Source organism: Micromonospora sp. CNZ309, from assembly GCF_002846525.1.
In genome coordinates this window covers 5286098-5399053 of the sequence record NZ_PJNG01000001.1, presented here as the reverse complement: position 1 = coordinate 5399053, position 112956 = coordinate 5286098, and the positions used below count along the sequence as shown (strand labels likewise).

Below are 112956 nucleotides of genomic sequence, written 5' to 3'. Positions count from 1 at the left end.
CATCTTGTGCTCGACGTTGGTGGCGAAGACGCCGTTGCGCTCGCCCAGCTCGCCGGTGTTCTCGTCGAAGTGGTACTTCGGCACCACGAAGAGGGACAGGCCCTTGGTGCCCGGGCCGCCGACACCCTCCACGCCGACCGGACGGGCCAGCACGTAGTGGATGATGTTGTCGCTCAGGTCGTGCTCGGCGGACGTGATGAAGCGCTTCACGCCCTCGATGTGCCAGGAGCCGTCGGGCTGCTGGATGGCGCGGGCCCGACCGGCGCCCACGTCCGAGCCGGCGTCCGGCTCGGTGAGCACCATCGTGGAGCCCCACTGCTTGTCGACGAAGAGCTTCGCCCACTTCTTCTGCTGCTCGGTGCCCTCGACCTGCAACACGTGCGCGAAGGACGGGCCGGAGGCGTACATCCACACGGCGGCGTTGGAGCCGACGATCAGCTCGGCGAGGGACCACACCAGCGCCCGGGGCGCGTTGCTGCCGTCCAGCTCGGTCGGGAGCTCCAGCCGCCAGAACTCGGAGTTCATGTACGCGCGGTAGGACTTCTTGAACGACTCCGGCAGCGGCGCGGTGTGCGTGGCCGGGTCGAAGACCGGCGGGTTGCGGTCGCTGTCCGTGTAGCTGGCGGCCAGATCCTCACGGGCGAGGCGGTCGACCTCGGCGAGGATGTCGCGCGCGGTGTCGACGTCCAGGTCCGTGTACGGCTCCTGGCTGAACGCCTGGTCCGCCCCGAAGACCTCGAAGAGGTTGAACTCGAGGTCCCGAAGGTTGCTCTTGTAGTGGGTCATGCTCACTGGCCCCGCTTCCGGACAGGTGTTACCGATCAGTAACCCCGACTGTATTACCGATGGGTAGGCAGCGACAAGCCGATCTCGGAAGTGACGGCGATTACACACTTCCCGTTCAGGTTGCGAACGGGCCCGCGTACCCACATCCGGCGGGCCGGCACGACGCAGCCGAGCGGGGTACGAACGGCGCCCCACCGCGCCGGTCGGCTCAGCTCTCGGCCGCGCCGACCTCCCAGCTCGGCACGGCGACCGTCGCGGCGCCGCGCGAGCCCGTGTACTCCATCAGGACCAGGGCGATGTCGTCGTCGAGCCGGCCGTGCACCCACTCGACCAGGGCGGTCTCCAGCGAGGCGAGCCCGTCGCCGACGGTGCCGTGGCCGAGCAGCCGCCAGGCCCGGTCGGCGGTCGGGAAGAACTCCCCGTCCCGGCGCGCCTCGCCGAGCCCGTCGGTGAAGAGCAGCAGCCGGTCGCCGGGCTCCAGCCGCTCGACCCGGGGGCGCACCACCGGCATGAAGCCCAGCGGCGGGGCGGGAGCCGGCGGTTCGAGCGGGATCACGGCGCCCCGGCGCAGCAGCAGCGGCGGCGGGTGGCCGCAGTTGACGATGGTGAGCGTGCCGCCCCGCTCCTCGACCAGCGCGGCGGTGACGAAGTCCTCGTCGCCCACGCTGCGGGCCACCGCCCGGTCCAGGTCGGTCACGACGGCCCGCAGGTCCGCCCGCTCGTACGCCACGTGCCGGTACGAGCCCAGCACGATGCTGGCGAGCCGTACCGCGTCGAGGCCCTTGCCCCGCACGTCGCCGATGATCATCCGCACCCCGTACGGCGTGTCGACCGCCTCGTACAGGTCGCCGCCGATCTCGGCGGTGGCGGTGGACGAGATGTAGCGGGCAGCGACCGAGAGCGAGCCGACTTGTGGTCCGAGCGGGCGCAGCACGGCCTGCTGGGCGACCGAGGCGAGTCGGGACAGCTCGGCGATCCGCTCGGCCTGCCGCTGTCGTACGGCTGCCGTGGCGACCGCGATCGCGGTGCCCAGCGCGATGCCCGCGACGGCGACCGTGGTGGGCAGCGCCACGGTCTCCTCCCACAGCGCGAAGCCGGCCCCCAGGGCCGTGGCGGCCAGGCCCACGCCGAGCACGATCCGCCACGACGCCAGCGCAGCGGTCAGGAACGGCGCGGCCACCATGAGCGCGATGTAGTTGGCCGGACGGCCGTCGGCCAGTTCCACGGCCGAGACGATCGCGAGCAGGACGAAGGCCGCGCCGAGGCCGGCGCGGGATCCGGGGCTCAGTGGGCCGGGGCCCGACTGGAAGGGTCGCGTGCGTACGAGGGACAGCATGCCTGATTGACGTGAGCGGGTGAATGAACCTGGCCCGTCGTCCGAGAATCTTCTGGCCGGCCGGATCGTGTCCGCGGGCCGATCGCCACCCGGCGCGTACTCAGCCGAGCACCTCGTAGCGGACCTCGACGTGACCGGCGTCGAGCGAGGCGATGTCGGCGAAGGCGGCCCGGGACAGGTCCAGGCAGCGCCCCTCGATGAACGGGCCACGGTCGTTGATGCGTACGGTCACGGACCTGCCGTTCGCCGGGTTCGTCACCCGGACCCTCGTGTCGAACGGCAGCGTCTTGTGGGCGGCGGTCAGCGCCGACGGGTCGAAGTTCTCACCGTTGGCGGTGAGCTGCCCCTCGGAGTAGAAGGACGCGCCGCACGAGCCGCTGTCGACGACCGGGCGGGCCGTGCTGCTCTTCTTCGTCGCGGTGGGCTTCGGCGCGGCGGTACGCGGCTTGCTCCGGGACGGCGCCTGGGTGGACCGGCTGGCCTTGGGGCTCGCGGTCGCGCTCGGCGACGCGCTGGCGCTCGGTGAGGCGCTCACGCTCGGCGCGACCGCCGGCGAGCTGGGAGCGCCGGTGGGCAGGCCGGTGGGCGCGAGGTCGACGGCGGCCGGCCGGGCGCTCTGCGCGCCCGAGGTCAGCTGTACGGCGCCGACGGTGCCACCGACGGCGAGGGCGACCCCGACCGCCGCGGTGGCCGCGATGCCGGCCGGCGAGGAGAACATGCGGGTACGGGAGTGCCTGCCAGTCACCGGTGCGGTCCTTTCGTCTTCCGAGCAAATCGGGTCGGACCGTAACGAGAGAAGCACTTCCGAAGTCAACGTGATCACGGTGGTATGGCCGGAATTGCAGTGATACGTGTAGCCGATCATCCGACCCGTGGTGGCCCGGGCGGCCCGGGTACAGCTGCGGCTCGGCGCCCCGGAGCCGGAGCGGGGCGAGGGCCGGGCCGACCGGGCCGCTCCCGTGCCGGAGGATGGGTGCATGCCATCCGAGCTGAGCGGACGCCTCGCCGCGCTGGTCAGGTGGATCGACCCCGGCCCCGGCGCCAGCCACCTGGTCAGCGACGTGTCCGGCTGGTGGCGGGACGCCGAGGTCCTCGCCCGGCTGGGGCCAGCCCTCGTGGCACCGTTCCGGGCCGCCCGGCCCACGGTGGTCGTCTCGCCGGCGGTCACCGGCTACCTGCTCGGGCCACTCGCCGCGACGGCGCTCGGGGTCGGCTTCGTACCGGCGCACAAGCCGGGCGACGGGCGGCTGCCCGCCGGGCCGCTCACCTGGGCACAGAGCCCGCCGGACTTCCGGGGCCGGCGGGTCGACCTGGCCGTACGCGACCACGGGCTCGGCCGGGGCGACCGGGTGCTGGTGGTGGACGACTGGGTGGCCACCGGGGCGCAGGTCCGCGCGCTCTACGAGATCTGCGCCGCGCGCGGGGCGGAGCCCGTCGGCACCGCCACCGTCGTGCTCGACTGCCCCCCGACGGTCGCCACCGAGCTGCGCGTCCGGGGACTGGTGGACGGCGCGGACCTCACGGCGTGACCTGAACCTCGGTTCGACTCCGAGGATCGCCCCATGGGTTGATCCTGCCGCCGTGGCGGCGCTGCGGCCGGCGCCCGTGGCCGCCGCCGACATGCCGGTCAGCTGATCTGAACGAAGTCCTCGACGGCCGTGCAGACCCGGCCGAGCGCCTCCGCCGAGCGGGCCAGCGGGCCCGGCACCATCAGTGCGTGGTCGGCCTGCTCGATCTCCACGACGTGCGGGGTGAGCCGGCGGGCGAGCGAGCCGTCCCAGGACGGGTCCGCCGTGCCGCCCACCAGCAGGAACGGCGCGGTGGCGCGGCGCAGGCCGTCGACCACGGCGGGCACGTGCAGCAGCGGGGTCAGCCAGACGGCCGGCAGCCGGCGGTCGGCCGCCAGCGGCGTGGCCATCGAGCCGAGCGACTTGCCGACCAGCAGGTCCGTGTGCTCGGCGAGGGTCGGGGCGACCTGGTCGGTCACCCATTCGACGGCCTGCCCCGGCCCCTCCCGGTCGGGTGCCAACCGTTCCGGCACCTCCCACGTGACGGCGTGCAGGGCGTAGCCGGCCCGGCGCAGCGCCTCGCCGACGTAGACGAAGAGCGGGAACCGGGTGTCGTAGCCCCGACCGGGGATGAGCACCACGCGCCTGTCCGCCATGCCGCCTCCCGATCGTCGCCCCACCCACCGTAACGCCCGCCGCACCCACGGTGGGGGCGGAAATGCCACGGCGGGTGCCTGGCGGCGCCGGTACCGTCGGCAGGATGTGGCCTCGGATCGGTGGACTGCGCACCCTCGCCCTCGGCACCCCTGGTGAGCTGCGGACGCGGCTCAACACCCTGGTCCTCGCCGGGGTGAAGACGGCGACCGCCGGGCTGATGACCGAGTACGCCGAGGAGGGCGAGGAGCTGGAACACGTCGGCGAGCGGTTGACCCTCGTCGACGACGAGGACGGGCTGGTCGGCGTCGTGGAGGTCACCGGCGTCGAGGTGGTCCGCTTCGCGGACGTGCCGTGGGACTTCGCCCGCTCCGAAGGGGAGGGTGACCGTTCCATCGAGGAGTGGCGGGCGGGTCACGCCGCCTACTGGGCGCGCGTGGGCACCCCCGTGACCGACGACAGCGAGGTCGTCTGCATCCGGTTCCGGCTGGTCTCGGGCGGCGACGGCGGCATCGCCACGGGGGACCTCGGCACCTGAGCGCGCCGCCCCGACGCGCCCGTCGGCGTGCTCAGGCTCGGCGCAGCTCGGGCAGCAGGCGGGTCGCCACGTCCACCAGGACGGCCTCGTCGCCCGCGTACCAACTGCTGTCGCGGGGCCAGTGCGTGACCACGTCGGTGAAGCCGAGGGCGGCGGCCCGGCCGACCTGGTCGGCGAAGAACTCGGCGCTGCTCAGGGAGAAGACCGGCGCGGAGTCGAGCGAGAGGTAGCGGTCCAGGGTGCCCGGTTCGCGGCCGGCCGCCGCGAGCGTCGCGTCCATCCGGGCGGCGGCCCCGGCCACCTCGGCCCACCAGTTCTCCAGATCCTCCACGGTCGGGCCGGTGGTGACCCAGCCCTGGCCGAACCGTGCCGCCAGCCGCATCGACCGGGGCCCGTTGGCGGCCACCACGAACGGCACCCGGGGCGTCTGCACGCAGCCCGGGTCGCTCCGGGCGTCCACGGCGGAGAACCACTCCCCGCGCCAGGTCGTGCCGTCCTCACGGAGGATCAGGTCAAGCAGTTCGGTGAACTCGGCGAACCGGTCCACCCGCTGGCGTGGCGGCAGCGTCTCCCCACCCAGCACGGCCGAGTCGAAGCCGATGCCGCCCGCGCCCAGGCCGAGCAGCAGCCGCCCGCCGGAGACGTCGTCGAGCGCGGTGACCTGCCGCCCGAACGTCGCCGGGTGCCGGAAGTTCGGCGAGGCGACCAGTGTGCCGAGCCGGATCCGGGAGGTCACCGTCGCGGCGGCGGTAAGCGTGGTCACGGAGTCGAACCAGGGTCCGTCGACCAGGTCCCGCCAGCCCAGGTGGTCGTACGTCCAGGCGTGGTCGAAGCCCCACTCGTCCGCCTGCCGCCAGCGACGCTGCGAGTCGGACCAGCGCTGGTCGGGAAGGATCACGATGCCAATCCGCATGGCCGCCAGCCTAGAGCCGCCGCCGCCCGACCGCCCGACCGCGCGGGCCTTGACCATATATCGATGATCTGACTATCGTCTCGCCCGTGACCGCGATGCGTGAGCCGACCTTCCTGATCCTCACCGCGCTGGCCGGCGGTCCACGGCACGGCTACGGCATCATCCGGGAGGTCACCGCCCTGTCCGCGCAGCGCGTCACCCTGCTGCCGGGCACCCTCTACACGGCGCTGGACCGGTTGCACGCGCAGGGGCTCGTCGCGCCCGACCGCGAGGAGACCGTCGACGGCCGGCTCCGCCGCTACTACCGCCTCACCCCGGAAGGGATCCGCGCGCTGGATGCCGAGACCGTCCGGCTGCGGCAGCTCACCACCGCCGCCGAGACCCGGCTGCGCGCGCTACGCCCCGGCACCGCCTGACCGCCCGCACCAGCGGGAGCCCGTGCGCCGCACCGTACGACCGCACCGCCTGCCACCTCCCGCACCGGCCCGCCGGTGCGTACCGATCGGAAGGACAGCCATGCCGACGACCGGCGACCCGCTCGCCCGCCGCTACCGGCGGCTGCTGTTCTGCCACCCCCGCGCCTACCGGCGGGCCCGGGCCGACGAGATCGTCGGGGTCCTGCTCGACGCGGCGCCGGCGGGCCGCACCCGCCCCACGCCGCGCGAGGCCGCCAACCTGATCCGGCACGGCCTGCGCTGCCGGCTGGGCCGACCGGCCAGCCGCACGGTCGGCGTCTGGGCCACCCTCACCGCCGTCATCTGCGGCCTGTTCACCGCCGCCCTCGCCACCCGCGCCGCCTGGGAGACCTCCACCCCGCAGCCCGACCGGGCCGAGACCGCCGCCGTCTTCGCCGCCGTGCTGCCCGGCCACGAGCTCGGCGACGTCGACCTGGCGCCGGCGCTCTTCACCTTCTACAGCCAGCCGCTCACCGTGCGGGCGCTCGACAACCTGCTGCTCGGCGACGGCGGCGAATACCAGCAGAGCGCCGTCGTGGCCGGCCCCGCCGGCCCACCCCGGATGTCCGCCGACGAGACGCTCGCGCTGGCGCAGCGACGCCTGCGCGAGACCGGCTGGCAGGTGTACGCCCCGACGGTCCGCAGCAACCCGGGCTGTGTCGACAAGGCGTGCGTCCCGGTCGTCACGTTCACCGACACCACCCTGCTCGCCCGGCGTGGCGACACGGTCCTCCAGCTCCAGGTGGCCGCCCCGCCATCCCCCGACGGCAGCCACCTGTCGCTGACACTGAGCCGGACGGCCCCGCCGGCCGTGCTGCCGGCCGGTGCCGTCGGCGGACTGCTCGGGGCGGCCCTCGGCTGGCTGGTCTTCGGTTGGGCCAGCCGGCGCACCGAGGCGGCACACCCCGCCCGGGGAGCGGTCAGCGTCCTGCTCGCGATCACCCTGTTCCTCTGGTGGACGCCCGTCCTGCTGACCGTCCCCAGCCTGCTGCGACACCACCGCGCCGAGCCGCACCCGGCCTGGCACCCGCTGTGGGAGTGGCTGGGTCAGCCGGCGGCCTCCCTGCTGTTCGTGGTGGGTGCGGCGAGCGCGCTGCTGACGCTGGCGCTGGCCGCCGTACCCCGACGCAGCCCGCTGCCCACGGCCGCCGTCGGCTGACGCCGCCGGACGTGGTCCGTGATCAGTCCCACCAGAACGACCAGGAGTGCGCGCCGAGGAGTTCCTCGGCGTAGGCGGCCAGCGATCCGGCGCCCTGCCAGACGTTGTCCGGGCAGAAGGCGAAGTGCTCGGCCGCGACCGCCAGGGCGTGCCCGGTGGTGGTCGGTGGCGCGGCCACGCTGACGTACAGGGTCGCGAATCCGACGCCGACCACGCGTACGCCGAACCGGTCCTCCCAGCTCCGCAGCACCGCCGAGATCTCCCCGGCGTCGCCGGTGTGGTTGGTCGGGCCGGACCAACCCGCCACGGCGAGGGTGTCCGCGCCGCGGACAGCCGGCACGAGCCCGAGACGCGTCCGCCCGTCGACGTGGAACTCCGCGCACTCGTCGGCGAGCTGGGCGGGCGGCTCCGCCTGGTCGCCGGGCGTGGCGAGGCCGGGCCAGTCCTGGCCGAACGGGGCCGTGACGACCGACCCACCGTCCTCGTCGGTCGTCGCACAGCCGGCCCACCACCGGGCCAGCAGCTCGGCCACGTCGTGCTGCTCCGGCGACGACATGTCGGCCGGAGACACCTCGCCGTCGACCCACGGGCGTCTCTCGTCGCTCGACAACCCGGTCAGCAGCAGCGGCCAGAGCCCGGACTCCGGATGCCGCGCCCGCAACCGCGCCCACAGTCCCGGATCAGGTGGAGCATCGCTCAGCCAGTACGGCGGAGGCCCGCCGTCCTCCGGCTCGACCAAGCGGCCGGACGGCAGCGTCGTGGGCGGTAGCGAACTCAGCAACTGGGAGAGGTCCGGAATCACGGCGAGAGCGTAGGCGGCCCGTACGACCTAACCGGCCGGCGTCAGGATCAGCCAACCGAAGCCGACGACGTCGCGGTAGCCGTCGAGGTATTCGGCACGCCGTTCGTCGGCGAACGCACGCGCCTCCGGCGTGCCGAGGCGTTCGATGCCCGCACGCCAGTCTGACTCGAAGTCGTCCCACTCGGCGATCGTGGACACGGCGATGTGCAGCGGCCGGAATCCGGCGTCCACCGCGAGCTGGGCCAGGGTCGCCAGGTCGGGCAGGTCGCCGAAGGTCTCACGGACCTGCGCGCCGGGTCTGGTCTGGTAGAAGCCGTCGGCGAACAGCAGTTTCCCGCCGGGGTTGGTGAGCCGGCGCAGCGCGGTGAGGGCCCTCGCCGTGTCGCCCCAGATGTGGCCGGCGCCGACGTTGACGACGAGGTCGGCGGGCCGGTCCCAGGTGGCCGCGTCCGCGCTGTGGAACGTGACCCGCTCGGCGGCTCCCCGTTCCGTCGCGCGTCGCCGGGCCCGTTCACCGTCGTCGGTGTGGCGTTCCACGCCGTCGCCGGCGATGCCGTGGGCCTCGCACAGCCGCAGGAGCAGCTCGCCGTTGCCGCAGCCCAGGTCCAGGGCTCGCCAGCCCGCCCCGGTGGGGGCCAGTCGCCGGACCAGGTCGGTCACCCGGGCCTCGCCGAGCGGCGCGTTGTAGGTCAGGTTGGCCGCGGCGGCGGCCAGGTACGTGCTGCGCTCCCGGCTCTTCACCGGGCCACGGTACGACAGTGTGCCCCTGCCCGAGGGACCTCGAAGGTGGTGGCCGGCGACTCCCCCGGGCTACACGGAGGGCCCGGAACCGAGATGGTGCCGGGCCCTCGCGCGCTGGCGGTGTTCAGCCGGCCGTGATGGTGAACGAGGTGGTGTCGTCTGCCGGGTCGACGTCGGTCAGGCTCACCACGTAGTCCGAAGTGGGCGTGTATGAGCCCGTGCCCAGTTCACCCGCCGGGGTGCCGGCCGGCGCGGTGAGGACGACGTCGAAGGTGCGCACCTCACCGGGCACGAACCGGCCGCCCGGCACGGTGAACCAGTCCCAGGAACTCGGCATGTCCTGCGGCTCGATGTGGTCCACCACGACGCCGGCCGGCAGGTCGGCGATGACGTTGAGCCCGAACGAGGGCGCGTCGTTGCCGTACCGGACGGTCAGCGGCATGCGGCCCTGGAGACTCCCGTCCTGGAGCCGGTCGAGCCTGACCTGGTGCGCGCTCAGCGAGACGTCGGTCTGGGTTGCCTGCACGTACGGCCGGGGCTTGGTGATCTTGCCTTTGGTGGAACGGAAGAGGGTCGTGAACGGGGCGCTCTGGACCGGCTCCTGATCGCCGTTCGGCACCACGCCTATCCAACTGCCGTCGACGACCATCGGGTAGTCCCGAGGGGTCGTCCGGACGTGGAATCGGACGCGGTGCGCCCGGCTGCCGCCGGAGGCCAGCTCGCCGCTCCCGCTGCCGCAGTTCACCAGGGTGCGGACGCCGACCGCGCCCTGCCAGACGCAGGCGTCCTCGGGGAAGACGTGGCCCTCCGCGGCACCCGCCGGTTCGAGGAAGCTCAGGCTGTAGTAGCTGGCGGTCGGTCCGTTGTTCGTGACCGTGGCGTTGAGCGTGCCGACGTAGCCCTGGTCGGTCGGCTCCAGGATCAGCCGCTGCGCCGTGATGGACAGCGTGCCGGTGCTGGACGTGTGCGGCGCGGCCACGGCCGGCGCCGTGGTGGCGACCGCGGCGGCCGCAACGACCGCCAGGCCGAGCGCGGCGGCCGAGACGCGACGCCCGGTGGACAGAGTGATGGACATGCTGGACGCACCTTCCCCCCGTATTTCATCACGCGTCGTAGCGGACGCATGCTGCCCGAGCAACATAACCAGGCTCGTTCCCTCCACGCTGCCCCCGGGAACGAAACGGACGAGCCACCTCGATCCGCCCCTGCCGGCGCTGGCTCTTCCGCCAGCGATCGCGTCGGTGACGCGGCCTGCCGCCGGTCCACTCGGGACGGACGCAGCGGCACGTAGCTGGAAGGTACGCACAGGGCAGCGACCATCGTCTTGCTCACTGACATGCTCGTCGGATGCACCCTCAGCCCCGCTACGAGCCGATCATGACTCCGCCCGCACGCCCGGGCCGATGGCGGGTGTGGCTGGCGTTGGTCGCTGGGGCACTCCTGCTGTCCTACGCCCTGTTCACCATCGGTCAGGTGCGCTACCTCGACGCGAACGGCGTCACCAGTCAGGCCGAGGTCGTGGACAGGCAGCTCGGTGGCCGCTCGGACTTCGTACGCGTACGCGTCAGTTCCGGGGAGGAGATGGACCTCTGGGCGTGGGAGGGCGCTCCCGAGGTCGGCGAGACCATGACGGTGGTTCACCTTCGGGAGTCGGACTGGGCCAAGGACGCCCGCGCGTTCGCGCCGGAAGGAAGCGTCTGGCACAACCTGTGGCTCGGCGCCCTGTTCCTCGGTGGAGCGCTGTGGCAGCACCGCCGCACCCTGCGCGCGGCCGTTCCGGGCGGGTACTGACGCGGAGAGTGATCACCACGCCGGCAGGCGGCGTTCGAGGCGGCGGGCCGAGTCAGGTGAGGAAACTGCTTGCCGGCCGGTTCGGGCACCACCGCCGACTCGACGGGCCCTAGCATCACCGGCATGGCAACGCGGCTCGTGCAGATCAACATGAAGGCTCGGGACGACTCGGCGCTCGGCGGTTTCTGGGCGGAGGTGCTCGGCTGGGGAGTCTCCAGCGAGGGGCCCGGCGTCACCAACCTCGAACCCGAGGGCTTCGTCTACCCCGATCCCGTCGCCGTCTGCGTCGACCTCGTCGTCTCCCCCGAACCGAAGACGGTGAAGAACCGCGTGCACGTCGACCTCGCCACCACCTCTGCGGCCCATCAGGCGGAGTTGGTCGCGCGCCTGAAGGAACTCGGCGCGACACCCGCCGACGTAGGCCAGGGCGACGTCCCGTGGACGGTCATGGCCGACCCGGAGGGCAACGAGTTCTGCGTCCTGGACCCCCGACCGCTCTACCGCGACACCGGGCCGATCGCCGCGGTGGTGGTCGACTGCGCGGATCCGCGCGCCATGGCCCGCTTCTGGGGCGAGGCCACGGACTGGACCCCGCACGAGGTGACCGACCACCACGCGGTGCTGCGCTCCGCCAAGGGCATCGGCCCATACCTGCGGTTCCTCCGCACCCCCGATGCGAAGACCGTGTGGAACCGCGTCCATCTCGACATCCGCCCGTACCCGGGTGACGACCTGGCGGCCGAGGCGACCAGACTGCGAACCCTCGGCGCCACCGCCATCGACCTCGGCCAGGACGATGTCCCGTGGATCGTCCTCGCAGACCTGGAGGGCAACGAGTTCTGCCTCCTCGCCCCCGGCTGACCCGCGCCGTCGTGAGCCGCACCCACCAGGGCCGACGGCTACAGGTGGAGCTAGGTCGGCTGCTCCGTCCACGGAACGGACCGCAGTGCGATCGGCCGATAGGCGCTGGCCCGGTCGACGACCTCGGCCGGCGTCAACTCCGGCGTAACCGTGAAGATCAGGTCCGAGATGTCCGGGTAGCCCAGCTCGCGTTCGAGCCGCTCCAGCCAGTCGTTCAGCTCGGCGTCGTCCGCGTAGTCGAGCCGCATGATCCGCTCAACGAGCTGGACCGCCCCGCTCCGCGTCAGCTTCGCGGGCAAGGCGCCTCCTCCGACCGGGCTGACGGCACGCCAGCGGCACGCGCGCATGATCGTTGACCGTGGAACTACAAAGGCCCCGATCGGATTCAAGTCCTGGTCGGGGCCTTCGCGGTGGAGCGGGTGACGGGAATCGAACCCGCACTGTCAGCTTGGGAAGCTGATGTTCTGCCATTGAACTACACCCGCAGGCGGCACCACTGTACCTGAGTCGTCACGCCGGTGCACCCAGGTACCCCTCCGCCGCCCCCTGGCGTCCCGATCTTGGCAGCGAACGGCCCCCACAGGCGGAGTGAAATCGCCAAGATCTCGCCGCGACCTCGCGGCGGCCTCGCGGCGGCCTCGCCGGACCGCCCCCGCCCACCGGCAGCCGTCAGCCGCGCCGCCGCCAGGAAAAAGTTTCACCGCGGCAACATATGGGCGTTCTCAAATCCTTCGATCAGTTGTAACGTCTGCCCAACGTTCTCAGCCACGGCGTGACATACCCCCTGTCGCGCCGCCAGAAAGAGGTGGGCCCATGGGACTCCGTCCCAACCTGCTGACCCGGCGTACGGCCGGCGTCGCGTCGACGACCCTCGCGCTGCTGCTCAGCACCGCCGCCGTCGGCGTCGTGCCGGCCGCTTCGGCCTTCTCGGCCGCCCCGGGCGAGGTCTGCGTCGAGCCGGCCGACGTCCACTCGGACGCCCGCATGAAGCCGGGCGGCGGGGCCAAGCACGAGCCGAACGAGTTGACCCTCGCGGAGACCCGGGAGCGCGAGGCCGACCTCGCCGCCGCGCTGCGCGAGCGGGGCCGGTTCCGCGCCGGCGCCGGCGCCTCCACGATGGCGGCCACGGTCACCATCCCCGTGGTGGTGCACGTGATCCAGGAGAACAGCACCCGGGCCGGCGGCAACATCCCCGACTCGATGATCAACTCGCAGATCAGCGTGCTGAACCAGTCGTTCAGCGGGGCGACCGGCGGCGCGTCCACCGCGTTCAGCTTCCAGCTCCAGAAGATCAACCGGGTGACGAACCCGTCCTGGTACCCGATCGTGCAGGGCTCGTCGGCGGAGCGGTCGATGAAGACCTCGCTGCGTACGGGCGGCAAGAACACCCTCAACATCTACCTGGGCGAGCTGAGCGACAGCCTGCTCGGCTGGGCGACCTTCCCGACCCGGAGGCTCAACAGCATGGACGGCGTCGTCGTGCTGAGCGAGTCGCTGCCGGGCGGCACCGCCACCAACTACAACCAGGGCGACACGGGCACCCACGAGGTCGGCCACTGGCTGAACCTCTACCACACCTTCCAGGGCGGCTGCTCCGGCTCGGGCGACAGCGTCAGCGACACCGCTGCCGAGGCGTCGCCGGCCTCCGGCTGCCCGACCGGCCGGGACACCTGCACCGCCCCCGGCGTCGACCCGATCACCAACTTCATGGACTACAGCTACGACTCCTGCATGTACCAGTTCACCGCCGGGCAGGCCAGCCGCATGCTGACCGCCTGGAACGCGTACCGCGCGGCGTAGTTCCGCCGTACGACCGCACCGGTGCCGGCCTCGCTCGACGGGGCCGGCACCGGCGTGTGCGCGGCCGGCCTGGCGCACGGGAGCGGGAGGGTGGGACGGTGTGGCGCCCTGGGCGGGGGATGGCCCGGGGCGCCACACCGCGTCTCAGGCGGCCGGGCGGACGGCGTGGCCGCCGGCGCTCCCCGGCCGGGTCTCGGGCAGCACGGCGGTGCCGGCTGCGGCTGCGCCGGGGTCGAGCCACACCTGGACGGCGGGCCGGCCGTGCGACTCGGCGGCGCCGCCTGCCACGCCGGACTCGCGGCGGGCCAGCATCGCCACGTCGACGGTGAACTCGAAGACCCGCCAGTCGACCTGCGGCGCGGCCCGGTGGCTGCGGGCCAGCCGGGCGACCCGGGCCGGATCGGTCACCGGTCGGGCGTGGCCGGCGACGTAGGCCTCGTCGTCGCTCTCCTCTGGCGGGAAGGAGTGCAGCGCGTAGCGGCCGTCGCGTTCGAGGTCGCGCCGCTTGGGCGAGTCGACGACGAAGCAGAAGAGCCCCTCGTCGGTGATCACGGGGGAGACCGGGTGCACCCGGGGACCGCCGTCGGCGCGGACGGTGGCCAGGTAGCCGAAGCCCGGCCCGTACTGCTGCATCAAGAGGCGGATCCCGTCGGCGAGGCGGGGCTCGTCGGCGGCGAATTCGGACCAGGAAGCCATGCCGGCATTCTATCGAACAAACGTACGAAGATGCACTCCGACACGCAGGTCACGCGTGTCGGTCGCTAAGGTGTGCGGATGCTGCTCTCCGACCGCGACCTGGCCTCCGAGATCGAGGCGGGGACGCTCGCGCTGGAGCCGTTCGAGCCCGCGCTGGTGCAACCGTCCAGCATCGACGTACGCCTGGACAAGCTCTTCCGGGTCTTCAACAACCACCTCTACACCCACATCGACCCCGCGCAGCAGCAGGACGACCTCACGTCGATGGTCGAGGTGCCCGAGGGCGAGCCGTACGTGCTGCATCCGGGCGAGTTCGTGCTCGCCTCGACGCTGGAGGTGATCTCGCTCGGCGACCAGCTCGCCGGCCGCCTGGAGGGCAAGTCGAGCCTGGGCCGGCTGGGCCTGCTCACCCACTCCACGGCGGGCTTCATCGACCCGGGCTTCTCCGGCCACGTGACGCTGGAGCTGTCCAACGTGGCGAACCTGCCCATCACCCTCTGGCCGGGCATGAAGATCGGCCAGCTCTGCATCTTTCGGCTCTCGTCGCCGGCGCGGCACCCGTACGGCTCGGCCGTCTACGGCTCCCGCTACCAGGGGCAGCGCGGCCCGACCCCGAGCCGTTCCTGGCAGCACTGGCGCACCTGGCCGACGCGCTGACCCGACCCGTGGGCGCGCGGAGGGCCCCCGCCGGGCAGGGGCCCTCCGCGCGACTCAGCCGGGCCGGCCGTAGCTGTGGATCGGGCCGTCGTCGACCTTCTTCATCCTGACCGGCACCCCGGCGCGGGAGGCGTGCACCACCCAGCCCCCGCCGACGTACATGCCGACGTGGTGCAGGTCGCTGTAGTAGAAGACCAGGTCACCCGGGCGCAGGTCGCCCCGGCTGACGGATGCGGTGGCCCGGCGCTGCTGCGCGGCGTTGTGCGGCAGCGAGACCCCGGCCTTCGCCCAGGCGGCGAGCATCAGGCCGGAGCAGTCGTACGAGTTCGGCCCCTCGGCGCCCCAGACGTAGGGCTTGCCGATCTGGGCACAGGCGAACTTCACGGCGGTGCCGGCCGGGCCGCCGGGATAGCCGGCCGGGCAGGGGGCGGGACGCAGCGGCCCGCCGTTGCCGTAGACGCGCAGCCGCAGCCTCTGCAACCGGTCGATCTCGGCGTTGATCTGCTTCTTCTTCGCCGCGAGCTGGGCCTCGGTGCGGCTGAGCTGGACGACCATCCCGTCCAGCGGCGCCTTCTTCGCGGCCAGCCGGTCGCGCAGCTCGGCGACCTGCCGTACGTCCTGCTGCTGGTGCTGGGCGAACCGGTCGAGCAGTTCGAGCTGCCCGACCATCTCGCCCGGTGAGCGGCTGCCCAGCAGGGCGTTGACGGCGGAGACGTTCTCGCCCTTGTAGGCGCGGGCGGCCAGCGCGCCCACCTTCTCCATCGCCTCGTCGACCTGCTTCTCCAGCGGCCCGATCTGCGCGGCGAGCGCGGCGGCCTGCTTGCGCCTGGCGGCCAGGTCCTGCCGGGTGGCGTTGTGCCGTTCGATGACGGGTTCGAGCTTGTTCCAGTCCTCGTCGATCTGCCGCTCGATCTCGGCGACCGTCGGTTCGGCGTGGGCCGCCGTGGCGCCGCCGGTCAGGACGACGGCGAACGCGGCCAGGGCGGCGAGGGCGGTGGTGCAGCGGTACCAGCGTGGGCGCGGCGCAGCCGTCGTCGGATCGGCGAGGGCCGACCGGACCGACGGTGGCCGCGGGGCATGGTGTGCCACCGGGTTCCGTACTCCTTCTTCCGGACCGCCTACCGGGTTAGCTGACGGGTTCGGGCGGGAAGGGGCGCCCTACCGCAGTGACTGCGGATTCACCCCGGGGTACCTGGGTCCCCGGCTCGCTCGTGAGCGACTCGGCGGTGTCGGACCGTCACCGCCCTGGTTGGACGGATTGTCACCGGCCGACGAATGACCAGAGTAGAGACGACCGTTATCAATCCGCAACCCTCGCGGCGGTGACACTCCGTACTCACCACGCTCGGGCGATTCCGCAACCCGGAGGACGAAGATTTTCTTCCTTCTGAAGTGTCTGGCAGAAAGGTATTGACCAGAGGCGGCGGACGGGGCGAAGGTGGCCCCACCTTTGCCCGCCCGAACTGGGGGTCTGATGCACCTGTCAGCGACATCGAGGAGCAGACGCGTCCTGCTGGCCGCCGCCGTGGCCGCCGCCCTGGCGGCGACGCCGCTCACCGCCGCCGGATCCGCCGCCGCGGCACCGGCCGACGACCGGCAGCAGCAGTACGCCGCCGCGGCGGCCGAGTACGGCGTGCCGGAGAGCGTCCTGCTCGGGGTCTCCTACCTGCAGTCCCGCTGGGACACCAACGCCGGCACGCCGAGCACCAGCGGCGGGTACGGACCGATGCACCTCACCGACGCCGAGCACCTCACCGCCTCCGGCGGCACCCACCACGACGAAGCAACCGAGGACCCGCGCGGGGACGACTCCCGTCCGTCCCTGGCCGAGGCCCACGAGCCGCCGGCCGTCGCCCCGCCCGCCGAGGCGGCACTCCGTACGGTCGACGCCGCCGCGGAGCTGACCGGTGCCAGCGAGGAGGCGCTGCGCACGGACGTCACGACGAACATCCGGGGCGGCGCGGCGCTGCTGGCCGCGTACCAGAAGGAGATCGGCGCCCCGGTCGGCGCCGGCACCGACCCCGCGGCCTGGTACGGCGCGGTGGCCCGGTACTCCGGCGCGGACAGCACCGACGCCGCGGCGGCCTTCGCCGACGAGGTGTACGCCACCATCGCCACCGGCGACAGCCGGCTGACCGACGACGGGCAGCGGGTCACGCTCGCCGGCAGCGCGGTCCAGCCGGAGCGCTCCTGGCTGGACCGGCTGCGCCTGCGCAAGCTCGCCCGGCCCGACGGCCTGGAGTGCCCGAGCGACATCTCCTGCGAGTGGATCCCGGCCCCCTACCAGCAGTACGGCCCCACGCTCGGCGACTACGGCAACCACGACCTGGGGAACCGGCCCGCCCAGCAGAAGATCGAGTACATCGTCATCCACGACACCGAGGGCTACTTCGGTCCCAGCGTCAACCTGGTCAAGGACCCGAAGCGGGTGGGCTGGCACTACACCCTGCGCTCGGTGGACGGCCACATCGCCCAGCACATCAAGACCAAGGACGTCGGCTGGCACGCCGGCAACTGGTACGTGAACGCGAAGTCCATCGGCCTCGAGCACGAGGGCTTCGCGGGGCACGGCACCTGGTACACCGAGGCGATGTACCGCACCTCCGCCAAGCTGGTCCGCCACCTGGCGCGGGCGTACAACATCCCGCTTGACCGCAACCACATCATCGGCCACGACAACGTCCCCGGCACCGTCGCCTCGACCGTACGCGGCATGCACTGGGACCCGGGACCGTACTGGAACTGGTCGCACTACTTCGACCTGCTCAAGGCGCCGTTCAAGTCGACCGGCACGCACCGGACCGGGCTGGTCACCATCGACCCGGACTTCGCCACCAACCAGCCGCCGTTCACCGGCTGCAACCGGCAGCCTCCGGGCGTGCCGAACCCGCCCCCGGCCACGGCCCCCTGCCCGCTGCGCGGCTCCTCCGCGCTGTTCCTGCACAACGCCCCGAGCCATGACGCGCCGCTGGTCAACGACATCGCGCTGCGGCCCGACGGCACCCCGAACACCACGTACGTCTCCGACCACGGGGCCCGGGTCTCGGCCGGCCAGACGTACGCGCTGGCCGAGGTGCAGGGCGACTGGACCGCGATCTGGTACCTCGGCCAGAAGGCGTGGTTCCACAACCCCGCCGCCAAGCCGACCGCGAAGTGGACCGTCGGGTTCGTGGTGACCCCGAAGGCCGGCAAGGCCACCATCCCGGTGTACGGCCGGGCCTACCCGGAGCAGGCCGCCTACCCCGAGGGCGTGCCGTACCAGGCGATCTCGCCGCTCCAGTACACCCTCTCGGCGGGCCAGCGGTACGCCGTCGGCAACCTGCTCCCCGGCGAGTACTACCGGGCCGTCACCTTCGACGGCTCCGCACCGGGTGACCGGACGGTCGTCCGTGGCGACAACCGGTACGTGCAGATCCAGTTCGGTCACCGGATCATGTACGTCAACCTGGACGACGTGAACCTGGTGCCCTCCCCGCTGGGCGCGCCCCGCTGATCCACCCGTACGACGAGAGCCCCCGGTCGGATCGACCGGGGGCTCTCGTCGTTGCCTCGCTGGGCGGTACCGGGGCTCAGCCGGGCCTGCGGAACCCGGCCACCGGCATGGTGTTGATGCTGGAGACGTTGACCGGCTTGCCGGCCCGGGGCGCGTGCACCATCTTGTCGTTGCCGAGGTAGAGGCCGACGTGGTGGAGGTCGCTGAAGAAGAAGACCAGGTCACCCGGACGTGCCTCGGAACGCGGGATGGCCTTGCCCTCGTTCCACTGCGCACCCGTGAAGTGCGTCAGGTGGATCCCCGCCGCCTTGTACGCGTACTGGGTGAGGCCGGAGCAGTCGAACGAGTTCGGGCCGGTGGCACCCCAGACGTACGGATCGCCGACCTGCGCGCAGGCGGTGCGGATCGCGGTGCGGGCCGCGTCGCTGACCACGCCGTTGATGGTCGGGCACTTCTCCGTCTTGACGGTGGTGACCGGCAGCGACGCCTCGAGCTTCTTGATGTCGGCGTCGATCTGCTTCTTCTTGGTGGCCAGGTCGTCCTTCTGCTTCGTCTGCGAGACGATCAGCGTGTCGAGCTTCTGCTTCTCCGCGTCGAACTTCTGGCGGACCTTGGTCACGCCCTCGAGCTGCTTGCGCTCCTGCGCGGCCAGCCGGTCCAGCAGCGTCAGCTGCTCGGTCAGCGTGTGGGGCTTGGCGCTGACCAGCAGCGCGCCGATGTCCTGCGAGGGGCCGGAGATGTAGTAGCGGGAGGCGAGGTCGCCGATCCGGTCCATCGCCAGCTCGGTCTCCAGCGCCAACGGCTGGATCTTCTTCTCCAGGTCCGCCGCCTTCTTGGTGTTGACCTTCAGCTGCGCCCGCACCTTGTTGTACTGCTCGATGGTGGGCTCGAGCTGCCGCCACTTCTGGTCGATCGCGGCCTCGATCTCGTCGACCGAGGGCTCGGCGTGGGCGGGCGCGGCGAGCATGCCGGCGCCGACGACCGCCGCGGCGACCAGGGTGAGCAGACGGTGGGCGGCCCTGCGTAGGCCACCCGGACGAGCAGACCGTCGAGGTGCGTGACGATGAGGGGGCATGGTTGCCACCGGCACCGACTCCTTTTGCAACCCGGCCGCTTGGCGCCTCGCGCGAGGGAAAGAGGGGCGAGACAGACGACCCACAGCGGCCGGTGCCCAACATTAGGGAAGGCCGGCAGCGGAATCAAGGCGACCGAGGTCCACTTCACGCCTGCGCAACCGCTTGCGTACCAAGGGTATCGGCCCGGTGCTCAAAGAGGGCAATCGATGCGGCGATGGGCGTGACCACGCCCGGGAGGCAGGTGACGGCCCCCGGTCGCGGCGTGAAGGCCGCCCGCCCCGCCGGGCCCGGCTACCGTCGGGACATGGCCCCGCTCACGCTCGCCCACGAACTCGCCCTGCTCGGCTACGACGACGCGGGGGTCAACCGGCTCGGCCGGCCCACGCTCGACTACGGCCTGGCCGGCGCCCTGCTGCTGGAACTGGCGCTCGCCGGCCGGGTCGAGATCGCCGACGGTCGGCTGGTGGTGACCGACCCGGCCCCCGTCGGGCAGCGGCAGCTCGACGACGCGCTGACCCGGATCGCCGCCGACGAGAAGCGGCGCAAGCCGACGGACTGGATCAGCCGGCTCGCCAAGGACCTGCCCGAGCAGGTGCTGGACGGGCTGGTCACCGCGGGCGTGCTCCGCCGCGACTCGGACAAGGTGCTGTGGGTCTTCCCGCGTACCCGCTATCCCTCGTCCACCGGCGCGGAGCCGGCGGTGGAGACGCAGGCCCGGCAGCGGATGGTCGCCGCCGTGGCCGGGGACGGCCCGGTGGACGGGCGCACGGCCGCCCTCATCGGCCTCGCGCGGGCAGTCGGCCTGGATCGCAAGCTCTTCGCGGAGCTGCCGAAGGAGCACGTCAAGCGCCGGCTGACCGAGATCGCCGCCGGCGACTGGGCGTCCGCCGCCACGCGGAAGGCCATCGAGGAGACCCAGGCCGCCGTGCTGATCGCCACCACCACGGCGACCACGGCCGCCATCATCACGACCACGACCTCCTGAACGCCGTCGGCGGCGGCACCGGGAGGGTGCCGCCGCCGTCGGGCGTCGCAGGGGGTACGCGTCAGCCGGCGACCGGCAGCCGCTCGGTGTCGGTGCCGCCCGGCGCATCGGGCTTGACCGACCGGAGCAGCACGCTGGCAACGTCGACGACCTCGACCTGCTCCCCGGCGCCCTTGCCGTTCACGCCGTCGTTGAGCATCGTCGAGCAGAACGGGCAGCCGACGGCGACCGTCTTCGCCCCGGTGGACATGGCCTCCTCGACCCGGTCCACGTTGATCCGCTTGCCGATCTTCTCCTCCATCCACATCCGGGCGCCGCCGGCGCCGCAGCAGAAGGAGCGCTCGCTGTTGCGGGGCATCTCGGTCAGCTCGCCGGAGATGGCGGACCCCAGCACCTCGCGCGGCGGGGCGAAGACCCGGTTGTGCCGGCCCAGGTAGCAGGGGTCGTGGTAGGTGACGCCGCCGTCGACCGGCTGCACCGGGGTGAGCTTGCCGGTGGCGACCAGGTGCGCCAGGAGCTGGGTGTGGTGGACCACCTCGAACTCGCCGCCGAGCTGGCCGTACTCGTTGCCGAGGGTGTTGAAGCAGTGCGGGCAGGTCGCGACGATCTTCCGCTTGCTCTTCTCCCGGCCCTCGAACGCCTCGTTGAGGGTCTCCACGTTCTGCTGCGCGAGCATCTGGAAGACGAACTCGTTGCCGATGCGGCGGGCCGGGTCGCCGGAGCAGGTCTCGCCCTCGCCGAGGATCGCGAACTTGACGCCCGCCTCGTTGAGCAGCGTGGCGACCGCCCGCGTGGTCTTCTTGGCCCGGTCCTCGAACGCGCCGGCGCAGCCGACCCAGAAGAGGTACTCGAAGTCGTCGACCTCGCCGACCCGCGGCACCTCGAAGTCCAGGCCCTTGGTCCAGTCCTCGCGGGTGTTCTGCGGGGCGCCCCACGGGTTGCCCTTGTTCTCCAGGTTGCGCAGCATCACGCCGGCCTCGGACGGGAAGCTCGACTCGATGAGCACCTGGTAGCGGCGCATGTCGACGATGTGGTCGACGTGCTCGATGTCGACCGGGCACTGCTCGACGCAGGCGCCGCAGGTGGTGCAGGACCAGAGCACGTCCGGGTCGATGACGCCGCCCTCCTCGGCGGTGCCGATCAGCGGCTTCTCGGCCTCGGCCAGCGCCAGCACGTCCATGTGGGCGAGCTGGGCGGCGGTGGCCTTCTCCTCGCCGGTCAGGTCCTTGCCGCCGCCGGCCAGCAGGTAGGGCGCCTTGGCGTACGCGTGGTCGCGCAGGCTCAGCACCAGCAGCTTCGGCGACAGCGGCTTGCCGGTGTTCCAGGCGGGGCACTGCGACTGGCAGCGGCCGCACTCGGTGCAGGTGCTGAAGTCCAGCAGGCCCTTCCAGGTGAACTGCTCGACCTGGGCGACACCGAACTGGTCCTTCTCGGGGTCGGCCTCCTCGAAGTCCAGCGGCTTGCCCTGGCTCGTCATGGGCCGCAGGGCGCCGAGGCCGGAGACGTTGGCGCCGGGGTCGCGCTTGAAGAAGATGTTGAAGAAGGCCAGGAAGCGGTGCCAGGCGACGCCCATGGTGACGTTGAGCGCGATCACGATGAGCCAGGTCATCGAGATGGCGATCTTGATGAGCGCGGCGATGCTGACGCCGGCCTCCCAGTTCGGCAGCACGCCGCCGACGGCGTGGCTGAGCGGGGCGGCCCAGACCGGGTACTCGAAGTGGTCGGTGGCGACCTTGAAGCCCCGGATGACGAAGCCCATGATCAGTACGGCGAGGATGATGCCCTCGACGAAGTAGCCCTGCCACATGGTCGAGCCGGTGAACCGGGACTTCCCACCCGGCCGGGTGGGCCGGTTGCGGAGCCGGATCGCGATCAGCACCAGGATGCTGACGAGACCCAGGATCGCGAGCCACTCGGTGACCAGCCCGTAGATCGCCCAGTTGCCGACCAGCGGCAGCCCGCCGGTCGGGGAGACGACCTCGAAGTACGCCTCCAGCACCAGCAGCGACAGCACGATGAAGCCGACCATCACGAACCAGTGGGCCGCACCCACGACGCTCCAGCGGAGCATCCGGGTGTGGCCGGCGGTCTCGGCCAGCATTGTCTTGGTGCGGGTGCCCTTGTCACCGAAGCGGGTCGGGTCCGGCTGACCCAGCCGGATGACGGCCACCATCTTCATGACCGCGCGTACCGCAAGCCACACCGCCACGGCGGTGATGGCGAACGCGAGGATCGTGGTGACGATCTGGACGCTGCCCATCGAGTTGGCCTCCCGGTCTGCTGCCTGTCGAGCGGCTCGGCGACCGGGGCCGGGTCAGGGCGCGATCGGCGAGCCGCAGCTGCCGCACCCTCGACCGGTCCGGTCGATGACCTCGCTCCGCTCGGTCATGCAGTGCAGCCTACGCGCAAGGTTACCCAGCAGTAACGTGAGTCATCTCGCACCCAGGCCGCGCCGCCCTGCGCACACCATAGGGCGCGGTCACCGCCACCGCCGGGTAGGGGCTCCACCGGGTGACAGGGGTTGCCGACAAACGGCCGGGTCGCGCCACCGCCGACGGCTGGGGTGGTCGCGCTCGGCGGCCCCGCCGCCGGGCCGGCGGCGGGGTCGCGACGCTCAACGCCAGCGGGAGAGCAGGATCAGGGAGGCGACCATGGCGCCGAAGCCCACCGCGAGGTTCCAGTAACCCCACGCCATGACCGGGTATTCCTGCTCGGAGAGGTAGTAGACCACCAGCCAGCCGATGCCGAAGACGATCAGGGCGACCGCCGAGACCGGCAGCCAGACCGGGCTAGGCTTGCGCGTCGCCGCCGTCGCCGTCGGACGGACGTCCGTCGGCGGGGTGTACACCTTCTTCTTGCGGACCTGAGACTTGGGCACGACGCTCTCCAGAGGGGTTACGACCTCGTCCGGCCTGACAACCGGGCGCGGGGGCGACGGTCCATGGCCAATAATGTTCGACAGCTAGCGTAGTCCCGAAGGCCCGTCCAATCCACGAATGGGGCGAGGCCGATGCAGCCAGTGACCGAAAAAGGCGGGACTGTTCGGGTCGCCGCAGCGGTCCGCGCCTCCGCGGGCTGAACCAGACGACGGGGAAGGAACGCTCGGTGGAGTACACATCCGGCGCGGCCTCCTGGCAGAAGGTGCTCCGGCGGGCCGTCGCCGGGCTGCTGCCTCGGCGCCCACGGCAGCGACGACCGGGCTGGTCGATCGGGGTGCCGCTGATCGCCGCCGCGGCCGGGCTGCTCTTCACCACCACGGCCACCACCGCCGGTGGCACCGCGCTGCGGGAGGACCGCCGGCCCCAGCTCAACCAGTTGATCGAGGACCGGCGCGCGGAGGTGGCGGCCAGCGAACAGCGGGCGGCCAACCTGCGCGCCGAGGTCGAGGGCCGCACCAACGCCCTGGCCAGCTCCGACGGGCCGATCAGGGAGCAGCAGAACCGGGCCGCCGCCAGCCGGGACGACGCCGGCTTCACGGCGCTCGCGGGCCCCGGGGTGACGGTGGAACTCGACGACGCGCCCCGCCGCAACGACGGCGCGCTGCCCGCCGGGGCCACCAACGACGACCTGGTCGTCCACCAGGGGGACGTGCAGGCGGTGGTGAACGCGCTCTGGGCGGGTGGCGCCGAGGCCATGTCCATCATGAACGTCCGCGTGCTGTCGACCAGCGCGGTACGCTGCGTGGGTAACACCCTGCTGCTGCACGGCCGGGTGTACTCCCCACCATTCAAGATCGTAGCAATCGGCGATCCCGCTGCCCTCCAGCAGGCCCTCGCCGACTCTCAGGGAGTCCGGTTGTTCAGGGACCTGGTCGACGACTACAAGCTCGGTTACAAGGAGACGGTCTCCACGGTGACCGTGCCGGCGTTCGAGGATTCGACCACGCTGCGCTCGGCGACGGTGCCACGGTGAGTCGTCCCCCGGACGATTGGTCCGAGGACCGCGACGGCCGCCACCGCGACCAGGGTGACGGGCCGACCGCCTTCCTACCCAAGGTCGACCGGTCCGGCCCCGCCCCCGCCCCGGCCGGCGCCTGGCCGGAGCCCACGCTCCCGCCCCAGTCCCCGGCCCTCCGCCCGCCCCACGTGCCCGGCCCGGCCGCCGACGGCCGCCCGGGCGCCGAGTGGTCGCGCGACGCGCCGGGGCCGGGCCGCCCGACGCCGGAGCCGGGCCGTCGCGCCAACCCCGGCAGGTTCCCGAGCGCCGACCAGCCCCGTTATGCCGGCAATCCCGCCCGGCCCACCGAACCGGGCCGTCCCGGTCCCCCGGACCACGGCCGGTCGGGCCCCGCCGACTTCGGCCGCCCCGGCCCGGACCAGCGCGGGTCGGGCTTCGACGGGCGCGGCGCCGACCTCGACCGACGCGGGCCGGACTTCGACCGGCGCGGGCCGGACTTCGACCGACGCGGAGCCGACGTTGACCGACGCGGGTCGGATCTCGACCGGCGCGGGTCGGACTTCGGGGCCGGTGACCTAGGCCGACAAGCGTCCGCCGGCTTCGCCCGGGCCGCCGGTGGCGACCACCCCGGGCCCGCCAGCTTCGGCCGGTCGGGGGCGGACGACGCCCGCCGTCCCGGCCCCACGGGCGTCGACCGCCCGGACTCCGCCGACTTTCGCCGGCCCGGCCCGGCCGGATCGGGCTTGTCCGCGGGGCCCGGTGCCGGCCCGTTGCCGTGGTCCGGTGCCGGCCCGGTCCGGCCGGCCGCTCCGGCGCATCCCGCTCCGCCGTCCGACGACCGCCGACGCCCGGGTGCCACCGAGGCCGGTGGCGGGCAGCACCCGTCCCGCCCGCCGGTCGATCGCGCCGCCACCCGGGAAGGCCGGCCGACCGGCGACGCGCCGACCGCCTTCATCCCCAAGGTGGGCGCGTCGGCCAACGGCCCGTCGGCCCCGGTCTCCCCGGCCGCCCCGCGCGACGTCGATCCCGGGGCCACCGCCCTGATCCCGGCCGTGCCCGGGCGTACGCAGGCCGCCCCGGCCGCGCTCGTCGAGTCGACCGCCCTGATGGGCGCGGTGCCGCGTCCCCCGAAGACGGACGATCCGGAGAGCTCCGACGCCCCTGCCGGCGATCAGCCTCGGCCGCGCCGGGGTGAGCGGGTGGTCCAGCTCCGCCCGGAGCAGACCGGAGAGGGTTACAAGAGCGTCTACTCGGAGCTCACCCGACCGTCGCTGGGCTCCCGGCTGCGTACCGGCGTCCGGATCAGCGGCGAGCTGCTGATCACCTTCGGTCTGGTGGTGCTGCTCTTCGCCGGCTACGAGGTGTGGGGCAAGTCCGCGATCGTCGACGCGCACCAGAACGACCTCAGCCAGCAGTTGGCGCAGGCCTGGGGCCCCGAAGGTGACCCGACGGTGGCACCGTCGGCGAGCGCGTCCGCCAAGCCGAAGCCGCCCGTGCAGGGCAAACCCATCGCCGGGCTCCACATCCCCAAGCTCGACAAGAACTGGGTCGTCGTCGAGGGCGTCACGCAGAAGGACATCCGGTACGCGCCCGGCCACTACCCGTCCAGCGCCCTGCCGGGCCAGGTCGGCAACTTCTCCGTCGCCGGGCACCGCAACCGCGCCACCTTCTGGCGGCTCGACGAGCTGAACGACGGTGACGCCATCGTGGTGGAGGGCAAGACCGAGTGGCACGTCTACAAGGTGACCGAGAGCCGGATCGTCAAGCCCACCCAGGTCGAGGTGGTGGCGCCGGTGCCCGGCAAGCCCGGGCAGAAGCCGACCAAGTCGATGCTCACCCTGACGACCTGCAACCCTAAGTTCGACAACTACCAACGCCTGATCATTCATGCCGAGCTGGCGCGCAGCCAGCCCAAGTCGGCCGGGCGCCCGGCGGAACTGGGGACCTGACGGTGTACGGCTGGATCTGGCGCAAGCTTCCCTTCGGGCTGCCCGGCAAGCTCGTCGGCAGCCTGTTGATCGCCAGCGCGATGGTGGCCCTGCTCTGGTACGTGGTCTTTCCGTGGGCCGAGCCCCTGCTGCCCTTCGACGACGTGCAGGTCACCCAGGACTCCGGCGACCCCGGTGGCGACGTGGTGCCGGGCGGCGGGGAGGGCGACGGCGCCCCGACCGGCGACGAGCACGACCTGCCGTACGACACCGAGCAGAACAACACCCCTCCCGCCTCCCCGGACGAGTGAGCCCCTGATGCGTGTCCTGGTGATCGACAACTACGACTCGTTCGTCTTCAACCTGGTGCAGTACCTGGGCCAGCTCGGCGTCGACTGCGACGTCCGGCGCAACGACGAGATCGAGGTCGCCGAGGTGGGCAGGGTCGGCGCGGCCGGCGTGCTGCTCTCGCCCGGCCCTGGCAGCCCCGACCGCGCCGGCGTCTGCCTCGACGTCATCCGCGCGTACGCGGGCGAGCTGCCGATCTTCGGTGTCTGCCTGGGGCACCAGGCGATCGGCGAGGCCTTCGGCGCCACCGTGACCCGCGCCCCCGAGCTGCTGCACGGCAAGACCTCCGAGGTACGCCACCGCGACGTCGGGGTGCTCGCCGGCCTGCCCGACCCGTTCACCGCCACCCGCTACCACTCCCTCGCCGTGCTGCCCGAGACGCTGCCCGAGGAGCTGGAGGTCACCGGCTGGACGGCTTCCGGGGTGGTCATGGCGATGCGGCACCGTACGCTGCCGATCGAGGGCGTCCAGTTCCACCCGGAGTCGGTGCTGACCGAGGGCGGTCACCTGATGCTGGCCAACTGGCTGGCGGCCTGCGGTCACCTGGAGGCGCTGGAGCGGGCTCCGGCGCTGGCCGCCGAGGTGGACGCGCGCCGCCGCGCCGCATTCGCCACGGCCTGACACGAGGCTCTGGCCCCGCCGGCCGGTGTCCGCGCGGTTCCCTCTGCCCGGGCCGTTGCCGCCGGGTCAGCCCTTGAGCGCGTCCTGGACCGCCGGGTCAGCCCTTGAGCGCGTCCTGGATCGCCGGGTCGGCGGGCGAGCGGACGGCAGACGGCCGGTCGCGCACCGCGTCCCAGGCCGCCTTGCCGCTGGCGAAGTAGTCGCGGACGCCCTTGCCGACGAGCAGGACGGGTCCGCAGCCGGTGCAGCGGGCGGTCACCCCGTCGACGTCGAGGCCGAGGTGCCGGCACAGCGTCACCGCACGGGACAGGTGGTAGGACTGGGTGACGATCAGGGCGCGTTCGACGCCGTACACGTCGCGCGCCCGGGCGCAGGTGTCGTAGGTGTCCAGGCCGTACGGGTCGGCCACCACGCGACGAGGATCGACGCCGAGCCGCTCGGTCAGGTGGCCCGTCATCGCCGCCGTCTCGTCGCCGGACGCGCCACCGCCGTCGCCTGACACGAGGACGACCCGGGCCCGCCCGCTCTTCACCAGCGCGGCGGCGGTCTCCAGGCGGCCGGTGAGCCGGTCACCCGGCTGACGGCGGTCCGCCGCCACGGCGGTGCCCAGGACGATCACGACGTCGGCGGCCGGCGCGTCGGCCTCGCCGTAGAGGTGACCACGGGCGGCGGTCGTCGTCCAGAGCCAGGGGAGGCTGGCCAGGAGCAGCGCCACCAGGCCCAGAGCGGCCGTACGGGTCAGGCGTCGCCGCCACCGGCTCGTCCGGTCCGCCACGCCGGTCGCCGGCTGTCCGTCGTCGCCGACAGCCGGAGGGCGCCGCCTGGCGGCGACAGAAGGATTCTGCCCGGGGGCGTCGACAGGGCCCTGACCGACGGGATCCGCAGGGCCCTGACCGAGGGCATCCGCTGGGCGTTGCCCGGCCGGGTCCTCCGCGCTCACGAGCGCGTCAGCGCTCGGGGAGCCGGATCGGCGGGGTGGTCGGCAACGGGAGCCCTCCGCCGCCACCGCCGTCCCCGGGGGTGGTCGGCGTGGCGCTGGGCGTCGGGCTCGGCGTATCGGTGGGCGGCGGCTCGGCCTGCGGCACGGTGACCACGATCGTCACGGTCTTGCCCCGGGCGAGGTTGCTGCCGGCCGGCGGGGTCTGCGAGGTGACCTGGCCGGCCTCCTCCGGCGGCACCTCGCGGCCCTGCTTGACGTCGACCCGGTAGCCGGCCTCGTCCAGTTCCTCCTTGGCGTCGTCCTCGCTGTCGCCGACCACGTTGGGCACCTTGCCGACGTTGCCCTTGGAGACGGTGAGGGTGACGGTGCTCTCCGCGGCGACCTGCTTGCCCTCCTCGGGCGACACCTTGAGGACGATGCCCTTTTTCTCGGCGTCGTCCTCCTCCTTCTTGTCCACCTTGAAGCCGGCGGCCTCCAGCCGCGTCTTCGCGCTCTCGTAGGTGGAGCCTTCGAGTCCGGTCGGGATGGCCTTCATCTCCACGCCGCCGCAGACCCGGACGACCACCTCCTGGTTGGGCTCCAACGCGGAGTTCGCGGGCGGGGCCTGTTCGACCACCTGCCCCTTCTGGCAATCCTTGTTGAAGACCTGCTCGCCCTCCTTGGGCACCAAATTGGCCTGCGAGATCCGGGCGAACGCCTCCTGCTGGGTCAAACCGGTCACCGTGGGCACCGTGACCCCGTCGTCGCCGTCACGCTGGCTCAGCAGGGCGGCGGCGAGGGCGATCACCGCGAGGACGCCCACCGCCGCGAACGTCGCGATCAGCCAGGAGGACGCCTTGCGCCGGCGCGGGTCGCCGACCCGGGCCGGCATCTGCCGGGTCTGCGGGGCGCCGGGGGCGCCCGCGTAGCCGGCGGCGGCCGGGGCGAGCTGCGCCGTCTCCTCCTGCGGGAGCACCGGGGTCGCCATCACCGGACGGCCGGCGGCCGCGCGGAGCAGGTCGGCGCGCATCTCGCCGGCGCTCTGGTAGCGGTTCAGGGGGTTCTTCGACAGCGCCTTGAGCACGATCGCGTCGACGGCCGGGTTGACGTCCGGGTTGATGTCGCTCGGGGTCGGGGGCGTCTCGCGTACGTGCTGGTAGGCCACGCTGACCGGGCTGTCCCCGACGAACGGCGGGTGCCCGCAGACCAGCTCGAAGAGCACGCAGCCGGCGGCGTAGACGTCGGAGCGGGCGTCGACCGCCTCGCCGCGCGCCTGCTCCGGCGAGAGGTACTGCGCCGTACCGATGACCGCGCTGGTCTGGGTCATGGTGGTGGCGCCGCTGGCCAGCGCCCGCGCGATGCCGAAGTCCATCACCTTGACCTGGCCGGTCTGGGTGAGCATCACGTTGCCGGGCTTGATGTCGCGGTGGATGATGCCGTGCCGGTGGCTGAACTCCAGGGCCGCGCACATGTCGGCGCAGATCTCCAGCGCCCGGCGCGGCTGGAGGCGCCCCTCGACCCCCAGCACCTCCTTGAGGGTCCGCCCGTTGACGAACTCCATGACGATGAACGGCAGGGTCTCGCCGGTGGGCGCGGTCTCCTCGCCGGTGTCGTAGACGGCGACGATCGCCGGGTGGTTGAGGGACGCGGCGTTCTGCGCCTCCCGGCGGAACCGCATCTGGAAGGTGGCGTCCCGGGCGAGGTCGGTGCGGAGCATCTTGATCGCGACGTCCCGACCGAGCCGGAGATCGCGACCGCGGTGCACCTCGGCCATACCGCCGTAGCCGAGCAGCTCGCCGACCTGGTACCTGCCACCGAGCAGGCGGGCCTGCGCTGTCATCGCGTCTGTCGTCCTTCGCTCGTCGTCTCGTCGCTGCCCGACCGGGGCAGTTCCTGTCGACGGTACGACGTCCCGGCCGGATCGTCGCGTCCGTCGGGCCACAGCGCGCCGGACGTCACCGTCGGCGGAGTGACCGCGCTCGACTTCGTGCTCTCCCGCACGCTGTAGGAAATCACGCCGGAGCAGACGAGGACCAGTACGGCCAGGATGATGGCGAGGAACACCATCCCGGGCCGGGACCGCTGTCCAGCCGGCTGGTGTGCCGGCGGGGCGGCGTGTCCCGCGTACGGCATCGGCCGGGCCGGCTGCACAGGCGCCGCGCCGCGCGGGTAGCCGGGCGGTGCCACCTGCGGGTGCTGGACCGGCACGGCGGGCGCGACCGAGGTGGGGCGGAGCGGCGCGGCGGGCGCGACTGAGGTGGGGCGGTGCGGCGCGGCGGCCGGCCGGGGGCTCGCCACGGGCGGCCGGTGCGCCGCCATGGGCGGACGCGGCGGCTGCGCGGCGACGTTCGGCTGCCGGTGCGGTGGCGACACCGGCGGGCGCGGCGGCGGCACCTGGGCCCGGCCGGGCGGGCCGGCCGGCGACGCCGGGGCGGCGGAGATGGGCTGGCCTGCCGCCCGAGCCTGCTGGGAGAGCTGGGCCTTCAGCTGACGGGCGACCCCGGCCAGCGTGGCGGCGCTCGGCCAGCGTGCCGCCGGGTCCTTCGCCAGGGCCCGCTCGACCACCGCCCGGACCTGCGGCGGGATGTCGGCCGGCAGCGGACGGGGTGTCTCCCGCACGTGCCGCATCGCGATGTCGAGGGGATTGTCGCCCTCGAAGGGGCGTCGGCCGGCGAGGCACTGGTAGGCCACCACGCCGAGCGCGTAGACGTCGGAAGCGGGCGTCGCGACGCCGCCGGTGGCCTGCTCCGGAGAGATGTACGAGGCCGTGCCGAGCACCGATCCGGCCGCCGTGAGCTGGGCGACCAGCTCCGAGCGGGCGATGCCGAAGTCGGTCAGCACGAGGGTGCCGTTGGGCCGCACCAGCAGGTTGCCGGGCTTCACGTCCCGGTGCACGATGCCCTTCACGTGCGCGGCGTGCAGCGCGTCGGCCGCCTGGGCGACCAGCGCCATCGTGCGGGCCGGGGTGAGCCGGCCGACCCGGGCCAGGGTGGCCGACAGCGCGTCGCCCTCGACGTACTCCATGACCAGGAAGGCGATCTGCTGGTCGTTGCCGAAGTCGTAGACGTCGACCACGCCCGGGTGGTTGATCGTGGCCATGGTGCGGGCCTCGCCGCGGAAGCGCTCGGCGAAGTCGGGGTCGTCGAGCAGCGCGGGGAGCAGGCTCTTGACGGCGACCGTACGGCCGAGCACCTGGTCGGTGCCGCGCCAGACGTCACCCATGCCGCCGCTGGCGATCCGCTCGTCCAGGCGGTAGCGGTTGCCGAGCTGCACCCCGGGGCTCAACATGTCAGCGGCCCCCCGGGTCGGCGATGGCGGCGCGCATGATCTGCCCGGCGATCCGGGCCGCCTCGGCGCTGCCACCGGGGCCCGCCTGCTCGAGCACCACGCAGACCGCGGAGACCGGGTTGCCGTTCTTGTCCAGGGCGAAGCCGATGAACCAGCCGTGGTCCGGCCGGTCCGGCGCGGACTGGGCGGTGCCCGTCTTGCCGCCGACCGTGTAGCCGTTGATCCGCGCGTTCTCGCCCGTGCCGTTCTTGACGACGCTGACCATCATGTCCCGCAGGTCACCGGCGACCTGGCCGCTGACCGGCTGCCGCAGCTTCTTGGGCGTGGCGGTGTAGTAGCTGGTGGTGCGGTCCGGGGCGAGCAGCTGGCGGACCAGGTACGGCCGCATCTGGCTGCCGTCGTTGGCGACCGCCGCAGCGATCATGGCGCCCTGGAGCGGGGTCATCCGCACGTTGTTCTGGCCGATCGAGGACTGCGCCAGCGCGGCCGGGTCGGTGCTGCCGTCCGGGTTCTGCATGTCCCCGGTCCGGCTCGCCGCCACCGGGTGACCGGCCTCGTTGAGGTGGCCGACGGTGAGGTCCTCCTGCTCGAAGCCGAACTGCCGGGCCTTCTCCTTGACCTTGTCCGCGCCGAGCCGTACGCCGAGCTGCGCGAAGCCGGTGTTGCACGACTCGGTCACCGCGTTCATCAGGGTGACCTCGTCCTCCGGGCAGATCGACGGGGCCGCGTTGCGGATCTGGGAGCCCGAGGTGGGCGGCGTGTAGCTGGCGCCCGCCGGGATCCGGGTCTCCTGGCCGACGCCGTTCTCGAGCGCCGCGGCGGCCACCACGATCTTGAAGGTGGAGCCCGGGGGCAGCACCTCGCCGAGCGCCCGGTTCTTCAGCGGGCCCGCCGGGTCCTGCTCCAGCTTGTTGTACGCGGCCGTCGCCTCGCTGGCGCTGTGGCTGACCAGCGGGTTCGGGTCGAAGCTGGGCATCGAGACCAGCGCCTGCACCGCCCCGGTACTCGGGTCGACGGCGATCGCCGCGCCCTTGGCGGCGTTGACCCGGTTGTTGCGCAGCTGCTCGAACGCGGTGTTCTGGGCGCCCTTGGAGATCGTGAGCAGCACGTTGCCGCCGCCGCTCTGGTCGCCGGTGAACATGTCCTTGACCCGGTTGGCGATGAGCTGGTCGCTGGTGCCGGCCAGGAAGTCGTTCTCGAACTTCTCGATGCCGGTCTCGGCGAGGTTGACCGGCTTGTAGCCGAGCACGTGCGCGTACCTCGCCCCGCCCGGGTAGGCACGCTGGAACTTCAGCTCGCCTCCGGTCTCCTTGCTGAGCGCGAAGGCGGTGCCGCCAGCCTCGATGTTGCCGCGCTTGCGCTCGTACTCGGCGACCTGGACCCGACCGTTGTAGTCGCTGGTGCGGTATTCGTCGGCCTTGTAGGCCTGGATCCAGTTCAGGTTCGCGAAGAGCAGGCCGAAGAGGACCATGACGACGACGCCGACGCGGCGCAGGGGTGCGTTCACGGCCTGATCACCTCCGTGGGGGCACCGTGCAGCTGCTCCGGCGGACCGCCGGACGGTCGGGCCGCCTTTCCGCCACCGCCGGTGACGGGGCGGCGGGCACCGTCGGAGATCCGGAGCAGGGCCGCGATGAGCAGCCAGTTCGCCATCAGCGAGGAACCGCCGGCGGAGAGGAACGGAGTGGTCTGCCCGGTCAGCGGGATGAGCTTGCTGATCCCGCCGACGATCACGAAGACCTGGAGCCCGAGGGTGAAGGCCAGGCCGCCGGCCAGCAGCTTGCCGAACGAGTCGCGTACCGCCAGCGCCGCCCGCAGCCCGCGCTCGACGATCAGCAGGTAGACGACGAGCAGTGCGGAGAGGCCGAAGAGGCCGATCTCCTCGCCGATGCCCGCGAAGATGAAGTCGTTCTGCACCTCGGGCAGCAGGCCGGGCTGGCCACCGCCCGGGCCGGCGCCGAAGAGGCCACCGGTGCCGAGCGCGAGCAGCCCCTGCACGAGCTGGTAGCCGTCGTTGTAGGGGTCGGCGAACGGGTCCAGCCAGATCTGGGCCCGCAGGTAGAAGTTGGCGAACGGCCCGCCGACCACGTCGCCGAGCACGTACGCCAGGTAGACGCCGCCGAAGAACAGCACCAGACCGATGAGCAGCCAACTGACCCGCTCCGTGGCGATGTAGAGCGTCACCACGAACATGCCGAAGTAGAGCAGCGAGGTGCCGAGGTCCTTCTCGAAGACGAGGACCAGGACGCTGACCAGCCAGACCGCGACCACCGGGCCGAGGTCGCGCCCGCGCGGGAAGTCGATGCCGAGGAACCGGCGGCTCGCCAGCGACAGCACCTCGCGCTTGCGCACCAGGTAGTAGGCGAAGAAGACCAGCAGGGCCAGCTTGGCGAACTCGCCGGGCTGGATCGAGAACCCCCCGACGCGGATCCACAGTTTCGCGCCGTTGATCTCGGAGAACCGGCTGGGCAGCACCGCAGGGATCATGACGAGCACGATGCCGGCCAGCCCCAGCGTGTACGCGTATCGGGACACCGAGCGGTGGTCCCGCATGAGCGCGAGCAGTCCGGCGGCCAGGACGACCGAGGCGAGTGTCCAGGCGAGCTGCCGGCCGCCCGTGCCGGCGAAGATGGCCAGGTCCTCCCGCTCGGCGGGCGCCGCGTTACCCAGGTCGAGGCGGCGCAGGAAACCCACCCCGAGCCCGTTGAGCAGGGCGACCGCCGGCAGCAGGGCCGGGTCGGCGAAGGGTGCCAGGAACCGGATCACCAGGTGCAGGCCGAGGAACACGGCGGTGAGCGCGGCGGCCGGCATCCAGAAGTCGGCCGTGACCGTGTCGAGCACCTTCGCCTCGACCATCGCCCCGTACGCGGCCACCAGCACCATGGCGACCAGCAGCAACGACAACTCGGCGTTGCGCCGGGACCGGGCCAGGCGTACGCCGGGCTGCTCGCCCGTGGTGGCGGGCGAGGGTGCCGGAAGGGCCGCTGCGGTCACGGAACGTCCTCGGATCGAGCCGCGCCTACTCCGGCGACCGGCACGCGGCGGGGTCGAGCGCCGGCGAGTCGGTGTCGGAGGGCGGGGCGTCGGGCGTGGTGGTCGGCGCGGCCGGCGTGCTCGGTCGACCGCTGACCGGGGCGCTCGCGCCGGCGGTCGGAGCGGGCGACACCGGGCCGGTGGTCGGCGTCGGGGCGGTGGTGACCGCCACGGCGCTCGGGCTGGGGCTCGGCGGGCAGATGGGCTTGAGGTTCGGGTTCATCGGGTCGTCGCTGGTCAGCTCGGCCAGCCGACGCTCGGCGTCGGGCTCGCTCTTGGCCGGGATGCCCTGCTTGACCTGCTCCTGGGCGGCCAGCGTCAGGTCTTCGAGGTCGGCCGGGCTGGTGGAGTGCACGGTCGAGAGGTCCATGCCGGCGATCTCGCCCTGGATGCCCCGGAACACGGCGACCTGGCCGTTCTCGGTCGCGCCCACGTAGTACTGGCGCTGGGTGTAGCTCCAGCCGCCGAAGACCGCGCCGCCCACGAGGACCAGCAGCGCCACCGAGATCGCGGCGGCCCGCACCGGACGACGCCTCGGGCGTTCCGGCTCGTCGTCGGCGCCGGCCGACGGCTCCTCGGGAGCGGGCGGGCGGGGCGCGGAGAGGGCGGACGCGCGGGCGGCCGGAGTGGAGACGTCGGCGGAGGTCGCCATGCCCCGGTCGCGGGCGGCCGCGCCGCCGACGATCGGGCTCGCCTCGACGATGTCCTGGTCGGTGGCGTCCGCGATGATCACGGTGATGTTGTCCGGGCCGCCGCCGCGCAGGGCGAGCTGCACCAGCCGCTCGACGCACTGCTGCGGGTCGGCGTACTCGCGCATCGTCTCGCCGATGGTGTCGGCGCTGACCACACCCGAGAGGCCGTCGCTGCAGATCAGGTAGCGGTCGCCGGGGAGCACCTGGCGGACGCTGTATTCCGGGTCGATGTCGCGGCCGTCGAGCGCGCGGGTGAGCAGCGACCGCTGCGGGTGGCTGCTCGCCTCCTCGGCGCTGATCCGGCCCTCGTCGACGAGCATCTGGACGTACGTGTCGTCCTTGGTGATCTGCGCGAACTCGCCGTTGCGCAGGAGATAGGCCCGCGAGTCACCGATGTGGACCATGCCCAGCTTGCTGCCGGAGAAGAGGGTCGCGGTGAGCGTGGTGCCCATCCCCTCCAGTTGGGGGTTGGCGTCCACGGTGTCGCGGAGCTGCTGGTTGGCGGTGCCCACGGCCGAACGCAACGCGTCGACGAGGGCGTCACCTGGGACGTCCTCGTCGAGCGGCGCCATGGCACCGATGACGATGTTGCTGGCGACGTCACCGGCGGCCATGCCGCCCATGCCGTCGGCGACGGCGAGTAGCCGCGGCCCGGCGTAGACGGAATCCTGATTACCGTCTCGGATCAGACCGCGGTCGCTGTGGGCCGCATAGCGCAGGGTCAGAGTCATGGCCGTAATTCGAGAGAAGTGCGGCCGATCCGGATCGGCACGCCGAGGGGGACGGGGGTTGGTCCGGTGACCTTAGCGCGATCCAGGTAGGTGCCGTTAGTCGAGCCGAGGTCCTCGACGAACCACTGGCCGTCGCGGGGCACCAGACGGGCGTGCCGTGCCGAGGCGTAGTCGTCGGTGATGACGAGGGTCGAATCCTCGGCCCGGCCGATGGTGATCTGGGCTTCGCCGAGGGTGATCCGGGTCCCGGCCAGTTGACCGGCGGTCACCACGAGCTGGTGCGCCGCCCTGCCCCGCTTCGCCTTCGCCGGCTTCGACGCCTGCCCGAGCGTGGCGCCGACGGCCCGGGGGGCGGCCACCAGCCGGCCCGACCGGGCGCCCGCGAAGAGGTCCCGACGGATCACGCCGACCACTGTGAACACGAAGATCCACAGCAGGATGAGGAACCCGAACCGGGCGACGGTGATGACGAGCTCCGGCAACGCGGGTCAGCCGTCCACGCGGAAGGTCAGCGTCGTGGTGCCGAGCTGGATCATGTCGCCGGGGTTGAGCGCGACGGCGGAGACCCGCTGGCCGTTGACCATGGTGCCGTTGGTCGACCCGAGGTCGGTCAGCACGACCTGACCGCCGTCGAAGTCCAGCCGGGCGTGTCGCCGCGAGATCCCGACGTCGGGCAGGCGCAGGTTGGCCTGGTCGCCACGGCCGATCACGGTCGAGCCCATCTGGAGGGGGTAGGTGCGCCCGTCGCCGGAGACCAGCCGCACGTTGCGGCCGCCGCCATGACCGGGCGGGGGACCGTAGCCACCCCCCTGGTCGTACGCGGGGTAGGCGGGCTGGCCCGAGTCGTAGCCGGGTGCCGAGACCGGGGCGACCTCGCCGCCGGTGTAGACCTCGGCCGTGACCCGGAACATGCCGGTGTCCAGCCCCTCGCCGCGCTCGATCTCGACGATCACGTCGCCGTAGACCGTCCAGGCCTGCTCGCCGATGAACTCCGCCTGCGACTGGGCCAGCTCCTGGGCCAGCGCGGCGGCGTACGGCGCCAGACGACTGTGGTCGTAGGGCGAGAGATCGATCACGTAGCGGTTGGGCACCAACGTGCGCCCACCGGCCAGGATCGCCTTGTGCGCCTCGGCCTCCCGCTGCATGGCGTTGAGGATCTCCACGGGGTGGACCACCCCTTTGAAGACCTTGGCGAAGGCCCCCTCGACCAGGCCTTCCAGACGCTTCTCGAAGCGTTGCAGCACGCTCACCGGCTCCTCCTCGGGTCCCGAGGACATGATGGTATCCGGCCGGCGCGCGCGCAGCTCACACGCCGCTCGGCCGTCTGACGGCGGCCCGTTCGGACGGGCCGATACTGCCGTGCTACTCTTTCGTCCGCCACGAACGGTAACCGCTCCTCGGACGGTAACCAATCGTCGCAACGATCACGGACCGGGTAGGATGTCCGGGGCCCGCTGGAGACAGCAGGACCGGCACAGAATACAGTGTTCGAGGTCAAGCCACGGGGAAGTGGCGGAATGGCAGACGCGCACGGTTCAGGTCCGTGTGCCCGAAAGGGCGTGGGGGTTCAACTCCCCCCTTCCCCACCAATACGCGAGGGCTCCGCAGCGATGCGGGGCCCTTGCGCCGTATCGGGGCGTGCCGTACGTCACGCTATGCTCCGATGGTTTCTGCCTCCGACGGACCAGGAGTGTCGTGTGAGTGTCGCGTTCGTGACCGGGTCGGGCGGTCTGATCGGCTCCGAGGCGGTCCGGCACTTCGCCGGCCTCGGTCTCGAGGTCGTCGGCATCGACAACGACATGCGGCAGGAGTTCTTCGGCGAGGAGGCGTCCACCGCGTGGAACGTCCGCCGGCTGACCGACGACCTGGGGTCCGCGTACTCGCACCACAGCATCGACATCCGGGACCGGGCCGCCCTGGCCAAGCTCTTCCAGCGGTACGGCACCGACGTCGCCGTGGTGATCCACACCGCCGCCCAGCCGTCGCACGACTGGGCGGTGCGCGACCCGTTCACCGACTTCGACGTGAACGCCGCCGGCACGCTGAACGTCCTGCAGAACGTGCGCGAGCACTGCATCGAGGCGCCGGTCATCCACTGCTCGACGAACAAGGTCTACGGCGACCGGCCGAACAGCCTGCCGCTGGTGGAGCTGGAGTCGCGCTGGGAGATCGAGCCGGGGCACCCGTACGAGCAGGGCATCCGTGAGGACATGTCCATCGACGCCTGCCTGCACTCGATCTTCGGCGCCTCGAAGGTGGCGGCCGACGTCATGGTGCAGGAGTACGGCCGCTACTTCGACATGCGTACGGCCTGCTTCCGGGGCGGGACGCTGACCGGCCCGGCGCACTCCGCGACGGAACTGCACGGCTTCCTCGGCTACGTGATGCGCGCCAACATGGAGCGCCGGACGTACAAGATCTTCGGCTACCAGGGCAAGCAGGTCCGCGACGCGATCCACAGCTCGGACGTGGTCTCCGCGTTCGAGGCGTTCTTCCGCAACCCGCGCTCGGCGGCGGTCTACAACCTCGGCGGCGGGCGACACTCGAACACCTCCAACCGCGAGGCGTTCGCGCTCGCCGAGCAGATCACCGGCCAGGAGATGGTCACCGAGTACGTCGAGGCCAACCGGATCGGCGACCACAAGTGGTGGATCGGCTCGAACGAGGCCTTCCAGGCCGACTACCCCGAGTGGAAGCAGGTCTACGACGTGCCCATGATCATGCGGGAGATCTACGAGGCCAACGTGGACAAGTGGGTGCCGGGCGCATGACCGGCAAGGGCAAGCGGAACGTCCTCGGCGTCCTGGTCGACGCCACCGACTACGCCGCGGCGACCGAACAGGTGGTGGCCGCCGCGCAGGAGCGCCGCCCGCTGGCGCTGACGGCGCTGGCCGTGCACGGCGTGATGACCGGGGTGCTCGACCCGGCGCACAACGCCCGGCTGAACTCCTTCGACGTTGTCACCCCCGACGGCCAGCCGGTGCGCTGGGCGCTCAACCTGCTGCACGGCGCGGGGCTCACCGACCGGGTCTACGGCCCCACCCTGACCCTGCACGTGCTCTCCCGGTTCGCCGACGAGGGCCTGCCGGTCTACCTCTACGGGTCGACCGAGGAGACCCTGGCCAGGCTGATCCCGGCGCTGGAGCGGATGTTCCCGGCGCTGAAGATCGCCGGGGTCGAGCCGTCGAAGTTCCGGCCGGTGCAGCCGGGCGAGGACGTGGAGATCGCCGACCGGATCAGGTCCAGCGGGGCCCGGCTCGTGCTGGTCGGCCTGGGCTGCCCGCGCCAGGAGGTCTTCACGTACGCCATGCGGCCGCTGCTGGACATGCCGCTGATGGCGGTCGGGGCGGCCTTCGACTACCACGCCGGGCTACTTCGCCAGCCCCCGCCGTGGATGCAGCGGGCGGGCCTGGAGTGGTTCTGGCGCCTCGGCCTGGAGCCCAAGCGGCTCTGGCGCCGCTACGTGATCCTCAACCCGGCCTACCTGACCCGGCTCGCCGGGCAGAAGACGGGGCTGTGGAAGGCGAGACCGCCGGCCCCGGCCACCGAGCGCCCGGCGACCTTCGCCGTCTGAGACTGGCTGCCCTTTCACGCGGGCGTCGCTGGCACGGACGAAAGGGCAGGCGGTGGGCCTCGAACTGCGGCCCACCGCCTGCCCTTTGCCGACGCTGGATCAGTCCCGCGGCAGTTGCAACACCAGTCGCCGGCGACGGAACAGCATGATCAGCGCCGCCCCGAGCACGAGCACCGCAGCACCCGCGCCCGCGAGAAGGCCAGCCGGTGCGCCGGTGACCGGTAGGCCACCACCGGTACCGCCACCGTCGGCGGTGATGACAATCTTGGCGGTGTTGTTCGGCGGATAGGACTCGGAGGACCCGACCACGACACTGCGGGCGTGGATCGTGCCGTCGGTGCCCGGCTCTGACTTGATCTTGAGCTGAACGGTTGCCGTGATCCTGCCGTAGCCAGAGGCGACAGCCGGGAACTCGCTCTCGAAGTTGCAGCGCAGCTTCGCCGACTCCGGCATCGACTCGTGTTCGGTGCCGTCGGTGTAGCACCACTCGGCGGGCAGCAGGACCGTGCCGGTCGGCGCGGTGATGACTACTGACGGGCCGCCACCGTCGGACGGGCCGTTGTTGACGACCTCGTACGTGAGGTCGACGGTCTGCCCGACGGCGCCCTTCACAGCCGGGGCGGTGACCGCGAGGTCAAGGGTGTTTCCCTTGCTCCAGAACGCGAAGTCCGCGTAGTTGTCCGACTCGTCGAGTTCTCGTCGCGTCTCGACGTCGCTCTTCGCCGCCTTCGCCTGCTGCTTGCGCAGGGCCTCCGCGAACGACGCGCCGGTTCCCTGGGTACGGGCGGTCTTCTTCGAAGCTCGTGCCTCCCCGGCAAGGGCCACTTCAAGAAAACCGTGGTGCTCCAGCGGACCCGGCAGGTTTCGGCCGAGGGTGATATTGAACAGCGACTTTCCTGTCGCATAGTCGAACAGCAGCAGGCCGTCTCCGGGTTCCAGAGTCAGCGGCACGACGCAGCTGACCTCACCCGGTCCGTAGACGTAGGGCTGCCCGGTGTCCTTCGGGTAGAAGTCCGTGTAGGTGCAGTCGCTGTACCGCTCGGCGAAGGTGGCACCGGTAGGGACGACGACCCTGACCGTGAAGTCGCTCGCGGCCGTGTCGCCTTCGTTCGCGATACGGCCGTGCAGCGGGACGACGTCGCCGGGGCCGACCGGGTCGTCCTTGCCGTTCAGATTCCGCGCGGCGGCGACCAGGTCAGGACCGGACGGGCTCACCGTGACCGGGAACGAGGTGGCGTTGTCGCCCGGGGACATGTCGTCCTCCGCGCCGGCGATGGTTACGGTGACCGATCCCGCGTCGCCGGGGGTGGCACCTTGGCGGCTCGCCAGCGACAGTGGGCTCACGGTCGTGACCTGGCCGGCCTGTAGAACGCCGATGGCACAAGTCACCTTGGAATCGGCGAGCTTGCAGGAGTCGGTCCAGTCCGGCACCGCGACGGTGACCGAGTCCGCGACCTTGCTCAGGTCCAGCGTCACGGTCACCGCGGTGGCGGTCGCACCGCCGTAGTTGTAGACGTACATGCCGACGGTGGTGCCGCTGTTGTCGATCTCGGCCACCGGGTCACGGTCGAACGAGACAGAAAGGTCAGGCAGCGGATCCGCGGCATGGGCGGCGGTCGGGGCGCCAATTGTCGCGACGGTTGCCAGCACAGCCGCACCTGCCGCCACGCGAGACCAGACCCCGGGCTTATGTGTCATTTTTTCTCCGGTCAATTGACATCGGTGCCGCACTTTAGCCTGCGGTCCCAGGCGGAACACCTGGCCGATCGTGCAGAGATCATCACGAACGGATACCCGCGCGACGGCGCGGGCCCCGGCCGAATGTCGGCCGGGGCCCGCGGGTGTCAGAAAGGGCCCCTTCCTATCGCGGAAGCGATGAGAAGGGGCCCTTCCTTGCATCGGGCTAGAGGGTGAGCGTCCAGGTGTTCAGGTATCCGGTGTCGCCCGAGTAGACGTCGCGCACCCGCAGCTGCCAGGTGCCGTTCGCCGCCTCGCTCGACAGGTTCGCCGTGTAGGTGGTGTTGATGTTGTCAGCGCCGTCCCACCAGCTGCTGTTCTTCAGCCGGTAGGACGAGCCGTCCGGGGCGACCAGGTCGATGACGAGGTCACCGCGGTAGGTGTGCACGATGTTCACCGCGACGGTGGAGGCCGACGAGGCGTTGCGGGCGCAGCCGGAGATCACGATCGAGCTGCTGGCCGTGGCACCCGTGTCCGGGATCGCGACGTCGGTGCCGTTGGTGCCGGAGCAGCCGCCGCCACCGGTGCCGGTGACCGTCAGCGAGTAGGTCGCGGTCCTGCTGCCGGAGGCCGCGGTGCCCGTCACGGTCACGGAGTAGGTGCCGGGCGGGGTGCTCGCCGAGGTGCTGATGGTCAGCGTCGAGGAACCGCCCGAGGTGACGGTGGCCGGGCTGAACGAGGCGGTGGCCCCGGACGGCAGGCCGCTGGCGGACAGGCTCACCGACTGGGCGGAGCCGTTGGTGGTGGCGGTGGCGACCGTGGCGGTCACCGAGCCGCCCGGCGCGGTCGAGCCCGAGGTCGGCGAGACCGAGACGGAGAAGTCGTTGGTCGGCGGGGTGTCGCCGTTGACGACGTAGAGCAGCTTGTTGGGCGAGCCGGTGCCCGGGTTGGTCACCACGTTGCTGGTGGCGTTGTTGACCAGGTAGTCGCGGACCTGCTGCGGCGTCCAGGCCGGGTTGGCGCTGGCCACCAGGGCCGCCGCGCCCACCACGTGCGGGGTCGCCATCGAGGTGCCGCTGATCGTGTTGGTCGAGGTGTCGCTCGTGTGCCACGCCGAGGTGATCGACGAGCCCGGCGCGAAGATGTCCAGGCAGGTGCCGATGTTGGAGAACGACGACCGGGCGTCCGTGTTGGTCGTCGACCCGACGGTGATGCCCTCGGCGGTGCGGGCGGGCGAGGTGTTGCAGGCGTTGCCGCCGGAGTCGTTGCCGGCCGCCAGGCCGTAGCTCACGCCGGAGTTGATGGAGTTGCGTACGGCGGTGTCGAGCGTGGTGTTCGCGCCGCCGCCGAGGCTCATGTTGGCCACGGCGGGCTTGACCGCGTTGGCGGTCACCCAGTCGACACCGCCGATGACGCCGGCGTTCGTGCCGCTGCCCTGGCAGTTCAGCACCCGTACGCCGACCAGCTGGACGCCCTTGGCGACGCCGTACGCCGAACCGCCGACGGTGCCGGCGACGTGCGTGCCGTGCCCGTTGCAGTCGTCGGCCGAGCCACCGTCGACGGCGTCGTAGCCGGAGACCGCCCGGCCGCCGAAGTCGCTGTGGCTGAACCGGATGCCGGTGTCGATGATGTAGGCGTGCACGTTGCTCGCCGTGTTCGGGTACGTGTAGGAGCTGTTCAGCGGCAGCGCGCGCTGGTCGATCCGGTCGAGGCCCCAGGAGGGCGGGTTGGTCTGGGTGCCGCTGATGGAGACCGTGTGGTTCTGCTCGACGTACGCCACGGCGGGGTCCGCGGCGATGCGGGCGGCGGCCTTCGCGCCGACCCGGACCTCGAAGCCGCGCAACGCGGCGGCGTAGGTGCGGGCGACGGAGCCGCCGTGCCGGCCGACCAGCCGCTGCGCGGAGTCATCGACCCCACCGCGGGCGACCGAGCTGTCCTTGAAGACGACGATGTAGCTGTCGGCCACGGCGGTGGCACCGCCCGCGGCGCGGATCGTGCCCACCGGTTCGGCGGCCATGGCCGGCGTGGCGGTGGCCACCATGGCCAGCGCGGCCACCCCGACGAGTACGGACCTGCGTGGAAGACCCATCTTCTACTCCCTCCGACCGGCACCGACCGTCCAACTGTTCGTGACGAGTGAATCGATGAATGCCGATCAAGCTGAGGGTAGGTGGGGGTAAACCCGAATTCAAACATGTCGACTTCCCCATAACATCGAGAAGATGGCCCCTAGGGGAGGCGGCTGCGGGGCGAACCGGGGACCTGCCCGGATTCATGACCGTCGAAAACGGGCAAGGCTGTGGGTCATGGAGAGTCACCTCGCCGTGCTGCTGTCGCTGACCGCCGTCTGGCTCGCCGCCGGATGGCTCGCGGACGGGCTGCCCCGGCTGGACCAGGCCCGCGCCCTGCGACGGCGCACCGGATGGGTGCTCGCCCTGACGCTGACCGGCCTGGGGCTGACGGCCGCCGTGCTGGTCGCGGGGCTCTCCAGCGCCGGCGCGACCGCCGCGGACCGGGCGGCCGCCGGGCTCACCCTCGCCGCGCTTCCCGCGCTCGTGGTCGCCGCCTGCACGGTGCGCCGGGTACGCCGGCTCCGGGCTGGTGCGGGCGCGCTCTCCTCGGCGCCGGAGACCCCGGCGCCACACGGCCTGCGGGCCTCCGCCGCGCACCCGCTGATCGGGCTCCCGGTGCAGGTGACCGGCCTGGCGATCCTGCCCGCGGTGATCGCGGCGAGCACCCCGGACCTGCTGTTCGGGCCCGGCGTGACCGGTCCGGCGATCACCGTTGGCGTGCTGGGTGTCGCCGCCATCGGCGTACGCCACGCGCTGCGCCACAACCGGCTCGTCGAGCGGGCCGCGCCCGCCCGGCCCGCGTCAGCGCGAGCGGCCGGGCCCCTGCACGTATAGCAGCTCCAGGATCGCCCGGGTGGCCTCGAACCACCGGTCGAGCCAGCCGGGCGGCGGGACGCTGCCCTTCGGTGGCAGCTCCATCAGCAGCCCGCGCAGGAGCGGGTGGTCGACCAGCGACTCGGCCGGCTCCACCGACCAGCCGCCGGGCGGGAACGACGGCTCCGTCAGCGGGTTGGGATCCAGCGAGGGCAGGGAGAGCGGCGGACCGGCCTGCTCCGGCGGGGCGGCCGGGGCCTCCCGGGCGCCGATCTCGGTGTCGGTCGACACCACCTCGGTGAGGACGGTGTCCCGGCGTGCCCCCCGGTACTTGCCCCCGAACCGTTCCGGCTTGCCCGGCCCGTTGGTGAGGTTGTCTGACCCGATCGTCGTCATCCGTCTCGCCTGCCTCGCTCGGTTGCCGTCCGTGCGGCGGGTCGTCGACCAGCGCCGTACCGAGGGGTACAACGACCCGGGACCCGATGTGGCGACGCCGACGGCGGGACGTCTTCGGCGGCCGGGGCGGACACGGGCACGACGATGCCCCCGTCCGGCTGTGCGCCGGACGGGGGCATCCCGTCAGATCACGGTCCCGTCAGCCCTCGTCGAACACACCGCCCCTGGTGCCGGCGACGAAGGCGTGCCAGTCACCAGGAGCGAAGACCAGGGCCGGGCCCGTCTTGTCCTTCGAGTCCCGCACGCCGACCGCCCCCGTCACGTACGCCACCTCCACGCAGTTGTCGCAGTTCGGCCCGCTCTTCGAGCTCTTGAACCACGTCGCCTGCGTCAGGTCCACGGGGAACCCATTGGTCGCCATTTCCACAACGGCTCCTCTGCCAGTTTCGCGATGTGTGCGATGGACTCCTCCGGACGAATGGCCGCCGCTCGGACGTGATCGAAGATGAAGCTGTACTTCTGCAGTTCGTCACTCTTCTCCAGGAAGAGCCCACCCGTGGCATTCTCCGCGTACACGACATCCGGATCACCGGGCTCAGGGAAGCTGAGGATCGTGAAGGTGCCGTCCATGCCGGCGTGCGCCCCCACCGCGAACGGCAGGATCTGGAGCGTCACGTTCGGCAGTTCCGCCACCTCGACCAGGCGTTTGAGCTGGTCACGCATTACCTCGTCCCCGCCCACCGGACGGCTTACCACCGCCTCATCGAGCACCACCCACAGATCGACCGGATCATCCTGCGTCAACAACGACTGACGGCCCAGACGGACACGCACCCGTTGCTGCACCTGCTCCGGCGTGAAGTCAGGCCGGGCGGCCCGGATCATCGCACCCGCGTACTCCTCGGTCTCCAGCAGCCCGGGCACCACCTGCTGCTCGTACGCCCGGATCGAGCTGGCCGCGGCCTCCAGCCCGACGTACGCGCCGACCAGCACCGTGCTGTAGGGGTGCCACCAGCCCTTCTGCCGCGCCTCCCGGGCGATCTGGACCAGCTCGTCGCTCTCGGCACCCACCACGCCGTAGATCCGCAGCATGTCCCGCACGTCGCGCGGGGTGGCCGTGGTGTGGCCGGTCTCGATCCGCGAGACCTTCGACGCCGAGCACTCCAACTGCTCGGCGACCGCCTCGATGGTGATCCCCGCCGTCTCCCGCTGCCGACGCAGTTCGGCGCCGAGGCGACGACGTCGGATGGTGGGGCTGCGCCGCTCGCTCACGGGGCCACCTCGGTCCGTGAGCGCGGGTCGGGCCCACTTGTCGCGGTCACGGGACCACCGGCCCCGCTGGTCGGGACCACCGGCTGTCAGGCCTCACCGGTCCACCTCCGCCTCGCCGTGCGCCACTGTCGTCACCCGCCAGGGGCGCGACCGTCGTACGGCGGGCGTCGTTCGCGGCGGGGGGTGGTGCCGGTCATCGGCCGGCCGCGACGGGCGAAACCGGACCCCAGTGTGCCGGGCGGACGTGAACCCCTTCAAGCGCTGCTTTGCGCGAGCCGCTCATGTATCGGCAAAAGTCGACGTGCAACTTGCATGAAGCACGTCGCTGATGCACTCTGTCCGTATGGCACGGGTTACTCACCGTCTCCGTCCGCTTCCCCGCCGTGGTGACCCCACGGGCCACGGGACGCGCGGCGGTGGGGCCGCCCGTCAGTCGACAACCAGACCTGCCCCGGGTTGATGACCTCGCCGCTGCACGCCAGTTGGCTGCGGCGGCGGGAGCGGTACCCGGAGCAGCCGGGTGTTGGTCGGGTGGCGGTTCGCCACCAGCGGGTACGGCCCGACCACCACCACCCGCGACACCGGTCCACGAGGCACGACCCCGCCACCGGGCCACCGACGTCCCCCGACCCGCACCGCCGGCCCGTGCGCCGGCCGACCCTTCCCAGGAGCCCATGTGCTTCCCCGCTCCGGTGACGTACTGCACGTGACTCGCGCGGCGAGTGTCCAGTTCCTCAGGCCCATCATGTTCCGGGTCATCCGGGTCCTCGACTGGCCGACCTACGACGGCTGGATCTGGCTCGAAGGCTACGAGCTGAACGCATCGGGGGACGCGGTCAGCCGGCGCTCGATCTTCGTCCAGCGGGAGGGGCTGCGCCACCTGCGGTCGGCCCCCGAGCCGCGCCCGCACACCGTTCGCGCGCCGCGGCGGCCCGTCGCCCGCACCCCGGTCCGGGTGGGCTGACCTGCGCGATCGGCGGCCGGGGGGCGTGCCGTCGCCATAGAATGAGGTACGCCCACCCCGGCACGTTCCACCCCGCGCGTCCAGGACCCCGAACCTGGGATGGCCATGGTCCTTCAGCCCGCCGCGCGGCGGCACCACCGCTCCCGTATCGCCTACGCCTTCGGACTCCTGGCGCTGATCGGCGCCGCCACCCTGCTGGTGGTAGCGGTCCGTGATCCCGCCCTCTCGTCCACGACGCGGCTGACCACCCCGGTCCCCGCACCGGAGATCACCGTGGTGGACGAGGACCCCGACGACGACGAGCCGGACGCCCTCGACGCCCCGTACGCCTGGGGCGGCCCGGACGAGCCGGACGCGCTCGGTGCCGCCGACGAGCCCGAGCCGGCCGTCGCCGGGACCGACGTGCCAACCGACGCCCAGGCCGGCGCGGCGCAGGCCGCCCGTCCCGCACCGGACGACGTCCGCCGTTCCCTCTTCTGGTCCGGCATCTTCGGCCTGGCCATCTCCCTGGCCGGGCTCGGCATGGTCGGCACGAGGCGACGTATGTGGTGACGCGACGGCCCGGTCAGCGGCCCACCGGGTCGGCGGCTCACCGGGTGGCGGTCGGTTCGACCGACGGCGTGACCCCGTCGGTCGGCGAGGCGGCCTCGCGGGCCACCACCAGCGTGACCTCCTCGTCCCGCGGCACCAGCTCCCCCGCCTCCGGCTCGCTGCGGATCACCGTGCCGGCGGGACGGTCGGACGTCTCGTACTCCACCCGGTGGCCCAGCCCGACGTCGTCCAGGATGGCCTGCGCCGTCGCCAGCGGCAGGTTCACCACCGGCGGCATCGGCAGTTCCGCCGGCACCGAGGGCGACGGGGACGCCGAGGGCGACGCGCTGGTGGGGGCGGCCGAGGTCGGTGCGGGGGTGGTCGGCGACGCGCGGGTCACCGACGGCGACGGCGACGGCTCCGGCCCGCTCGGGTCGTCGTCCCCCGACTGGAGGGCCAGCCACAGCCCGACGCCGAGGAGGCCGACCAGCAACAGCACGATCACGCCCCACAGGATCGGCAGCCACCAACGCCGCGCGCCCTGGTCCTCGGCGTACCACTCGGCCTCCGGCTGGTCGGCCGGACCGGCGGGGCGCACCTCCGCCCGGCCCGACCACACCGCCGGCCCGGACCGCTCCGGCGGCATGGCGGCCGTACGGTCCAGCGGGGCAGTGCCCTCGACGGGCACCGGCCGGGTGGCGTCGCCGCCATCCGCGGCACGCCGGTCGGGCGGCAGTGGCTGCGTACGGTCTGGTTCCGCCCCGGTCGGGGCATCGCCCGGCGGAGGCAGCGGGCGGGTCCGGTCGTCGTGTTCCCCGGCGGGCGGTTCCCGGCGATCGTCGCTCATGCCGGCACTCCGCTGCGCTGCGTGCCGACCTGAGACACCACCGCACTGTGCCCATGACTCGCTCGCTGACGCTCGCTCATCGCACGTCCTCTCCCGGCCCGGGCGGGCGTCGCGGGCCCCTGACCGCCAACCTAGCGGTCCCCGGGGCCATCGGCCGGGATCAGCGTGCCGGAGCCGTCACGGTGTCGGGGATGCCGATCCGTCGTCCTCCGGCACGTCGCCGCACCAGATCGACACCTGGTCGTTCCACCGGCCCGTGCCGTCGCCGGCCGGATCCTGACGGCTGACCGTGCCCGTCCTGCCCGTGCGGTACTGCGGGTAGAAGCCATCGTCGACGAGTTCGTCCGCCGCGTCGTCGCAGTCGTCACCCACCACGTCCGGCACGGTGGCGGCCGGCGCCGGACCGCTCACGTAGAGCGTCACGGTGCGCCCGGGCTGCACCTCCGTACCCACCTCCGGCGAGGTGCGCTCCACGGTCGTCCCGGTGCCCCGGCCGAAGACGAGCCGCCAGCCCAGCCGCTTCCCGCGCAGCTCGTCGCGGGCGTCCGTGAAGTCCTCGCCGACGACCTCCGGCACCGTCAGCCCGGCGGAGCGGCTCGGCCCGGTCGTGCGGGGAGCCGCCGGCGCGGACCGGCCCGGGGTCGACCGGGCGGCACCGGGGGTGCCGGTGGCGGAGGGCAGGCGTTCCGCCGCCGCCGGCGGTGCCGCCGGTGGCTCGTCCTCGCCGGCCAGCAGCCAGCCGCCGGTCGCGCCGACGGCGGCCAGCAGCACGACCGCCAGACCGCCCCTGAGCAGCACCGCCGACCGGTCCGCCGCGGCGTCGTTCCGCTCGCCCGTGTCGCCGTCCGTCATCCGCCCACCCCGCCTCGATCACCGGCGACCGTACCCGTCCGCGCCGGCGTCGGCGTCATCGCGGTCCACCCTGGCGGACCGTCACGACTCGCCGCGCCGACCCCGGGACGTTACGCTCCCCCGCATGGCCAGACGGGGCTGGGGAGGATCGATAGCGACCGCGGTCGGCGTCGCTGCCGGCGCGGGCGCGGCCCAACTGGGCTTCGGCTACGGGCTGGGCATCATCAACTGGGCGCCGGCGGACGCGAGCGCCGGCGCGACCGCCTGGGTGGCGGGCCTGATCTGGGCCACCTGGATCGCGGCCACCTCGACGGTCTTCGGCGCGGTCTGCGCGCAGCGGCTGCGGGACCGCGCCCCGGCACCGGACGCCGATCCGGCTCCGGCCGGGCCGGGCGGCGGCGCCCTCGGCTCCGTCGCGCTCGCCGTGGCCGCCGGGGTGGGCGCGCTGATCACCGTGCTGCTGGTGGCCGTACCGGCCCGCGAGGCGGTGGCGGTGGCGGACACCGGCTCGCCCCGCAACGTCGCGGCGGCCTACGCGGCCGTCGGCGTGCTGGTCGGCGTGCTGACGGCGGTCTGGGCGCTGCGCTCGCGGGCCGCCGCGACCAACGTCATCGCCACGGTCGGCTGGCTCTGGCTGCTCGCCGTGATCGCCGTCGTGGACGGCGTACTGGCCGGGCGGGGCCTCACCAGTGCCCAGCTCGGGATCTGGCAGCTCGGTCCCGACGACGGGCGCTACTGGATCCGCGACTACTTCTACTGGCCCGGCGCGCTGCTGTCCCTCGGCTCCGCGCTGGTGATCGGTGCCCTCGCCGCCCGTCGGGACGCCCGCGACCCCGAGCGTCGGGTCGGGGCGGCCGCCTCGGGTGCGGCCGGGCCGCTGCTCGTCGCGACCGCGTACTTCCTGGCGGTGCCGAGGCTGACCGCGATCAGCCCGGAGCAGGTGTCGGCCCACCTGATCGCGCCGTACGCGGTGATCATCGGGGTCGGCGGTGCCGTCCTGGTCACCGGCCTCGCCCAGCGGGCCGCCCGACGGGCCGCGGCCCGGGGACCGGTGCGGGTGCCCCGCCAACGTGCCGGCGAACCCGCCGACCAGCAGAGTGACCCGGCCCGTCCGGACGGTCCTGGTGCCGGCGACCCGTCGGGACGGCACACCCCACCGGCCGGAGACACCGCCGCCACGCCCGGCGGCACCGACACCGACGCGGCAGCGCCCGGCTCCCTCGCGGCGCCGGTCGGCACCGGCGACCACGGGAAGCCGGTCGGCACCGCGCCAGGCCGGGACGCCGTCGCGGCGGGCGGGGGGACGCCCACGGGCCCCGCCGCCGGCCGGGAACCGGTGCCGGCTCCCGCCGCCAGCTTCGCGGCCACGTCCGACACCTCGACCGGAGAGCCGGCCGCCCCGTCCGCCGGCACACCAGCGTCGGCACCCGCCGGAGAGCCGGCCGGCGACGAGCCGACGGAACCGCAGGCCACCGGCCGTCGCCCTCGTTCCGGTCGCCGTACGCGCTGAGCGCCGGCCCGGCCCGGCCTGGGTCAGTCGACGGGCCAGGTGTGCACGGGTTCGTTGCCGCGTTGCAGCTCGGCGTAGCGCTGCACCATGTGGTGCAGGGCGGCGTCCCGGTCCATGCCCCGGTGCCGCTCGGCCGCCCACACCGCCTCGGTCTGCCAGACCGCGCCGTTGCGGCCCGTACGGCAGCGCTGCTCGATGATGCCGAGCAGCCGGTCGCGTTCGGCCGGGGCCACCCCGAACCGGTCGAGCCCGGCGGCGGCCGTGGGCAGCAGGACGTCCAGGACCAGCTTGGTCACCGGCACCTCGCCGAGGCGGGGCCAGTGCAGGACGGCGTCCATGCCGCGCCGGGCGGCGGCGTGGAAGTTCTCTTCGGCCGAGCTGAAGGTGAGCTGGCTCCAGATGGGTCGTTCCGCCTCCGCCAGCCCGCGCGCCAACCCGAAGTAGAAGGCGGCGTTGGCCAGCATGTCGACCACGGTCGGGCCGGCCGGCAGGACCCGGTTCTCCACGCGCAGGTGCGGGCGGCCGTTCATGATGTCGTAGACCGGCCGGTTCCACCGGTAGACGGTGCCGTTGTGCAGGCGCAGCTCGCCCAGGACCGGTACGCCGCCGCCGTGCAGGACCTCGACCGGGTCCTCGTCCTCGCAGATCGGCAGCAGCGGCGGGAAGTAGCGGACGTTCTCCTCGAAGAGGTCGAAGATCGAGGTGATCCAGCGTTCGCCGAACCAGACCCGGGGGCGTACGCCCTGCGCCTTCAGCTCGTCCGGCCGGGTGTCGGTGGCCTGCTCGAACAAGGCGATGCGGGTCTCCGCCCAGAGCTGCCGCCCGTAGAGGAACGGCGAGTTGGCCCCGACGGCCACCTGCACGCCCGCGATGGCCTGGGAGGCGTTCCAGTAGTCGGCGAAGCTGTCCGGGGCGACCTGGAGGTGGAACTGGAGGCTGGTGCAGGCCGCCTCGGGGGCGATCGAGTCGGTGTGGGTCTGGAGTCGTTCGACGCCCCGGATGTCGAGTTCGATGTCCTCGCCCCGGGCGCCAACGATCTGGTCGTTGAGCACCCGGTACCGCTCGTTGGTGGAGAGGTTGTCCTCGACCAGGTGACGCTCGGTGAGGGTGGGCAGGATGCCGACCAGGACGATCTTCGCGTCCGACTTGGCGGCCCGCTCGTCGGCGCGCGAGAGGCTGCCGCGCAGGTCCTGCTCGTAGTCGGCGAACCCGTTCCCCTCGATCAGCCGGGGCGGCGCGTTCAGCTCGAGGTTGAACTGGCCAAGCTCGGTCTGGAAGAGCGGATCGGCGATGTCGGCGAGGATCTGGTCGTTGCGCATCGCCGGCTCGGCCGCCGAGTCGACCAGATTCAGCTCGATCTCCAGCCCGGTCATTGGCCGGTCGGCGTCGAAGCCGAAGTCGTCCAGCATCAGGGCGAAGACGTCCAGGCAACGTCGGACCTTCTGTCGGTAGCGGACCCGGTCCTCCCGGGAGAAGGCGCCCTGCTCGACGTCCCTGCCCATGTTTCCTCCCGGCGCGAGGCGCAGTCGGGCCGTGCCGGCCCGGTCAGCGCGTGGTGAACCCTCCACGTTAGGAGTGTCGGCATCGTCGGGACCAGAGGAGGTCCCGGCGATCCCACGGCCGGGACGACCCTGTTCCGGTCGGCGGACGCGCTCCCGGCCGCATCTCTACCCAGCCGGTGCCGCCGGCACCGGGCCGGACCGCGAATGAGTCGTGACAAATTACACCCGCCCGACGCCGCGCACCCCGCGTCAGGCCCGCGCTTCGCGTGGCCGCATCCGGGCCCGCACGCGGCACGCCCGCGCTTCGCGTGGCCGCATCCGGGCCCGCACGCCGCACGCGGCACGCCCGCGCTTAGCGTCAACGCTCAGGCCCGCACCCCGCGTACACGCGTCGGGCCCGCGCCGTGGTGCGGCGCGGGCCCGGAAGCGGTACGACGGATCAGGCCTGGCGGACGGCCTCGCCCTCGATCTCGATCTTGATCTTCTTGCCGACCAGCACGCCCCCGGTCTCCAGGGCGACGTTCCAGGTCAGGCCGAAGTCCTCGCGGTCGATCTCGGTGGTGGCGGAGAAGCCGAAGATGTCCTGCCCGAACGGGCTGCGGCCGACGCCCTCGAACTCGACCTCGAGGTCGACCGGGCGGGTGACGCCCTTGATGGTCAGCTCGCCGGAGAGGACGAACTCGTTGCCGTCGCGGGACTTCACGCCCGTGCTGCGGAACTCCAGGGTCGGGAAGCTCTCGACGTCGAGGAACTCGGGGCTGCGCAGGTGCGTGTCGCGGTCGGCCTGGTTGGTGTTGATGGTGGCCGCCTGGATGGTGGCGCTCACCGCCGACTGCATCGGGTCCTCGGCGACGGTGATGGTGGCGCTCGCGTCGGCGAACTCACCGCGCACCTTGCTGACCATCATGTGCCGGGCGACGAAGCCCACGCGCTTGTGTGCCGCGTCCAGCAGGTAGGTGCCGGCGGTCGGGATCGTGAGGCCGTCCCAGTCGCGGGTGACCGGTGCGGTGCTGCTGGTCATGGAAACTGCCCTCCGTGGGGGGAAATTGGTTTAGTAGCCCAACGACTGCCACAGCAACTATAGGCACAACAACATTCCCGGTGTCAAGTACTGCTACGATGGGCGGGTGGACCAGAACGTGTTCGACGACCCCCGGATCACCGCCGTCGGCCTGCTCGTCGAGGCGCACGCCGGGCTCTCGGCCCGGTTCGCCGCCCAGTTCGAGGAGCACGGCCTCTCACCGGTCGAGTTCGAGGTGCTGACCAGACTCGCCCGCTCACCCGGCAACCAGTTGCGCATGACCGACCTGGCCGCGCAGACCTCACTGTCGACCAGCGGCGTCACCCGCGTGGTGGACCGGATGGAACGCGACGGGCTGCTCACCCGTCGCGCGTGCCCCTCCGACCGGCGCAGCTCGTTCGCCGTGGTCACGGCCTCCGGCCTGCAACGGCTCGACGAGACCCTGCCCGGGCACCTGCGGATCATCGAGCAGTGGTTCACCGGCCAACTCGACCCGGCGGCGCTGGGCGCCCTGCTCGACGGGCTGCGCCGGGTCCGCGACGCGGTGCACCCCGGTGCCACCGCCGGAAGCACCGGCTCCGCCGCCGACCAGGACGAAAACGGCACCCCGTCCTGACCCGTCCCCCGAGGCCCGCTCGGCACCGGCAGAAAGAGCGGCAGAACTGCCGCACCCACGCGCCGATAGACGATCAAACCGGACGAGGCCGCGTGCGGGCGGTGGCTAGTCTTCGGGCAGTGGGGACGCACCGGGGGGTGACGGCGCGGACGACGAGCGAGGGGTAGCAAGAGGGGCTCCGTCGTCCGCGCCACCCCCGGTCCGGTCCGCGGACCAGCCCCTTCGCCGCCCCGGTCGCCACCGCCGCGGCCCGCCTTCCCCGCGCTATCCGATCCGGCTCGCGGTCGACGCGCGCAGCAACTCCTCCTCGTGCGGCAGCAGCCGTACGCCGCTCTGCCGGCAGGCCCGCTCCAGGTGGTCCATGACCGCGGGATCGCCCGAGCTGGCGGCCAGGCCAACCAGCGCCTCCACCACGTCCCGCCGGTCCTGCCCACCGGCACCCGCCGCCGCGGCGGCGGCGAACCACTCCGCCGCCAGCTCACGGTCGCCCCGGTGCAGGGCCAGGTTCCCCTCGATCAACGCGCAGATCCCGTCCTCGGGTCGCACCCCCGGCGTCACGCCCGGGAGGCGTCCCGGCGGCCAGGCCTCCCCGAGGCGCGGCGCGGGCGGCCCCGGGGGCGGGCGCAGCTCGGCCAGCACCGCGACGGCCTCGGCGGAACGGCCGGCGCGGGCCAGTGCCAGCCCCACCGTGCCGAGCACCCGACGGCGGTGGCCGGGGTCGCCGAGGTCCGCCAGCGCCGCCACCACCCGCCGCCCCTGGTCGACGGCGTCGGCGTACCGGCCCTCCAGGCGGGACACCTCGGCCAGGTTGGCCCGGGCGAGGACGCGCAGCCGCTGTTCACCGCTCTGCGCGGCGAGCCGGTCGACCGTGGCCAGCCGGCGCCGGGCAGCCGCCAGGTCGGCGACCCGGATGTCGTGCCAGGCCAGGTTGTTCTGCGCCACCGCCATGTCCCGGACCCGCCCGTGCCGGACGGCCAGCGCGAGCACCGTCTCGGCCTGCGTGCGCGCCTCCCCGTACTCGCCGAGGGCGATCAGGAGGGCGCACAGCACCGTACGCGCCTCCAGCTCGCCCGTGACGTCGCCCGCTTCCCGGAACGCGGCCAGCGCGTCCCGCGCCGCCGGCAGCTCCTCGGCCCCGGCGCCGTGCTCGGCCGCGAGCCGGGCCACCCCGAGCGACGCCCACGCCCGCAGCACCGGGTCGACATCGGCCGTACGCGGGTCCGCCAGCAGGCGCCGCAGCCACTGCCGGCCCGGCACGTCGCGCCCCCGGAACCGCCACCAGCGCGACAGCGCCGCCGCCAGCCGCAACGCGGTCAGCGGGTCGTCGACGGCGGCATGCGCCAGGGCGGAACTGATGTCGCCGCTCACCTCGTCCAGGCGGTGCATCGCCGCCGGCAGGTCGGCGCCGACCAGCTCCGGTGCGGTCCGCGCCACCAACCGGGCGACGACCTGCGCGTGCCGGCGCCGGATCGCGGTCAGCTCGCCGGCGCCGGTCGCCTGCTCCGCGGCGAAGTCGCGTACGGCGTCGAGCAGGCGGAACCGGAACGGCCCGCTGCCCCGGACGCTCAGCAGGCCGAGTTCGACGAGCCGGTCGAGCAGCGGCACCGGATCCACGACCACCGTCCCGTCGGTGTCGGCTGGGTCGGCGAGCATCTCCTCGGCCAGCGCGACCGACCAGCGGTTGCCGAACGCGGCGAGCCGGCGCAACGCGGCCCGCTCGTCCGGTGCGAGGAGGCGGTAGCTGACGGCCACCGCGTCCCGCAGCGTCTCCGCCACCGCCGCCCGGGGGCTCTCCGGGCGGCCCGGATCCCTCGTGTCCCAGCCCGGCCGCTCGGCCGCCCCGGACGAGGTGGCCAGGTCGAGGACGCGGTCGCCGTACCGGTCGAGCAGCTCGTTGAGGTCGAGGATCCGGCCCCGGGCCGCCATCAGCTCGATGGCGAGCGGGAGCCCGCCGAGGCGGCGTACGAGGGCGGCGAGGGCGGGTAGCTCCGCAGGACCGGGCGGCTCCCGGCGCACCTGGGTGAGGCGGGTGATGAAGAGGGCCACGGCGGGGTAGTCGCCCAGCGCCGCCGGGCCCTTCCGCTCGCTGCCCGGCGGCGGTACGTCGAGGGGGGCGACCGGCCACACCCGCTCCCCGGGCAGGCCGACCGGGTGCCGGCCGGTGACCAGCACCCGCAGCGACGGCACCGCCCCGGTGAGGCGGTGCACCGTCTCGGCGACCGCGTCGGGGGCCCGCTCGGCCGCGTCGACGAGCAGCAGCGCCGCTCGGCCGTCGAGGCGGGCGGTCAGCTCGGACAGCCGGGCGACGCCGAAGACGGCGACCGAGGCGGAGAGGACGTCGGCGGCGTCCGAGCCCTCGCCGATGAGCACGCCGGCCGCGCCGCCGGGATGCTCGCGGGCGACCGCGTGGGCCACCGACAGGGCCAGCGCGGTCTTGCCCACGCCGGCCAGCCCGACCAGGCTGACCAGCCGGGGCCCGTGCCCGTCGGTGAACAGCCCGGCCAGCTCGGCCAGGTCCCGGTCGCGACCGATCAGCGCGACCGGGGGCGGGAGCGTGGCCGGCGTACCGGCGTGGTGGTCGAGGTCGACGCGGGCCGGCGGGGCGCCTGCGGGGGTGACCGGCCCGGCGGCCGGGACCGGCCCCCGGGCGGCGGCCAGGAACGCCGACCGGGCGGCTCCGGCCAGCTCCAGCGCGTTGGCGAGCAGCTCGACGGTGGTGCGTTGCGGCCGGGACGAGTGGCCCCGTTCGAGGTCGCGGACGGTCCGGACGCCGACGCCGGCCCGGCTCGCCAGCTCGGCCTGGGTCAGGCCGGCGGCGAGCCGGTGCCCGCGCAGCAGTGCAGACAGCCCGGTCCGACCGCCCGGTTGCGGCGAACGATCATGATCCGGAGTCATGGCCAGGAAGGGTACGGACGGGGTACGACCGACGGCAGACGATCGTCGCCCTGCCGACGCACCGGTGCGGAAATCCGACAGGGGTCCGGACGGACGACGACGCGGACGGGCCCGGTGGCGCGGAGGGGGCCGCCCCACGCCACCGGGCCCGCGCCGGGTCACATGCCCAGGTCGCGCGCAATGATCATGCGCTGCACCTCGGACGTGCCCTCGCCGATCTCCAGGATCTTGGAGTCGCGCCAGAACCGCGCCACCGGGTACTCGTTCATGAAGCCGTAGCCGCCGTGGATCTGGGTCGCCTCGCGGGCGTTGTCCACGGCGATGGTGCTGGCGTGCAGCTTGGCGATGGCGGCCTGCCGCTTGAACGGCTCGCCGGCGAGCATCCGCGCCGCCGCGTCGTAGTAGGCCAGCCGGGCGGTGTGCGCCTTCATCTCCATGTCGGCGATCTTGAACTGGATCGCCTGGTAGTTGCCGATCGGCTGGCCGAACGCCTGGCGCTCCTTCGCGTACCGGACCGACTCGTCGACGCAGCCCTGGGCGAGGCCGACGGCCAGGGCCGCGATGGCGATCCGCCCCTCGTCGAGGATGCGCAGGAACTGGGCGAAGCCCCGGCCGCGCTCGCCGAGCAGGTTGGCCGCCGGCACCCGGCAGTCGTCGAAGGTCAGCTCGTGGGTGTCGGAGGCGTTCCAGCCGACCTTGGAGTAGCCCGGCGCGACGGTGAAGCCCGGCGTGCCGGAGGGCACGATGATGGTCGACAGCTCCTTGGAGCCGTCCGGGCGGGTGCCGGTGACCGCGGTGACGGTGACCAGCGCGGTGATGTCGGTGCCCGAGTTGGTGATGAACGCCTTGGAGCCGTTGATCACCCACTCGCCGGTGGACTCGTCGAGCACCGCGCGGGTCTGCGTGCCCCCGGCGTCCGAGCCGGTGCCCGGCTCGGTCAGCCCGAAGCCGGCCAACGCCTCCCCGCTGAGCAGCTTCGGCAGCCACGTCGCCTTCTGTTCCTCGGTGCCGAAGCGGTAGATCGGCATCGCGCCGAGCGAGACCGCCGCCTCCAGGGTGATCGCCACGCTGGAGTCGACCCGGGCCAGCTCCTCCAGCGCGAGGCAGAGCGCGAAGTAGTCGCCGCCCATGCCGCCGTGCTCCTCGGCGAAGGGCAGGCCGAACAGGCCCATCTTGCCCATCTGCCGGATCACCTCGTACGGGAAGGTGTGCTTCTCGTAGTGCTTCGCGATGACCGGGGCGACCACCTCGCGCGCGAATTCCCGCACGCTCTCCCGCAGCGCCTCTTGCTCCTCGGTGAGCCGGAAGTCCATGACATCCTCCTGTGTGGATGGGCCGCCGGGCGCTCGTGACGCCGGGAACGGACGGGTCGCTGGTGCGCGGTGCGGATCCGGGCCGGCCGGGTGGGCCGGCGACGGGATCAGACCGGGGTGACGCCGTGCCGGCGCCGGGAGAAGTGCCGCTCCTTGGTGCGGGCGGCGGCGAACCGCCGGACCAGCTCGGCGCGCAGCTCGTGCGGCTCGACGATCGCGTCGACGACCAGCTCGCTGGCGAGCCGCACCACGTCGATGTCGCGCTCGTACTCCTCGCGCTTCGCGGCGACGAACGCGGCCCGCTCGGACTCGTCCCCGATCGCCGCGATCTTGTTCGCGTAGACCGCGTTGACCGCCGCCTCGGCGCCCATCACCGCGATCTTGGCGGTGGGCAGCGCGATCGTGGCGTCCGGCTCGAAGCCCGGCCCGGCCATCGCGTAGAGGCCGGCGCCGTACGCCTTGCGGACCACCACGCAGATCTTGGGTACGGTCGCCTCCGAGATCGCGGTGATCATCTTGGCGCCGTGCCGGATGATGCCCTGCTTCTCCACCGCGCTGCCGACCATGAACCCGGGCACGTCGGAGAGGAAGAGCAGCGGCACGTTGAACGCGTCGCAGAGCTGCACGAAGCGGGTCGCCTTGTCGGCGGAGTCGACGAAGAGCACGCCACCCTTGAACATCGAGTTGTTGCCGACCACGCCGACGACCTCGCCGTTCAGCCGGCCGAAGCCGATCGTCAGCTCCTTGGCCCAGAGCGCCTGGATCTCGAAGAAGGAGCCGTCGTCGAGCAGGCCCTTGACGTACCGCCGCATGTCGAACGCCTGCCGCTCGCTCGCCGGCACCAGCGCGGCCAGGTCGGCCTTCTCCGGCGCTTCGACGGCGGGCGCGGCCGGCGGCTGCTGCGTCCAGTTGGTCGGGAGGTAGGACAGGTAGCGCCGCACCACGTCGAGCGCGTCGGCCTCGGTCTTGCAGAGGAAGTGCCCGACGCCGGACTCGGCGCAGTGCACCTTGGCCCCGCCCATCGCCTCCAGCGTGGTCTTCTCGCCGGTGACCATCTCGACCATCCGATCGGAGCCGAGGTACATGCTGGCGTTGCCGTCGACCATGGCGACCACGTCGCAGAACGCCGGGATGTACGCCCCGCCGGCCGCGCTCGGCCCGAACAGCGCGCAGACCTGCGGGATGGAGCCGGAGGCGCGGACCTGGTTCCAGAAGATCTTGCCGGCGCCGCGACGGCCGGGGAAGAGGTCGACCTGGTCGGTGATCCGGGCGCCGGCCGAGTCGACCAGGTAGACCATCGGCACGCTGGTCGAGTAGGCCCGCTCGATGATCCGGATGATCTTCTCGACGGTACGGGCGCCCCAACTGCCCGCCTTGACCGTGGAGTCGTTCGCCATCAGGCAGACCGGGCGGCCGTCGATGGTCGCGGTGCCGGTGACGACGCCGTCGGCGGGGAGCCCTTCGGCCATCGCGTTGGCGTAGAGGCCGTCCTCAACGAAGGAGCCCTCGTCCACCAGGAGCGCGACCCGCTCCCGGGCGAAGAGCTTGCCCTTGGCGGCGTTCGCCGCGTGGTACTTGTCCGCACCGCCGGCCCGGGCCCGCTTGCGCAGCTGCTCCAGTGCCTCACCGTCGAGCGTCACGCCGACTCCCTCGCCACCTGAGCCGGTCACCTCGCGGCGGACCGACTGACCTGAACGATCGTTAGGCTAGCGCATCCGCACGGCGCTCGGCGAGCCGCGTGCGCGGAGGAGCCGGCACCAGGCCGCACCCGTCGGCAAGGCATTGAAAATCATGAATTTATGGGGCTACGCTCCGGGGACCCCTCCTCCCGGATTGGAGTCAGCGATGACCTCACGACTCAACCGGCTCGCGGCCGCGTTCGCCGCGACGGCGCTCGCCACCCTCGGCGTCACGGTCGCCAACCCGACGCCCGCCTCGGCTGCCATGACCATCTGCTACAACACCAGCCAGGCGGGCAGCTTCGCCGGCACGGCCAACCAGGCCGCCTCGATCTGGAACAACGCCACGTCGAACCTGACGCTCACGGCGAACTGCGGCTCCAACCTGCGGATCTACCAGATCACCGGCGGTGGCTCGTACGCCATCCGGACCAGCCTCGGCAACGGGCGGGTCTACATCGACACCCAGCAGGCCCAGCAGTACAGCCCGCTGCGGATCATGACGCACGAGATCGGGCACATCCTCGGCCTGCCCGACAACTACAACGGCAACTGCGCGATCCTGATGTCCGGCGGCAGCGCCGGCACCAGCTGCACCAACCCGTACCCGAGCACCACCGAGGCCAACCGGGTGTCCAGCCTCTTCGCCGGCACCCTCAGCACGAACCGCGTCGGGTCGCAGATCTTCCGCGACAGCTGGCCGGCCACGCCCGCCACGGTGGGCTGACCGACCGGGCACGTCGGAGGGGCCGGCACGACGCCGGCCCCTCCCCGCGTGGAATCAGCCCGGCACGACGCCGGCCCCTCCCCGCGTGCGGTCAGCCCGGCAGCGGCGTCAGCCGGGTACGCGGGCCCGCGCGGAGCACCCCCGACGGGAGCTGCTTGCCGACCAGCTCCTCGGCCAGCTCGGCCACCTCGACCAGGGCGTCCAGGTCGATGCCGGTCTCGATGCCCATGTCGTGCAGCATGTGCACCGCCTCCTCGGTGGCCAGGTTGCCGCTGGCCCCCGGCGCGTACGGGCAGCCGCCGAGGCCGCCGACGCTGGCGTCGAACTCGGTCACGCCCAGCTCCAGCGCGGTCAGCATGTTGGCCAGCGCGGTGCCCCGGGTGTTGTGGAAGTGCAGCAGCACCGGCACGTGCGCGTTGCGGTCGCGTACCGCCGTCAGCAGCTCGCGCACCCGCCGGGGCGTACCCATGCCGGTGGTGTCGCCGAAGGCCACCCGGTCGGCGCCGTCGCGGACCACCCGGTCCACGATGGCGGCCACCCGGGCCGGATCGGTGTCCCCCTCGTACGGGCAGCCGAAACTGGTCGCGACGATCACCTCGGCCTGCGCGCCGGCGCCGTGCAGCAGGTCGATCAGCTCGGCGATGTCGTCCAGCGACTCGTCGGTGGAGCGGTTGACGTTGCGCCGGTTGTGCGTGTCGCTGGCCGAGACCACCACCTCGATCTCGGTGAAGCCGGCGGCCAGCGCCCGCTGCGCGCCCCGGCTGTTCGGCACCAGCGCCGAGTAGCGCACGCCGTCGGCCTTCGCGGCCCGCTGCCACACCTCGTCGGCGTCGGCCATCTGCGGGATCGCCTTCGGGTGCACGAACGAGACGGCCTCGATCCGCTGCACACCGGTGCCGGAGAGGGCGTCGAGCAGCCGCACCTTGGCCTCGGTCGGGATCGGCTCCTCGTTCTGGAGCCCGTCGCGCGGCCCGACCTCCCGGATCGACACGGAGTTCGGCATTTCCGCCATAAGGGGTCACCTCACTGTGACGCAGTGCTTGTGCTGGGTCCCTCCAGCCTCCCACCCATCCGGCCCGTTCCGCACCCAGCGGCGTCGATCATGAGGTTGACCGCGACGACAGCGGCGAACCGCACGGCCAACCTCATGATCGACGCGGCGGACCCGCAGGGGTCAGCGCATTCGGGTGACGATGGCCGTGTCGTAGTCGCCGGAGAGGAACTCCTCGTTCTCCAGCAGCTCGGCGAAGAAGGGGAGGTTGTTCTTCGGGCCGGCCAGCTCGAAGGCGGCCACCGCCGCCCGCGCCCGCTCGATCGCCTCGGCCCGGGTCGCGCCGTCGACGATCAGCTTGGCCATCAGGCTGTCGTAGAACGGGGTGACCGTGTTGCCCTCGACGTAGCCCGAGTCCACCCGTACGCCCTCGCCGGTCGGCTCCACCCAGGTCTTGATCACACCGGGGCCGGGCAGGAAGCGCTTCGGGTCCTCGGCGTTGATCCGCAGCTCGATGGCGTGCCCGCGCGGGGCGAGCGCGTCCGGGTCGAAGGTCGGCGCCAGGCCGGCGGCCACCCGCAGCTGCTCCTCGACCAGGTCGACGCCGTAGACCAGTTCGGTGACGGGGTGCTCCACCTGGAGCCGCGTGTTCATCTCCAGGAAGAAGAATTCTTCGGAGCCGGAACCGTCGCCCTTGGCGTCCCGCTCACGCGGGACCAACAGGCACTCGACCGTGCCCGCGTTGCGGTAGCCCACCGCCTCACCGGCGCGCACGGCGGCGGCCAGGATGCGCTCGCGCAGCTCCGGGGAGACCGCCGGCGACGGCGACTCCTCGACCAGCTTCTGGTTGCGCCGCTGCACCGAGCACTCCCGCTCGCCGAGGGCCACCACCCGGCCGTCGGCCAGGCCGAGGATCTGCACCTCGACGTGGCGCACCCGGGGGAAGTACCGCTCGATGAGCACCGAGCCGTCGCCGAACATCCGCTCGGCGAAGGAGCGCACCTTGTCGTACTCGGTGCGCAGCGCGGCCTCGTCGGTCGCCACGCCCATGCCCATGCCGCCGCCACCGGCCGCGGCCTTGACCATCACCGGGTAGCCGATCTCCGCCGCCGCCGCGACCGCCGCGTCGAGGTCGGCCGCCGGGTCGGTGGTGCCGGGCGCGACCGGCACGCCGGCCGCCGCCATCAGGTTCCGAGCGTTGATCTTGTCGCCCATCGCGGTGATCGCGTCCGCGCCGGGCCCGACCCAGATCAGCCCGCTCGCCTCGACGGTACGGGCGAAGTCCGCGTTCTCCGACAGGAAGCCGTAGCCGGGGTGGATGGCCTGTGCACCGGTCGACTTGGCGGCGGCGAGGATGGCCTCGACGTTGCGGTAGCTCTGGGCCGGGTTGGCCGGTCCCACGCACACCGCCTCGTCGGCCTCCGTGACGAACGGCAGGCCGGCGTCGGCCTCCGAGTGCACCGCGATCGCGCGGACGCCGAGCCGCCTGGCGGTCCGGATGATCCGGCGGGCGATCTCGCCCCGGTTGGCGACCAGCAGCGACTCGATCATGTTTCCTCCAGCGTCCGGGGGTGGGGACGGGTGCTAGGGAACCACGGCCGGAAGGTTACTGACGAGTTGGCCCGGGGTCAGGAGCCGGGGTGGGCCAGGAGAGCTGCCAAGGTGGCGGCGCGGAGCAGCTCGGCCCGGCGGCGCCGGTCCACCTCGCCACCCAGGAACGGCGTCGAGTTCATCAGGCCGAACGCGGCGTGGGCCAGCACCCGTGCCTCGCCGTCGGGCATGCCCGGGTGCAGCGCGGTCAGCACCGTCACCCACTGCTCGACGTAGAGCCGCTGGAGCCGGCGGATCCGGCGGCGCGGCTCGTCGGGGAGGCGGTCCAGCTCGTGCAGGTGCAGGGCGATCACCGCCGGGTTGGCCAACGCGAAGTCGACGTGGAAGTCGATCAGCGACTCCAGCGCGCCGCGCGGGTCGTCGGGGTGGCCGGCGGACCGCTGCTGGCCCCCGGCCAGCAGCTCCTCGCTGACCGGGATCAGCGCGGCGACCAGCATGGCCTCCTTGCCGGCGAAGTGGTGGTAGAGCGCCGGGCCGGTGACGCCGGCGGCCGCGCCGATGTCGTCCATCGATACGCCGTGGTAGCCCCGGGAGGCGAAGAGGCCGACCGCGATCTCCAGGATCTCGTCCCTGCGGGACCGGCGCCGGCCCGACCCCGCGGCACCGTTCGCCCTGCCCCGTGCCTGCTGCTCCACCGTCACCGGGCAAGCGTAGACCTCGACCGGCCTGCCGTGGAGCCTCCGTTACCCGTCGGTTGGCTCACGTCCGCCGCCCGTGCCGCCCGGCCCGGGCCCGGGCCCGGGCGTGCGGTCCTGCGCGCGCAGGAGGAACGTACGGGGCGGCCGGGGCCTCGCCCGTACGGCGCCGCGGCCCTTGACCCTCGACCGGGTCGAGCCCCGAGGGTCGCCGTCATGACCGCACCCCCGCTCGGCCGCGACTACCGACTGCTCTGGTCCGCCGCCGTGTCCTCGCGCCTGGGCGACGCCCTGCGTACGCCGGCACTGGCGCTGCTGGCCGCGACGCGGCGTCGCGCCGGTGGCGCGCCAGCACGGCGGTGAGCAGGGCCAGCAGGGGCAGCCCGGCGGCTGCGGCGAGCAGCACGCCACCCCAGTCACGCCACACCTGACCCACCGGGGCAGCCTAGCCGCGCGCCCCGTCGCGGTGGTGCAGGCCGGAGAGGCGCATCGCGACCCGGTGCCGGGCCGGCGGCACGGCGCCGAGCAGGCGGAACAGCAGGTTCCGGGCCGGCCGGGCGGCCGGCGGCAGGGTGGCGAGCCGGGTCAGCCGGGCGGCGAGGGCCACGACCTCCTCGGCCATCGGGCGGCGCCGGGCCGCGTACGCGTCGAGCAGCGTGTCGGGCGCGCCGGCCAGCACGTCGGCGAGCGTGCTGCCGAGGTCGACCGCGTCCACGATGCCGAGGTTCATCCCCTGCCCGCCGGCGGGGCTGTGCACGTGCCCGGCGTCGCCGGCGAGCAGCACCCGGCCGCTGCGGAAGGTGTCGGCGATCCGGTGGTGGATCCGGAACCGGGAGCCCCAGAGCACCTCCGTCACCCGGTCGGGGCGGCGGGTTGGCCCGCGCTCGTCGAGCAACGCCTGAAGGTGGGCCCGGTCGGGCGCGGCCGGAGCCTCCGCCACCGCCGCGACCAGCCGGACCACCCCGTCGGGCAGCGGCGCCCAGACCAGCGGGCCGGAGCGGGCCAGGAAGAGGGACACCCGGTCGCGGGGCAGCACGCTCTCCAGCCGGACGTCGGCGAGGACGAACGACTCCTCGCCGCCGGCCGGGCCGGAGAAGCCGATCCCGGCCCGCTCCCGCACCGTGCTGTGCATCCCGTCGGCGCCGACCAGGTAGCGGGCCCGGACCGTCGCGCCGCCCCCGAACGTGGCGACCACGCCAGCGGCGTCTCGGTCCAGGCCGGTCAACGCGTACGGACGCAGCACCGGGACGCCGAGCGCGGCGAGCTGCCCGGCGAGCACCTCCTCGGTGACCGACTGGGACACCATCAGCGCGTAGGCGTGCCGGGAGGGCAGCGTGTCGAACGGCACGGTGAGCAGCGCCCGGTCGCGGTCGCGGACGGTGAACCCCGGCGACCGCAGCCCGCGCGCCACCAGCGGGGCGCCGGCGCCGATCCCGTCCAGCGTCTCCAGGGTGTACGCGTGCACGACCGCCGCCCGGGAGGTCCGCGCCCGCCGGTCCAGCCGGTCGACCACGGTCACCCCGACCCCGCGCCGGGCCAGGGTCAGCGCGGCGGTCAGCCCGGTCGGGCCGGCGCCCACCACCAGGACGTCCGTGCTCGTGGGCAGCATCGTCGACCTCCGTCCGTTTATGCCAACGCTTGTTGGCAAACGCTTGTTGGCAACGTTAGGCCGGCCGCCGATGGAGTGTCAACAGGCGTTGGCATACGGTCGTGGGCATGACCGACGCCCCGCCGACCCGTACCCGCCGCTCCGACGCCACCCGGGCGGCGATCCTCCGCGCCGCCCGCGAACGCTTCGCCGCCGACGGCTACGACCGGGCGACCATCCGGGCCATCGCGGCGGACGCGCGGATCGACCCGTCGATGGTGATGCGCTACTACGGCAGCAAGGAGGGGCTCTTCGCGGCGGCGGCCGAGTTCGACCTGCGGCTGCCCGAGCTGGCCGACGTACCACCCGAACGGCTCGGCGAGCTGCTGGTCCGGCACTTCGTCGACCGGTGGGAGACCGACGGGACGATGGCCGCGCTGCTGCGTACGGCCGCCACCAACCCGGCGGCGGCCGAGCGGATGCGGGGCATCTTCGCCGACCAGCTCACCACGGCGGTGGCCCGGGTCGTGCCGGAACCGGCGCAGGCCCCCCGGCGGGCGGGGCTGGTCGCCAGCCAGATGCTCGGCCTGGCGTTGACCCGGTACGTGCTCCGGCTGCCCCCGGTGGTCGACGCCGACCCGGCCGAGCTGGTCGCCTGGATCGCGCCGACCGTCCAGCGCTACCTGCGCGGCGCACCGGACGCCTGACCGGGCCGCAACAGCCGTGCGGCCCATCCGCGCGGGATCCGCGCACCCGGCGCGTGGTCGCCGGTCCCGCGTCGTCGCGCCGACGAACGACCACCCAACCTTTCCGGCTCCCGGTGCGTCTGCCTGGTGACGCGGAACGCGAGACGGCCGGCCGGAGGGAGGGCGGATGGGACCGCCGACGACCGACGACGGGCGGGACGGCTACGTCACGTTCGTCGAGTGCCACCAGCACCGGCTGCTGCGCGCGGCCTACCTGGTCTGCGGCAACCGGCACCAGGCCGAGGACCTGCTCCAGGAGGCCCTGCTCAAGCTGGCCCTGCGCTGGCCGGTCGTGCGGCACGGCGACCCGGCCGCGTACGTGCGGGCCATCCTCTACCGCGACGCCGTCTCCTGGTGGCGCCGGCGCCGCCGCGAGTGGCTGGCCGCGTACCCGCCGGAGCGGGCGACGACCGAAGGCGACGGGGCGCTGCGGCTCGCGCTGCGCGACGCCCTCGGCCAACTACCGCCCCGGCAGCGGGCCGTGCTGGTGCTGCGCTACTTCGAAGACCTCACCGAGGCCGCCACCGCCGAGGCGCTCGGCGTCACCGTCGGCACCGTGAAGAGCCAGTGCCACGCGGCACTGCGCCGGCTCCGTGAGGTCGCACCGGAGCTTCGTCACGACGAGGGACTGCCCGGCGGCGGCCTGGCCACCGGAATGGAGGTGAACCCGTGAGGGAAGAGGATCTGCATTGGCTGCTCACCGTCGCCACCGAGGACGTCCGGCCGACGCGCCCGGCGGCGACCGGCTGGGAACGGGCCCGCCGGGTGCGCCGCGCCCGCCGCGCCGCCGGCACCACCGCGCTCGCCGTCGCCCTGCTCGCCGGCGGTACGGCACTGGCCCTACGCCCCGCCGACCGGCCACCACCGGCCGCCACCGTGACACCGCAGGTGAGCCGGACCCCGCACCCCGTGCCCGTACGGACGCCCCCGGCCGAACTGGCCTATCCCGGGCACCCGCTGGGCCGCCTCGGCGACCCGGTCGGCGCGGCGCTCTCCGACCGGCCCGTACGCCGGGCACTGGCGCTGCACCAGCCCGTCGATCCGGGAACCGGCGTCGCCGGCCGGATCCGGGTCCTCGGCGACGACGGCGTCGTACGCGACCTCGACGTGGTCACCCCCGCCCCGACCCGCGACGCCGAGGGCAACGAGGCGGTGCCGTTGAAGAGCGGCAGCCTCTCCCCGGACGGGCGGACCGCCGCCTTCGCCCAGACCGACGAGGTGATCGTGGTCGACCTGACCACCGCCGCCGTACGCCGTCACCCGCTGAAGGGCTACCTGGAGCAGGTGCTCTGGGCCGGCGACCGGCTCCTCGTCGGCGACGACGACACCACGTACGAGCTGGACCGGGCCACGGGCGTTGCCCGGAAGCTGCCGGTGTCGCCCTGGGACGCGGTCGCGCCCGACCCGGCGGCCCCGCCGAACGTCCCGCTCGAACTGGGCGGCACGCCGCCGAACCTGACGGCGGTCGTCCAGTGGACCGACGACGAGACGCACCGCAGCTACGGCGCGGTCGACTTCCGCGCGCTACCCCCCGGTCACCGGGTCGACGAGTTCTACGGGCGGGGCTGGCAGCGCGGCGACCGGGTGGCCCGCGCCGGCTGGATCACCACCGGCACCATGGGCGGGCTGGAGGGCGTCGCGGTGCTGAACGCCCGGACGCGCGTGGTGACCCACCTGCTCGACCTGGGCCGGGACCGGTGGAAGGGCTGCTGCGAGGTGCTCGGCTGGGACTCCGACGGCGCGGTGCTGCTGCGCCACAGCCCGGGCGGGCTGCTGCGCTGGCAGCCGGAGACCGGCGAGGTGACGGGCGTGACGCGCAACCTGTTCGGGGCGGTGTCGCTGGCCGCCGGTTGAGCGGGCGGCCGGAACGCGCCGGGCGAGGAGGTCGACGCCCGTCCCGCCGTCGTACGACAGCGGGGCCGGTCCCCGCGCGACCTCGACGGGCCGCGCGGGGACCGGCCGGCGCGTCAGCCCGCCAGGCCGCCCGGCTGGTCGCCCTTCACGACGGGGGCCCGGACCAGGTTGCCCCACTCGGTCCACGAGCCGTCGTAGTTGCGCACCTGCGGGTAGCCCAGCAGGTGCCGCAGCACGAACCAGGTGTGGCTCGACCGCTCGCCGATGCGGCAGTACGCCACGATGTCGTCGTCCGGGCTGAGCCCGAGCTGGTCGGCGTAGATCGCGCGCAACTCGTCCGCCGACTTGAACGTGCCGTCGTCGTTGGCGGCGGACTTCCACGGCTTGCTGACCGCCCCCGGGATGTGCCCGCCGCGCAGCGCGCCCTCCTGCGGGTAGTCCGGCATGTGCAGCATCTCGCCGGTGTACTCGCCCGGCGACCGGACGTCGACCAGCGGGCGGCCCGCCGCCACGTGCGCCATCACCTGCTCGCGGTACGCCCGCACGGGCGCGTCGTCGCGCTGCGGCACCGGGTAGTCGGCGTGCGGCCGGGCCGGCTTGTCCCGGGTCAGGTCGCGCCCCTCGGCGACCCACTTCTGCCGGCCGCCGTCGAGCAGCCGCACGTCCGGGTGGCCGAAAAGGGTGAACACCCACAGGGCGTACGCGGCCCACCAGTTGAAGTTGTCGCCGTAGAAGACGACCGTGTCGCCCCGGCCGATGCCCTTGGCGGCGCACAGCTCGGCGAAGCTCTTCGCGTCGAGGTAGTCGCGGGTCACCTGGTCGTTGAGTTCGGTGTGCCAGTCCACCTTCACGGCGCCCGGGATGTGGCCGGTGTCGTAGAGCAGCACGTCCTCGTCGCACTCGACGACGACGAGGCCCTCGTCGCCCAGGTGCTCGGCCAACCATTCGGTGGTGACCAACCGCTGCGGGTCCGCGTACGACTGGAGTCGGGGATCGGGATCGCTCGGCACAGACATGATCCCCAAGGTACGCCGCATCCCGGTCCACGGCCGGTCATCAGCAAGCGGCGTCGCCTTCCGGTCAGGCGCGGCGATGGGCGATCCGGCCGGCGACCACGGTCACCAGGCAGGCACCGTCGGCGTCGAGAACCGCCAGGTCGGCGCGCCCGCCGGGCGCCAGCGCCGGCGGTGCGGCGGCGGCCAGCACCAGCAGGTCGCTGCGCTCCACGGCGGCCCGCAGCGCCGGATCGGTCAGGTGACCGGCCAGCACGGCGGTCACCCCGAGGCGCAGCAGCGCGTGCACCCGCTCGCGGGGGGTGTCGGCGGCCGGCAGCGGCCCGTCGTGCAGCAGCCCCGGCCCGAGCGTGCCCGGCCAGCGGCGGATCCGGGCTCCGGCGTACGCCTCGGTCAGCTCGGCCAGCGGCCCGACCGCGACGATCCGGTCGGACCGGACCACGACGGCGGCCCCGGCGACGGGTGCGGCGTCGGGCGCGGTCCGCAGCAGCGGCGCGGCGTGCAGGGTGAGCACGGCTCAGTCGGCGATCGGGTCGAGCGACGGGCGTTTGGCGGTGACCGTGTCGCCGGAGGAGCGGCCGGTGAGGCGGCGCTTGATCCACGGCGCCAGGTGCCGCCCCGCCCAGCGCAGGTCGGCGGCGCGGGCGGCCAGCCAGGGCGTGGGCGCCGGGTGCGGCGGCACCATCAGCCACTCCTCGTCGCAGCCGACGCCCAGCGCGTTGAGCACCTGCGCGGCGACCCGGCGGTGCCCGGCCTCCGACAGGTGCAGCCGGTCGGTGCTCCAGAGCATCGGGTTCAGGTACGCGTCGTCGGCGTACAGGTCGACCAGGATCGCGCCGTGGCGCTCGGCGGTCTCGCCGACGGCCCGGTTCAGCAGCTGCACCCGGGGCGCGACGAGCCGCTGACCGGGCAGCCGGGCCATCACGTCGGCGAACCGGAAGAGGACCACGTCGGCGCCGCCGGAGCGCAGCCTGCGCACCACGTCGTCGAAGCGGGTCACCAGGGCGTCCGGGTCGAAGGTGCGGCGCAGCACGTCGTTGCCGCCGGCGGCGAAGCTGATCAGGTCGGGCTTCATGGCGAGCGCCGCCGGCACCTGCTCGGCCACCACGCCGGGGAAGAGCCGGCCCCGGATGGCCAGGTTCGCGTAGCGGAAGTCGGGGCCGGTCTCGGCGGCCAGCCGGGTGGCCACCAGGTCCGCCCAGCCCCGGTAGCTGCCGTCCGGATACGCGTCGTCCATGCCCTCGGTGAAGCTGTCCCCGACCGCCACGTAACTGCGCCAGCGCACCTGATCATCCCTCCGACGTGCGGCGGGGAAGGGCGCCTCGTCATCGCTTCCGGTGGAGGAAGGGGCCCTTCCCGACGCGGGACAGTCTTCACCAGGAGGGCCGGTGCCGGGGGGCACCGACGGACAAACGTGGCGGAGGTCATCGTGGACGGCGGGGCCTGATCTTCGCTCCGCTCGGGATCAAGGAGTTCGATGGCGCTGTCGGCCATCCGTCGGAGCGTTCCATTTGCGGGAACTGCCGGCCGGCCGGCACCGTCCGGTCAGGTGGATGGGGACGCCAGCAGGTGCGCCGCGGTCCCCGGTGTGCGAGCCTCGTCCAAGCCCTTTCACCAAGGTCACACCACTTGTCACCGCCGGGTCACCCTCTGCACCGCAGACGGCGACGCCGCCCGTACGTCCTGGGAGAAACACCGTGCCGAACCTCGACATGGCACTGAAGACCGCGATGAGCATCGACGGCGCGATCGGCGCCGCACTCGTCGACTACAACAGCGGCATGACCCTCGGCGTGGCAGGCGGAACCGGGGAGATCGACCTGACCGTCGCCGCCGCCGGCAACACCGATGTCGTCCGCGCCAAGCTGCGCACCATCGAGATGCTCAACCTGAACGACGAGATCGAGGACATCCTCATCACCCTCGGCACGCAGTACCACCTGATCCGCCCGGTGACCAGCCGCACCGGCAAGGGACTCTTCCTCTACCTGATGGTGAGCAAGAGCCGCGCCAACCTGGCGATGGCACGCCACCAGCTGCGCAGCATCGAGGAGAGCCTGGAGCTGTGAGCGGGATCGACGACACCGAGACCCCCCTGCCCCGCCGCACCGCACGCGGCACGGGAACCCTCCCGCCGCCTCGACCGTTGCCCCCGTCGCTCGCCGGGAGCACGTCGCTGCCGTACCCGGCGATCGGGCACGAACTGTCGGAGCTGCGGCTACAGATCCCGGGGGTGCACGGCTGCGTCCTCGGCGGCGTGGACGGCCTGCTCATCACCCACAACCTGCAGACCGACGTCGACCCGAGCGACCTGGCGGCGCTCGCCGCCACCACGTACGGGCTGGGCCGGCAGGTCGGGCTCCGGCTGGGGCAGGGGGACTTCCAGCAGTCCACCGTCCGCAACGCCAGCGGCTACCTGAGCGTCTACGCGGTCAGCTCGCAGGCGCTGCTCGCGGTGGTCGGCGAGGACAGCATCAACGTGGCCCGGCTGCACCTGCACGCCCCGCCGGTGGCGAGGCGCCTCGAAGCACTGCTGGAGCAGGCCGTCCACGGTTCCTGAGGGTCGGCCCTGCTCCCCCGGGTGGGCAGGGCTGACCGCTCCACCCGAAATGGATCGTCGCCCTGCCGCCGGCCGCCGTACGCTGCGCCAATGCTGCTACGCATGTCGACCCTGCTGCTCCGGACCCTGCGCGAGGACCCGGCCGACGCGGAGGTGCCGAGCCACCGGCTCCTGCTGCGAGCCGGCTACGTCCGTCGCGCCGCACCGGGCGGCTACACCTGGCTGCCGCTGGGCAAGCTGGTGCTGGACCGGGTCACCGAGGTGGTCCGGCAGGAGATGACGGCGATCGGCGACCAGGAGGTGCACTTCCCGGCGCTGCTGCCGGCCGAGCCCTACCGGACCAGCGGCCGGTGGACGGAGTACGGCGACGACATCTTCACCCTCGCCGACCGGCGCGGCGCGGAGCACCTGCTCGCGCCCACCCACGAGGAACTGGCCGCGCTGCTGGTCAAGGACCTGTTCAGCTCGTACCGGGACTTCCCGGTGACGCTCTTCCAGATCCAGACGAAGTTCCGCGACGAGGCCCGGCCCCGGGCCGGCCTGCTGCGCGGGCGCGAGTTCCTGATGAAGGACGCCTACTCGTTCGACCTCGACGAGGCGGGCCTCGCGGCGGCGTACGAGCGGCACCGGGGCGCGTACCGGCGGATCTTCGACCGGCTCGGGCTGGAGCACACGATCGTGCGCGCGACGTCCGGGGCGATGGGCGGTTCGGCGTCGGAGGAGTTCCTGGCGGCCACGCCCGTCGGCGAGGACACCTTCGTCGGCTGCACCGCCTGCGACTACGCGGCCAACACCGAGGCGGTGACCACGCCCGCCCCGCCGGCCGGCGACCCGGACGCCCAGCCGGCGGCCGAGGTGCACGACACCCCCGAGACCCCGACCATCACCAGCCTGGTCGCGCTGGCCAACGCCCGGCGCCTGGGCGGGCGGGACGACTGGACCGCCGCCGACACCCTCAAGAACGTGGTGCTCGCCCTGCGCCGCCCCGGCGCGGAGGAGACCGAGTTGCTGGTGGTCGGGCTGCCCGGCGACCGCGAGGTCGACCTGAAGCGGCTCGGCGCGGCCGTCGTCCCGGCCGCGGTGGACGTCTTCGACGGCTGGGACGACCACCCGGAGTTGATCCGCGGCTATATCGGACCGCAGGTCATGGCGAAGCTCGGCATCCGCTACCTGGTCGATCCCCGGGTGGTGCCGGGCAGCGCGTGGCTGACCGGCGCGAACGAGCCGGGCCGGCACGCGACGGGGCTGGTCTGCGGCCGGGACTTCGTCCCGGACGGCACGATCGAGGCGGCCGAGGTGCGGCCCGGCGATTCCTGCCCGGCGTGCGGCAACGGCGAGCTGACCATGCGGCGCGGCATCGAGATCGGGCACATCTTCCAGCTCGGCCGCCGCTACACCGACGCCTTCGCAGTGGACGTGCTCGGCCCCGCCGGCAAGCCCGTCCGGCCGACCATGGGCTGCTACGGGATCGGGGTGTCCCGCGCGGTCGCCGCGATCGCCGAGCAGCACCACGACGAGCGGGGGCTGGTCTGGCCGGAGGCGGTCGCGCCGTGCGACGTACACCTGGTGGCCGCCGGGAAGGGGCCGCAGTTGGAGGTGGCGCTGAAGCTCGCCCGGCGGCTCGCCGCCGCCGGCCTGCGGGTGCTCGTCGACGACCGAACGCACGTCTCCGCCGGGGTGAAGTTCACCGACGCCGAGCTGATCGGCATCCCGCGCGCCGTCGTGGTCGGCCGCCGTCTCGCCGAGGGGTACGTGGAGCTGCGCGACCGGGCGTCCGGCGAGCGCGACGAACTACCGGTCGACGAGGTGGCTGACCAACTCGTCGAACGGGTACACCGGGAGCGCGGGAGCGTGGTGTAGCGAACGTGTCACGGGGTACCGCAGTCCGATCGGCGCAAGTGTTCTGGAGGCTCTCATGACCGGTTACCGGGTCAGCGACGTGATGACGAAGCAGGTCATCTACCTGCCCGCCGAGACCAACCTGGACGAGGCGGCCCGGGTGATGAAGGAGGCGGACATCGGCGACGTGGTGGTCACCGACGGCGCCACCCTCGCGGGCATGCTCACCGACCGGGACATCGTCGTACGGGCGGTGGCCGAGCGCAGCGACCCGGCCATCACCACGATCGGCTCGATCATCACCCGCGAGGTGGTGATGATCGAGCAGCACTCGACCGCGGCCGAGGCGGCGGCCCTGATGCGGGAGCGGGGCATCCGGCGGGTGCTGGTCTGCGACAGCGAGCGCAAGCTGGTCGGCATCGTCTCCCTCGGCGACCTCGCGATGCAGCTCGACCCCCACTCGGCGCTGAGCGACATCAGCGAGCAGGCGCCCACCGTCTGAGGTGCACGGAAGGGCCCTTCCCCAGGTTCCCGGCAGCGGAGGGGTCCCTTCCCGGCGGCGGTAGCCTCGGGGCATGTCATCCATGCCGGCCAGGCTTTCCGAGATCGTCGACGAGTTCGCCGCCGCACCCCGCGACGTGGTGCTGGAGATGCTGCTGGAGTACGCCGACGTCGTCCCGCCGCTGCCCGCCGGCGCCGCCGACCGGGAGGGCATGGAGCAGGTGCCGGAGTGCCAGACGGCGTTCTTCCTGCGGGCCCGGGTGACGCCGGAGAAGACGGTGGAGACCCTCTTCGACTGCCCGCCGGAGGCGCCCACCACGCGCGCGTTCGCCGGCATCCTCGCCGAGGGGCTGGCCGGGGCGAGCGCGGACGAGGTGCTCGCCGTGCCCGACGACCTCTACCAGCGGATGGGGCTGGCCCAGGCGATCAGCCCGCTGCGGGTGCGCGGGGGCACGGCCATCCTGGCCCGGCTCAAGCGGCAGGTCCGGGAACAGACCAGCTAGACGGAGGGTTGTCACCCCACATGGAGATCGAGATCTACGCCGACGTCGTGTGCCCCTGGTGCTACATCGGCAAGCGGCGGCTGGAGCAGGCCCTGGAGTCGTACGACGGCGAGGTGACCGTCCGCTACCGGCCGTTCCAGCTCGATCCGTCGCCGGTGGCGCAGCCGCGTCCCCTTGTGGAGGCGATGGCCGCGAAGTTCGGCGGGCCGGACCGGGTCCGGCAGATGTTCGGTCAGGTGACGGAGGTGGCGGCCCAGGTGGGCCTGAGGCTCGACTTCGACCGCGCGGTCGCCGCGAACACCTTCGACGCGCACCGCCTGGTCGCCTGGGCCACCGAGCGGGGGCGTGCCGCCGAGATGGTCGACGCGCTCTACCGCGCCCACTTCACCGACGGCGTCGACGTGGGCTCGCGGGACGCGCTCGCCGGGCTCGCCGCCGGGGTGGGCCTGGACGCCACCGAGGCCCGCCGCTTCCTCGACTCCGACGAGCGGGTGGCGGAACTCTCCGACGAGCTGACCACCGCCCGGCAGATCGGGGTGACCAGCGTGCCCACCTTCGTGCTGGCCGGCCGGTACGCGGTCACCGGCGCCCAGGAGCCGGAGACGCTGCTCGCCGCCCTGGCCGAGGTGGGCCGCCGCGAGGCCGAGGCAGGCTGAGCCGGCCCCGGGCGACGACGGCGGGGCCCACCGCCGACCACCGGACATCGACGCGCGCAATGTTTCACGTGCAACGGTATCGACGTCGATGAACGGTCAGACCGGCTTGGCCAGGCCCTCCATCACGCGCGCGCCGGGCAGTGCACCGAGCGCCGGCCCGGGCAGCGTGATCTTGCTGTGCCGTACGCCCGACCCGATGATCACGTGCGGGGTGGCGACGACGCGCGCGTCGACGAGGATCGGCCACTGCTCCGGCAGCCCGATCGGGGTGATGCCGCCGTACTCCATTCCGGTCAGCTCCACCGCCTCGGCCATCGGCGCGAAGCTCGCCTTCCGCACGTCGAGCGTGCGCCGGGCCACGCCGTTGACGTCGACGCGGGTGGTGGCGAGCACGACGCAGGCCGCGTAGCGCACGACCCCCTCACGCTTGCCTGCCACCACGACACAGTTGGCCGACTCGTCCAGCCTCACCTCGTACGCGGCGCAGAAGGCGGCGGTGTCGGCCAACTCCGCGTCGATCGGCGCCACCAGCACGTCGTCCACGTCCACCGGCGCCTCGGCGGGCCACTGCCCGACGGCGGCGGCGACCGGCGGCGCCAGCAGGTCGGGCCGGCCGCGGGCAGGTTCGGTCTTGAGCGTCCCCATCACGCCTGCAATCCTCGCACCCGGCCACGCCCGGGCCGCCAGCACACACCGTCGGCGGGTGGAAACGTCGGCGGCAGGGGGTCACCCCTATCGATCCGGAGACGGGTTCCGGCGGCGTGTGGGGGCAGGCGATGCCGGGTACCGGCGCCGACATGAGTGATCTTCCGCTGCACATCCTGACCGACGCCGGCTTCACCACCGACGAGGCGAACTCCATCGTCGACCACCTCCTGAAGGGTGTGGACACCCACGACGGGAGGGGCGAGACCGACCGGATCGACGTCGAGGCGCTCCCGCCGGAGAAGAAGGCCGCAATCGACAAGTTCAACCTCGCCGTGGCCGCCGATTTCTAGCCGCCCGGCGCACCGGCCCGTCCCGGACCACCGGGACGGGCCGGCCGGGCGAGGCACCGGCCAGTTGGAACGGGCCAGCCGCGGCCAGAGCGGACCAGCCGCAGTACGGGCGAGGCAGCGGCCGGGCCAGAAGCAGTGCGGGCCGGGCCAGACGCGGGCCGCCGCCGGGTGGAGCCGGTCAGTTGCCCGTGAGGAAGCCGTTGTCGCGCAGCAGGGCGCGGTCGCGTACGGCGGCCAGTTCCTCGGCCCGCTCGGCCTGGACCCGGCGCACCTCCATCTCCTCCAGGGCGTGGCGGATGGCGAGCCGGATCACGCCGTAGAGGAAGACGAAACCGGCGACGTACAGGATGACGGTGGCGACCATGGCGAACATGGCGTCACGGTAGGCCGGACGTGAACGCGGGAGCCGTTCATCTTGCGTCGGTTCCCTCGTACGTGTCGGCGAGATGGTCGGCCCAGGTCCGGGTGCCTGTCGGGGTCGCCTCGGTGACCAGGCCGCCCGAGCGCAGGGCGCGGCCCAGCCCGCCGGGTATCCGCACCGGCAGCAGCGGGCGGCGGGACCGCCGGGCGGCCGTCCACGCGCGGGCCGCCTCGTCGAAGCGGAGCACCTCCGGGCCGCCGTACTCCTCGATGCCGCGCAGCGGGCCGGCGGTGAGCCGCCGGACGAGGCGGTCCGCGACCTCGCCGGGATCCACCGGCTGGGCGAGTACGGCCGGGTCGCCGACCACCGGGCCGAGGCGGCTCGCCCCGCGCAGCATCTCGTCGAGGAACTCCGGGAACTGGGTCGCCCGCAGCACGGTCCACGGCACCGGCCCGGCGGCCACGATCTGCTCGGCGGCGAGCTTGTGCCGGTAGTAGGGGATCGGCACCCGGTCCACCCCCACGATCGAGACGTAGACCAGGTGCCGTACGCCCGCCTGCCCGGCCGCGACGACCAGCCGGCGGGTGCCGAGCACGTCGACCCGGTGGGTCTGCCGCCCCCGGTTGGGCGACGAGGCCAGGTGCAGGACGGCGTCCACGCCGGCCACCGCCTCGACCAGCCCCTCCCCGGTGGCCAGGTCGACCACCACCCACCGCGCCGACGGGTCGGTACGCGCCCGCCGGCTCGTCGCCCGGACCTCCCAGCCCTCGACGCGCAGCCGGGGCAGCACCACCCGCCCGAGCCGACCGCCCGCCCCGGTGACCAGCACCCGCATGATTTCCCTCCCTCTCCGACCGCCGCACGCCCGCCGCGCGACAGTGGGCAGACGGCACCCGACCCGCGCGTGTGACCGGCTGTGCGGCGCCTCACGGCCGCACGCCGGCCCGGCAGAAGCCGGCCCACCGCTGCGCGCCGGCTCACCGGAGCAGGTCGGCCGCCGTCATCAGCACGAAGAACCCGATGACGATCTCGCTGACCACCCAGGAGTTCCGCTGGGCCCAGTCGCGCATCCGGGGCAGCACCACCTCCGCCCGGTGGCCGAGCAGCAGCAGCGCCAGCAGCGGCAGAGCCAGCAGCCCCACGGTGAGCAGGACGAACGGCAGCAGGTGCCACCACGGCAGGTCGTGCCGGGCCGCGCTCGCCCCGACGGTGAGCATGGTGAGGTCGTCCGTCGGCATGGCCAGGAAGAGCAGCACGCCGAGCCGCAGCGCGTACGCGGGGCTCGCCCGCTGGAGGCCGCCCATCCACCTCGGCGGGCCGGCGGTGTGCCGACGCAGGAAGACGACCACCGCGAGGACGACCAGCAACGCCAGCACCACCACGTCGATCCGGCTCTCGATCGCGCGCCGCCCGAGCCCGGCACCCACGTCGACCTTCACGACCCGGGTGACCAGCCAGCTCGCCGTGACCCCGCCCGTCACCACCAGCCCCGCCCCCGCCAGGTAACCCAGCGACGCGGCACGCGGCCGGTCCGCCGAGGCGAGGAAGACCGCCGCGACCAACTGCGTCCCGGCGACCATCACCACGGCCATCGGAAGGATGGTCAGGAAGTTCATCGCCCGCCCATCCTCCCGGGCCGGCGGTCGCCACCGGCCCGAATCGGCACATCCGCGGCGGTGGGACGGTCAGCCGGCGCGGATCACGGGCACGCCGGGCACCACCCGACCGGCGAGTACGACGCCCAGCAGGGCCAGCCCGGAGGTCACCGCGAGCGTGCCGGCGTAGCTGGCCGGCCCCGGGGCCGCGCCGGCGGCGAGCACCGCGCCGGTGAGCGCCAGCACGGTCGCCGCGAAGAGCGAGTCGCCCAGTTGCAGCGAGGAACTGTTGCGCCCCTGCTCGCCGGGCGCGGACAGCTCCAACGTCAGCACCGACAGCGACGGGTAGAGCAACCCCATGCCGAGGCCGGCGCCGGCCCAGCCGAGCACGCCCACCCAGACCGGCACGCCCGGCGCGACGGCGAGCGTGACCACTGCCGTACCGGCAGCGATGCACGTCAGCCCCGCCCTCGGCAGGGTGGCCCGGGAGCGCGGGGCGGGCATCCGACCCTGCAACCAGGAACCGGCCGACCAGGCGAGCGCGCCGGTGGTCAGGACCAGGCCGGCGGCGGTCGGCGACAGCCCGCGCTCCCGGGAGAGCATCAGCGGGATCACCACCTCGGCGCCGACGAACGCCGCCGAGGCGAGGCCGCGCAGCCCGACCACCGTCGGCAGGCCCCGGCCCGCGCGCAGGAATCCGAGCGGCAGCAGCCGGGGCGCGCAGACCAGCAACCCCGCCAGCGCCAGGACCACCAACCCGACGGCGGTGGCGCCGCGCTGCTGCCCCCCGATGTGCAACAGCGCGGCGCTCACCCCCGCCCCGCAGGCCCAGCCGATCCGGGCCGCCGCGCCGGACGGCAGCCCGGTCGCCGTGGTCGCGCCGACCGCCCGCAGGCCGGGGTGGATCAGCAGCACCGCCGGCACCGCCACCGCCGGCACCGCCAGGAAGACCCAGCGCCAGCCGAGATGCTCCACGATCAGGCCGGCCAGCGCCGGCCCGACCAGGGACGGTACGACCCACGCGGCGGCGAACGCCGCGAAGATCCGCCGGTGCAGCGCCTCCGGGTACGCCTGCCCGACGATCACGTACAGCGCCACGGAGAGCAGCCCGGAGCCGAAGCCCTGCACGATCCGGCCGGCCACCAGGACGCCCATGCTCGTGGCGCTGCCGGCGAGCACCAGCCCCAGCACGAACCAGCCGAGCCCGTGCCACATCGGGGCCCGTGGGCCCCGGGAGTCGCACCAGATGCCGGAGGCGACCATGGCGAGCACCCCGGCGGCGAACGGTCCCCCGAAGGCGATCCCGTAGAGGGCCAGCCCGTCGAGGCTGCGGGCGACGGACGGCATGGCGGTGCCCACCGCCAGCGCCTCGAACGCGAGCAGCGAGATCAGCGCCACGCTGCCCACCGTCATCGCCCGCAGCCGGGGTGCGAAGAGCCCCGCCTCCTCGACGTCCGGGGCGACGGGGGCCACCGTGTCGGTCACCTCCGGCCCGCCGGGCGCGGCAGGCACAGCGGTCGGTGGCCGGGGCGGGCCCGCGGGTACGGCGTACCCGCCTCGGCGCGGAGCAGTTCGATCAGCATGGGGTCAGCCTGGGACCTCAATCCGGGTTGAGGTCAAGGGTGACCCGCCTCTCTCCAGCCCTCCGAGGCCGACGGACACCCTCGGACACGACGGCCGCACGGGAGAAACCTCCGCCGCCCGGGGGCATAACCGACCACCCACCGGGAAGCCAGGCCGCCGGAGCGCAGGCGTGGGAGGCGTGATGGCGTACGGCGGGAGCAGCGGTGGCGAGGGGCTTGACCGGCGCCTGTCCGGTCGTACGCCTCGATGATCTCCCTGGGCCGCGCGGCCGGCCGGCTCCTTCCGGCGGTCCCGGTGCCGCCGGTCGTCGGTGAGGCGTCCCGGAACGTCGGCGCCGTCGCCGCCCGGCTCGCGCGGGTCGCGGGGCTGAGCCGACGCCGGGTCTGGTCCCGCCCCGGCCGGCACCACATCGAGGTGCTCGGGGTCTGCCAGGACGGCGGCGACGTCCTCGCGCGGCAGGTCGAGGCGGCGCTGGAGCGGATGCCCGGCGTCGAGTGGGCCCGGGTCAACGCCCCGTCCGGCCGGGTGGTCGTCGCCGTCGGTACGCCGGAGCCCGCCCTGCGCGACCTCATCGCGACCGTCGCCCGCACCGAACGCACCTGCCCCCACGAGCCGGACCCGGAGATCCCGCCGCCGCACCCGCCCGAGGAGGGACCCCGCACACCGCGCACCCTCGGCGGACTGGCCTCCGACGCCCTGGGCCTGACCCTCTCCGCCGCCACCCGGATCCTGCCGTTCACGCCGGTGCCCGGGGAGGTGGCCGGGCTGCTCGGCGCGGTCGACCTGCACCCGAGGCTGCACGCGCTGGCGGACCGTGGGCTGCGCGCCGACCCCCGAGCCGACCTGCTGTTCCCGCTCGCCGAGGCGGTGGTGCAGGGCCTCACGGGCAGCTGGACCGGGCTCGTGCTCGACGGCGCGCACCGGGTGGTGCAGTGGGGCGAGGCGCGCGCACAGCTCCGCGCGTGGGCACAGGCCGAACCTCGGCTGACCGGGCATCCGGAGCGGGCCGCCGCCCCCGCGCCGAAGATCGAGCGCCCCCGGCCGAAGCCGGACGGCCCCGTCGAGAAGTACGTGTCCCGGACGCTCGACGCGGGCGCCGTCGCGGCGGCCGCCGCGACGCCGGTCGTGGGTGGGAAGCGGGCCGCCGCGCTGGGCCTCTCCACGCTGCCCAAGGCTCCGGGCAGCGGACGCGAGGGTTACGCCGCGCGGCTCGGCCTGATCCTCGCCCGGCGCGGCGTGATCGCGATGGACCGCAGCGTGCTGCGCGAACTGGACCGGATCGACACCGTCCTGCTGGACGCCGCCGTGCTCGGCTCCGACCGGGGAGCGCTGGCGGACCTGGCGCCGCTCGCGGGGGCGGACACCGGGCGGGTGGCGGCGCGCGCGTTCGCCCTCTTCGACCCCGCCGCGCCCCGGGAGCCACGGCACGCCGACGGCTGGCGGCTCGGGCCGCTCGACGCGCTGGACGTCGAGGACCCGGGCGACACCACCGACAGCCGGCGGCTGCGCGACGCGGGCGGACTGCTGCTCGGCCTGGCCGACGGCGGCACCCTCGCCGCCGTGCTGCGGGTCGAACCGGAGCCGGCACCGGGCGTCGACGCCCTGCCGGCCGCCGCCCGCCAGGCCGGCCTGCGGCTGGTCGTGGCCGGCGACGACGAGCAGCGGTACGGCTTCGCCGACGCCCACCTGCCGGGCCGCGACCGGCTGGCCGAGTCGGTGCGTGACCTGCAACGCGACGGGGCGATGGTGATGGTGCTCTCCGCCGACCGCGCCGCGCTCGGCGCCGCCGACTGCGGACTGGGGCTCAGCGGCCCCGAGGAGCTGCCGCCCTGGGGGGCGCACCTGCTGGTCGGCACCGACCTGCGGGTCGCGGCACTGCTCATCGAGGCGGCGGGGGTGGCCCGCCGGATGGCCCGGCAGAACATCGGCCTGGCCATGGCCGGCACCGGACTCGGCGCGCTGAACGCGCTCACCGCCCCCCGCGAGCGGCTGCCCGGACGCGCCCTCGTGGCCGTGAACGGGGCGGCCGCGCTGGCCTTCGCGCACGGCGTACTGCGGGCGCACCGGCTGCCCGACCGGACGGACGGCCCGACCCCGACCGTCACCGCCTGGCACCTGATGCCGTCCCCGACCGTGCTCGACCACCTCGACACCGGTCCCGACGGGCTCACCACCGCCGAGGCCGAGCGCCGCCGGAGCGAGGAGAGCGTACGACCCGACGGACCCACGGGGCTGCTGCGCGCCTTCGTCGACGAGTTGGCCAACCCGCTCACCCCCGTACTGGCCGCCGGGGCGGTGCTCTCGGCCACCTTCGGCTCGCCCGTCGACGCCGCCCTGGTCGGCGGCGTGGTCGGCGGGTCGGCGCTGCTCGGGGCGGTGCACCAGCACAACACCGAACGGTCGCTGACCGAGCTGCTGTCCCGCTCGGCGGTCACCGCCCGCGTACGCCGCGACGGCACGGAACGGACGCTGCCGGCCGAGGAACTGGTGCCCGGGGACGTCGTCCTGCTCGAATCGGGCGACGCCGTACCGGCCGACTGCCGGGTGCTGGAGTCGGCGGGGCTGGAGATGGACGAGTCCTCGCTCACCGGCGAGTCGCTGCCGGTCGCCAAGACCGACCAGCCGGTGGTCGCCGCCGCCGTCGCCGACCGACGCTCGATGCTCTACGAGGGCACCAGCGTCGCCGCCGGAAACGGGACGGCGGTGGTGGTCGCGACCGGCGCGGACACCGAGGCGGGACGGAGCCTGGCGATGGCCCGGCAGGCCCCGCCGTCGAGCGGCGTGGAGGCGCGGCTGGGCCGGTTGACCCGCGCGGCGATCCCGCTGGCCGCCGGCTCGGCGGTGGCGGTGGCCGGCGCGGGGCTGCTGCGGGGCGTACCGCTGGCCCAGACTGCCGCGACCGCCGCGAACCTGGCCGTCGCGTCCGTGCCGGAGGGGCTGCCGTTCCTGGTCAGCGCCGCGCAGCTGGCCGCCGCGCGGCGGCTGGCGGAGCACGGCGCGCTGGTCCGCAACCCACGCACCATCGAGGCGCTCGGACGGGTGGACGTGCTCTGCTTCGACAAGACCGGCACCCTCACCGAGGGCCAACTGCTGCTCGCCGGGGTCGGCGACGACGGCCGGTACGCACCCGTCGACCGGCTCGACGACGCCCTGCGGGACACCCTCGCGGCGGCCCTGCGCGCCACCCCCGGCGCCGACGAACCCCACGACCTGGCCCAGCAGACCGACCGCGCGGTCCGCTCCGGCGCCCAGGCGGCGGACGTGACCGAGCAGACCGGCGCCGGGGGATGGGAGCCGGTCGACGGGCTGCCGTTCGAGCCGTCCCGGGGCTACCACGCCACCGTCGGCCGGGCCGGGGACCGGCTGCTGCTCAGCGTGAAGGGGGCCCCGGAGTCGGTGCTGCCCCGGTGCTCCGCCCGGCGTACGCCCGGCGGCGAGGACGAGCCGCTCGACGACGAGGGGCGCGCCGGGCTGCACGCCATGCTCGCCGACCGGGCGGGGGCGGGGCACCGGATCCTCGCCGTGGCCGAGTGCCCGGTCTCCTCGCCCGACGTCACGGACGGGCAGGTGCGCGACCTGACCTTCGTCGGCTTCCTGGCCCTCGCCGACGGGGTACGCGAGAGCGCCGCGCCCGCCGTGCGCCGCATCCGCCAGGCCGGCGTGCACACGATCATGATCACCGGTGACCATCCGGCGACCGCCGAGGCGATCGCGGCCACCATCAGCGACCACGAGGAGCAGCGGGTCGTCACCGCGGCGGAACTCGACCAGCTCGACGACGAGGCCCTCGGCACCCGGCTCGCCGCCACGGACGTGGTGGCCCGGTGCACGCCTGCGCACAAGGTCCGGATCATCCAGGCGTTGCAGAGCTGCGGACGTACGGTGGCGATGACCGGCGACGGCGCGAACGACGCCGCGGCGATCCGGCTGGCCGACGTCGGCATCGCCCTCGGTCAGCGGGGCACCCCGGCGGCCCGGGCGGCGGCCGACCTGGTGGTCACCGACGACCGGCTGGAGACCATCATCGCCACCCTGGTCGAGGGCCGGGCGATGTGGTCCTCGGTACGCCACGCGCTCAGCATCCTGGTCGGCGGGAACCTCGGCGAAATCGCGTTCAGCGTGCTGACCGCCGCCGCCACGGGCCGCTCGGCCCTCACCGGCCGGCAACTGCTCCTGGTCAACCTGCTCACCGACCTGGCACCGGCGCTGGCGATCGCGATCCGCCCACCCGCGGCGGACCACGCCGACGGCCTGCTCCGGGAGGGCCCCGACACCTCGCTGGGCGAGCCGATGACCCGGGAGATCGGGCTGCGCGCCGCCGCCACGACGCTGGGCGCCACCGCCGGGTGGACGCTGGCCCGCTACACGGGGCGACGCCGGCGGGCGGGCACCGTCGCGCTGGTCTCGCTGGTCGGCACCCAGCTCGGGCAGACGGTGCTGGCCGGCGGCACCAGCCCGGCCGTACTGGCCTCCACCGCCGCGTCACTCGGGGCGCTGGTGGTGGTCGTCCAGACGCCCGGGGTCAGCCACTTCTTCGGCTGCACGCCGCTCGGCCCGGTCGGCTGGACCATCGCGACGGGCTCCGCGCTCGGCGCGACCTTCGCGAACGGCGCGCTCACCCGCCTCGTGGAGCGCCTACCCGGATCCGGGTCCGGCGCGGACGGCGAACCGGCGTGACCGCGCCAGTCGTCCGCGGGAGACCAGCACGCCGTGGCCCCGGGCGGAATGTGCCCACCGATCACGGGTAGGGCTACCGGTGGAGGTGCACATGTCGACGCCGCAGCCCGAGGTCACGTTCATCGGCACCGCCACCACGGTGCTGCGGATCGGCGGGTTCACCCTGCTCACCGACCCGAACTTCCTGCACCGGGGCCAGCGCGCGTACCTCGGCAAGGGGCTCTGGTCGCGCCGGCGCACCGACCCGGCGCTGCGGATCGCGCAGCTGCCGTCGCTGGACGCCGTCGTCCTCTCCCACCTGCACGGCGACCACTTCGACCGCGTGGCCCGCCGGGAACTCGACCGGGAGTTGCCGATCGTCACCACCCCCGCCGCTGAACGCAAGCTCCGCCGCTGGGGCTTCCGGGCCGCCGAAGGGCTGCCCACCTGGAACTCCCGGGAGCTGCGCCGCGACGGCGAGACGCTGCGCCTGATCTCGATGCCGGGCAGGCACGGGCCCGGCGCGCTGGACCTGCTGCTGCCCGACGTGATGGGCACGATGATCGACCTGGAGCGCGACGGCAGCCGCCGGTTCCGCCTCTACGTCACCGGCGACACGCTCAACCGGCCGATGCTGGCCGAGATCCCCGAGCGGTACCCGGACATCGACGCCATGCTGATCCACCTCGGCGGCACCCGGATCGCCGGGCTCCTGCTCACCATGGACGCGCGGCAGGGCACCGACCTCGTCGAGCTGATCCGGCCGAAGCTCACCGTGCCGATCCACTACGACGACTATCCGGTGTTCCGCTCGCCGCTGGGCCACTTCGTGGCGGAGGTACGCCGACGCGGCCTCGCCCGGAGCGTCCGCACCATCGCCCGCGGCGAGACCGTCCCGCTGACCCCGCCCGACTGAGCCGCCGACCCGCCCGCTCCCCGCCGGGCGGGCGGGCCCGCGTACGCTGATCGCCGCCTCCCGGCCCGGGGCCGGAGGGCGGCGATCGGTCGTGACGCGCGGTCAGACGCGCTCGGAGATGGCCTCGATGAGGTCGCCCACCGGGCGCTCGGGCAGGGAGCGGGCCACGTCGGCGACGGCCACGATGCCGACGAGATCGTGCCCGTCGATCACCGGCAGCCGGCGTACCTTGTGCTCGCTCATGGTCCGCAGGATCTCCGCCGCGTCGTCGTCGGCGCCGATCGTCACCGCCTCGCCCTGGGCGAGCTCACCGGCGGTGACCCGGCCCGGGTCGCGGCCCTGCGCGAGGACCTTCACCACGATGTCGCGGTCGGTCAGCATGCCCTTGAGCCGGTTGTCGTCCCCGCAGATCGGCAGCGAGCCGACACCCAACTGGGCCATCTGCTTCGCGGCCGTCCTGAGGTCGTCCTGCTCACGGATGCAGGTCACGTCGTTCGTCATGATCTCGCGTGCGGTCGGCATTGGCTGACACCTCACTTCCAGGGGGTCGTTGCCGTTTCTCCTACCCCCGTCCTCCCGGCCCATGCACACGGAAGGAACCGCCGGCACCGGCAGCCGACGTCGGACGGCGTCGCGACGCGTGGGGGGCCGGCGCCGCCTGACGCCGGGCCCGCGACCGCCTCACGCCACCGGGTGCCAGGTGGCGGCGGCGCGGCGCAGCCGGTCGTTGACCGCGCGGCCGACGCCCACCTCGGGGACCGGCTCGACCAGGATCTCGCCGACCCCGGCGGCGTCCAGCTCGTGCAGCGCGTCGAACAGCCGCGCGGCGGCCTCGGTCAGGTCACCGGCGGCCGAGAGCACCTCCACCGCCGCCCAGTCGCCCGCCGGCCGGTCCCGGAAGGCCAGGAAGCCGCGCCGGATCCCGTCGGCCGCCGGCGGCTCGCCGCCCGACGCCAGCCGCAACGGCGTACGCGGGGCGTAGTGCGCCGCCAGCGTGCCGGGCGCGACGGGCTGCCCGGAGCTGCCCGGGCGTACGGTCACCGGTCCCACGGCCTCCTCCAGCGCCTCCACGGGCAACGCGCCGAGGCGCAGCACCACCGGCCGCCCGTCCCGGGCGTCCACGATCGTCGACTCGATGCCGCACCGCGTCGGCCCCCCGTCGAGCACCACGTCGACGGCGGCGCCCAGCCCCCGCACCACGTGCTCCGCCCGCGTCGGGCTGAGCTGGCCGAACCGGTTCGCGCTCGGCGCCGCCACCGGCACCCCGGCCTCGGCGATCAGCGCCCGCGCGTACGCGTTGTCGGGCACGCGGACCGCCATCGTCGGCAGCCCGGACGTGACGATCGCCGGGATCGCCGCCGGCCGGTCCACGATCAACGTGAGCGGCCCGGGCCAGAAGCGCTCGGCCAACGCCGCGACCGCCGGCGGCACCACACCCACCAGCTTCTCCAGCTCGGCGGCGTCGGCGAGGTGGGTGATCAGCGGATCGAAGCTGGGGCGCGCCTTCGCCTCGAAGATCCGGGCGGCCGCCCGGGCGTCCAGCGCGTTCGCGCCCAGCCCGTAGACGGTCTCGGTGGGAAAGGCCACCAGCCCGCCGGTACGCAGGACGGAGGCCGCCTCGGCGATGCCGCTGTCGGCCGGGAGCACGCGTGGGGATCCGTTGGTCACGCCTCCGACGCTAACCTGCCGGGGCGGGCGGCTCGTGGGCGGCCGTGCGGTCCGTGCCCCGCGCCGGGCGTGACCGGACCAGGAAGGATCGTGCCGTGTCCAACGACCGTCTGCTGCGCATCCACAGCGCCGAGTTCCAGGCCATGGCCGAGCGGGTCCTGCGGGTCACCGAACTCACGTCCCGCCTGAACGTCCTGCCCTTCGAGGACGAGGCGGGCAAGGCCGCGCTCTTCGAACGGATCCTCGGCAGGCCGCTGCCGAGGAGAGTCACGATCTATCCACCCTTCTACACCGACCACGGCCTCCGACTGGACCTCGCGGAGCGCGTCTTCATCAACCAGAACTGCACGTTCCTGGACTACGCGGGCATCCGGCTCGGTGCGGGAGTGATGGTCGGACCGAAGGCCACCTTCATCACCGTCGGCCACCCGGTCGATCCGGCGCAGCGGCGGGGCTGGCTCAGCGGCGCCCCCATCGACGTGGCCGAGAACGTGTGGATCGGCGCCGGTGCCACGATCCTCCCCGGCGTCAGCATCGGCCGCGACGCCGTGGTCGCCGCCGGCTCGGTCGTGGCCGAGGACGTACCGCCGGCCAGCCTGGTGACGGGCCGCAAGGCGACGGTGCATCGCCAGTGGTGACACCCGTTGCGGTACGCGAGGATGGCGCCATGCTTCGTACCCCTCGGGCTCTCCTGCTGGACTTCGGCGGCGTCCTGGCCGACGCGCCACCCCAACCGCCGGCCCCGCCGGGGCTCGTACGGCGCCTCGCCGAACTCGTCGACGGCGCGGTGCCCGACGAGCAGATCGCCCGGGACCTGGGCGAGGGCGCGCGGGCATACACCCTGTGGCGCGACGACGTGGGCAGGGCCGGCGATCCCGTCGAGCTGCCGCACGCCCAGGTGTGGGCCGACTTCGTGACCCGGTCCTGGCCGCCGGAGGCCCGCGACGCCGTCGAGCGGGAGGCGACCCCGCTGGCGTACGCCTGGACCTGGCGGGAGGCATGGGCGGTGCGTCCCGGCATCGGCGAGGCCCTGCGCCACGCCGCCGACGCCGGCCTGCCGATGGCGGTCGTCAGCAACACGCTCTGCGGGGCCGCCCACCGGGACTTCCTCGCCGCCGCGGGGCTCTCCGGGCTGTTCAGGGCGGAGTTCTACAGCGACGAGGCCGGCCCCCGGAAGCCGAACCCGGAACTGGCGCTGCTGGCGTCCCGCGCCGTCGCGGTGCCGATCGGCGACTGCTGGTTCGTCGGCGACAGCGTGCACCGCGACATCGTGTGCGCCCGTCGCGCCGGTACGGGCGCGGCGATCCTCATGCGCTCGCCCCGCACCGACCGGGAACCGGCGCTCGCGGGCGTCGAACCGGACGCGCGGATCGAGGACGGCCACGGACTCCTCGCGCTGCTACGTGAGTACACCGACGCCTGACCCGCTCCGCGAGGAGGATCGCGCGGACTGACTGACGCAGTTGCGGGGCACGTCGGCATTCTCGATGGCGCATTCCGCATCAGGCACGTCATTTCCATCGACGGGCCGTGGCAGTTGCCGTCGACCAGTACCGTCCAAGCGCCAACTACTCACGGCACGGGGGAACCCTTTGACGAATTCCTTCAGCTCCCGGCGCATGCTCGCCTGGACCGCGCCCGTGGCGCTCGCGCTGACCGCGCTCGCCCCAGCCCTGCCAGCCCAGGCCGCGCCGAAACCCACGCCCACCGTCACCACCGGCCCGGTCGACAAGGACCTCAACGGCGACGGGGTGCCCGACCTGGTCGCTGTCGGCGGTCCGGGCACCGGTCTCGGCTCCGGCGTCTGGTCCGGGCTCGGCGTGAAGTCCCGCAAGACCGGCGTAGGCACCGGCCAGGTGCAGACCCCGGCCAGCAACGTCGGCCTGCGCGGCAACGGTGTCACCGGCAACGACTCGCCGGCCGACTTCGATGGTGCCCAGGTCATCACTGGGCGCTTCACCGGCGTCGACCACCAGGACTTCCTGTACTACTACCCGACCGGAACCTCCGCCGGTAACGGTGGCGTCATCCGCGGCGCTGGGGACGGCACGATGGCCAACCCTTACGGAAACCAGTTCTCGATCTTCTCCGACAATCTGATCGATGCCAACGGCAACAGCCCGCTGCAACTGGTGAACGCGTTCCAGGCTGACGGCGTCGACACCGGCATCCCGGACCTGCTCGGCATCGCCGGTGACACCACCAACGGCTACCGGCTCGGTTACCACCCCAACTACTTCGCGCCGGGCCTCTACTACGGCGTCACCGGCCTGACCAACCCCACGCCGACCGGCGGAACCGACTGGCAGAACTGGAGCCTCGCCAGCACCGAGACCGCCTCAGGCATTGCGCTCTTCCTGCGCAATGCCGGCACCGGTGACCTGTACCTGTGGACCGGAGTCACCATGGTCGACAACGGTGACGGCACCGGCACGCTGAACCACACCCAGTACCAGGTGGCGGCGAACTGGAACACCGGCGTCACGATCAGCACCCTGCAGGCCGCCGACATCAACGCCGACGGCACCCCGGACCTGTGGACCGTGCTGCCGAACGGCACCTACCGGACGTACCTGATCTCCGGTCTGTCCAGCAGCGACACCGCCACGGTCACCGCCACCCGCGCCCGACCGCTGGCCTGATTTTTGAGGGCCCATCGCCGGGCCAACAAGATCCCCACCTGCGGAAACGCCGGTGGGGATCTTTTCGTACGCCCATTTGGCTGTACGGATGGCTGCACTCGGGACCGAGATCAACCGAGGAAAGTGCTGGTGGAGCCCAGGGGACTCGAACCCCTAACCCCTGCCTTGCAAAGGCAGTGCTCTGCCAGTTGAGCTAGGGCCCCGGGAGGCGGACGACGCCGCCGGTGCCGGCAGTGCCGGCGGGAATCAGCGCAGGTCGGGCGCGGTGGTCGCCTCGTGCCACAGGGCGCGCTCGTCGTTGGAAGCCTTGACCTTCCTGGCCACCACGGCTGCCACACCGACGACACCGGCCAGGATCAGAAGCTTCTTGAACATGGGCCCTACCCTCGCGCTCGACTGCCGTCGGACGATGTGCGGTGGGGCTAGCTGGAATCGAACCAGCGACCTCAGAGTTATCAGCTCTGCGCTCTAACCGACTGAGCTATAGCCCCGCGTGGCGACGAGCAAGGTTAACCCATCCGTCCGTCCGGCCCCAAATCGGGGGCCGCCGCGACGTCCGGGTGTTGCCGTCGCCTCTGAACCTACCGGAGGCCCGCCGCCCGGCCCAGCCGATTACGCCGTCCCTGCGGCTGGTCGACGCGCCCAGGATGCACGGAAGCCGGGGCGCCGCGCTCGGCGGTGCCCCGGCTTCCGAGGTGGTTCAGTCGCGCTCGGCGAGGGTCAGCTCGATGCCGCCCACCAGGTCCGCGCAGACGTTGTAGACGAACGCCCCGAGCGTGGCGAGCGCCGTGAACAGCACGACGTTGACCAGGCCGATCAGCGCCGAGCTGAGGATCACGCCCTTGGCGGTGATCTGGAAGCCGCTGGTGCTCTGGCCGCCGCCGGCGCTGACCAGGTCGGTCAGGCTGTCGTTGACGCTGGTGAACACGCCCATCGCATCGAGGGCCAGGTAGAGCACCGAGGTGGCCACCACCACGACGATGAAGAGCACCACCGACACCGCGAACGCGAACTTCATGACGGACCAGGGGTCGATCCGCTTGAGGTTCAGCCGGGCCCGGCGCGGTCCGCGCGACGCGGCCGAGCTGACCGACGTACGCGCGGCGCGCACCGCGTCACCCACGCGCGCCGCTCCGACGGCTGCGGCGCCACTGATCCCCGGCGGAAGGCCGCCACCGTTGGCGGGACGACCGGCGCCGGTCGGGCGGGCACCGTCCGACTGCGGCTTCGCGGTGCCCGTGACGCGGGGCTGCGTGCCGGTGACGCCCGTGATCCGCGGCTGTGTGCCGGTGGTGCCGGTCGACTGGGCGGCACCGACCTTCAACGGCTGTGTCGTCGTCGGTGTGGCGGCGGCCGGCTTGGCAGCGGGGGCCGGCTTGTCGACCCCTGCCGCTTCCGTCCGGTCCGGGGCGTCCCCGTCCTCCGAGGGCTTGTCCGGAGGCGGTGTCATTCCGGGAGCCCGGGTGAATTTCGGGGCAGGCGCGTCGGCGGGGACGGTCGCCCGACCCACGGCCGCGCGGCCGGTCGCTGGTGTGCCGCTCTTCGCGGCCTCCTCGTCGACCGGGGTGGCCGAGGTCCCCGTGTTCCCCGACTTCGCCTGTGTCTCCGTCATTCAACTAGTCCTGTTCGTCAGGCTCGTCGGCATTGCGAGCAATCGCCACGATAGTCACGCCATCCGGGAGGTCCATCAGCTTGACCCCCATTGTGTTCCGGTCACGCGTACGGCGTACAGGCTTCACCGGAGTCCGGATGACACCACCGTTGCTGGTGATCGCGAACAGCTCGTCGTCCGGGTCGATCACCACCGCGCCGACCAGACCACCGCGCCGCTCGGTGATCTTCGCAGTCAGCACGCCCTTACCTCCCCGGCCCTGCACGGGGTATTCCTCGATCGGGGTGCGTTTCGCATATCCCCCGTTCGTGGCCACCAGCACGTCCAGCCCTTCGCGGACGACCTCCATGGCAAGCAGGACGTCGTCCTCGCTGAAGCGCATGCCGATCACGCCCGAGGTGGCACGCCCCATCGGGCGCAGCGCCTCATCGCTGGCGTTGAATCGGATCGCCTGCGCGTTCTTCGAGACCAGGAGCAGATCCTCCTCCGGCGCGACGAGCGCCGCCCCGACCAGCTCGTCCTCGTCGCGCAGGTTGATCGCGATGATGCCGCCGGACCGGGGGGAGTCGAACTCCTCGAGCCGAGTCTTCTTCACCAGGCCGTTCTTCGTGGCAAGTACCAGGTAGGGAGCCACCTGGTAGTTCGGAATCTCGATGATCTGCGCGATCTGCTCGTCGGGCTGGAACGCGAGCAGGTTGGCCACGTGCTGGCCCTTGGCCACCCTACTGGCCTCGGGCAGCTCGTACGCCTTCGCCCGGTAGACGCGCCCCTTGTTGGTGAAGAAGAGCATCCAGTCGTGCGTCGAGCATACGAAGAAGTGGCTGACGATGTCGTCCTGCCGGAGGGTCGCCCCGCTGACACCCTTGCCACCGCGGCGCTGGGACCGGTAGAGGTCGACCTTGGTCCGCTTCGCGTAGCCCGTCCGGGTGATCGTGACCACCACGTCCTCGCGGGCGATGAGGTCCTCCATGGAGACCTCGCCCTCGAACGGCACGATCTTGGTGCGCCGCTCGTCGCCCCACTTGGCGACGATCTCGCCCAGCTCCTCCGAGACGATCCTGCGCTGCCGCTCGGGCTTGGCGAGGATGTCCTTGAGGTCGGCGATCTCCAGCTCCAGCTTGGCCAGGTCGTCCAGGATCCGCTGCCGCTCCAGCGCGGCGAGCCGGCGCAGCTGCATGTCGAGGATCGCGGTCGCCTGGATCTCGTCGATCTCCAGCAGCCGGATCAGGCCCTGCCGGGCGTCCTCGACCGTGGGCGAGCGCCGGATCAGGGCGATCACCTCGTCGAGGGCGTCCAGCGCCTTGGACAGGCCGCGCAGGATGTGGGCCCGCTCCTCCGCCTTGCGCAGCCGGAACGCCGTCCGCCGGCGGATGACGTCGATCTGGTGCTCGACGTAGTAGCGGATGAACTGGGCCAGGTTCAGCGTGCGCGGCACCCCGTCGACAAGCGCCAGCATGTTGGCGCCGAAGGTCTCCTGGAGCTGGGTGTGCTTGTAGAGGTTGTTCAGCACCACCTTGGCGACCGCGTCGCGCTTGAGCACGAGAACGATCCGCATGCCCGTACGCCCGGAGGACTCGTCGCGGATGTCGGCGATGCCGGCGAGCTTGCCCTCCTTGATCAGCTCGGCGATCCGCTCGGCCAGGTTGTCCGGGTTCACCTGGTAGGGCAGTTCGCTGACGACCAGGCAGGGGCGGCCCCGCTTGTCCTCCTCGACCTCCACCACGGCCCGCATCCGGATCGACCCGCGCCCGGTGCGGTACGCGTCCTGGATCGCCTGGGTGCCCACGATCAGGCCGTGGGTCGGGAAGTCCGGCCCCTTGACGATCTCCAGCAGCGCGTCGAGGGTGGTGGCCTCGTCCTCCTCCGGGTGCTCCAGGCACCACTGCACGGCCGCGCCGATCTCGCGCAGGTTGTGCGGCGGGATCTTGGTGGCCATGCCGACCGCGATGCCCTCGGAGCCGTTGACGAGCAGGTTCGGGATCCGCGACGGCAGGATGGTGGGCTCCTTGGCCCGGCCGTCGTAGTTGTCCTGGAGGTCGACGGTGTCCTCGTCGATGTCCCGCAGCATCTCCATGGCCAGCGGGTCGAGCTTGCACTCGGTATATCTCATCGCGGCAGCCGGATCGTTGCCCGGCGAGCCGAAGTTGCCGTTGCCGTCGACCAGCGGGTAGCGCAGCGACCAGGGCTGCGCCATCCGGACCAGCGCGTCGTAGATCGCCGAGTCGCCGTGCGGGTGGAACTGACCCATCACGTCGCCGACCACGCGGGAGCACTTCACGTAGCCCCGGTCCGGCCGGTAGCCGGAGTCGAACATGGCGTAGAGGATCTTGCGGTGGACCGGCTTGAGCCCGTCCCGGACGTCCGGCAGCGCCCGCCCGACGATGACGCTCATCGCGTAGTCGAGGTAGGAGCGCTGCATCTCCACCTCGAGCCCGACCGGTTCGATGCGGTCGTGCGCGACGACGGCGGCGACGGTCTCGGGGACCTCGGGCTCGTTGGGTGTGGACTCGGGGATATCGGTCACTTGTTAACCCTTATCAGACTCAGAGTCGTTTTCGTGCTGTGGATAACGGCTGTGGATACCGGCCGTGCTGTGGATAACTCTGTGGATCGGTGGGCCGGCCGGTGGATGACCGGCCGGCCCGCCGAGCCCCGTCAGATGTCCAGGAACCGGACGTCCTTGGCGTTGCGCTGGATGAACGAGCGGCGCGCCTCGACGTCCTCACCCATCAGCACGCTGAACAACTCGTCGGCGGTGGCCGCGTCGTCGAGCGTGACCTGACGCAGCGTACGCGTTGCCGGGTTCATCGTGGTCTCCCACAGTTCGGGGTAGTTCATCTCGCCGAGGCCCTTGAAGCGCTGGATGTCGTCCGGCTTGGCGTTGGGCTTCTTCTGCTGGCGCAGCGCGATCAGGCCGTCGCGCTCGCGGTCCGAGTACGCGTACTGCGCGTCGTCGCCGCGCTTGTTCCACTTGATCTTGTAGAGCGGCGGGGCGGCCAGGTAGACGTGCCCCATCTCGACCAGCGGACGCATGAAGCGGAAGAGCAGCGTGAGCAGCAGCGTCTGGATGTGCTGGCCGTCGACGTCGGCGTCGGCCATCAGCACCACCTTGTGGTAGCGCAGCTTCTCCATGTCGAAGTCGTCGTGGATGCCGGTGCCCAGCGCGGTGATCAGCGCCTGGACCTCGTTGTTCTTCAGCACCCGGTCGATCCGGGCCTTCTCCACGTTGAGGATCTTGCCCCGGATCGGCAGGATCGCCTGGGTACGCGGGTCGCGCCCCTGCTTGGCCGAGCCGCCGGCCGAGTCGCCCTCGACGATGAAGACCTCGGACTCGCGCGGGTCGGTGGACTGGCAGTCGGCCAGCTTGCCCGGCATCGAGCCGGACTCCAGCAGGGACTTGCGCCGGGCCAGCTTGCGCGCCTGCTGCGCGGCGATGCGGGCCCGGGCGGCCTGGGACGCCTTCTGGATGATGATCTTCGCCTCGGCCGGGTTGCGGTCGAACCAGTCGACCAGCCACTCGTTGCAGACCCGCTGCACGAAGCTCTTCACCGGGGTGTTGCCCAGCTTGGTCTTGGTCTGGCCCTCGAACTGCGGGTTGGCCAGCTTGACCGAGATGATCGCGGCCAGGCCCTCGCGGATGTCCTCGCCGGAGAGCTTCTCGTCGCCCTTGAGCAGCTTCTTGTCGGTGCCGTAGCGGTTGACGACGCTGGTCAGCGCGGCCCGGAAGCCCTCCTCGTGCGTGCCGCCCTCGTGGGTGTTGATCGTGTTGGCGAAGGTGTAGACCGACTCGCCGTAGGACTCGTTCCACTGCATGGCGATCTCGACCGACATGCCCTCCTCCTCGGCGCCGAACTCGACCACGGTCTTGTGGATCGGGTTCTTCGAGGCGTTGAGGTGCCGGACGAAGTCGGCGATGCCGCCCTTGTAGCAGAAGGTGACCTCGCGCTGGCGGCCGTCCTCCTCCTCCGGGACCCGCTCGTCGAGCAGGTGGATGGTGAGGCCCCGGTTGAGGAAGGCCATCTCCTGGATCCGCCGGTAGATCGTCTGGAAGTCGAAGTCGACCGTCTCGAACACGTCCGGGTCGGGCCAGAAGGCGACCGCGGAGCCGGTCCTGTCGGTGGACTCGCCCTTCTCAAGCGGGGTCGGCTTGGAGTTGTGGTACTGCTGCCGCCAGACGAAGCCGGACTTGTGGATCTCCACCGCCATCTTCGTGGAGAGGGCGTTCACCACGGAGACGCCGACGCCGTGCAGACCGCCGGAGACCGCGTACGCCTTGCCGTCGAACTTTCCGCCCGCGTGCAGCACGGTCAGCGCCACCTCGACACCCGGCTTCTTGAGCTTCGGGTGCAGGTCGACCGGGAAGCCCCGGCCGTTGTCGGTGACCCGGACGCCGCCGTCGGCGAGCAGCACCACGTCGATGGTGTCGCAGTGACCGGCCAGCGCCTCGTCCACCGCGTTGTCGACGACCTCCCACACCAGGTGGTGCAGACCGCGCTCACCGGTGGACCCGATGTACATACCGGGGCGCTTCCGGACCGCCTCCAGCCCCTCGAGAACGGTGATCGACCCGGCGCCGTACTCCTGCTTGTCCTGCGCTGCCACCTTCGGCCACTTTCTCGCGCCGTCCGCACCTGGTGGCGCGTCGGGCGCGGGTTCGGCGGACAGGACGCGACGTCGGCGCGCGGACCGACACCGGGGACAATTCCGGGGTGCGGGTCGAACGCGCCGGTCGCCGCGGTTGCCCGCGGATCGCGATCGGCTCGACCCGACGTGGACAATGATCGCGGGCCCCGCTCCGGGCCCGTGTCTCGTCGCTCCGCACCGGGTCTTCGTCTCGGGGTCAATCTTACTGTGCGCGGACGACAGAACCACCACTCGGCACCCCCTGCGAGGCGGCTGAGACCGACGTAGCCGCCCGAACCGCGCCGCCCACGACTCCCCCTACACGCCAGGGGGCGTTCGGGGGCGCCGCCGCCTGACGATCGGTGCCGGCCGGACGGCCGGAGACGCGAGCGTCGCCACGCCGCAGGCCCGGCCTTGATCTTTTCCGGCCGGAACCGGACGATCGAGCCGATAGGAACTACCCGTGCTCTCGAAGAGGTGACGCCAGATGGGGCTGGACAACGTCGCGGTGCAGTGGCCGCGGACCGGCCGCTTCTACGACCCGGTCGCGCCGGCCGAGTTCGTCGACTTCGGCGACATCGTCGACATGCCCCGCATCTCCGCGCCCACAGCGGCGCTCGCCGAGCTGATCGCCAAGACCGGCACGGTACGGGCGACCGCGTACACCGAGCTGGTCGACCTGCTGCTCGGCCTGGAGGGTGTGCTCTACGCCACGGACGCGGCGGCCGAGGACGAGGACCCGGTGATCGATCCCGACGGCTGCGCCTGGGTCGCCGGCGGCATCGAGCGGTTCGTGGCGGGCCACCGTCCGCACGGCGAGGCCGTCACCTTCGAGTCGGTGAGCACGGTGCTGCGGTCGCTGCTCGCCGACGGACGGTTGGCCGAGCAGCAGTTGCGTTGGCTCGACAGTCGCCTGGACGCGCTGCGCGACGAGAGCGGCGAACCGCCGCAGTGGAACTTCACCTGCGCCGAGCTGGCTGTGCTGGCCGCCTTCTACCGGCGCTGCGCCGACCGCGGCTTCGCCGTCTACGCCGACGCCTGAGTTCCCGCGGCGGCGGACCCGCCCGCGCGGTTGGCGGCGTCGATGACCCGGGTCAGCACGGTGTGCAGGTGGCGCAGCTCCTCGACCGGCATGCCGAGCCGCTCGACGATCGCGGGCGGGATCCGCTCGGCCCGCTCCCGCAGGGCCTGGCCGGCTGCGGTCAGCGTCACCGCGAGGCTCCGCTCGTCGGCGGGGTCGCGCTCGCGTCGGACGTAGCCGGCCGCCTCCAGCCGCTTGAGCAGGGGTGACAGCGTGCCGGGATCGAGTTGGAGCAGCCGGCTGAGGTCGCGTACGGACAGCGGCGCGTGCTGCCAGAGCGCGAGCATCACCAGGTACTGCGGATGGGTCAGCCCCATCGGTTCCAGCAGGGGCCGGTAGACCGCGACGACGCCGCGCGCGGCGACGGAGAGCGCGAAGCACACCTGCTGTTCCAGCGCCAGGGGATCCTCGTCGGGCTGGTCGGTCACGGCCCACCTCCTCGTCGTCGTTGCGAGCGTACCAATGATTGGTGTACCAATGTTTTGTAGACCAACTGTTCAGCGCGCATCGGAGGCCAGGCGATGACCGAGGAGAAGCCCACCCCGAAGGCCCCCGGCGAGGGCGGCCGCCTGATGGCCTGGGCGTTCCGGCGCCTCGCGGGCCCGCCCGAGGTGCAGGGCGCGGTGCAGGGCGGTTCCAACCACGCCCGGGAGGCCTGGAAGCAGGACCTGGAGCGGCGCAAGCAGTGGAGCCGCGAACAGCGGGAACGCAAGCGCGCCGAGCGGGAGGCCCGGCGCGAGGGACGCTGAGCGTCAGCCGTAGGTGTCGCGGGGGCCGCGGCCACGGACCCGGCGCGGGCCCTTCGACCAGGACGGCGCGGCGGGGCCGTGGATGTGCAGCTTGCGCACCACGTTGTGGCCGACCTCGCTGGCGATCTGCCTCAGCAGCGAGCCGGCCAGCAGCCGCAACTGGGTGGCCCACGCGGTCGAGCGGGCCTCCACGGTCAGTTCGCCGTCCTCCAGTTTCACCGGCCGGCTGTGCTGGGCCACCTCCGGGCCGACCACCCGCTCCCAGGCGCCGAACACCGTCGCCTCGGCCGCCGGCTGCTGCCAGCCGCGTGCCTTGACGAGCCGGTTGAGCACCGCACCGAGCGGCTGCGGGTCGCGCGGGTCCGGCCCCGGGCCGGAGTAGCCCCGCAGGCGCCGCTGGCCGCCCTCGCCGTCGCCACCACCCCCGCCGGGGGTACGCCGGCGCGTGCGGGCCGCCGCGTCCCGGCGCGCCTTCGCCGCATCCAGCACCGCCCGCGCCAGCTCCGGACCGCTCGCACCGGCCGCCGCCTCGCCGCCCGGTGCGCCGCCGGGCTCCCCGCCGGCCGGTGCGCCGCTGCGGCCGGGGCCGAGGCGGGCCGGCGGAAGCTGCTGCTCATCCGACACGTCGCACCGTCCCCTCGCCCACCGCGTACCGGGTGCCGCGCAGGGACATTGGCACGTCCTCGTCGACGGCGCAGGTCACCAGCAGCTGGCTCGCCTCACCGACCAGCTCCGCCAGCCGCTCCCGCCGTCCCGCGTCCAGCTCGGCGAAGACGTCGTCGAGCACCAGCACCGGCTCGATGCCGTCGGAACGCAGCAGGTCGTAGCCGGCGAGCCGCAGAGCCAGGGCGTACGACCAGGACTCGCCGTGGCTCGCGTAGCCCTTGGCGGGCAGCGGCCCCAGGGTCAGCGCCAGCTCGTCGCGGTGCGGGCCGACCAGGGTGGTGCCCCGCTCCACCTCGGCGGCGCGGGACTCGACGAGCGCCGTGGTCAGCGCCGCCGCCAGCGCCTCCCGGTCGGTGGTGGGCTCCGCCAGCTCCACCGACGGCCGGTACGCGATCCCGGCGGCACCCCGTCCCGCCGCCACCGCGTCGTACGCCTTCGTCACGTGCGGGCCCAGCGCGGCGACCAGTTCGAGCCGGCCGGCGAGCAGTTCGGCGCCGTGCCGGGCCAGGTGCGTGTCCCACACCGCCAGGGTCGACAGGTCCCCGCCGCGCGACCCGCCCGTCTTGCGGGCCAGGTACGCGGTGCGCAGCAGTGCGTTGCGCTGCTTGACCACCCGCTCGTAGTCGGCCCGCACCCCGGCGTAGCGGGGCTGGCGGCTGACCAGCAGGTCGTCGAGGTAGCGGCGGCGCTCGGCGGGATCGCCCCGGACGAGTTCAAGGTCCTCCGGGGCGAACAGCACGAGCCGCAGCGCGCCGAGCACGTCGCGCGCCCGACGCGCCGGTGACCGTCCCAGCCGGGCCCGGTTGGCCTTGCCCGGGACGATCTCCAGCTCCACCAGCAGCTCGCGGCCCTCGTGCACGACCGCGCAGCGGATCACCGCCGAGGCGGCGCCCATCCGGACGAGGGGGGCGTCCGTGGCGACCCGGTGCGAATCCAGGGTCGCCACGTAGCCCAGCGCCTCGACCAGGTTCGTCTTGCCGACGCCGTTGGCGCCGATCAGGACGTTGGCCCCCGGCTCCAGGTCGACGCCGACCCGCTCGTACGAGCGGAAGTCGACCAGTTCGAGCCGGCGGACGTACACAGGTGCGTGGATTCCGGTCAGCGCTTGTGGACGGCGTGACCGCCGAACTGCTGACGCAGCGCGGCGACGGCCTTCATGGCCGGCGAGTCGTCCTGGCGGGAGGCGAAGCGGGCGAAGAGCGAGGCGGTGATCACGTTGAGCGGCACGGCGAGCCGGACCGCCTCGTCGACCGTCCAGCGGCCCTCGCCCGTGTCCTCCGTGTAGCCGCTCAGCTCGGCCAGCTCCGGGTCCTCGTCGAGGGCCCGGTCCAGCAGGTCGAGCAGCCAGGAGCGCACCACGGTGCCCTCGCGCCAGGACTTGAACACCCCCGGCACGTTGGTGACCAGCTCGGACTTGGCCAGCAGCTCGTAGCCCTCGGCGTAGGCGTGCATGAGGCCGTACTCGATGCCGTTGTGCACCATCTTGGCGTAGTGCCCGGCGCCGACCGGCCCGGCGTGCACGAAGCCGAACTCGCCCTCCGGCTTCAGCGACTCGAAGATCGGCATCAGCCGGTCGACGTGTTGCTGGGCGCCGCCGACCATCAGCGCGTAGCCGTTCTGCCGGCCCCAGACGCCGCCGGAGACGCCGACGTCGATGTAGCCGATGCCGCGCTCGTTGAGCCGCTCCGCCCGCGGCGCGTCGTCGCTGAAGCGGGAGTTGCCGCCGTCGATGATGATGTCGCCCTCGCCGAGGATGCCGGCGAGTTCGTCGATGGTCGCGTCGGTCACCCCGGCGGGGACCATGACCCAGACCGCGCGGGGGGACTCCAGCTTCTCCGCCAGCTCCGCCAGGGTCGCGACATCGCTCAGCTCCGCGTTGTGGTCGAAGCCGACCACCTCGTGCCCGGCGGCGCGCAACCGCTCGCGCATGTTGCCGCCCATCCGGCCGAGCCCTACCAGGCCGAGCTGCATGTGTTCCTACCTCCGTGCGTCGGGGTCTTCTCGGGTGCGATCAGCGGGAGACGCGGATCGGCATGATGAGGTACCGGTACCCGGGGATGACCTCGCCATCCTCGCCGGCGGGCGAAATCACCGCGGGCTTGAAGGCGTCGACGAACGAGAGCACGGCGAACTGGGCCCCCAGGTTGGTCAGGCCGTCGATCAGGTACTGGGGGTTGAAGCCGATCGTCAGCGGGTCGCCCGTGAAGGTGGCCTCCATGGCCTCGCTGGCCCGCGCCTCCTCGGTGCCACCGGCCTCGACCACCAGGCCGTCGGCGCTGAAGCTGAGCAGCACCGGGGTCGTCCGCTCGGCCACCAGGGCGACCCGCTTGACGACCTCGATCAGGGTGCTGACGGGCACTCGGGCCTCGGCGTTGTGGCTAGCCGGGAAGAGCGAACGCACTGGCGGGTAGTTCGCCCCGTCGAGCAGCCGGCTGGTGGTGCGCCGGGTGCCGCCGGCGAAGCCGATCATCCCCTCGCCGCTCTTGCCCTGGGACAGCGCCATGGTGACCTGGCCGCCGATCGGGCCGAGGGCCTTGGCGGTGTCGTTCAGGGTCCGGGCCGGCACGAGGGCGTTGATGCTCACCTCGGGGTCGTCCGGGTTCCACTCCATCTCGCGCAGGGCCAGCCGGTAGCGGTCGGTGGCGAGCATGGCCAGCGTGCCGCCGGAGAGCTCGATGCGTACGCCGGTCATCATCGGCAGCGTCTCGTCGCGGCCGGCGGCCACGGCGACCTGGGCGACCGCCGAGGCGAACGCGGCGGCGTCGACGGTTCCGGCGCTCTCGGGCATCTCCGGCAGGGACGGGTAGTCCTCGACCGGCATGGTGGGCAGGGTAAACCGGGCGCTGCCGCAGACCAGTTCGAGGTGGGCGCCGACGGCGGCGATGTCCACCGGCTTGGCCGGCAGCGCCTTGGTGATCTCGGCGAGCAGCCGGCCGGAGACCAGGGCGGCGCCGTCGGCGTCCCCCTGCACCTCGACGGTGACCTGGCTGGAGACCTCGTAGTCGAAGCCCGAGACCTGCAGGTGGCCGTCGGTGACGCGCAGCATCACGCCTGCGAGCACCGGTACGGACGGCCGGTTGGGCAGGCTCTTCGCGGTCCAGGCCACGGCCTCGGCGAGCGCGTCGCGCTCCACTCGGAACTTCATCAATGCCTCCGCGTCGACGTCAGCGACAACTCTCTCATGCCGACCGCTGCCTACCGACCCGCCTGTCCGTGCGGGTACCCATCGCACCTTAGGGCGCGTGGGCATCGGCTGTGCGCCCGACCCCGTGGACCTCTGGTGCCGGGAGGCCGTCCACGACGGCGTTCCGGCCAATCCACAGGAAGTCCAACGGTGATGATTGGTTTTTGTTCTCTTAGAAGAGATAACTCGTCATCTTCATCGCACCTGTGCAAACTGTGGAGAACCCGCGTTTGCGCAGCTCAGACACGTTATCCACCGGTGGTTTACCTGTGGAGAACCCGGGGTACAACTCGTGTCCCGGTCCACAGGCGGTCGGCGCCCCCAGGTTGTCCACCGTCGTCCACCGGTTATCCACCGGTTATCCACCGACTTTCTCCCCAGACCTGTGGACAGGCGGAAGCCGTGCCGGCGGCGTCATCCCCAGAACCTTCAACAGGTTTCCCACAGGCCCACCGTCGTCGGTGGACAACGAGCCGGTTGTCCCCAGTCGTCCACAGCTCGTCCCCAGGGCTTGTCCACAGCCTGTGGGTAACTGGGGCGTGGACGGACCGTAGTTTCCCACAGGCTGTGGATGACGAGTTGTGGACAACGATCCGGGCTGTGTACGGACACGGGCTCGATGCTGTGGCCTACACCATGTCGAGGGTCAAGCCGGACGGGCTGTGGAGAACGAGGAAACGCCCGGCCGATGGTCCGGCCGGGCGCCTCCGTGGCCCCTCTCCGCCGCGCGGGCGGCGGGCGTACGCGATCCGACAGCGTGCGCGCGGCGTGCCTGACGCCGCGCGGCGACCTGTCGGGCGTCGCTCAGGTGTTCTGCTTGATCCGGTTGGTCAGCTCCGCGATCTGGTTGTAGAGCGAGCGCCGCTCGGCCATCTGCTGACGGATCTTGCGATCGGCGTGCATGACCGTGGTGTGGTCCCGGCCGCCGAATGCCTGCCCGATGCGGGGCAGCGACAGGTCGGTCAGCTCCCGGCACAGGTACATGGCCACCTGGCGGGCGTTCACCAGCACCCGGGAGCGGGAGTGGCCGCGCAGGTCCTCCAGGCTCACGCCGAAGTAGTCCGCCGTGGAGACCATGATCTGGTCGGCGGTGATCTCGGGCCCGGCGCCGTCGGGGATGAAGTCCCGCAGCACCTCCTCGGCCAGCGACAGCTCGACCGTCGAGCGGGTCAGGCTGGCGAACGCCGTGACCCGGATCAGCGCGCCCTCCAGCTCCCGGATCGAGTTCGACACCCGCGAGGCGATGAACTCCAGCACGTCCGGCGGCGCGTACAGGCGCTCCTGCGCGGCCTTCTTCTGCAGGATCGCGATCCGGGTCTCCAGGTCGGGCGGCTGGATGTCGGCGAGCAACCCCCACTCGAAGCGGGTACGCAGCCGGTCCTCCAGGGTCGCGAGCTGCTTCGGCGACCGGTCCGAGGTGATCACGATCTGCTTGTTGGCGTTGTGCAGGGTGTTGAAGGTGTGGAAGAACTCCTCCTGCGTACGCTCGCGGTTCTCCAGGAACTGAATGTCGTCGATCAACAGGATGTCGACGTCGCGGTAGCGCCGCTGGAACGCGCTGGTCTTGTCGTCCCGGAGCGAGTTGATGAAGTCGTTGGTGAACTCCTCGGTCGAGACGTACCGGACCGAGCGGGCGTTGCCCAGCGTCGTGGCGTAGTGCCCGATGGCGTGCAGCAGGTGCGTCTTGCCCAGCCCCGAGCTGCCGTAGATGAACAGCGGGTTGTACGCCTTCGCGGGCGACTCGGCGACCGCGACGCTCGCGGCGTGGGCGAAGCGGTTGGACGAGCCGATGACGAACGTCTCGAACATGTACTTGGGGTTGAGCCGGTTGCCGCCGCTGTCGGCGCCGGGCAGCCGGCGGTCGTCCCGGCCACCGGGCCGATGGTGATCCGCGCCACCGCGTCCGGGCCCGCTGTCGGTGCCCGTGTCGCGGGGCAGCGCCCGGATGACGTGCTGGTCGCGGGGAGAGACGGCGTCTTCGCGGTAGCGGGGCTCGTAGCCCCGGGCGTCGGCGGCCGGCGGGTCCAGCCGGGCGGCCTGCTCGTCGTAGCCGCGTCGCTCGCCCGGGTGCCGCGGCGGCGCCGACCGGTCCGGCCGTGGCGGCTCGGCGAAGGCGGTGCTGAACAGGGCCTCCTGCCCGCCCCCGTCGCCGGGCCGGTGCCCCTGGTCGCCCGGCGCCGGGCCGTCGGGGCGACGCTGGGGGTGCGCCTGCTCGGGGATCAGCGGCGGTTGGCCGCCGTCGAAGGCCCCGCCGTCGCGCTGACCGGGCCTCCCGTCGAAGCCGGCCGGCGCGTCGTCGTGGTCGAGCGGCCCGCCGTCGTGGTCGGCCGGCCCGGAGTCGGGGACGCTGCGGTAGACGGTCCCCGCCGGGCGGCCGGAGCCGTCCTCGGGTACGCGGACGGTCACCGCGACCTGGATCGGCCGACCCAGCCGGCGGGTGAGCGCCTCCGTGATCGCCGGGCGCAGCCGCGACTCGATCACGTCCCGGGTGAAGGCGTCCGGGACGGAGAGCAGCGCGGTGTCCTCGACGATGGCCCGCAGCCGGGTCAGCCGCAGGTACGCCCGCTGCTGCGCGGAGATGATCTCGTCGGCGAGTTCGTCGGTCGTCGCCGTCCACACCGCGGCAAGGTCGGTCGTACCGGTCACCGTCGTGCCACCCCCCTCGCCTCTGCTGCGCCGACGCCGCCGTCATCTCCGGTCGGCCGTCCCCGGACCCGCCGCGTACGCGCGGGTGGAACGACACCCACCGGGCGACCGACCGGCCCTCGTCCACAAGTTATCCACAGCCTGTGTACGCACCGATTGTGGCCGCCCGCCGGACGCGGGTCGGACCTGCCCCCTGCCTGGACGGGCGCTGAAGCGGGTTCACCGTGCCGAACGATCCACTACCTTGTCCGGTCTTGCCCGCCGGCGACGACCGGACCTTTCGACGCTGACCGCAATCGGGCACGGTAACAGCGTTGTCGGCGCGCCATCAACCGCCGACGCGCGGCGACCCTTGGCAACATCAGCGAAAACCGCCGCATCGGTCGCCGCGGGGCCCGGTGTCCGCCCTGCTGGAGGTGTTTGACGGTGGTTGCCGCCCTGCGTAGGCTGGAACGGCTGCTCTCTCGCCCTCTGCTAGGGTGATAGGTGCTTGCTGTCCGCGGTCGCTTCCCCGCATCGCCGAGGTCCCGCGCCGCCGGGCAGCACCGATCGGGGGCCACCGCCGAGGTGGCCTGGACCACCACACGATCCCGGCGACCCCTCGCCCGGGGCGTACGAAAACGGAGAGCCTGACGTGAGCAAGCGCACCTACCAGCCGAACAACCGCCGGCGCGCGAAGACCCACGGCTTCCGGCTGCGCATGCGCACCCGTGCCGGCCGCGCCATCCTTTCGACCCGTCGCTCCAAGGGCCGCGCCCGCCTGTCGGCCTGAGGCCGACCGGGTCAGGTCCGGGGGACGTGGGCAGTCGTGCTGGCGGCCGCACAGCGACTGCGGCGCAGCACTGACTTCGCCGCAGCGGTCCGGGGTGGCCGACGCGCCGGCCGTGGCGCCGTCGTCGTCCACCTGAGTCAGCCGACGATCCCCGAACCCGCGACAGCAACCTCGCCGGAGCCGGCGCGGAGCATCGGTACGGAGCAACCTTCCGCACCGGCCCGCGCCGGCTTCGTCGTGTCCAAGGCCGTCGGGAACGCCGTGGTCCGCAACCGGGTCCGGCGTCGCCTGCGACACCTGGTCCGCGAGCGGCTGGCCGCTCTGCCCGCCGGCAGCACCCTGGTCGTACGGGCGCTGCCCGCCGCGGCCGACACGTCGTACCCGCGACTCGGTGCCGATCTGGACGCGGCGATCGCCGCCGCGAAGGCGCCCCGCGGACGGCGGTCCCGGTGACCACCGGAGCGACCGGCCCCCGGCCCGCGACGATCGGTGCCCGGGTGCTGAGCGGGCCGATCGTCGCGTACCGTCGGTGGATAAGTCCGGCTCTGCCGGCCCGCTGCCGGTTCTACCCGTCGTGCAGTGCCTACGCCCTGGAGGCGGTGGCGGTGCACGGCGCGATCCGGGGAGCGGGCCTGACGGCCCGGCGGTTGTTGCGCTGCCACCCCTTCCACCCAGGTGGACACGACCCGGTGCCGGAGCCGGGCGGCCGCCGCCGTGCCGATGTGACTGGAGCCTGAGAATTGAGTCTCGACTGGATCTACTACGCGATTTCGTGGATCCTGCTGGCCTGGCATGGGGCCTGGGACGCCATCGGGGTGCCGGACGCGGCCGTGATCGGCACCAACTGGGCCTGGATCCTCGCCATCGTCTTCCTCGTGGTCACCGTCCGGGTGATCCTCTTCCCCGTCTTCGTCAAGCAGATCAAGTCGCAGCGGGCGATGCAGGCCCTCCAGCCGCAGGTCAAGGCGCTGCAGGAGAAGCACAAGGGTGACCGGGAGACGCTCCAGAAGGAGATGATGGAGCTCTATCGGAAGGAAAAGGCCAACCCGCTCATGGGCTGCCTTCCGATGTTCCTCCAGATCCCCGTCTTCCTGGGCCTCTTCCACGTGCTCCGCCGCCTCAACCCGGACAAGAGCGAGGCCGGCAAGACCCTCTACGGCTGGACGCTCGGCCAGTTCGAGAGCGCCTCGGCGGCGAAGCTCTTCACCGCCCCGATCGCCGGCAAGTTCGGCTCCACCGCCGAGGAACTGGCCCGGCTCGGCGCCAACGGCACCACCGTGAAGATCATCGCCGGCATCCTCGTCCTCGTGATGATGGGCACCACCTACCTCACCAGCCGCCAGATGATCCTCAAGACCGGCTGGGCCGAGGACCCGCAGCAGCGGATGATCCAGAAGCTGATGCTCTACGGCATCCCGCTGTCGCTGCTCATCTCCGGCGCCATCTTCCCCATCGGTGTGATCATCTACTGGGTCACGAACAACCTCTTCACCCTGGCGCAGCAGCAGTGGGTGCTGCGGAAGTTCCCGCCGCCGCCCACCGCCACCAGCAAGCCGGGCATCTCGACCCGCAACCCGGTGCAGCCGGCGAAGACGGGCGGCCTGCTCGGCCGCACCAAGGCGGCCCCCCAGGCCCCGGCGAAGCCGGCCGCGCCCAAGGTCGCCGGCCCCAAGCCGGGCGCCAAGCCGGCCAACCCGAAGAAGAGCCGCCCCGCCAAGCGGCAGGGCTGAGGACATCCGGGCCGCCGTCGGGAAACCGACGGCGGCCCGTTCCGCACCGCGCAGCCGCCGTACGGCCGGCGCCGGGCGGAACCGCCGCGCGCGGCGCGGCCCACGGGCGAGACTGCCCGTACGACAGACGTGCCCGTGGGCACCGGCGACCTCCCGCCGGCCCCGGGAAACCAGCGGACCCGACGGTCCGGCCGAGCGAGTACGGAGATGAGACCGTGACCGACACCAGCACCCCCCGCGCCGACGAGTCCCTGGACGAGGAGGGGACCGAGCCGACCGCGGTGAACGGCGAGACCGAGGAGGCCGACGAGGAGTCGAGCCCCAAGGAGAAGAAGGCCGTCGGCGAGAGCGAACTGTTCCGGCAGAGCGAGATCGCGGCCGACTACGTCGAGGGCCTGCTCGACATCCTCGACTACGACGGCGACATCGACGAGCTGGTCTCCGGCGGCCGTCCCGTCGTCGAGGTGGTGGGCGGCCGGCTGCAGAACCTGGTCGGCCAGCGCGGTGCCACCCTGGAGGCCCTCCAGGAGCTCGCCCGGTTGGCCGTCTTCCGGCAGACCGGCACCCCGAGCCGGCTGCTGCTCGACGTCGGCGGCTACCGGGCGACCCGCCGCAAGGAGCTGGCCGCCGTTGCCAAGAACGCCGTGGAGAAGGTCAAGGAGTACGGCGAGCCCGTACGCCTGGAGCCTATGTCCGCGTTCGAGCGCAAGTGCGTACACGACGTCGTCAACGCGATGAGCGGCGTGGAGAGCGAGTCCGAGGGCGTCGAGCCGAACCGCCGCATCATCGTCCGGCCGGCGGACTGACCGGGTGACCCACGACGACACCACGGCCGGTGCCGTGGACGGCCCGGGTGGCACGCCGCCCGGGCCGTCGCCTGTCCGGCCCGAGCCGCCCGTGAACCCCGACTCCTCCGCGCCCCCGGCCGAGGCTCCGGAGGCCCCGACGCAATCGTCGGCCGACGCTCCTGAGGCCCCGACGCCTTCGGCCGGCGCTTCTGAGGCCACGCCGCCTTCGGCCGACGCTCCCGAGGGCCGGCCGTCCTCGGCCGGCGCTTCTGAGGCCGCGTCGTCGCCGGAGGAGCCGTCGTCCCCGGGCGATGCCTCCGAGGGCGCGGCACCCCCGGCCGTGGCTGCTCAGGAGGCGCCCTCCCCGACCGTGGCGGTGCTGCCGCCGGAGCTGGCCGGCGCCGCCCGCACGCTCTTCGGCGACCGGCTGGACCTGGCGGCCGCGTACGCCGAACTGCTCGCCACCGACGGCGTGGTCCGCGGCCTGATCGGCCCGCGCGAGGCACCCCGGATCTGGGACCGCCACCTGCTCAACTGCGCGGCGGTGGCCGAGCGGATCCCCCAGGGGGCGACGGTCCTCGACGTCGGCTCCGGGGCCGGGCTGCCCGGCCTGGTGCTGGCCATCGCGCGTCCCGACCTGACCGTGACCCTGATCGAGCCGCTCGCCCGCCGCACCTCCTTCCTCATCGAGGCGGTGCAGCACCTGGGCCTGGCGAAGATGGTCCGGGTGTTCCGGGGGCGGGCCGACGAGGCGGCGACCGGCGCGACGGGCCTCGGCCCGTTGAGCGGGGATGTGGTCACGGCGCGCGCTGTCGCGCCGCTGGACCGGCTCTCGACGTGGTGCCTGCCACTGGCCGTCCCCGGCGGTCGGCTGATCGCACTCAAGGGCGCGTCCGCGGCCGACGAGATCGCCGAGCACGCGCAGACAGTCGCCCGGCTCGGCGGCGGTGAGCCCGAGGTGCACCGCTGCGGCGAGGGCGTTATCGATCCGCCGACGACGGTGGTGGAGATCGTGCGGGAGCGGATGGTCGGGCCGGCCCGGCCGAAGGCCCCGAAGAGGTCGCGAGGCGGCCGGTCCCGGCGGCGCTGAGTCCCCTCGGACACCGTGCCGGATGTACGCGGTACCGGCTTCCCGGCCGGCGGTTGCGTCGTTGAACCGGTACGGGTGGACGGAAGGATGAGAACCCGACGTGGACCGGCTGCGCCCGTGAGCCGTAGGCTGGCTGCGCGTCGATAGTGTGGAGCGGGCGGCAACGGACGTTCACCGGTCCCGCCGCTCCCGCCGGGCCGTACGCTCCGCGGTGCGATCGCGTGCGGCCAGTTGACGGGGTGCGGACCGACCATCCGAAGCGGGCAGGGATGACAGGTGCATGACGACGGAAGGCACGACGATCCACGCGTGACCGGGTCAGCGGGCGACCCCGTTTCACGTGAAACCGACTACCCCAACTGGGCGTCCGACGGGGTGTCCCATGGCCCGTCGCTCCGGCCGCCCGGTTGGGACGCGGCCGCCCGGCCGTCCGACGCCGAGGTGGTGGGACCGGAGCACCCGGCGACGCGCGCCGCTCCTGACGTGCCGCGCGCCGGCAACTCGGCCGGTGGCCGGGTGATTCCGATCCGGCGCAACGCCTCGGCCTCGGCCCGCTTCGAGCTTCCCGTGCCGCAGCAGCCGACCCCGGACTCCGTACCGGACGCGACCCCCGAACCCGAACCCGTCACCGACACGACCGCCGTCCCGGGAGCCAGTGCTGCCGAGGCCGCGTACGTTTCACGTGAAACCCCGACGCGCGAAGAGGATGACCCACCGTTGGCTATGGAGGCGATGCGCGCCGTGCAGATCCTTAATCCGAGTGGCGAGGTGACGATGCCTCGGCCGGAACGGACCCGGGTCATGTGCGTCGCGAACCAGAAGGGCGGCGTGGGAAAGACCACGACCACGGTGAACCTTGCGGTGGCACTCGCCCTGCACGGCAACCGGGTGCTGGTGGTCGATCTCGATCCGCAAGGAAACGCCTCCACCGGGCTGAACGTCCCGCACCACACTGGTGTGCCGGACGTCTACGACTGCCTCATCAACAGCGTGCCGCTGGAGGAGGTCGCCCAGGGCGTCGAGGGCATCCCCAACCTCTGGTGCGTACCGGCGACGATCGACCTCGCCGGCGCGGAGATCGAGCTGGTGTCGGTGGTCGCCCGTGAGTCGCGGCTGGCCCGGGCGATCGCCGCCTACCCCGGCCACTTCGACTACGTCTTCATCGACTGCCCGCCCTCGCTCGGCCTGCTGACGGTCAACGCGCTCGTAGCCGCGCAGGAGGTGCTCATCCCGATCCAGTGCGAGTACTACGCGCTGGAGGGGCTGAACCAGCTGATCAACAACATCAACCTGGTCCGCCAGCACCTCAACCCCAAGCTCGACGTCAGCACCATCCTGCTCACCATGTACGACCGGCGAACCCGGCTGGCCGACGCCGTCGAGCAGGACGTACGGAACCACTTCGGCGACAAGGTGCTCCAGGCGGTCATCCCCCGCAACGTCCGCGTCTCGGAGGCACCCAGCTACGGCCAGTCCGTGATGACCTACGATCCGGGGTCGCGGGGGGCGACGAGCTACTTCGAAGCCGCCCAGGAGATCGCCGAGCGTGGCGTCAAGGAGCCGGTGGGCCGGAATGCGTAGTGCGGAACAGTCGCTGGGAGGCGTGGTATGAAGAACCGTCCTCGGGGCGGTCTGGGGCGGGGCCTGGGGGCCCTCATCCCGACCGGGCCGGCGCCGACCGCAGTGGTGGAGCCGACCCCTGCCGTGGAGCCGCCTGCGGCGGCTGAGGCGTCGACCGCCGTCGGCGCCCCGGAGGAGTCGGCGCCCGTCGTGGCGAGCCCGCCTGCGGCTGCGCAGCCCGAGCCGGAGCCTGTACTCAGCCCTGTGCCGGGGGCCCGGTTCGCCGAGATTCCGGTCGACGCGATCGTGCCGAACCCGAAGCAGCCCCGCCAGGTCTTCGACGAGGACGCTCTGGAGGAGCTGAAGACCTCGATCCAGGAGGTCGGCTTCCTCCAGCCGATCGTCGTACGGCAGCTCGACGACGAGAAGTACGAACTCGTCATGGGCGAGCGGCGTTGGCGGGCCGCGCAGGCCGTCGGGCGGGAGAAGATCCCGGCGATCGTCCGGGACACCCAGGACGACGCCATGCTCCGCGACGCGTTGCTGGAGAACATCCATCGGGCGAACCTGAACCCGCTGGAGGAGGCGGCCGCGTACCAGCAACTGCTGGACGAGTTCGGCGCCACCCACGAGGAACTCGCCCGGCGCATCGGGCGGAGCCGGCCGCAGATCTCGAACACCATCCGGCTGCTCAATCTGCCCGCGCAGGTCCAGACCCGGGTCGCCGCGGGCATCCTCTCCGCCGGTCACGCCCGTGCGCTGCTGAGCCTCGACGAGGCCGAGGCGCAGGAGCAGCTCGCACGGCGAATCGTCGCCGAGGGGATCTCGGTCCGCGCGACCGAAGAGATCGTCGCGCTGGCCCTGAGCGACGGTACGACGAAGAAGGAGGCGGCCAAGCGCCGCCCGAAGCCGCACGCCCCCGCCCTCACGGATCTGGCCGACCGGCTCTCCGACCGGTTCGACACCCGCGTGAAGGTCGACATCGGCCGGAGCAAGGGCAAGATCACCATTGAGTTCGCGACGGTCGACGACCTGGAGCGGATCGTCGGCCTCATCGGCGTCGGCCAGGAGGAGGAGCCGGAGGCCTGATCTGGCGGACGCAAGCCGGCTCTACGGGCGGATCCGCATTGGTTGAACGGCAGACATCGCCGGCCGCGTGACCTTCAGGGTCACGCGGCCGTTCTGTGTCGGCCGGGAGCTGAGTTTCACCGTCCCGCGAGCCGCAGCGCTGCTGGCCCGTCGCTCGCGTGGCAACGGATCGCGGAGGGCCGGCGTCGTTTCACGTGAAACCGCGTAGGCGGCGGCCGCTGGTTCAGCCGTCGCCGTCGCCCCGTCGCCGTGGCCGTTTCCCGTGAAACGGCCACGGTTCTGCGGCTTGCGGCCCGGCGGTTGAGAGGGCACCGAAGAGTGCGGGCGAGACCCAAGCGAGCGAACTGGGCAGACGAACATCAAGCGGGGCTCTGCCGAAGGAGATCGTCGAGGCTGCGAGAGCGCGTCGGAGCCCCTCGTGCGGCGTTGGCATCCCGAAGGCCACCCCCTGCGGGTTGGCGGGACCGGTAGCGCTGCGAGGACGTGCATCGGCCCGCCAGGATCGATCCTCAGCCCCGCTGCCGTTGACGCACGCTGCCCGGCCCGCATGTGTCGCATGCGTCCGCTCGGGCCGTCGCCGGGTCGTGGGGATGCCAGTCGCACTCGTGCTGCCGGCAGAGCGCTCCGGAGGATCCGGCGTACGCGTGCCGACACGTAGCATCCCGACGCCTAGCGATGCAGAAGGCGCCCCGTCGCGGTCGTGGCGTCGCCGCTGTCAGCTTCGCTTCCGGCGGGGTCGTGTCAACGGATGCACGACGCTGAGGCGCCACCTTGTCGGCCCGCACCGAACGGGCACCACAGCACCTGCGACACGGTTCACCCTGCCGGGGCGGGACAGGTCGGGGACGTCCCGCGATGAGCGGGCCCGTTGCGGCCACATGTTCAGGACCGCGACAGTCGAAGCGCGATGGACGGCCACCGGTCGAAGGCCGGAGGCGTCGGGAGTGGAGGCGTCGGACTCGGAGGCGCTGGGGTTCAAGGGCAGCGAACTCGCAGGCGGTGGATTCGAGGGCGACGGATTGGGTGGCACCGGCTTCGAGGACGGCGAACTCGTAGGCGGCGGATTCGTAGGCGGCGCCCCTGGAAGGCACCGAGGGGCGATCACGGATCTCAAGCTCGATCGGTGCTCGGGAGTGGCGACGACGATGACGGCCCGGTGCTCACGTGAGCGGCGAGGACCCGGGTGAGACGACGGCGAGGATGGAGCGATGGCGGGTGCAGCCGACGTACAACGGCGTGCTCTGGTTTCACGTGGAACCGGACGGCTGCCCTCGGACCGAATCGGAGCCTTCGGACCCGAAGTTATCCACAGCGGTTATCCACAGGCTGCCCTGTTTCACGTGAAACCCCGTGTGGAACAGGGTGACAGCCTGTGGACGACGGTATGTGTCCGGCGTCTCATCAGCCTGTGGATGCCTGTGTGCGCCTGTGGATAACTTCGCTCCGCGCTGCGACCTCGGGACCGGAGCGGCATCGCTCCGTGGCGCTTTCGGGTAGGGACAGCGGTGCCGGAACCGGTTAGTGTCAGCGTCGTGCACGACACCCCTCCCTCCGTTCCGGACTTCACCCAGTGGCCGTCCTTCCCCTTCGAGGGCGACCTTCGTGTCAAGCAACTCAATGATCCGGTCCCGGTCGAGCCGCCGCGCAGGGGCGAGGGACTTCGGGAATGCACCGCCTGCAACGCCCCGGACGATGCCTACATCTGGGTGGGCGAGCGATGGCGGGTACGCGCCATGGACCGTCCCACCGGGCTGCCGATGGTGCTGATCCTCGAATCCCGCTCGCATCTGGATCTCGGCGACCTGCCGAACCTGCTCGCCGCCGAACTGGGGGTGATGACCGTACGGCTGGAGCGGGCCATCCGGTCCCTCGACGGGGTGGCCCGGGTGCACGTCAACCGCTGGGGCGACGGCTCCGCGCACCTGCACATGTGGTTCCTCGCCCGGCCCTACGGCCAGCTCCAGCTGCGGGGGACCTTCCTCTCCCTGTGGGATTCGATCCTGCCGCCCATCTCGGAGTCGCAATGGCGAGAGAACCTCGCCATGGTGGCGGCCTGGCTGGCGGAGTTCGGCGGGCGCCCCCTGGCCGAGCCGCCGCGCATCCAGTGGCAGGCGCCCTCCAGCTTCACCGGGCAGTCCCCGGTCGAGGACGAGCCGACGGAGGGCGAGCCGGTGTCCGTGATCGAGTCCGCCGAGGAGGCCCCGCCAGCAGAGGAACCGGGAGACGAGGCGTCCGCCGCGGAAGCCCGGGAGCCGCGCGTCTAGGGCGTGTCCGTCCTGCCCATCCCTCGCACGGACGCTCGGCGGCTCCGAAGGGGATGCCCGGCGAGACCGGTCCCGCGACGTCCTCGATCGGCAGCCGGCTCACGTGCCCGACCGGTGGCCCCACCACCGACCGGACGAGATCCCGGACAGAGCCGGGCCGGTCAGGGGCGCCGGGTCGCCGCGCGGGCCACCAGGGTTCCGAGCATCCTGCCGAAG

At 72.8% G+C, this 112956-nt stretch carries 107 protein-coding genes, 4 tRNA genes, 1 pseudogene and 1 riboswitch (2 of these 113 only partly in view); of the genes and pseudogenes, 50 read left to right on the top strand and 62 right to left on the bottom strand.

The annotated features are described in order from the left end of the window. The 3 genes from CLT72_RS22890 to CLT72_RS22880 form a co-directional block, all read right to left on the bottom strand. Positions 1-786, bottom strand: partial view of an acyl-CoA dehydrogenase gene (locus tag CLT72_RS22890; RefSeq protein WP_101413529.1) — the 5' end (the start) only. It extends 1071 nt beyond the left edge of the window; only the first 786 of its 1857 coding nucleotides appear in the window; the start codon lies at positions 784-786; its stop codon lies beyond the left edge, outside the window. A gap of 208 nt (positions 787-994) precedes the next feature. Then, a complete protein-coding gene (locus tag CLT72_RS22885) occupies positions 995-2122 on the bottom strand; it encodes a PP2C family protein-serine/threonine phosphatase (RefSeq protein WP_101413528.1) in 1128 nt (375 codons plus the stop codon). Between the two features lie 100 nt (positions 2123-2222). Next, positions 2223-2867, bottom strand: a complete 645-nt coding sequence (locus tag CLT72_RS22880; RefSeq protein WP_199184627.1) for a septal ring lytic transglycosylase RlpA family protein — start codon at positions 2865-2867, stop codon at positions 2223-2225. 232 nt (positions 2868-3099) lie between these two features. On the opposite strand from CLT72_RS22880, the gene CLT72_RS22875 reads away from it, so the two are divergent. Beyond that, positions 3100-3651: a phosphoribosyltransferase family protein gene (locus CLT72_RS22875; RefSeq protein WP_101415333.1), complete on the top strand. Its 552-nt coding sequence runs from the start codon at positions 3100-3102 to the stop codon at positions 3649-3651. A gap of 98 nt (positions 3652-3749) precedes the next feature. Here the strand turns inward: CLT72_RS22875 and CLT72_RS22870 are convergent, their stop codons facing one another. Next, complete coding sequence (locus CLT72_RS22870; RefSeq protein ID WP_101413527.1) at positions 3750-4286, bottom strand: alpha/beta fold hydrolase; 537 nt, start codon at positions 4284-4286, stop codon at positions 3750-3752. 104 nt (positions 4287-4390) lie between these two features. Between CLT72_RS22870 and CLT72_RS22865 the strand changes: the two genes are divergently transcribed. After that, the gene (locus CLT72_RS22865) at positions 4391-4822 is read left to right on the top strand and encodes an ASCH domain-containing protein (protein ID WP_101413526.1); all 432 of its coding nucleotides are present in this window, start codon (positions 4391-4393) and stop codon (positions 4820-4822) included. A gap of 31 nt (positions 4823-4853) precedes the next feature. Here the strand turns inward: CLT72_RS22865 and CLT72_RS22860 are convergent, their stop codons facing one another. Next, positions 4854-5735 (bottom strand): LLM class flavin-dependent oxidoreductase, encoded by an 882-nt coding sequence (locus CLT72_RS22860; protein ID WP_101415332.1) that lies wholly within the window; start codon positions 5733-5735, stop codon positions 4854-4856. 95 nt (positions 5736-5830) lie between these two features. On the opposite strand from CLT72_RS22860, the gene CLT72_RS22855 reads away from it, so the two are divergent. Beyond that, positions 5831-6151, top strand: a complete 321-nt coding sequence (locus CLT72_RS22855; protein ID WP_101415331.1) for a PadR family transcriptional regulator — start codon at positions 5831-5833, stop codon at positions 6149-6151. Positions 6152-6251: 100 nt separating this feature from the next. Next, positions 6252-7349: a hypothetical protein gene (locus CLT72_RS22850; protein WP_101413525.1), complete on the top strand. Its 1098-nt coding sequence runs from the start codon at positions 6252-6254 to the stop codon at positions 7347-7349. Between the two features lie 22 nt (positions 7350-7371). Here CLT72_RS22850 and CLT72_RS22845 read toward each other — a convergent pair whose 3' ends face one another. From CLT72_RS22845 to CLT72_RS22835, 3 genes are all read right to left on the bottom strand, one after another. Continuing rightward, positions 7372-8151 carry a DUF4253 domain-containing protein gene (locus CLT72_RS22845; RefSeq protein ID WP_101413524.1) on the bottom strand — a complete coding sequence of 260 codons (780 nt, stop codon included), beginning with the start codon at positions 8149-8151 and terminating at the stop codon, positions 7372-7374. A gap of 27 nt (positions 8152-8178) precedes the next feature. Next, positions 8179-8892 (bottom strand): class I SAM-dependent methyltransferase, encoded by a 714-nt coding sequence (locus CLT72_RS22840; protein WP_158242062.1) that lies wholly within the window; start codon positions 8890-8892, stop codon positions 8179-8181. A 124-nt stretch (positions 8893-9016) separates the two neighbouring features. Further along, positions 9017-9967 carry a hypothetical protein gene (locus CLT72_RS22835; protein WP_101413522.1) on the bottom strand — a complete coding sequence of 317 codons (951 nt, stop codon included), beginning with the start codon at positions 9965-9967 and terminating at the stop codon, positions 9017-9019. A 302-nt stretch (positions 9968-10269) separates the two neighbouring features. On the opposite strand from CLT72_RS22835, the gene CLT72_RS22830 reads away from it, so the two are divergent. Next, positions 10270-10683 (top strand): hypothetical protein, encoded by a 414-nt coding sequence (locus tag CLT72_RS22830; protein ID WP_486484309.1) that lies wholly within the window; start codon positions 10270-10272, stop codon positions 10681-10683. Positions 10684-10806: 123 nt separating this feature from the next. After that, entirely contained in the window at positions 10807-11544 is a 738-nt protein-coding gene (locus tag CLT72_RS22825; protein ID WP_101415330.1) for a VOC family protein, read from the top strand. A 50-nt stretch (positions 11545-11594) separates the two neighbouring features. Here the strand turns inward: CLT72_RS22825 and CLT72_RS22820 are convergent, their stop codons facing one another. Together CLT72_RS22820 and CLT72_RS22815 are read right to left on the bottom strand one after the other, a co-directional pair. After that, entirely contained in the window at positions 11595-11843 is a 249-nt protein-coding gene (locus CLT72_RS22820; protein WP_101413520.1) for an e9imm peptide, read from the bottom strand. A 112-nt stretch (positions 11844-11955) separates the two neighbouring features. After that, positions 11956-12029: transfer RNA gene (locus CLT72_RS22815), tRNA-Gly, on the bottom strand. Between the two features lie 328 nt (positions 12030-12357). Here CLT72_RS22815 and CLT72_RS22810 point away from each other — a divergent pair. After that, positions 12358-13344: a zinc metalloprotease gene (locus CLT72_RS22810; protein WP_101413519.1), complete on the top strand. Its 987-nt coding sequence runs from the start codon at positions 12358-12360 to the stop codon at positions 13342-13344. Between the two features lie 144 nt (positions 13345-13488). On the opposite strand, the gene CLT72_RS22805 is transcribed toward CLT72_RS22810, so the two are convergent. After that, the gene (locus CLT72_RS22805) at positions 13489-14040 is read right to left on the bottom strand and encodes a pyridoxamine 5'-phosphate oxidase family protein (protein WP_101413518.1); all 552 of its coding nucleotides are present in this window, start codon (positions 14038-14040) and stop codon (positions 13489-13491) included. A gap of 78 nt (positions 14041-14118) precedes the next feature. Between CLT72_RS22805 and dcd the strand changes: the two genes are divergently transcribed. After that, positions 14119-14697 (top strand): dCTP deaminase, encoded by a 579-nt coding sequence (dcd, locus tag CLT72_RS22800; RefSeq protein WP_101413517.1) that lies wholly within the window; start codon positions 14119-14121, stop codon positions 14695-14697. A 54-nt stretch (positions 14698-14751) separates the two neighbouring features. Here the strand turns inward: dcd and CLT72_RS22795 are convergent, their stop codons facing one another. Further along, on the bottom strand, positions 14752-15786 hold the full coding sequence (locus tag CLT72_RS22795; RefSeq protein ID WP_101413516.1) for a C40 family peptidase: 1035 nt from the start codon (positions 15784-15786) through the stop codon (positions 14752-14754). A gap of 12 nt (positions 15787-15798) precedes the next feature. Then, positions 15799-15933, bottom strand: a riboswitch (cyclic di-AMP (ydaO/yuaA leader). 238 nt (positions 15934-16171) lie between these two features. Here CLT72_RS22795 and CLT72_RS22790 point away from each other — a divergent pair. Beyond that, entirely contained in the window at positions 16172-18190 is a 2019-nt protein-coding gene (locus tag CLT72_RS22790; RefSeq protein ID WP_101413515.1) for an N-acetylmuramoyl-L-alanine amidase, read from the top strand. Positions 18191-18266: 76 nt separating this feature from the next. Here the strand turns inward: CLT72_RS22790 and CLT72_RS22785 are convergent, their stop codons facing one another. Then, positions 18267-19280: a C40 family peptidase gene (locus CLT72_RS22785; RefSeq protein ID WP_101413514.1), complete on the bottom strand. Its 1014-nt coding sequence runs from the start codon at positions 19278-19280 to the stop codon at positions 18267-18269. A 290-nt stretch (positions 19281-19570) separates the two neighbouring features. Between CLT72_RS22785 and CLT72_RS22780 the strand changes: the two genes are divergently transcribed. Then, positions 19571-20251, top strand: coding sequence for a GOLPH3/VPS74 family protein (locus CLT72_RS22780; RefSeq protein ID WP_101415329.1), 681 nt, complete (start codon positions 19571-19573; stop codon positions 20249-20251). 61 nt (positions 20252-20312) lie between these two features. Here the strand turns inward: CLT72_RS22780 and CLT72_RS22775 are convergent, their stop codons facing one another. Beyond that, positions 20313-22511 carry a (Fe-S)-binding protein gene (locus CLT72_RS22775; protein ID WP_089002722.1) on the bottom strand — a complete coding sequence of 733 codons (2199 nt, stop codon included), beginning with the start codon at positions 22509-22511 and terminating at the stop codon, positions 20313-20315. 354 nt (positions 22512-22865) lie between these two features. After that, positions 22866-23129, bottom strand: coding sequence for a cell division protein CrgA (locus CLT72_RS22770; protein WP_089002723.1), 264 nt, complete (start codon positions 23127-23129; stop codon positions 22866-22868). A 227-nt stretch (positions 23130-23356) separates the two neighbouring features. On the opposite strand from CLT72_RS22770, the gene CLT72_RS22765 reads away from it, so the two are divergent. From CLT72_RS22765 to CLT72_RS22750, 4 genes and pseudogenes are all read left to right on the top strand, one after another. Beyond that, positions 23357-24163 (top strand): DUF881 domain-containing protein, encoded by an 807-nt coding sequence (locus CLT72_RS22765; protein WP_101413513.1) that lies wholly within the window; start codon positions 23357-23359, stop codon positions 24161-24163. Between the two features lie 576 nt (positions 24164-24739). Continuing rightward, positions 24740-26097 (top strand): annotated as a pseudogene (locus tag CLT72_RS33000) (class E sortase); the annotation flags it as partial. 2 nt (positions 26098-26099) lie between these two features. Continuing rightward, entirely contained in the window at positions 26100-26387 is a 288-nt protein-coding gene (locus CLT72_RS22755; RefSeq protein ID WP_101413512.1) for a hypothetical protein, read from the top strand. Positions 26388-26394: 7 nt separating this feature from the next. Further along, entirely contained in the window at positions 26395-27045 is a 651-nt protein-coding gene (locus CLT72_RS22750; protein ID WP_101413511.1) for an aminodeoxychorismate/anthranilate synthase component II, read from the top strand. Positions 27046-27142: 97 nt separating this feature from the next. Here CLT72_RS22750 and CLT72_RS22745 read toward each other — a convergent pair whose 3' ends face one another. From CLT72_RS22745 to CLT72_RS22710, 8 genes are all read right to left on the bottom strand, one after another. Then, entirely contained in the window at positions 27143-27820 is a 678-nt protein-coding gene (locus CLT72_RS22745) for a SanA/YdcF family protein (RefSeq protein ID WP_101413510.1), read from the bottom strand. 172 nt (positions 27821-27992) lie between these two features. Beyond that, positions 27993-29804, bottom strand: coding sequence for a Stk1 family PASTA domain-containing Ser/Thr kinase (gene pknB / locus CLT72_RS22740; protein WP_101413509.1), 1812 nt, complete (start codon positions 29802-29804; stop codon positions 27993-27995). Beyond that, a complete protein-coding gene (locus CLT72_RS22735) occupies positions 29801-31252 on the bottom strand; it encodes a protein kinase domain-containing protein (protein WP_101413508.1) in 1452 nt (483 codons plus the stop codon). The genes pknB and CLT72_RS22735 overlap by 4 nt, the downstream gene beginning before the upstream one ends. A 1-nt stretch (position 31253) precedes the next feature. Next, a complete protein-coding gene (locus CLT72_RS22730) occupies positions 31254-32759 on the bottom strand; it encodes a peptidoglycan D,D-transpeptidase FtsI family protein (RefSeq protein WP_101413507.1) in 1506 nt (501 codons plus the stop codon). Continuing rightward, the gene (locus CLT72_RS22725) at positions 32756-34246 is read right to left on the bottom strand and encodes an FtsW/RodA/SpoVE family cell cycle protein (RefSeq protein WP_101413506.1); all 1491 of its coding nucleotides are present in this window, start codon (positions 34244-34246) and stop codon (positions 32756-32758) included. The genes CLT72_RS22730 and CLT72_RS22725 overlap by 4 nt, the downstream gene beginning before the upstream one ends. Before the next feature lie 25 nt (positions 34247-34271). Further along, complete coding sequence (locus CLT72_RS22720; RefSeq protein WP_101413505.1) at positions 34272-35708, bottom strand: PP2C family protein-serine/threonine phosphatase; 1437 nt, start codon at positions 35706-35708, stop codon at positions 34272-34274. Continuing rightward, the gene (locus CLT72_RS22715; protein WP_089002732.1) at positions 35705-36190 is read right to left on the bottom strand and encodes an FHA domain-containing protein FhaB/FipA; all 486 of its coding nucleotides are present in this window, start codon (positions 36188-36190) and stop codon (positions 35705-35707) included. The genes CLT72_RS22720 and CLT72_RS22715 overlap by 4 nt, the downstream gene beginning before the upstream one ends. Positions 36191-36196: 6 nt before the next feature. Further along, on the bottom strand, positions 36197-36985 hold the full coding sequence (locus CLT72_RS22710; protein ID WP_089002733.1) for an FHA domain-containing protein: 789 nt from the start codon (positions 36983-36985) through the stop codon (positions 36197-36199). A gap of 226 nt (positions 36986-37211) precedes the next feature. On the opposite strand from CLT72_RS22710, the gene CLT72_RS22705 reads away from it, so the two are divergent. The 3 genes from CLT72_RS22705 (at position 37212) to CLT72_RS22695 (ending at position 39282) form a co-directional block, all read left to right on the top strand. Further along, positions 37212-37297: transfer RNA gene (locus tag CLT72_RS22705), tRNA-Leu, on the top strand. Between the two features lie 66 nt (positions 37298-37363). Continuing rightward, a complete protein-coding gene (locus CLT72_RS22700; protein WP_199184626.1) occupies positions 37364-38479 on the top strand; it encodes an NAD-dependent epimerase/dehydratase family protein in 1116 nt (371 codons plus the stop codon). Next, positions 38476-39282, top strand: coding sequence for a WecB/TagA/CpsF family glycosyltransferase (locus CLT72_RS22695; RefSeq protein ID WP_101415327.1), 807 nt, complete (start codon positions 38476-38478; stop codon positions 39280-39282). Before CLT72_RS22700 ends, CLT72_RS22695 begins: the two co-directional genes overlap by 4 nt. Positions 39283-39381: 99 nt before the next feature. On the opposite strand, the gene CLT72_RS22690 is transcribed toward CLT72_RS22695, so the two are convergent. Both CLT72_RS22690 and CLT72_RS22685 read right to left on the bottom strand, forming a co-directional pair. Continuing rightward, complete coding sequence (locus CLT72_RS22690) at positions 39382-40932, bottom strand: peptidase (RefSeq protein WP_250101674.1); 1551 nt, start codon at positions 40930-40932, stop codon at positions 39382-39384. A 253-nt stretch (positions 40933-41185) separates the two neighbouring features. After that, positions 41186-43048 (bottom strand): S8 family peptidase, encoded by a 1863-nt coding sequence (locus CLT72_RS22685; protein WP_101413502.1) that lies wholly within the window; start codon positions 43046-43048, stop codon positions 41186-41188. 217 nt (positions 43049-43265) lie between these two features. Between CLT72_RS22685 and CLT72_RS22680 the strand changes: the two genes are divergently transcribed. Continuing rightward, positions 43266-43865, top strand: a complete 600-nt coding sequence (locus CLT72_RS22680; protein WP_101413501.1) for a hypothetical protein — start codon at positions 43266-43268, stop codon at positions 43863-43865. Here CLT72_RS22680 and CLT72_RS22675 read toward each other — a convergent pair. From CLT72_RS22675 to CLT72_RS22665, 3 genes are all read right to left on the bottom strand, one after another. Beyond that, positions 43833-44240: a hypothetical protein gene (locus CLT72_RS22675; RefSeq protein WP_089002738.1), complete on the bottom strand. Its 408-nt coding sequence runs from the start codon at positions 44238-44240 to the stop codon at positions 43833-43835. The genes CLT72_RS22680 and CLT72_RS22675 overlap by 33 nt on opposite strands. A gap of 199 nt (positions 44241-44439) precedes the next feature. Continuing rightward, a complete protein-coding gene (locus tag CLT72_RS22670; protein ID WP_101413500.1) occupies positions 44440-44661 on the bottom strand; it encodes a DUF397 domain-containing protein in 222 nt (73 codons plus the stop codon). Then, positions 44631-45512 carry a helix-turn-helix domain-containing protein gene (locus CLT72_RS22665; RefSeq protein WP_101413499.1) on the bottom strand — a complete coding sequence of 294 codons (882 nt, stop codon included), beginning with the start codon at positions 45510-45512 and terminating at the stop codon, positions 44631-44633. Before CLT72_RS22665 ends, CLT72_RS22670 begins: the two co-directional genes overlap by 31 nt. 676 nt (positions 45513-46188) lie before the next feature. Here CLT72_RS22665 and CLT72_RS22660 point away from each other — a divergent pair. Together CLT72_RS22660 and CLT72_RS22655 are read left to right on the top strand one after the other, a co-directional pair. After that, complete coding sequence (locus tag CLT72_RS22660; protein WP_089002741.1) at positions 46189-46476, top strand: hypothetical protein; 288 nt, start codon at positions 46189-46191, stop codon at positions 46474-46476. Between the two features lie 99 nt (positions 46477-46575). Beyond that, positions 46576-47028, top strand: coding sequence for a hypothetical protein (locus CLT72_RS22655; protein WP_199184625.1), 453 nt, complete (start codon positions 46576-46578; stop codon positions 47026-47028). A 37-nt stretch (positions 47029-47065) separates the two neighbouring features. On the opposite strand, the gene CLT72_RS22650 is transcribed toward CLT72_RS22655, so the two are convergent. Both CLT72_RS22650 and CLT72_RS22645 read right to left on the bottom strand, forming a co-directional pair. Then, positions 47066-47854, bottom strand: coding sequence for a PASTA domain-containing protein (locus tag CLT72_RS22650; RefSeq protein ID WP_101413498.1), 789 nt, complete (start codon positions 47852-47854; stop codon positions 47066-47068). Between the two features lie 177 nt (positions 47855-48031). After that, positions 48032-48706 (bottom strand): PASTA domain-containing protein, encoded by a 675-nt coding sequence (locus CLT72_RS22645; protein WP_101413497.1) that lies wholly within the window; start codon positions 48704-48706, stop codon positions 48032-48034. A 124-nt stretch (positions 48707-48830) separates the two neighbouring features. On the opposite strand from CLT72_RS22645, the gene CLT72_RS22640 reads away from it, so the two are divergent. Further along, positions 48831-50216 carry a hypothetical protein gene (locus tag CLT72_RS22640; RefSeq protein ID WP_350821921.1) on the top strand — a complete coding sequence of 462 codons (1386 nt, stop codon included), beginning with the start codon at positions 48831-48833 and terminating at the stop codon, positions 50214-50216. A 23-nt stretch (positions 50217-50239) separates the two neighbouring features. Here CLT72_RS22640 and CLT72_RS22635 read toward each other — a convergent pair whose 3' ends face one another. Together CLT72_RS22635 and CLT72_RS22630 are read right to left on the bottom strand one after the other, a co-directional pair. Then, positions 50240-51718, bottom strand: a complete 1479-nt coding sequence (locus CLT72_RS22635) for a glutamate-cysteine ligase family protein (protein WP_101413496.1) — start codon at positions 51716-51718, stop codon at positions 50240-50242. A gap of 439 nt (positions 51719-52157) precedes the next feature. Then, positions 52158-52739, bottom strand: a complete 582-nt coding sequence (locus tag CLT72_RS22630; RefSeq protein WP_101413495.1) for a YceI family protein — start codon at positions 52737-52739, stop codon at positions 52158-52160. A gap of 106 nt (positions 52740-52845) precedes the next feature. Between CLT72_RS22630 and CLT72_RS22625 the strand changes: the two genes are divergently transcribed. Further along, positions 52846-53355 (top strand): MarR family winged helix-turn-helix transcriptional regulator, encoded by a 510-nt coding sequence (locus tag CLT72_RS22625; RefSeq protein ID WP_101413494.1) that lies wholly within the window; start codon positions 52846-52848, stop codon positions 53353-53355. Positions 53356-53619: 264 nt separating this feature from the next. Here CLT72_RS22625 and CLT72_RS22620 read toward each other — a convergent pair whose 3' ends face one another. The 3 genes from CLT72_RS22620 to CLT72_RS22610 all read right to left on the bottom strand — a co-directional run bounded on the left by CLT72_RS22620 (position 53620) and on the right by CLT72_RS22610 (position 59203). Further along, positions 53620-56250, bottom strand: coding sequence for an ATP-binding protein (locus CLT72_RS22620; RefSeq protein ID WP_101413493.1), 2631 nt, complete (start codon positions 56248-56250; stop codon positions 53620-53622). Positions 56251-56408: 158 nt separating this feature from the next. Further along, positions 56409-57563: an acyl-CoA dehydrogenase family protein gene (locus CLT72_RS22615; RefSeq protein WP_101413492.1), complete on the bottom strand. Its 1155-nt coding sequence runs from the start codon at positions 57561-57563 to the stop codon at positions 56409-56411. A 107-nt stretch (positions 57564-57670) separates the two neighbouring features. Continuing rightward, a complete protein-coding gene (locus CLT72_RS22610; protein ID WP_101413491.1) occupies positions 57671-59203 on the bottom strand; it encodes an acyl-CoA carboxylase subunit beta in 1533 nt (510 codons plus the stop codon). Between the two features lie 205 nt (positions 59204-59408). Between CLT72_RS22610 and CLT72_RS22605 the strand changes: the two genes are divergently transcribed. Beyond that, positions 59409-59969 carry a snapalysin family zinc-dependent metalloprotease gene (locus tag CLT72_RS22605; RefSeq protein WP_101413490.1) on the top strand — a complete coding sequence of 187 codons (561 nt, stop codon included), beginning with the start codon at positions 59409-59411 and terminating at the stop codon, positions 59967-59969. Between the two features lie 91 nt (positions 59970-60060). On the opposite strand, the gene CLT72_RS22600 is transcribed toward CLT72_RS22605, so the two are convergent. The 3 genes from CLT72_RS22600 to CLT72_RS22590 all read right to left on the bottom strand — a co-directional run bounded on the left by CLT72_RS22600 (position 60061) and on the right by CLT72_RS22590 (position 63212). After that, positions 60061-60981 carry a hydroxymethylglutaryl-CoA lyase gene (locus tag CLT72_RS22600; RefSeq protein WP_101413489.1) on the bottom strand — a complete coding sequence of 307 codons (921 nt, stop codon included), beginning with the start codon at positions 60979-60981 and terminating at the stop codon, positions 60061-60063. 162 nt (positions 60982-61143) lie between these two features. Then, positions 61144-62511, bottom strand: a complete 1368-nt coding sequence (locus CLT72_RS22595; RefSeq protein WP_101413488.1) for an acetyl-CoA carboxylase biotin carboxylase subunit — start codon at positions 62509-62511, stop codon at positions 61144-61146. A gap of 77 nt (positions 62512-62588) precedes the next feature. After that, positions 62589-63212 (bottom strand): TetR/AcrR family transcriptional regulator, encoded by a 624-nt coding sequence (locus tag CLT72_RS22590; RefSeq protein ID WP_089002753.1) that lies wholly within the window; start codon positions 63210-63212, stop codon positions 62589-62591. A 210-nt stretch (positions 63213-63422) separates the two neighbouring features. Between CLT72_RS22590 and CLT72_RS32020 the strand changes: the two genes are divergently transcribed. Beyond that, complete coding sequence (locus CLT72_RS32020; RefSeq protein WP_158242061.1) at positions 63423-63569, top strand: hypothetical protein; 147 nt, start codon at positions 63423-63425, stop codon at positions 63567-63569. Positions 63570-63651: 82 nt separating this feature from the next. Here CLT72_RS32020 and CLT72_RS22585 read toward each other — a convergent pair whose 3' ends face one another. Then, positions 63652-64815, bottom strand: coding sequence for an FAD-dependent oxidoreductase (locus CLT72_RS22585; protein ID WP_101413487.1), 1164 nt, complete (start codon positions 64813-64815; stop codon positions 63652-63654). Positions 64816-64922: 107 nt separating this feature from the next. Here CLT72_RS22585 and CLT72_RS22580 point away from each other — a divergent pair, with 107 nt between their 5' ends. The 3 genes from CLT72_RS22580 (at position 64923) to CLT72_RS22570 (ending at position 67394) form a co-directional block, all read left to right on the top strand. Beyond that, positions 64923-65501, top strand: a complete 579-nt coding sequence (locus CLT72_RS22580; protein ID WP_199184624.1) for a TetR/AcrR family transcriptional regulator — start codon at positions 64923-64925, stop codon at positions 65499-65501. 166 nt (positions 65502-65667) lie between these two features. Continuing rightward, positions 65668-66213 (top strand): SigE family RNA polymerase sigma factor, encoded by a 546-nt coding sequence (locus CLT72_RS22575; RefSeq protein WP_101413485.1) that lies wholly within the window; start codon positions 65668-65670, stop codon positions 66211-66213. Further along, on the top strand, positions 66210-67394 hold the full coding sequence (locus tag CLT72_RS22570; protein ID WP_101413484.1) for a hypothetical protein: 1185 nt from the start codon (positions 66210-66212) through the stop codon (positions 67392-67394). Before CLT72_RS22575 ends, CLT72_RS22570 begins: the two co-directional genes overlap by 4 nt. A gap of 113 nt (positions 67395-67507) precedes the next feature. Here the strand turns inward: CLT72_RS22570 and CLT72_RS22565 are convergent, their stop codons facing one another. The 3 genes from CLT72_RS22565 to CLT72_RS22555 all read right to left on the bottom strand — a co-directional run bounded on the left by CLT72_RS22565 (position 67508) and on the right by CLT72_RS22555 (position 69692). Further along, positions 67508-68410, bottom strand: coding sequence for a sulfurtransferase (locus CLT72_RS22565; protein ID WP_101415325.1), 903 nt, complete (start codon positions 68408-68410; stop codon positions 67508-67510). A 64-nt stretch (positions 68411-68474) separates the two neighbouring features. After that, the gene (locus CLT72_RS22560) at positions 68475-68921 is read right to left on the bottom strand and encodes an imidazolonepropionase-like domain-containing protein (protein ID WP_101413483.1); all 447 of its coding nucleotides are present in this window, start codon (positions 68919-68921) and stop codon (positions 68475-68477) included. Between the two features lie 3 nt (positions 68922-68924). Next, positions 68925-69692 carry an SGNH/GDSL hydrolase family protein gene (locus CLT72_RS22555; RefSeq protein ID WP_101413482.1) on the bottom strand — a complete coding sequence of 256 codons (768 nt, stop codon included), beginning with the start codon at positions 69690-69692 and terminating at the stop codon, positions 68925-68927. A 412-nt stretch (positions 69693-70104) separates the two neighbouring features. Here CLT72_RS22555 and CLT72_RS22550 point away from each other — a divergent pair, with 412 nt between their 5' ends. The 6 genes from CLT72_RS22550 to CLT72_RS22525 all read left to right on the top strand — a co-directional run bounded on the left by CLT72_RS22550 (position 70105) and on the right by CLT72_RS22525 (position 74466). Beyond that, positions 70105-70476 carry a hypothetical protein gene (locus CLT72_RS22550; RefSeq protein WP_089002762.1) on the top strand — a complete coding sequence of 124 codons (372 nt, stop codon included), beginning with the start codon at positions 70105-70107 and terminating at the stop codon, positions 70474-70476. Next, positions 70473-70967: a roadblock/LC7 domain-containing protein gene (locus CLT72_RS22545; protein ID WP_101413481.1), complete on the top strand. Its 495-nt coding sequence runs from the start codon at positions 70473-70475 to the stop codon at positions 70965-70967. The genes CLT72_RS22550 and CLT72_RS22545 overlap by 4 nt, the downstream gene beginning before the upstream one ends. 90 nt (positions 70968-71057) lie before the next feature. After that, entirely contained in the window at positions 71058-72827 is a 1770-nt protein-coding gene (locus CLT72_RS22540; protein WP_101413480.1) for a proline--tRNA ligase, read from the top strand. A gap of 55 nt (positions 72828-72882) precedes the next feature. Continuing rightward, positions 72883-73308, top strand: coding sequence for a CBS domain-containing protein (locus tag CLT72_RS22535; RefSeq protein WP_101413479.1), 426 nt, complete (start codon positions 72883-72885; stop codon positions 73306-73308). Between the two features lie 73 nt (positions 73309-73381). Further along, positions 73382-73810 carry a SufE family protein gene (locus CLT72_RS22530; protein WP_101413478.1) on the top strand — a complete coding sequence of 143 codons (429 nt, stop codon included), beginning with the start codon at positions 73382-73384 and terminating at the stop codon, positions 73808-73810. 20 nt (positions 73811-73830) lie between these two features. Next, the gene (locus CLT72_RS22525) at positions 73831-74466 is read left to right on the top strand and encodes a DsbA family oxidoreductase (RefSeq protein ID WP_101413477.1); all 636 of its coding nucleotides are present in this window, start codon (positions 73831-73833) and stop codon (positions 74464-74466) included. A gap of 96 nt (positions 74467-74562) precedes the next feature. On the opposite strand, the gene CLT72_RS22520 is transcribed toward CLT72_RS22525, so the two are convergent. Next, on the bottom strand, positions 74563-75111 hold the full coding sequence (locus tag CLT72_RS22520) for a YbaK/EbsC family protein (RefSeq protein ID WP_101413476.1): 549 nt from the start codon (positions 75109-75111) through the stop codon (positions 74563-74565). A gap of 152 nt (positions 75112-75263) precedes the next feature. Here CLT72_RS22520 and CLT72_RS22515 point away from each other — a divergent pair, with 152 nt between their 5' ends. Then, the gene (locus CLT72_RS22515) at positions 75264-75464 is read left to right on the top strand and encodes a hypothetical protein (RefSeq protein ID WP_144082310.1); all 201 of its coding nucleotides are present in this window, start codon (positions 75264-75266) and stop codon (positions 75462-75464) included. Between the two features lie 178 nt (positions 75465-75642). Here CLT72_RS22515 and CLT72_RS22510 read toward each other — a convergent pair whose 3' ends face one another. The 4 genes from CLT72_RS22510 to CLT72_RS22495 form a co-directional block, all read right to left on the bottom strand. Beyond that, entirely contained in the window at positions 75643-75837 is a 195-nt protein-coding gene (locus CLT72_RS22510) for a hypothetical protein (protein ID WP_089002770.1), read from the bottom strand. Positions 75838-75874: 37 nt separating this feature from the next. Further along, positions 75875-76660, bottom strand: coding sequence for an SDR family oxidoreductase (locus CLT72_RS22505; RefSeq protein WP_101413474.1), 786 nt, complete (start codon positions 76658-76660; stop codon positions 75875-75877). A gap of 142 nt (positions 76661-76802) precedes the next feature. Beyond that, positions 76803-77441 (bottom strand): GAP family protein, encoded by a 639-nt coding sequence (locus CLT72_RS22500; RefSeq protein ID WP_101413473.1) that lies wholly within the window; start codon positions 77439-77441, stop codon positions 76803-76805. Between the two features lie 69 nt (positions 77442-77510). Next, the gene (locus CLT72_RS22495; RefSeq protein WP_101413472.1) at positions 77511-78905 is read right to left on the bottom strand and encodes an MFS transporter; all 1395 of its coding nucleotides are present in this window, start codon (positions 78903-78905) and stop codon (positions 77511-77513) included. A 345-nt stretch (positions 78906-79250) separates the two neighbouring features. Between CLT72_RS22495 and CLT72_RS22490 the strand changes: the two genes are divergently transcribed. After that, entirely contained in the window at positions 79251-83681 is a 4431-nt protein-coding gene (locus CLT72_RS22490) for a cation-translocating P-type ATPase (protein WP_101413471.1), read from the top strand. Between the two features lie 91 nt (positions 83682-83772). Continuing rightward, positions 83773-84576 carry an MBL fold metallo-hydrolase gene (locus CLT72_RS22485; RefSeq protein WP_101413470.1) on the top strand — a complete coding sequence of 268 codons (804 nt, stop codon included), beginning with the start codon at positions 83773-83775 and terminating at the stop codon, positions 84574-84576. Positions 84577-84678: 102 nt separating this feature from the next. Here CLT72_RS22485 and CLT72_RS22480 read toward each other — a convergent pair whose 3' ends face one another. Continuing rightward, entirely contained in the window at positions 84679-85098 is a 420-nt protein-coding gene (locus CLT72_RS22480; RefSeq protein WP_101413469.1) for a CBS domain-containing protein, read from the bottom strand. A 159-nt stretch (positions 85099-85257) separates the two neighbouring features. Further along, the gene (locus CLT72_RS22475; RefSeq protein WP_101413468.1) at positions 85258-86244 is read right to left on the bottom strand and encodes an L-threonylcarbamoyladenylate synthase; all 987 of its coding nucleotides are present in this window, start codon (positions 86242-86244) and stop codon (positions 85258-85260) included. Between the two features lie 95 nt (positions 86245-86339). On the opposite strand from CLT72_RS22475, the gene CLT72_RS22470 reads away from it, so the two are divergent. The 3 genes from CLT72_RS22470 to CLT72_RS22460 all read left to right on the top strand — a co-directional run bounded on the left by CLT72_RS22470 (position 86340) and on the right by CLT72_RS22460 (position 88886). Beyond that, positions 86340-86882, top strand: coding sequence for a DapH/DapD/GlmU-related protein (locus CLT72_RS22470; protein WP_101413467.1), 543 nt, complete (start codon positions 86340-86342; stop codon positions 86880-86882). Between the two features lie 29 nt (positions 86883-86911). Further along, positions 86912-87667, top strand: a complete 756-nt coding sequence (locus CLT72_RS22465; protein WP_101413466.1) for an HAD family hydrolase — start codon at positions 86912-86914, stop codon at positions 87665-87667. A gap of 196 nt (positions 87668-87863) precedes the next feature. After that, positions 87864-88886: a hypothetical protein gene (locus CLT72_RS22460; protein ID WP_101413465.1), complete on the top strand. Its 1023-nt coding sequence runs from the start codon at positions 87864-87866 to the stop codon at positions 88884-88886. A 127-nt stretch (positions 88887-89013) separates the two neighbouring features. On the opposite strand, the gene CLT72_RS22455 is transcribed toward CLT72_RS22460, so the two are convergent. The 6 genes from CLT72_RS22455 to gyrB form a co-directional block, all read right to left on the bottom strand. After that, positions 89014-89089: transfer RNA gene (locus CLT72_RS22455), tRNA-Ala, on the bottom strand. A gap of 43 nt (positions 89090-89132) precedes the next feature. Continuing rightward, on the bottom strand, positions 89133-89261 hold the full coding sequence (locus tag CLT72_RS32995) for a DLW-39 family protein (RefSeq protein WP_210834795.1): 129 nt from the start codon (positions 89259-89261) through the stop codon (positions 89133-89135). Between the two features lie 42 nt (positions 89262-89303). Then, positions 89304-89377 (bottom strand) — tRNA-Ile (locus tag CLT72_RS22450). A 209-nt stretch (positions 89378-89586) separates the two neighbouring features. Then, on the bottom strand, positions 89587-90498 hold the full coding sequence (locus CLT72_RS22445; protein WP_101413464.1) for a DUF3566 domain-containing protein: 912 nt from the start codon (positions 90496-90498) through the stop codon (positions 89587-89589). Between the two features lie 4 nt (positions 90499-90502). Further along, entirely contained in the window at positions 90503-93022 is a 2520-nt protein-coding gene (gene gyrA / locus CLT72_RS22440; RefSeq protein ID WP_101413463.1) for a DNA gyrase subunit A, read from the bottom strand. 131 nt (positions 93023-93153) lie between these two features. Further along, the gene (gene gyrB / locus CLT72_RS22435) at positions 93154-95100 is read right to left on the bottom strand and encodes a DNA topoisomerase (ATP-hydrolyzing) subunit B (RefSeq protein ID WP_101413462.1); all 1947 of its coding nucleotides are present in this window, start codon (positions 95098-95100) and stop codon (positions 93154-93156) included. 508 nt (positions 95101-95608) lie between these two features. Here gyrB and CLT72_RS22430 point away from each other — a divergent pair. Then, on the top strand, positions 95609-96163 hold the full coding sequence (locus tag CLT72_RS22430; protein ID WP_101413461.1) for a hypothetical protein: 555 nt from the start codon (positions 95609-95611) through the stop codon (positions 96161-96163). Here the strand turns inward: CLT72_RS22430 and CLT72_RS22425 are convergent. After that, positions 96148-96630, bottom strand: coding sequence for a MarR family winged helix-turn-helix transcriptional regulator (locus CLT72_RS22425; protein ID WP_101413460.1), 483 nt, complete (start codon positions 96628-96630; stop codon positions 96148-96150). The genes CLT72_RS22430 and CLT72_RS22425 overlap by 16 nt on opposite strands. Before the next feature lie 93 nt (positions 96631-96723). On the opposite strand from CLT72_RS22425, the gene CLT72_RS22420 reads away from it, so the two are divergent. Further along, positions 96724-96951 (top strand): hypothetical protein, encoded by a 228-nt coding sequence (locus tag CLT72_RS22420; RefSeq protein ID WP_089002785.1) that lies wholly within the window; start codon positions 96724-96726, stop codon positions 96949-96951. Positions 96952-96954: 3 nt separating this feature from the next. Here the strand turns inward: CLT72_RS22420 and CLT72_RS22415 are convergent, their stop codons facing one another. The 5 genes from CLT72_RS22415 to dnaA all read right to left on the bottom strand — a co-directional run bounded on the left by CLT72_RS22415 (position 96955) and on the right by dnaA (position 103447). Continuing rightward, positions 96955-97575 (bottom strand): DciA family protein, encoded by a 621-nt coding sequence (locus CLT72_RS22415; protein WP_101413459.1) that lies wholly within the window; start codon positions 97573-97575, stop codon positions 96955-96957. After that, a complete protein-coding gene (gene recF, locus CLT72_RS22410; RefSeq protein WP_101413458.1) occupies positions 97565-98698 on the bottom strand; it encodes a DNA replication/repair protein RecF in 1134 nt (377 codons plus the stop codon). The genes CLT72_RS22415 and recF overlap by 11 nt, the downstream gene beginning before the upstream one ends. Positions 98699-98715: 17 nt before the next feature. Next, entirely contained in the window at positions 98716-99588 is an 873-nt protein-coding gene (gene gnd, locus CLT72_RS22405; RefSeq protein ID WP_101413457.1) for a phosphogluconate dehydrogenase (NAD(+)-dependent, decarboxylating), read from the bottom strand. A 40-nt stretch (positions 99589-99628) separates the two neighbouring features. After that, a complete protein-coding gene (gene dnaN, locus CLT72_RS22400) occupies positions 99629-100762 on the bottom strand; it encodes a DNA polymerase III subunit beta (protein WP_101413456.1) in 1134 nt (377 codons plus the stop codon). Positions 100763-101605: 843 nt separating this feature from the next. Then, positions 101606-103447, bottom strand: coding sequence for a chromosomal replication initiator protein DnaA (dnaA, locus tag CLT72_RS22395; protein WP_101413455.1), 1842 nt, complete (start codon positions 103445-103447; stop codon positions 101606-101608). 634 nt (positions 103448-104081) lie between these two features. Here dnaA and rpmH point away from each other — a divergent pair. The 9 genes from rpmH to CLT72_RS22350 all read left to right on the top strand — a co-directional run bounded on the left by rpmH (position 104082) and on the right by CLT72_RS22350 (position 112740). After that, positions 104082-104219: a 50S ribosomal protein L34 gene (gene rpmH / locus CLT72_RS22390; RefSeq protein ID WP_089002791.1), complete on the top strand. Its 138-nt coding sequence runs from the start codon at positions 104082-104084 to the stop codon at positions 104217-104219. 36 nt (positions 104220-104255) lie between these two features. After that, a complete protein-coding gene (gene rnpA, locus CLT72_RS22385) occupies positions 104256-104672 on the top strand; it encodes a ribonuclease P protein component (RefSeq protein ID WP_101413454.1) in 417 nt (138 codons plus the stop codon). Between the two features lie 44 nt (positions 104673-104716). After that, positions 104717-104956 (top strand): membrane protein insertion efficiency factor YidD, encoded by a 240-nt coding sequence (gene yidD, locus CLT72_RS22380; RefSeq protein ID WP_231926251.1) that lies wholly within the window; start codon positions 104717-104719, stop codon positions 104954-104956. Positions 104957-104959: 3 nt separating this feature from the next. Next, positions 104960-105949 (top strand): membrane protein insertase YidC, encoded by a 990-nt coding sequence (gene yidC / locus CLT72_RS22375; protein WP_101413453.1) that lies wholly within the window; start codon positions 104960-104962, stop codon positions 105947-105949. 215 nt (positions 105950-106164) lie between these two features. After that, positions 106165-106755: a Jag family protein gene (locus tag CLT72_RS22370; RefSeq protein WP_101413452.1), complete on the top strand. Its 591-nt coding sequence runs from the start codon at positions 106165-106167 to the stop codon at positions 106753-106755. Between the two features lie 322 nt (positions 106756-107077). After that, positions 107078-107827, top strand: coding sequence for a 16S rRNA (guanine(527)-N(7))-methyltransferase RsmG (gene rsmG, locus CLT72_RS22365; RefSeq protein ID WP_486484308.1), 750 nt, complete (start codon positions 107078-107080; stop codon positions 107825-107827). A gap of 276 nt (positions 107828-108103) precedes the next feature. Continuing rightward, positions 108104-109408, top strand: a complete 1305-nt coding sequence (locus tag CLT72_RS32990; protein ID WP_101413450.1) for a ParA family protein — start codon at positions 108104-108106, stop codon at positions 109406-109408. A 27-nt stretch (positions 109409-109435) separates the two neighbouring features. Further along, positions 109436-110476 carry a ParB/RepB/Spo0J family partition protein gene (locus tag CLT72_RS22355; RefSeq protein ID WP_101413449.1) on the top strand — a complete coding sequence of 347 codons (1041 nt, stop codon included), beginning with the start codon at positions 109436-109438 and terminating at the stop codon, positions 110474-110476. 1532 nt (positions 110477-112008) lie between these two features. Then, entirely contained in the window at positions 112009-112740 is a 732-nt protein-coding gene (locus CLT72_RS22350; protein WP_101413448.1) for a hypothetical protein, read from the top strand. A 161-nt stretch (positions 112741-112901) separates the two neighbouring features. Here CLT72_RS22350 and CLT72_RS22345 read toward each other — a convergent pair whose 3' ends face one another. After that, positions 112902-112956 carry the final stretch of a D-alanine--D-alanine ligase family protein gene (locus tag CLT72_RS22345; RefSeq protein ID WP_101413447.1) on the bottom strand. It continues 944 nt past the right edge of the window, so 55 of the gene's 999 nt are visible here — the last part of the coding sequence; its start codon lies beyond the right edge, outside the window; the stop codon is at positions 112902-112904.

Bases quoted from the DNA above. Each gene is read 5' to 3' on its own strand.
- CLT72_RS22885 (WP_101413528.1), bottom strand. From the start codon at position 2,122: ATGCTGTCCCTCGTACGCACGCGACCCTTCCAGTCGGGCCCCGGCCCA.
- CLT72_RS22875 (WP_101415333.1), top strand. From the start codon at position 3,100: ATGCCATCCGAGCTGAGCGGACGCCTCGCCGCGCTGGTCAGGTGGATC.
- CLT72_RS22870 (WP_101413527.1), bottom strand. From the start codon at position 4,286: ATGGCGGACAGGCGCGTGGTGCTCATCCCCGGTCGGGGCTACGACACC.
- CLT72_RS22865 (WP_101413526.1), top strand. From the start codon at position 4,391: ATGTGGCCTCGGATCGGTGGACTGCGCACCCTCGCCCTCGGCACCCCT.
- CLT72_RS22860 (WP_101415332.1), bottom strand. From the start codon at position 5,735: ATGCGGATTGGCATCGTGATCCTTCCCGACCAGCGCTGGTCCGACTCG.
- CLT72_RS22855 (WP_101415331.1), top strand. From the start codon at position 5,831: ATGCGTGAGCCGACCTTCCTGATCCTCACCGCGCTGGCCGGCGGTCCA.
- CLT72_RS22850 (WP_101413525.1), top strand. From the start codon at position 6,252: ATGCCGACGACCGGCGACCCGCTCGCCCGCCGCTACCGGCGGCTGCTG.
- CLT72_RS22835 (WP_101413522.1), bottom strand. From the start codon at position 9,967: ATGTCCATCACTCTGTCCACCGGGCGTCGCGTCTCGGCCGCCGCGCTC.
- CLT72_RS22830 (WP_486484309.1), top strand. From the start codon at position 10,270: ATGACTCCGCCCGCACGCCCGGGCCGATGGCGGGTGTGGCTGGCGTTG.
- CLT72_RS22825 (WP_101415330.1), top strand. From the start codon at position 10,807: ATGGCAACGCGGCTCGTGCAGATCAACATGAAGGCTCGGGACGACTCG.
- CLT72_RS22810 (WP_101413519.1), top strand. From the start codon at position 12,358: ATGGGACTCCGTCCCAACCTGCTGACCCGGCGTACGGCCGGCGTCGCG.
- CLT72_RS22805 (WP_101413518.1), bottom strand. From the start codon at position 14,040: ATGGCTTCCTGGTCCGAATTCGCCGCCGACGAGCCCCGCCTCGCCGAC.
- dcd (WP_101413517.1), top strand. From the start codon at position 14,119: ATGCTGCTCTCCGACCGCGACCTGGCCTCCGAGATCGAGGCGGGGACG.
- CLT72_RS22790 (WP_101413515.1), top strand. From the start codon at position 16,172: ATGCACCTGTCAGCGACATCGAGGAGCAGACGCGTCCTGCTGGCCGCC.
- CLT72_RS22780 (WP_101415329.1), top strand. From the start codon at position 19,571: ATGGCCCCGCTCACGCTCGCCCACGAACTCGCCCTGCTCGGCTACGAC.
- CLT72_RS22775 (WP_089002722.1), bottom strand. From the start codon at position 22,511: ATGGGCAGCGTCCAGATCGTCACCACGATCCTCGCGTTCGCCATCACC.
- CLT72_RS22750 (WP_101413511.1), top strand. From the start codon at position 26,395: ATGCGTGTCCTGGTGATCGACAACTACGACTCGTTCGTCTTCAACCTG.
- pknB (WP_101413509.1), bottom strand. From the start codon at position 29,804: ATGACAGCGCAGGCCCGCCTGCTCGGTGGCAGGTACCAGGTCGGCGAG.
- CLT72_RS22735 (WP_101413508.1), bottom strand. From the start codon at position 31,252: ATGTTGAGCCCCGGGGTGCAGCTCGGCAACCGCTACCGCCTGGACGAG.
- CLT72_RS22720 (WP_101413505.1), bottom strand. From the start codon at position 35,708: ATGACTCTGACCCTGCGCTATGCGGCCCACAGCGACCGCGGTCTGATC.
- CLT72_RS22710 (WP_089002733.1), bottom strand. From the start codon at position 36,985: ATGTCCTCGGGACCCGAGGAGGAGCCGGTGAGCGTGCTGCAACGCTTC.
- CLT72_RS22700 (WP_199184626.1), top strand. From the start codon at position 37,364: ATGCTCCGATGGTTTCTGCCTCCGACGGACCAGGAGTGTCGTGTGAGT.
- CLT72_RS22695 (WP_101415327.1), top strand. From the start codon at position 38,476: ATGACCGGCAAGGGCAAGCGGAACGTCCTCGGCGTCCTGGTCGACGCC.
- CLT72_RS22685 (WP_101413502.1), bottom strand. From the start codon at position 43,048: ATGGGTCTTCCACGCAGGTCCGTACTCGTCGGGGTGGCCGCGCTGGCC.
- CLT72_RS22680 (WP_101413501.1), top strand. From the start codon at position 43,266: ATGGAGAGTCACCTCGCCGTGCTGCTGTCGCTGACCGCCGTCTGGCTC.
- CLT72_RS22675 (WP_089002738.1), bottom strand. From the start codon at position 44,240: ATGACGACGATCGGGTCAGACAACCTCACCAACGGGCCGGGCAAGCCG.
- CLT72_RS22670 (WP_101413500.1), bottom strand. From the start codon at position 44,661: ATGGCGACCAATGGGTTCCCCGTGGACCTGACGCAGGCGACGTGGTTC.
- CLT72_RS22655 (WP_199184625.1), top strand. From the start codon at position 46,576: ATGGCCATGGTCCTTCAGCCCGCCGCGCGGCGGCACCACCGCTCCCGT.
- CLT72_RS22650 (WP_101413498.1), bottom strand. From the start codon at position 47,854: ATGAGCGACGATCGCCGGGAACCGCCCGCCGGGGAACACGACGACCGG.
- CLT72_RS22645 (WP_101413497.1), bottom strand. From the start codon at position 48,706: ATGACGGACGGCGACACGGGCGAGCGGAACGACGCCGCGGCGGACCGG.
- CLT72_RS22640 (WP_350821921.1), top strand. From the start codon at position 48,831: ATGGCCAGACGGGGCTGGGGAGGATCGATAGCGACCGCGGTCGGCGTC.
- CLT72_RS22635 (WP_101413496.1), bottom strand. From the start codon at position 51,718: ATGGGCAGGGACGTCGAGCAGGGCGCCTTCTCCCGGGAGGACCGGGTC.
- CLT72_RS22630 (WP_101413495.1), bottom strand. From the start codon at position 52,739: ATGACCAGCAGCACCGCACCGGTCACCCGCGACTGGGACGGCCTCACG.
- CLT72_RS22620 (WP_101413493.1), bottom strand. From the start codon at position 56,250: ATGACTCCGGATCATGATCGTTCGCCGCAACCGGGCGGTCGGACCGGG.
- CLT72_RS22615 (WP_101413492.1), bottom strand. From the start codon at position 57,563: ATGGACTTCCGGCTCACCGAGGAGCAAGAGGCGCTGCGGGAGAGCGTG.
- CLT72_RS22605 (WP_101413490.1), top strand. From the start codon at position 59,409: ATGACCTCACGACTCAACCGGCTCGCGGCCGCGTTCGCCGCGACGGCG.
- CLT72_RS22600 (WP_101413489.1), bottom strand. From the start codon at position 60,981: ATGGCGGAAATGCCGAACTCCGTGTCGATCCGGGAGGTCGGGCCGCGC.
- CLT72_RS22595 (WP_101413488.1), bottom strand. From the start codon at position 62,511: ATGATCGAGTCGCTGCTGGTCGCCAACCGGGGCGAGATCGCCCGCCGG.
- CLT72_RS32020 (WP_158242061.1), top strand. From the start codon at position 63,423: ATGACCGCACCCCCGCTCGGCCGCGACTACCGACTGCTCTGGTCCGCC.
- CLT72_RS22585 (WP_101413487.1), bottom strand. From the start codon at position 64,815: ATGCTGCCCACGAGCACGGACGTCCTGGTGGTGGGCGCCGGCCCGACC.
- CLT72_RS22580 (WP_199184624.1), top strand. From the start codon at position 64,923: ATGACCGACGCCCCGCCGACCCGTACCCGCCGCTCCGACGCCACCCGG.
- CLT72_RS22575 (WP_101413485.1), top strand. From the start codon at position 65,668: ATGGGACCGCCGACGACCGACGACGGGCGGGACGGCTACGTCACGTTC.
- CLT72_RS22565 (WP_101415325.1), bottom strand. From the start codon at position 68,410: ATGTCTGTGCCGAGCGATCCCGATCCCCGACTCCAGTCGTACGCGGAC.
- CLT72_RS22540 (WP_101413480.1), top strand. From the start codon at position 71,058: ATGCTGCTACGCATGTCGACCCTGCTGCTCCGGACCCTGCGCGAGGAC.
- CLT72_RS22535 (WP_101413479.1), top strand. From the start codon at position 72,883: ATGACCGGTTACCGGGTCAGCGACGTGATGACGAAGCAGGTCATCTAC.
- CLT72_RS22530 (WP_101413478.1), top strand. From the start codon at position 73,382: ATGTCATCCATGCCGGCCAGGCTTTCCGAGATCGTCGACGAGTTCGCC.
- CLT72_RS22525 (WP_101413477.1), top strand. From the start codon at position 73,831: ATGGAGATCGAGATCTACGCCGACGTCGTGTGCCCCTGGTGCTACATC.
- CLT72_RS22520 (WP_101413476.1), bottom strand. From the start codon at position 75,111: ATGGGGACGCTCAAGACCGAACCTGCCCGCGGCCGGCCCGACCTGCTG.
- CLT72_RS22515 (WP_144082310.1), top strand. From the start codon at position 75,264: ATGAGTGATCTTCCGCTGCACATCCTGACCGACGCCGGCTTCACCACC.
- CLT72_RS22510 (WP_089002770.1), bottom strand. From the start codon at position 75,837: ATGTTCGCCATGGTCGCCACCGTCATCCTGTACGTCGCCGGTTTCGTC.
- CLT72_RS22505 (WP_101413474.1), bottom strand. From the start codon at position 76,660: ATGCGGGTGCTGGTCACCGGGGCGGGCGGTCGGCTCGGGCGGGTGGTG.
- CLT72_RS22500 (WP_101413473.1), bottom strand. From the start codon at position 77,441: ATGAACTTCCTGACCATCCTTCCGATGGCCGTGGTGATGGTCGCCGGG.
- CLT72_RS22490 (WP_101413471.1), top strand. From the start codon at position 79,251: ATGATCTCCCTGGGCCGCGCGGCCGGCCGGCTCCTTCCGGCGGTCCCG.
- CLT72_RS22485 (WP_101413470.1), top strand. From the start codon at position 83,773: ATGTCGACGCCGCAGCCCGAGGTCACGTTCATCGGCACCGCCACCACG.
- CLT72_RS22480 (WP_101413469.1), bottom strand. From the start codon at position 85,098: ATGCCGACCGCACGCGAGATCATGACGAACGACGTGACCTGCATCCGT.
- CLT72_RS22465 (WP_101413466.1), top strand. From the start codon at position 86,912: ATGCTTCGTACCCCTCGGGCTCTCCTGCTGGACTTCGGCGGCGTCCTG.
- CLT72_RS22460 (WP_101413465.1), top strand. From the start codon at position 87,864: ATGCTCGCCTGGACCGCGCCCGTGGCGCTCGCGCTGACCGCGCTCGCC.
- CLT72_RS32995 (WP_210834795.1), bottom strand. From the start codon at position 89,261: ATGTTCAAGAAGCTTCTGATCCTGGCCGGTGTCGTCGGTGTGGCAGCC.
- CLT72_RS22445 (WP_101413464.1), bottom strand. From the start codon at position 90,498: ATGACGGAGACACAGGCGAAGTCGGGGAACACGGGGACCTCGGCCACC.
- CLT72_RS22430 (WP_101413461.1), top strand. From the start codon at position 95,609: ATGGGGCTGGACAACGTCGCGGTGCAGTGGCCGCGGACCGGCCGCTTC.
- CLT72_RS22420 (WP_089002785.1), top strand. From the start codon at position 96,724: ATGACCGAGGAGAAGCCCACCCCGAAGGCCCCCGGCGAGGGCGGCCGC.
- gnd (WP_101413457.1), bottom strand. From the start codon at position 99,588: ATGCAGCTCGGCCTGGTAGGGCTCGGCCGGATGGGCGGCAACATGCGC.
- dnaN (WP_101413456.1), bottom strand. From the start codon at position 100,762: ATGAAGTTCCGAGTGGAGCGCGACGCGCTCGCCGAGGCCGTGGCCTGG.
- CLT72_RS22355 (WP_101413449.1), top strand. From the start codon at position 109,436: ATGAAGAACCGTCCTCGGGGCGGTCTGGGGCGGGGCCTGGGGGCCCTC.